Here is a 109,768-nt window from a genome sequence, read left to right as displayed (position 1 = left end):
TGTCGGTTGCCGCGCATCCGGGCGTGGCAAATACCAACCTGTTCCGCGCCGGAAAGCACTCCGCGATCGAAAGCGCGCTGCGGGCCGGGGCGAGCCACCTGATCGGCATGCTGCTGAACAGCGATGAAGCCGGCGCGCTGCCGACGCTGTATGCGGCGACCTCGCCGGCCGCGGCCGGCGGCGGCTACTATGGCCCGACCGGCTTCATGGAGATGCGCGGCGACCACGTGGGCGACGCCGCCGTTGCGCCGCAGGCGCGAGACGCGGAAGCCGCCACGCGCTTGTGGCAAGTGTGCGAGTCGCTGACGGGGGTGCGATTTGCGCTTTGAGGCGGGCTATCGCCATCGGCCGGTTCTGTTGCCCACGGCACCGGTCCAGCTTTGCGGCGCCCCCCCCCTCGCGTCACATCGATCGTCCGGGATGCATCCCGGACGACGAAACCGTCCGGCGGTTTCGGCAGCGATAGCTGCTTAGCCGATCGGCCCGTCGCGTGCGGTCCCGGTCGGCGTATCTTCCCGGTCCCCAACATCGGCGCCGCAGATGCCGCAATGCAAGCTCCCGACAAAACCGCAGAGCCCGTGCCCAGCAAAGCGGCGCAGCTACGGCAAACGTCTACAAGCCCGAATCGTCGAGCTCGTAAGCCGTGCTGCGCCCGCCGCCGGCAGTCTTGCGCAATGCGCCATAGCCGATCAGTTCGTTGATGTCGCGCAGCGCCGTGTCGGGCGAGCATTTGGCGATGGCGGCCCATTTGCTGCTCGTGAGCTTGCCGTCGAAGCCATCCAGCAGCCGGTTGAGCAGCTTTACCTGTCGCTCGTTCAACGGCGTCCCGGCCCAGCGCTGCCAGAAGCGCGCTTTGGCGAGCACCGCGTTGAGTGTGCCGTGCGCGCTGTCGACCGCGCGCTGCAAGGTGCCGAGGAACCATGCGAGCCACGGGGTGATGTCGAGGGTGTTCTTCTGGGTTCGCTCCAGGATCTCGTAGTAGGCTTTGCGCTCGCGCTGAATCTGCGCCGACAGGCTGTAGAAGCGTTGCGGGCTGCCATCAGCGCGCGCAAGCAGCAAGTCGCCCACCGCGCGGGCGATGCGGCCGTTGCCGTCGTCGAAAGGATGCAGCGTTACGAACCACAGATGAGCTACACCTGACTTGATCAGTGCTGGCTCAGGCGTCGTGGCATTTGCCCATGCCAGGAAGCGGTCCACCTCCACTGGCAATCGCGCCGCGGGTGGCGCCTCGTAGTGGACTCGCTGCCGATAAGCCGGGCCGGACACCACCTGCATGGGGCCGGTGGCGTCATCGCGCCACGCGCCGACATGGATGCGCGCAAGGCCGCTATAGCCCGTTGGGAAGAGGGCAGCGTGCCAGCCGAACAGACGCTCCGCGGTCAGCGGTGCTTCGCATCGGCCCGTCGCATCCAGGACCATCTCGACGATACCCTCGACATTGCGATCGACAGGCGCCAGCGCTCCGACCTCCACCCCGAGCCGCCTGGCAAGCGAAGACCGCACCGACTGGACGTTGAGGTGCTCACCCTCGATCTCGCTGGTCTTGACCACGTCCTCGGTCAGCGCGGCCAGGCTGGCCTCGTCGCGCAGGGCCATTCCGATGTCCTGCAGGCGTCCCAGGAGCAGCCCTTGGGCACGGCTGACGTCGGCCAGCGGCCCGGCAAGCGCTCCGAGGTCATAACGCCAGCGTGGCCAGTCGGCTTCCTGCCAGATATAGAGTTTTTCGCCGCTTTCCATGCGGAGATTGTGGCAAGGATTTGGCGCATCGGCAAGTTTCTCCGCATTTATTGCGGTGATTACGCGGCTTATTCACCGCAGATAAGCACCTGTAACGCGGAGCCCGGGCCGGTTTGCCACGTGCTACAGCACGGGCGAGCACGAAGGTGGAGGGATCTTGCGCGCATCGGTCGAGCAACACGGAGTGTCCGCCAAGCTGACAACGGGGCGCTGACACCATCCGCGCCGGGCGGAGACGCTACTTGCCCGGCTCCGCGACGTAGTTCACGGGAACCCATTCATACCGGCCGCCCGCTTTGCGAATATGCCCGAGGCCGGGGAAGGCAATGTGGGCCGCGCCGACCAGGTAATGGTTGGCCGCGAGCATGTCCATGACGGCGCGGCGGGAGCGTTGCGCGCTGGCCGCGTTGCTGTCGTACTTCACCGTCGCCTCGGGCGTGCGCATCTGGATGGCGGCCACGTGCACGATATCGCCCCAAACCAGCATGCCTTCTCCCTGGCTTCTGACGAGATAGCCCGTGTGGCCGGGCGTATGTCCGGGCAACGCCATGGCTTGAATGCCGGCCTCGAGTTCCATGTCGCCGCTGAACGGGCGGAATTTGCCGGCAGCCATATAGGGCGCGACCGAGGCAGCGGCTGCGTCGAAGAACGTGCCGAGGAAGTCCGGTGCCCGCGCTTTGCTGGCGGGACTGAGCCAATAGTCCGCCTCCGCCTGGCTGGCGCGGACGATGGCGTTGGGAAACGCCATTTTTCCTGCGGCGTCGACGCCGCCGACGTGGTCCTTGTGCAGGTGGGTGAGCAGCACTTCGTCTACCTGCTCCGGCTGGTAGCCGGCGGCCCGCAGGTTGGCGAGCAGGTGTCCGCAGCAGTCGCCGTAAAGCACGCCTGCCCCGGAATCGATGAGGACGAGCTTTTCACCTGTGTTGACAAGGAAGGCGTTGATGGAGCCCTGGACCGGCGCACGCAAGAAGTCGCTGTCGAGATCGCGCTGGATGGTTGCCTTCGTCGCGCCTTCGACAACCGCATCGACAGGGAACGCGTGGGTGCCGTCGAGGAGGGCGGTTATCTCGAAATCGCCGACCATGATCCGGTGAAAGCCCGGCCCCTGCGTCCGCACCTGGGGTGCCGCTGCCTGGGCGGCGGGCATGAAGCCGCTGCCCAGCGTCATGGCAAACAGGAGCCATGCGCCGGCCCGGGTGATGCGCTGGAGAATTTGCGTCGTATTCATGGTGGTATGAATCGGTGCCTGGCCATCCTGCCACAGCGCAGGACGCATTGGAGAGCCAGGGTGGCAGGAGGCGCCGATTGACGCGCGCCCTCCGGCCTGCCCTGTCGAGGTGGCTTCAGCGGGCGATGACCGGCGCGTGGACCGGAGCCAGCGATTCGTGCGGAGTCTGCGTGCGTTGCGGTGCCTTGTGGACCATCGTGTAGGCGTAGTCCACGCCCAGGCCGTAGGCGCCCGAGTGTTCCTTGGCCACGTTCATGACCGCGTCATAGGTTTCGCGGTTCTTCCAGTCGCGTTGCCATTCGAGCATGACTTGCTGCCAGGTCACCGGCACCACGCCAGCCTGCACCATTCGCTGCATGGCGAAGTCGTGCGCTTCCTTGGTGGTGCCGCCCGAGGCATCGCCCACCATGTAGATTTCGTAGTCGCCTTCGAGCATCGCGCACAGGGCGAACGTGGTGTTGCAGACTTCGGTCCAGAGGCCGGCGACGATCACCTTCTTGCGGCCGTTGGCCTTCAGGGCGTCACGGACCTTCTGGTCATCCCACGAGTTCATCGAGGTGCGCTCCAGCGTCTGCTTGCCGGGGAACACGTCCAGCAGTTCGGGGTAGGTGTAGCCCGAGAACGAGTCCGACTCGACCGTCGTGATCGTGGTCGGGATATCGAAGATCTTGGCGGCCTTGGCCAGGGCGACCACGTTGTTCTTCATGGTCTGCCGGTCCATCGACTGGACGCCGAAGGCCATCTGGGGCTGGTGGTCGATGAAGATCAGCTGGCTGTTTTGCGGGGTCAGGACTTCTAGCTTGGCGTTCGACATGATTGGCTCCAGTTCAGGTTTGAATATGCGGTTTGCGGCGGAATTGCCGGGTCAGGCTTGCCATGGCCATAGGGGGCGTGGCGGTTCTTCAATTTCGGCGACCTATTGCGCTGGGATTTTTGCGCTGGGATTCTATTGTTCAAAAATTTGAACTTCGAATCTTGGTTGCTGCGCCGTCATTGATGGGAAATATAGCGGCCTGGGTGCGTGGATGCGGTAACGCTTATTGCATCGCATATCCAAATAATTTGAACAAGATTCCGGGCGTCGATCTTGAGCCGCCAGACGGCGGCGAGCCTCCGGCCTGGGGCAGCGCCACCGTGGTCCGCGTTGCGGCCGCGGGCGCGGCGAATCAGTCGGCGCGCCTTGCGAGCACCTCGTCGCGCGGGCCGGCATCGACCACGCGGCCGGCCTCCACCACGACGAGGGTGTCGAACCGTGCGAGCAGGCTCGGCCGATGCACCGAGGCGACGATGCAGGCTGTCGGGAAGGCGGCGAACATGCGGTCGAATATCCGGCCTTCGGCCTGCGGGTCGAGCGCGCTGGTCGGCTCGTCGAGCAGCAGCAGCGAGCTGCCGTGCGCCGCCAGCGCGCCGCGCGCGAGCGCCAGCCGCTGCCGCTGGCCGCCGGAGAGATTGCCGCCGCGCTCGCTGACTGCGCTGGCCAGGCCGCCGGGCAGGCGCTGCAGCACCTCGTCGAACACGCCCGTATGTACCGCGGCCGCCAGCGCCGCCGCGTCGGCCGGCTCGCCGAAGGTGAGGTTTTCCGCCACGCTGGCCTCGAACACCTCGGCTTCCTGCGGGATCAGCGTGGCCAGCGTGCGCAGCTCGGTCCAGTCTTTCGCCACGCCGTCGCGCCGCAATTCGCCTTGCTGCGGATGGTAGAGCCCGGCGAGCGCGCGCAGCAGCGTGCTCTTGCCGCCGCCGCTCGGGCCCACGAGCGCCACGCGCGTGCCGCGCCGCAGCAGCAGGTCAATGTCATGCAGGCCGCCGCGCGCGTCGTCGGCATAGCGCCAGGTGGCGCCCCGCAGTTCCAGTGTCCGCCAGGGCGCGTCGGGCGCCACGGCGGGCACGGCCGCGTCCGGATCGGCGGGCACTGCCCAGATCGGCTCGGCGCTGCCGTAGTCGGTGTGCATGCGCGCGAAGCTCTGGAAGTTCGAGGCCATCGCGCCCACCACCGACGCGGCCTGCTGGGCGTACTGGTAGATCATGAAGATCGTGCCGAGCAGCACCGCCTGCCCCGGCTGGCGTACCTGCAGCACATAGACCACCACCAGGATCCAGGTCAGCCCCATGCCGAGCAGGTCCACGGCAAACCACTTGCCCTCGTTGACCATGACCGCGCGGCGCAGCGGCGCCATCACCGCCGCCATGCGGCGGTCGAGCAGCTTGCGCGAGGCGGCCTGCAGCCGCAAGCCGATCACCGTGCCGGCGTTGCCGACGAAGTCCAGCAGCGCGGCGGCATAGCGGCGCTCCGCGTCGTTCTCGGCGCGGGCGAGCTGCATCAGCGTGCGGTCGAAGCGCAGGATGATGAGGGCGATGACCATGTAGCCGGTCACCGCGATCACGCCGCTGGTGCGCGACAGCAAGGCCAGGGCGACCAGCGGACCGACGAAGTTGAAGGCGCTCTGCAGGTAGCCGAACTGGTTCTGCGCAAAGTCCGACAGCGCCCGGCTGGACTGCACCACGCGATGCTGCAGCTCGCCCGAATGCCGGCCGTCGCGCCAGGCCAGCGGCGCCGCCGCGACGCGCGCATAGAGCTGGTCGGCCAGCCGCTCGCGCACGCGCACGCCCACGTTGCGCTCCAGCACCCGGCCCGGGCCGTGCAGCAGCCACGACAACAGATAGATGCCGACAAGGTAGACGATCCAGCGGCCGGCCGTCTCCATGTTGCCCTGCTGCAGCGCGTTGATGGCCTGCGCGGCCAGCCAGGGCATGGTCAGCCGCAGCAACTGCGCGGCCGACAGCAGGCCGGCAGCGCCGAGCATATGGGCCCGCACACCGTGCGCATGGCGCCAGAGCGCGCGATAAAGGTCGCGCGCCGCGCTGCCAAGGCCGATGGCGGGAGGCGTGGCGGTGGAATCGGGCGCAGTCATGCGGTCGTCGCTCCTTCGCTTCGGCAATGTTGTCTCGGAGGGGGCGCCGGCGTACGGCGTCGAGCTTGGCCCACCGGGTAAGGCTTCATTGTGCCTATACCAGACCGACGAGAAACCGGCGCATCTTCACTTGGCGTTCATGGCCGGGGATCGCCAGCAAGTCGAAGCTTTCTATCGCGCGGCGCTGGAGGCGGTGGCCTCGATAGCGCCAACCCCATCCGGGACGCCGCGCTCCAGCAATTCGAGGGGGCTCAGTTCAGTGCCGGCATGCGCGTTCAGGCGGTCTGCCCCGTAGCCGGCCGGCTTGGCATCCCGTATCACGCCAGGAAGTCCGTCGGCAGCCGATATGGCGATGCCGCGGGCGCTGCGCGCGAGGCGAAGTTCCACGGGATCGAGTGGTAGCGCGTCGCCGCGCTCAAGATAGTCGGGCCGATAATGGAACCGGGCGGTGCGCTCGACCGTGAGATCGGCGGCATGCAATGGAGCGTCGCTATCCGGCGGCCACACCCAGACCGGTACGGTCGGCATTAGCGGCCGCCTAGCTGCCGTTCGGCAAAGTGAGTGACCTCGGGGTCGCGGCGCGGATCGAGCAACTCGTCAAACTGGGCAAGCAGGTGAAGACCCTGCAGGATCTTGAGGACATTGCCGATCGACACGCCGTCAGCACCTTCCTCCAGCGAGCGAAGTGTGGAGGGCGACACATCTGAAAGGCTGGCCAGTTGTTCCTGCGTCATTTCCCGCAGCTTCCGTGCGAGGATCAGGCGCTGGCCCAAACTCTCCAGGGAGGCTTTGACAAGCACCGGAGTGTGCTTCGGCGGGCGACGGGGCGGGATCGATGGCATGTCTGAAAATTAGGGGTAATTCCACATAATGTCAACAAAAAATAGGCGGAAATTGTTGCTGTTATGTAGATGCGATGTCAGCCCATCACTCCTTTGGCACGGGTGGAGCTACTGCCGGCGTGCCAGCATCGACACGCCATAACCCATTTCTCAAACGAACGCATCGAGATAGGCGGTGCGCGCCGGGAAAACAAGCCTCGCCCTGCAATCCGTCGCATTCACCGCGCCGGCACCACCAGCGGCGCTCCCTTCTCGACGACATACGTCGCCAGCTCCGCCGCGTTGCCGGTGCCCACGTTCTTCGCCGAGTGGGCCGTGCCCGCCGGGATGAACAGGCTGTCGCCGGCTTTGAGCGTGACCGGCGCCTGGCCCTCGAGCTGATATTCCACCGTGCCTTCCAGGACGTGGGCGATCTCTTCGCCCGGATGCGTGTGCGGCGGGGCGATGGCGCCCGGGGCGAAGTCGACGCGCACCTGGACGGCCTCGCGTCCCGGCACCACGAGGTCATGCTGTACGAGGTCGGTGCGACGGATTCCCGTTTGCTGCGCCTGCGCTGCGTGCAGCGTCAATCCGCCGCCGGCGATGAGCAATGCGGCTGCGATGATCCGAGTCGTTTTCATGTGGCAATCCTTCCGTGCATTGAAGACGTGCCGGGCTTGCGCCGGGCTCTGCGTGGACGGGCCGCGCGGTCTTGCCGCGTTGCCGCCGTCCCCGTGAAAGGCATTTGACGATGCGGATGTATCCCGCCCTTGGCGGGCGAAGCGCGTTCTGTCACGGCTTGTATCGCGCCGGCGGCCTGATACAGGCGAATACAAAAAAGCGTGCCGGATAGGGAAAAGATGACGAAAACGGTGTCTGTTCAGGATTTGAGCCGTTGAGGCGCTTGATACGCTTCCCGGGAGAAGTCCAGCGCATATGGTGACGGCGAGGGCGGCCAGTGCCAATGTCGACACCGTATGTTTAATGAATATGTTTGATGAATATGGCCGGTAGCGCCGGGATTGGGAAATACGATCATGAGTCTGTACAGCATCGACACGGGTAGCGTTGCCTCGCATGCGTCCGCGTCATCTGGGGTGAACGCGGGCAAGGCGGATCAGGGCGGCTTCAAGGATGCATTGCAGGCCGCGTCCACCAAGAAATCGGCTGCCGCCGAGCAGCTGGAGGCGTGGCTGAAGATGAGCCCCGCGCAGCGGATGCGCGCCGCGATCCTGAGCCAGCTTGGGCTGACGGAGGAGGAGATAAAGAACATGTCCGCGGACGAGCAGAAGGCGGTCGAGGCGAAGATCCGTCAGCTGATGGAAGTCAAGATGGCTCTCCAGCGGGAACGGCAGGGGCATTCGGCCGCTGTTATCTGACCTTTCTCTCGCCGTGCCCGTCACACGGGCACTGCGTGCGCCACCGCACATAGCATTCGCCACAGCGCTTGACGGCACCGCCGCCTTCGGTCGACGCTCGCTGCACGCCACGTTCCAGCCGGAGGCAGTCCATGGGCAAACCGCAGCGAGATGCCCTTCCTTTCGCATCGTTGGTCGATCTCGTGTATGACGCGGCATTGGACGATGCCGCCTGGCAGGGCATGGCCGCGGCGATCGCGCAGGCGTTTTCGTCGACCAGCACGGTGATCAAGACCTATGGCGACGGCGGTGCGGTCGCGCTGGAAAGCGTGACGGATAACCTGCGGGTGTCGGGCGGCGACCAGTCCTGGGCCGACCACTGGCATCGCCACGACTTGTGGGTAGAGCGCTCGTCGCAGCTCGCGCTGGGCGAAGTCTTTACCAGCGACAGCCTGATGCCCGAGGCGGAATTCCAGCGCTCGGGCTTCTATCAGGACTGGACGCGGCGGCTCGGCATCCATCACATGGTGGGCGTGCTGTTTCCGATCGGAGACGGCCTGACCGGCGTGCTGGGCGTGCATCGCGAGCAACGCGCGGGCCGCTACCACGACGCGGACCGCCACCAGTTGCAGAATTTCGTGCCGCACGTGCGCCGGGCGCTGGCGATCCGCGCGCGTTTGCGCGCCGAGGGTGTCACGCGGATTGCCGCGCTGGAAGCGCTCGAACGCATCGATACGGGCGTGATCGTCGTCACGGAGACATGCACGCTGCTCTACGCCAACCGTGCCGCGCAAGCGCTGTTCGGCATGCCCGGCGGGGTGTCCGTCAGGGGCCGCCGGCTGCAGGTTGCCGACGAGGCCCTCAACGCGAAGCTGTTGCGGCAAGTGCGCGCGGCGGCGCGTTCGCGCCACCCCGCGCAGGCCGTGCCCGAACCCAGCGTGGTCCTGTGGCGCGCGGGGCGGCTGCCGCTGACCTTGCTGGTCGCGCCATGGCGCGCCGACCGGCCCGGCGGCGACGCCGGCCAGCCCGCGGCAACGATCTTCGTGCGCGACCCCGAGGCCATGCACGACGCCACGGCGGCGCGCTTGCGCGAGCTGTTCGGACTGACCGGCGCCGAGGCGGTGGTCGCGCTGGCCATCGGCAATGGCCTGTCCCCGGAGCAGATCGCCGCGCGCAATGGCGTGGGGATCGGCACGATCCGCACGCATCTGCGCGGCGTCTTTCTCAAGACCGGCACCACGCGCCAGGCCGCGGTAGCCGCGCTGGTGGCCGGCATCGTCCCCAGCGCCGGCTGAGCTGCCGCCGCATTCCCCCTGTCCTATGCCGAATGGTAGAGGTGCCCGCGACGGGCGCTATCTATATTCACGTCTAGAGCGCAAGAGATGCGAGAGATGCAAGAGAACGATGCGCGGCATCGCATGGGCCCGGGCGGGGAGGCGTCATGGAACAGAGCGACATCGAGCGGCTGGTCGGCAAGGTCGTGGTGCTGGGCGCCAAGGGCGTCTGGGGCCTGTTCGTGATCGTCGCGACCATCGTGTTCTGGTCCGCTGTGTTCGTCGGCGTGAAGGCGTATCTGGATGGCAGGGAGCGGCAGGAGGGCGATATCGCCACCGCCTCCCTCAAGGCTGGCACGATGGTGCTGAGCACCCATGGCGCCAAGGACAGCAGCCACTGTCCGGGCGACCAGCTGGGCGCGCGCATCCTGGGCAACGACACGGTGCTGCTGCGCGGTTGCACGGAAGGCAAGCTGGCCGAAGACCAGGGCTTCATCGTGGTCCACTGGCAGGACGGCAAGACGCTGCGCTACGACTACAGCGACTTCACGCTGACCAAGGTCGGGGCCACCTGGGTAGCAAAGAAGCCGTAGGGAAATCACAGAAGCGAACGGAGCCGCGCGTGCGCAATCGGACGGGAAGAACGAGACATGACTTGCAGCCTCGCGCTGCCGGTCCGATCGTGCGGATCGTCGTGACCTGCGGCGCGCTCGCTGCGCTGTGCGGCTGCTCGAAGCAGGATGCCCCGCCCGCCCAGTCCACGCCGGTGTCGGGCGTCCAGTTCACGACGCAAGACCTGCGTGCCGTCGAGAAGACGTCCGACGCGCCTGCCGTTACCAAGGCCGCGCCAAGCCAGCCGGCGCCGCCCGCGCCGCCGCCGCGCCCTGCGCCGGTCGTCCGCACTTTGCTTGCAGATTCCTACTACATTGCCACCAGCGATTTCCAGATCCTGCGGCTCAGCCTCAGTCGGGCCGCCGATATCAAGATCGCGGTGTCGATCGACCCGCCCGTGCCGATCGACATGGTGGTGATGCCGTTCAAGCTGACGGCCGCGAACTACACCAACCTGCTGATCAATATGGGCCTGGACCAGATGTGCCCGTTTCTCAGCATGCTCGCCAACGACAGGGACAAGCCGGACTGCAGCAAGACCCTGTCCGAGCAGGAGCTGTTCAGCATGGTGTCCCTTTCGAAGAAGGGCGTGTTCGCGGCATACGAAACGCGCTGGGTCAGGCTCGATGCGGGCGAGTACTCGGTGGTGCTCGACAACGGCGGCAATTTCACCGCCACGCGCGGCGACGCGCCCGTGCAGATCGCCATCTACGAGCGCAGCGGCGGCACCGAGTAGAGGACATCGGGTAGCGGGGAGCAAGTAGCAGGGAGCAAGTAGCAAGTATCGGATGGCATCGGCATGGCCCACCCAACCAGCAGAGGAAGACCCATGAACTGTCCGTCGCAACGTTTGCCCAGGGCGCGGTGGCAGCCCGCCACACTGCTGTTGCTCGGCGCATGCCTGGCCTGCCGCGTGCTGCCCGCAGCCGCGCAAGGTTTCAACCTGCCGTCGATCCCGGGCCTGTCCAGGATCCTGAAGACCTCCAATCCGGCGGACCTGCTCAAGACCGGCAGCATTTGCGCCATGATCTCGTCCGGGGTCGCGGCCCAGGCGCGCAGCCGCGCGCAGGCGGACGCGCGGCGCCTGCACCTGTCGCCCCAGCAATCGCGGCTGCGCGAGCAGAACTATCTGGCGGGCTGGGCCATGCTCGGCTGCACCAGCGCCGCCACCGCGGCGGACGCCATCATCCGCAACATGTCGGAGAGCGCGAAAAAGGCGCAGGCCGATGCCTGGCAGCAGGCCCAGCAGCAGACGGGATCGGTCACCTGGCACGACCCCAACTCCGGCACGCGCGGCACGTCCGAGCTGACCGAGCGCGAGCCGACGGCCGACGGCGGCGAATGCGGCGTGCGCCGCGACGTCATCGAAGCCGCGGAAGGCCGGGCGGAACCGATGGTGCGGGTCTGCCGGGTGGCGGGCGGCCAATGGGAGCCGGCGGCGTGACGCGCGCCACGCGCCGGCTGGCGCGGGTCTTCCTGATGGCGCTGTGCGCGGTGGTATCGCGCGCCGGTGCCGAAGCCGACCCGCCCATGCAATTCCGTTTCGACGTCCAGCGCGGCATGGCGGTCATCTGGCTTTACGGCCCGATCGGCCCGGACAGTGCCAGGAACGTGGAACGGGGGCTGCGCCAGACCGCGCGCTATCGCGAGGTCTGGCTGGACTCGGGCGGCGGCTCGGTGTCGGAGGGTTATGCCATCGGCCGCCTGCTGCGCGAGCTCAAGGCGACGGTGCGGGTGCCGGCGCAAGGCAAGGTGATGTGCGCCAGCTCCTGCACCAACCTCATGCTGGGTGGATACAACCGCATTGTCGAAAACGGCGCGCAGTTCTACGTGCACGCCATGTCCAAGATGCTGAACCTGTCCGACGGCACGCAGCGCATCGGTATCAACGTGGACGGCCGCGCCCTCTCGTTGTCCGCCGATACCTTGATAGAGGAAGCCGGGAAGAAGCCCGAGGTATTACGGGCCGTGGTGGAGCAGTTCCATGCGGAGTACGCCCGCTCGTCCGTGGATCTGCTGCGGTATTTCCAGGGCATCCTGGGCGGCAGCCCTAACGAGGATGCGTACCAGCGGCTGGTGAACGCACCGGTGGCGGCGATGTACGGGCCGCCTTCCGCGCGCCGCGCCGGCGCGCGCGATCTTGCCAGCGATGCGGCGTCGCTGCGCGATGCGGGCGTCATCGCACTGCAGGAAATCATGACGCAGACCGAGCTGGATGCCATGCGCGGGCGGCTGGCGCTGGCCCGCGAGCGCGAGGCCGAGCTCGGCCGCGGCGCACGCGTGGCGGCTCGGCTGTTCGAGGCGACGCTGGCCTGCCGCATCCAGGACGTCTGTCTGCTCACGCGCCACGAGCTGGCCAATCTCGGCTACCACAATTTCGATCCCCAATAGCCATGTTCGCGTCATTCCGCTTGCGCCCGGAGCCGGCGTCCGGTTCTCGCAGCGCACCTTGCCGCGGCCTTGCCGTGCTGACCTGGGCCATGCTGGCGCTGGCGGCCGGCTGCGCGGCGCCGCTGCCGCGCGCCGGCCAGCCGTTGCCGGGCCTGCGTGTTTCCGGGGGCGCCAACGCGGTGATGCTCGAATGGACACCCGACAGCCTGGCCGCGCCGGCCTTGCGCGCGGGCACCACGCTCGACCTCGTCGCCGAATATCCGACCGCGGCGGGCCGCGTGACCGGCGAAAAGCTTGCCACGGCGCGCGTATCGGCCGGCATGCAGAATCTGCGCTTCACGCTGCCGCAGGCGCTGCGCAACGCGCCGACGGGCGCGGTCTGCCTGCGCCTGAGCGCGGGCGGCAGGGCGTTGCCGATTCGCGGTGCGGGCGCCGGCGCCACCGATGGATTCCGCTATCCGTCGTGGGAACGGCAGTCTGTCGATACGTCCCGCTCGCGCGCGGCGGAAGAGGAGCTCGCCGCGCTGGCCGCCGCCGATCGGCGCGATGCGGCGGAGGCCAAAGACTTCGCCAGCTGGAAGCGCAGCGCGGGCGTGGCGGACGCCGCCGGATGCGACACCCTGACGGCCGACGCCATGCCGGCACCCCGCACGGTGATGGCGCCGGCCGAGCAGGGGCGCGCCGCGCAGCTGGAGTGCGCCTGGCGCCTGAAGCAGCTCAAGCTCGAACCCGGCGTCAGCGCCGAGACGCAGGCCGACGCCATCCTGGCCTACTATGACCGGGCGCTGCGGGATGCCAGAGCCCGGCAGGGGACCGATCCCGGCAGCGTCACGCTTCTCACCCGGCGCGTCGGGCAGGCGCGCCGCATGCAAGAGCAGCTCCGGGCATTCAACGCCTCGGCTGGCGCCGCTTCGTTCCAGCCACGCCTGGTCGGATGGGAATTGATGCTCAGCTCATCGGCGTCGGCGCAAGGCCAGCGTGGCACGGACGCGTCCGTTGCGAGCGGCATTCTGGACAGCTACGACTCTTGTCTGCGCGACTCCGAGGACCAGTTCCGGCTGGCGCGCGAAACCTGGGAGCGCGAGCAGGACCCCCGGCTGGCGCGCGGACGCGCCGAGGCGGCCAAAGCGCAATGCCGGTCGCGCTTCACCCAGAACGGGCAGATGGAGCTGCGTGCCCAGCAGCGCGCGCAGAAACGCGCGCAACTGCTGGCGCGCGGCGGGCAGGGCGAGGGCTCCGGTTCCGCCCAAGGTGTCGCCGCAGCGAGCGCGGCGGATCTTGCGGCCTACACGTGCGGATGATGGCGATGCCTTGCGCCCTTGCTCCGCGCTGCCGGTCGCGTCAGGCGCGTCGGTCGCGTCGGTCGCGTGGCGCGCTACATCAAGGGCCGCGCCGGCAGCCGCTTCCTCATCCCGCCGAATCAATACCCGCGTGGCTCCTCGCCAGGCATGGCTTCCACGCCACCGCCCGCATACTCCACCCGGTTCCGCCCGTGCTTCTTGCTGCGGTACAGGGCTTCGTCGGCGCGCGAGATCATGCCGTGGATGGTGTCGCCGTCCTGCACGCTGGCCACGCCGAGGCTTGCGGTCATCCGCCCGGTCACGGAGAAGTCGCGCTCCGAGAGCGCGTTGCGCAGCGCCTGGGCGAACAGCACGGCGTCCTGCGGGCCGGTGTCGGCGCAGATCAGCAGGAATTCTTCGCCGCCCCAGCGGCCGAGGGTATCCGTCGCCCGCTTGGCTTCGAGGATGCAGGCCGCCATTTCGATCAGTACCTGATCGCCGGCCTGGTGGCCGTGGGTGTCGTTGACGGACTTGAAGCGGTCCACATCGACCAGGATGATGGAGAACGCGCTGCCATCGCAGCGGGCGCGCTCCAGCGCGCTGCCCAGCACCTCGTTCAAATGGCGCCGGTTGAACACGCCCGTGAGCTGATCGGTCTTGGATAGCGCTTCGAGCTGGCGGTTCTTCTCGACCAGCTCCGCCTGGGTGGCCTGGATTTGCGCGAAAGCTTCGTTGCTGGCCTGGATGGCCGCGCGTGCCCGCATTTCCGCTTCCGTGCGCTGGGCAATGATCAGCTTGAGCCGGCGCAGCACGAGGTTGAAGCCGTCGATCACGCTGTCGAACTCGGTGCGGCCCAGCCTGGCCAGCTCGTCGAGATGGTCGCCGTGGCTGGAGGCAAGCTCGAACAGGGCTCCGCGCAGATGGCCGAGCGGGCGGAACACCATCCGCAGCCCGAAGGTCAGCAACAGTACCAGCGCCACGTCGATGGCGGCCACCTCGGTCACCCCCTGGACCATCGCCGCGCGCAGGGTCTTCTGCATGTTGTCGTGCGTGAAGCGGATGACGGCCTGGCCGATGGCCTGCTTCCTCCGCTCCGGATCGATGTCGTCCGGCGGGTAGATCGTGACCTTGGCCAGCACGTCATGCCCGTTGTCCGCGGCGCAGGGCGGGGCGCCGGGCGCGGGTGCGCGGCCGGCACTTGCCGCGCGGCGGACTTCCGCGTAGATCTCCTGCCGGTCGGGAGAAAAGACGCAGGCTTCGGTGACCTCGGGGTGGATCAGGGTGGACTCGAGGCCGGTGCGCAGGATGCCCACGTTGAGCGCCCAGGCCGGCGCCGCCAGGCTCTGCGCGAGTCCTTCCAGGACTTCCGCGCGGGTGCGCTCGAACCGCTGCTCGAGGTCCTGCCGCAGCAGCCATTGCCGATGCACGGCGAAGGCGCCCAGCGTTGTCGTGGTGGCAACGATGAACAGCACGATCATCCTGTTCCGGATCGAATGAACCGGTGGCAGCAGTGACATGAAATGCGCGATCTCGGGTAATCAGGCGAGCAGGCTATTCATCCGCCGCCTGGTCGAACAACTGCCGGAACCTGGCGAGCTCCGGGTGCGATTCCTCGTACTTCTTGCTGAATCCGATGTGGACGGTCTCGCCCTTGATGGTCATGACGCGCCTGGATTTGTAGCGCATGCGCTCCGGGATGCCCTGGGCCTCCAGCGTGACCAGCGCCTCGTTGATGACCGCGCTGGGGTTGACCACGCAGTCTACCTCCTGCACCAGCATCTTCTTGACGAGATCGGGAAACTCATGTCCCTCCACGAGTACGATCTTGCCCTCGCCGACAAACTCGAAGAAGCGCTTGCCGGGCGCCAGGTAGCCACGCTGGTTGCCGAATTTCAGGCCGGCGAAGTCGTCCGGATAGGTGTGGAACGTGCGCCCTTCGACCGAGTCCCGGTTGCAGTGGACGGCGACGTCCTCGGTGTAGAACGGCTTGGAGTGATTCAGGTAGGGCCGCTCCTTGGGGCGGTAATACACGCCCAGCACGCCGGCGCTGTTGCCGTTCTTGGCTTCTTCGACGGAGCGGGCCCACGACGCGAACCGGATCTGCACCTTGTATTCGGGCATCCGCTTGAGGACCCGGTTGAGGTTCTCGATGTAGGCCCCTTTGGGCATGCCGTTCTCTTCGTAGGACTGGGGGCGCTGGCCGGCCTCGGAGTACAGCACGATGGTCGTCTGCGCCGCGGCGAACGTGGTTCCCCACAACGCGCAAGCTGCGAAGATGAGCCGGCAAGGGCGGAAGAGATGCATGGCGGCGGGTGCTGAGGAAGATACAAATGCCCGGTCCCTGCGCGGCTCGCGCATTGACAGCGAGCCGTGGCAGCGTGAGCCCCTGCGACCATAACGGCAATCTCGCCGGATAGTTTAGCCCTTTAGAGGAGAGCGTCAGTTCTGCGCCGGCCGGCCGCCTGCAACGGCGCAAGGCGTGCGGGACGGCGGAAGACCGGCCTGGCGCGGACCGCGTGGCGGCCTAGCCGTCAACCCGCTTGATGTCGCCGGGCTTCCAGCTCTTGTCGAACCACGGCTGCAGCGGCGCGTAGATCCGCAGCAGCGTATTCCACCCCTTGCCCGGCATGGTCTGGACCCAGTTGCCGTCCTGCCCCGGCGGCGCTTTCGGCGCGAACCACACCGTCACCGAGCCATCGGCGTTCTTCTTGACGCCTGGTTGATTGCTGTCGAGCCCGGCGAGTTTCTGGTCCGTTTCCAGCATCGAGCGGGTCTGGTTGTCGTAGACCGTGAACGACCAGAAATTGCCGGCCGGGATCGGTGCCGGCAATGTCACTTTGTAGGTCTGGCTGCCGTCGAAGTAGCGGCCTGCCGCGTCGCGGGCGGCGAAGGCGTAGGCGGAGCCGGTGCCCGGTTTCGCGTCGGCCATCGAGGGCGTGATGCCGGTGGCGTAATAGTGGAACAGCACGCGTGCGTCGAGCATTCTCTCGGCGCCGTCGGCGAACCGGTAGCTGCCGCCGACGAAGAAGGTGGACCACTGGCGGTCGGGATAGAGCTTGGTGCGTGCGTCGCGGGAGGCGAACAGCATGGCGCGGGCGGTGGCGTTGCCCACCGCGACTGCGTCCGTCAGGATGGCTTTCATCCGCGCGTCGGGTGCGAATGGCCTGCCTTTCTTGATGCCGATGGCGGCGAACAGCCCGACCAGCTCCGGCTCGAAGGTGTCTTCGGGCTCGGCCTGGACCACGGCGTCGAGTTCCTCGTAGAAGTGGATGTCGTTGGCGTGGATGGTGTTGTGCCGTACGCCCGAGGTGTTGACGAATACCTGCGCGGGCGGGCGGGCCGCGGCGCCGAGGGGGTAGATGCGGGCGCCGTCCTTCACGGCTTTCACCGCGGCCTTGGTGTCCCCGTTCTGCACGAACGCGCGGAAGAAAAGCGCGTTGCCGAACGTCCGCGGCCTGACTGCAAGATATCCTTCGGCGGGGAGGCTGCCCGTGTAGCCGGGGGGAATGAACAGGTACTTGCCGCCCTTGCCCTGGTCCGGCCCGGTCAGCCCGACGTCCGTCACGAAGCGGAAGTAAGCGTCCTGCACCGGTCCCAGCACGCCGGGCGGCACTTGCACCACCATCGGGCCGTCCCGGAGGTCGAGGCACATGTAGACATAGACGGTGACCGAGTTCGGGGTGAGATAGAGCGAGCGTGCATCCATCAGTTGCTCGGTGATGCCGATGCCGCGGTTTCGCTGGATGCCCACCCGGTCGAAGCCTTCGCAGACCGCGTACAGCGAGGCTGCGGGCATGCCGGCAAGAAAGGCTTCCACGCCGCGCGCGAAGTCGAGGTTGTCGTAGACCTTCTGCACCGTCGCCGGATCGGGCGCGCCGTCGGCGAACCTGAGCGTGCCGATCCGCGTCTCGACGGTGTCGGGTGTCTGGATGGAGGGCGGGACGTCGGCGCGGTAGGCCGGCGTCTTCTGGCACCAGGCGGCGGTGGCCGTGGACAGGCCCGCCACCAGGCATGCCGCGGGAATGGATAGCGCTTTCATGCGAGCTCCGCTGGTCTTTACTGCGCCCGATCGATGCGCTTGAGCGCCGGCGGGAACCACTGCCCCTGCCTGACCGCCTCCTTGGGCACATAGGTCCGGATCGTCAGCGAGTAATTCTGGCCATCCGGGGCGGGCAGCCAGTTGGATTCGGGCACGGCGCTGCCGGGCGCCTTTGCGATGAGGATGCGCAGCGAGCCGTCGGCCTCGCTCTTGAGCCCCGAATAGTTGTTGAAGTTGTAGCGGTCCAGGCGGTTCGGCACGACGCGGTAGTCCGGCAGGCCGACCAGGATCACCGACCAGTAGGCATTCACGACGGCATCCGGCCGCTCCTGCGCGGCAAACGTCAGGACGTAGTCGTTCGCGCCGTTGAGCGGCTTGCCGTCTGCGTCCTGCGTGCCGACGAAGTAGACGACTTCCTCGTTGGTGTTGCCCCACAGGCCGACCTGGTTCACGGCGGTGCGCAACCAGTAGTTCGCGCCATAGTTCCCGATGCCCAGTGCGCCGAGCCAGTGGTTGCGGAAGGTGGCGGACCGGGTGACGGCGTACTCCAGGAACTCAGGCACGACCTGCTCCCGGATCATCCGGTCCAGCGCCTTGCGCTGCTCCGCATGGCGGGCGAGGGCGCCGATGTCCATGGCCTGCGCCTGCATCCGCGCGGCCACGGGCGACACATCCGGGGCGCTGGCAATGATCGCCGCCGCATGGTCGAACAGCTCGGCGCCGGCCAGTTCCTGGTTGTCGAACGCCGGTATCGGCACGGCGCGCCGGATGGCCGGCTTGCCGAGGGCGGTGAGCCTGAACTGCCTTTGCAGCGCGACCGCGCCCTGCGGGTCGTCCTTGAGTTCCACGCGGCCGAGCAGCTTGGCCTTGCGCGAGTGAAGCTCGATGCGGACCGCGCCGGCCGGCACCGTTGCCCGCGAACCCGGCGCCACGAGCGCGAACTTGCCGCCAGGGTGGCCCGGATAGTTGCGTTCATTGATATTGGTGATGACCTCGCCCCATTCGTCGAGGATCTGGGCGGTGTAGTAGCGTCCTTTCACCGCGGGGATATCGAGCAGCACCGGCGTCTTGTCGTCGACGGCGATCCACGCTTCGAGATAGGCCACGTCGAGGTTCGGGTTGACGAAGTCCGCCGAGCCGACGGGGTTGTACTTGATGACGTTGTAGCCGATGCCGGGCTCGGCGAGGTCGGCGTGCTCCTGCCGGATCACGAGCGCGCGGCCCAGCAGGTAGACGTAGGCGTCGGCGACGGTCTGCCTGTCGGGCAGCACCTGCGCCGCCGCCGGGTCGCACAGGCCAAGCGCGGCCAGCAGGGCACCCGCCCATAGCTTGTGGAACAGGCGGCGCAGGGCGCGGGGTCCATCGGCCCGCGCACGCGGAAGTCGAGGTGGAAGCGGAAATGAAAGCCGGGCATGTGTCTGGCGCATCGTGTTCTCCCAAGAAGTCACCGGCGGCGTTTGCGGTCAACCGCGCTGCGGTCAACTGCGGTCAACTGCGGTCGACCGCGGTCGGGGCCGCGCTCAGGTTATACGTGGCGCATCCGCAAGACTGTCCCCGGTGGTACAGTCCTTTCGGGATTTATTCGGCGTGCGTCCGGAAGGTGCCGGCGCTGCCGTGCGGCATCGGGGAGGGCGTCATGGCAAAGGTGGACCGGGCGCAGGCCGAGCGCGTCCTCGCGCGCGTCGGCTGGCTGTCGCAGCAACCGAAGGCGTTCCAGGCACAGGTCCTGCAGCGATCTGTCCTGATGCGGTTCGGCCCGCGGGAGACGATCTACCGCTGCGGCGATCCGCTCGGCGGCGTCTACGGGATCGTCCAGGGCGCGGTGACCGTGACCACGGCGCCGCCCGCGGCGACGCCGCGCCTGCTGCACCTGGGCATGCCCGGCAGCTGGATCGGCGAAGGCTGCTTCCTGGTCCGGGAGCCGCGCCGCGTCGGCATGCAGGCCGCGATGGAGAGCTGGGTGATGCACCTGCCGCTGGACGCCATGGACCAGATCGCCAGCCAGGATGCGCTGGCGGTGCGGCATTTCACCAGGATCCTGATGCAGAACCTCGACATCCTGGTGCGCGCCTTCTACGACCTCCAGAATCCCGACGAGCATCGCCGGGTTGCCCTGGCCCTGTTGCGCATCAGCCCGGCCGCCGGCAATGCCATTCCGCTTTCGCAGGCGGACCTCGGCGTCATGTCGAACACGCAGCGCAAGGGCGTGAATGCGGCGCTGCAGCGGTTCGCCGCCGCCGGCTGGGTGAGCAAGCGCTATCGCTCGGTCACCCTCACGGATATCGGCGCGCTGCGCCGGTTTGCGAGCGCCGAGCAGTGAAGCCCGCTCACGGCGCGCCAGTCCGCCTTTGGCCAGCTTGACGCAGGGCAAACCGGGCCGCGCGCCAGTGGGTAGCATACGCAGATGGCTGCCGGCTCCCGCTGTCTTCGTCGGGGCCCCTGCGCCGGCCGCGCCATGCGTCGCCAACCCATCCCGAGGTGCCTTCAATGCGTCAGATGGAAATGAGCAAGGTCTTTACCCTGATGGAACGGGGGCCCGTCATCCTCGTGACCACCCATGACGGGCAGCGGCACAACATCATGACGATCTCGTGGACCATGGTGATGGACTTCACGCCGGTATTTGCAATCACCACGGGCGAATGGAACTACTCCTTCGCGGCGTTGCGAAAGACCAAGGAGTGCGTCATCGCCATTCCGACGGTCGACATGCTGGACAAGGTGGTCGGCATCGGGACGTGCTCCGGGGCGGACACGGACAAGTTTGCCCGGTTCAGGCTCACGCCGGTGCCGGGCAAGGTCGTCAGGGCGCCGCTGATCAGGGAATGCCTTGCCAACATCGAGTGCAGGGTCACCGACATCGTCGGCAAGCACGGCATTGTCGTGCTGGAGGCGGTGGCGGCCTGGATCGATCCCGCGCGAAGGGAAACACGCATGATCCACGCCGTCGGCGACGGCACGTTCATCGTCGACGGGCGCAAGATCGACCGGCGGGAGATGATGGCCTCCAAGCTGCCGCCGGGCGTCTAGCGTTTGCTGGCCCCGGCCGGCTCGGCTGCCGGCAAGCGCTGACGTCTACGCCCCCGCCGGCGGCGCCACGCCGGCGCCCTGGATGCCATGCCGGCGCAGCGCGTCGCCGACGAAGCCGGCCGCCTTCATGTCTTCGATGAAGCCGCTGAGCCAGGCGCGCGCGGCGCCGCGTCCCTTCGGCACGCCCATGGCCTGCTCGATCACCATGAAGCGGCCGGGCAGCAGCCGCACGCCGCCGACGCGCCGCGCATCCGCCTCGAGCTGTTGCCGCACGCCGGCGGCAACGTCCAGGCGCTCGGCCAGGAACATGTCGGTGACCGCCGGCGAGGTCGGCGCGCGCACCAGCGTGGCCGCCTTCAGGGCGCGCGTGAGGAACAGGTCGTAGGCGCTGCCGCGGCCCACCACGACCCGGGTGCCGGCGCGGTCGACCTCGTCGTTGCGCTGCAGCGCCGAGTCGTTGCGCACCAGGTAAGCGCCCTCGATGATCACGTAGGGCGCCGTGTATTCGATATCCGCGGCGCGCACCGGGTCGATCGCCACGAACGCGAGGTCCACCTGCCTGGCCTTGACGGCGTCGACCACATTGCCCGCCGAAGGGAACGGGACCAGCTCGAGCGGCAGGCCGAGGCGGCGCGCCGCCTCGCGCGCGAGATCCACCGACACGCCCTGGAGGTCGCCGCCCGGGGCGCGTCCGGCAAGGATCGGGTTGCCGAGGTTGATGGCCGCGCGCAGTTTGCCGGTGCTGCCCAGTTCGCCGATGGCGGCGGCGCGCGGATCGCCGCCGGCCGGCGTACCGGAGGTGCCGGAGGCCCCGGCGCAGCCGGCCAGCGCCAGCGCGGCGGCGGCCGGGCCGGCCGCGCAGATCGAACGCCGGGTCTGGTCCATCAGAAGTCCACCTTCTGGCCGGGCTCGGGCACGATCACGCTCGTGTTGGGGGAAGCGCCGAGCGCGGTGATGAGTTCGGCCGGCGTGCCGCGCAGCAGCGGGAAGGTCTGGTAGTGCATCGGAATTGCGTACCTGGGTTTGATCAAGTCGCGCAGCGCGATCGCGGCATCCGGCGGGCCCATCGTGAAGTGCCCGCCGATCGGGATCATGACGAGATCCGGCTTGTAGCGGTCGGCGATCAGCCGCATGTCGCCGAACAGGCCGGTATCGCCCATGTGCCAGATCTTGAAGCCGTTCTCGAGTTCGATGATGTAGCCGACGGGTTCGCCGCCGTAGTGGCTCTCCTCCTTGTCCGTGGCCGGGTTCTTCCATACCAGCTCGGACGAGTGCTCGGCGTGCACCGCCGTGATCTTGATCCCGTCGGGGCCGAACGGCATGACCGTGCCGCTCTTGCCGAAGCGCTGGGACAGCGCGGCGGGCACCAGGCCCAGGCTGACCAGTTGCGGGCCCATGCCGCCGCCGTTGTAGATGGGCGCATTGTTCATCTTGGCCAGCGCCGGCGCATCGGAAAGATGATCGGCGTGGGCATGCGTGACCAGGATCAGGTCGACCTTGCCCAGCGCGGAGAGCTGCTTGAAATTGGCGGGCGTCTTGGGGTTCGTGATCAGCCACGGATCGATGACGATGACCTTGCCGCCCGGCGTGGTGATGCGCGTGGAGGACTGCCCGAGCCAGAGCACCTCGGTCTTGCCGGCGGCGATCCGGCCCGGCGGCGCCGGCTGGGGTACGGCCGCCGTGGGCGCCGTGAGACTGGATGCGCAGCCGGCGAGCGCGGCCGCGGCGCAAGCGAGCAGAAGAAAGCGGCGTCTGATCATGGTTGTCCCCCGCGGAAGTTGTAGCGACATTTCACCATTGCACGCCGTCGGGCGGATGTCCGGCTTCGGCAAATCCCGGCGCGGGCCGCGCGGCGGGCGCCGGCGGCGACGCGTTGCGATGTGCAGTATTCGCACGGGCGCCCGACTTGTCAACTGCCGCGGGCCGGGGACCCCGGCCGGCGCCCGCCGCGATGGTTCCGCCTACTGTCCCGCCACCGAATCCGGCGGCAGCTGGTAGCTCCACGTCTCGCTCAGCGTCTTGTCGCCGGACACCAGCGCGGCGCGCATTTCCACCACCTTGCGCGGGTCCTTGACCTTGATGCGCAGGTTCAGCCGCCAGCCCTTGATGACCGGATTGGGCTCCAGCACGTTGGCGAGAACCTCGGCGTTGTCGCTCACGCTGACCTGCGCGTCGACGCGGGTGCCGGCGGGCAGGCTGGCCAGCACGGGGCCTTCGAAATCGACCACGAGGCCGGTGCTGCCGTCGAGGCGGCGGATCAGGTTGGCCTGCGTGATTTCTCCCGCCGAGCGCAGCGTCTGCTTGACCCAGGCCACGTTCTTGTCGAGCAGGGCGCGCTCGTCCATGGTCCAGTGCATGGTGTAGTCGGCCTGCAGCGGCTGGCCCTTGGGCGGCAGGCGGTCCGGCGTCCAGAAGGCGACCATGTTGTCGTTGGTCTCGTCGGGCGAGGGGATTTCCACCAGTTCGACCTTGCCCGGTCCCCAGTCGCCCTGCGGCTCGATCCAGGCGCTCGGGCGCAGGTCGTAGCGGTCCTTCAGGTCTTCATAGCCGGAGAACTCGCGCCCGCGCTGCAGCAGCCCGAAGCCCCTCGGATTGGTCACCTGGAAGGTGCTGATGGCGAGGTGGCGCGGGTTGTTGAGCGGGCGCCACAGCCATTCGCCGTTGCCGGCGTGGATGGCCAGGCCGTTGGAGTCGTGCAGGGCCGGCCGGAAGTTGTACGGATCGCGCTGCTGGTTGGGCCCGAACAGGAACATGCTGGTCAGGGGCGCCACGCCGAGCTTGGTGACGGCCCCGCGCATGAAGATGCGGGCCTGCACCTTGAGGATGGTGTCCTCGCCGGGCACGAGGTCGAAGCGGTAGGCGCCGGTGGCGCGCTGCGAGTCGAGCAGGGCGTAGAACACGAGGTGCTTGTCCTGCGGATCGGGCCGCGCGATCCAGAACTCGCGGAAGGCCGGGAACTCCTCGGCGACGGGCAGGCCGGTATCGATGGCCAGGCCGCGGCTGGACAGGCCATACACCTGGTTCTTGCCGACCACGCGGAAATAGCTCGCGCCCAGCACGCTCATGATCTCGTCGAGCTTGTCGGGGCGGTTGACCGGGTAGAGCACCCGGAAGCCGGCATAACCCAGGTTGCCGGTCGCGGCGGCGTCGAACTTCAGGTCGCCGAAATCGAACCGCGCGGGGCTGTACCGGATTTCGCGGACCGTGCCGCCCACGATCTCGTTGATGCGCACGGGGCTGCTGAACTGCATGCCCTGGTGGTAGAAGCCCAGCCTGAACGGCGTGCCCTTGTCGTTCCACTCCATCGCGTCGAGCCGGGGCTGGATCTTGATGTAGTCGGCAAACTGCATCTGGCTGAACACGGGCGGCAGGTTGCTGACCGGCGCGGTGTAGGGCGTGTTGGCCAGGGCCCTGGCGCGCTGCGTCACGTCGTCCAGGGAGAACGCGCAGGCCTGGGTGCCGTACAGCAGCGCCCCGGTGGCGATCAGCGCTGTCAGCGCGGTTTGTGTCTTGCTCCGTAACGACACGGCGAGGGTGGCAAAAACCACAAGTTTCTCCAGAAAATGCAAGTTGAGGAACGCTGCCGCGCCACGTGCCGCGCAAGGCGCTGGCGCGAGGGCGGTAAACTGCGGGCGCAGTGCAGAAAGATAACGTATTTCGCCCCGCCTGCTACCGCACAACCTCCGCGGCAACCTCCGGAGCAGGCGGTATGCACCGGCGCGGGGCGGTTATCCTGTCGCGCTGCATGGACCCGTGGACTCTTGGATAACTATTAGATGAAGATGAGAATGCTGTCTTCGCTGGCTCTGTTGGCCGGCCTGGTCTGTTCGTCGTCGGCGCTTGCCGGTCCCGCGCCGGCGCCCGCCGACGGGAAAAACGCCCTGATGAAAAACGCCCTGATCGCCGACCTCATGAGCCGCATGACGCTCGACGAGAAGATCGGCCAGCTGCGCCTCATCAGCATCGGCGAAGACATGCCGCAGCCCCAGTTGCTCAAGGAGATCGCGGCGGGCCGGGTGGGCGGCACCTTCAATTCGGTGCGGCGCCAGGACAACCGGCCGATGCAGGACGCCGCGGTCAAGCAAAGCCGCCTGAAGATTCCCATTTTCTTCGCCTACGACGTGGTGCACGGGCACCGCACCATCTTCCCGATCAGCCTGGGCCTGGCCTCGAGCTGGGACATGGAGACGGTCGAGCAGAGCGCGCGCATCTCGGCCATCGAAGCCAGCGCGGACAGCCTCGACGTGACCTTCGCGCCGATGCTGGACATCTCGCGCGATCCGCGCTGGGGGCGCACCTCGGAAGGATTCGGCGAAGATCCCTACCTGGTCTCGCTGTGCGCGCGGGCCAGCGTGAAGGGGCTGCAGGGGACCTCGCCGGCCAATGCCGACAGCGTGATGGCCGTCATCAAGCACTTCGCGCTGTACGGGGCGGTGGAAGGCGGGCGCGACTACAACACCGTCGACATGAGCCCGATCCGCATGTACCAGGACTATCTGCCGCCGTACCGGGCCGGCATCGAGGCCGGCGCCGGCGGGGTCATGATCGCGCTGAATTCGATCAACGGCGTGCCGGCCACGTCCAACCGCTGGCTGCTGCGCGACCTGCTGCGCAAGGACTGGGGGTTCAAGGGCATCACGGTAAGCGACCACGGCGCCATCGACGAGCTGCCGCTGCATGGCGTGGCAAAGGACGGGCGCGAGGCCGCCAGGCTCGCCATCCAGGCCGGCGTCGACATGAGCATGCACGACTCGGCCTACCTGGCCTACCTGCCCGGGCTGGTGAAGTCGGGCGAAGTGTCCATGCGCGACATCGACGGCGCGGTGCGCGAGGTGCTGGGCGCCAAGTACGACATGGGCCTGTTCCAGGACCCGTACCGGCGCATCGGCGCCGCCGAACAGGACCCGCCGGACGTCGACGCGGAGAGCCGCCTGCACCGCGCGGCGGCGCGCGCGGCGGGGCGCAAGTCGCTGGTGCTGCTGGAGAACCGCGGCAAGACGCTGCCCCTGAAGAAGGCCGGCACGGTCGCGGTGATCGGCCCGCTGGCGGATGCGCCCGTCGATATCATGGGGAGCTGGTCGGCGGCAGGCAAATCCCAGCAATCGGTCACCTTGCTGCAAGGCATGCGCGACGCGGCCGGCGACAAGGCCCGCGTGGTCTATGCCCGCGGCGCGAACGTGACCGACGACGCCGGCGTGGTCGGGTACCTGAACTTCATGAACTGGGACAAGCCGGAGATCGTGCAGGACCAGCGCTCGCCCGGCGACATGATCGCCGAGGCCGTCGAGGCGGCGCGCAGCGCCGATGTGATCGTGGTGGCCGTGGGCGAGTCGCGCGGCATGTCGCACGAAGCGTCGAGCCGCACCAGCCTGTCGCTGCCGGGCAGCCAGGAGACGCTGCTCAAGGCGCTCAGGACAACCGGCAAGCCGCTGGTGGTGGTGCTGATGAACGGCCGCCCGCTGGACCTGAACTGGGCAAAGGAGAATGCCGACGCGCTGCTCGAGACCTGGTACGCCGGCACCGAGGGCGGACACGCCATCGCCGACGTGCTGTTCGGCGACTACAACCCGGCGGGCAAGCTGCCCATTTCCTTCCCGCGCTCGATCGGGCAGATCCCGACCTACTACAACCATCCGCGCATCGGCCGCCCGTTCGTGCCGGGCAAGCCCGCGAACTACACCTCCCAGTATTTCGAGGAACCGAACGGCCCGCTGTACCCGTTCGGCTACGGCCTGAGCTACACGGACTTCAGCGTGTCGGGCCTCACGCTGTCGAGCCGGACCCTGCCGCGCAACGGCCGGATCGACGCCAGCGTGACCGTCAAGAACACCGGGCAGCGCGACGGCGAGACGGTGGTCCAGCTATATCTCCAGGACGTCGCCGCCTCCGTGGTGCGCCCGGTCAAGGAGCTGAAGGACTTCCGCAAGATCATGCTCAGGGCAGGGGAGGAGCGCGTGGTGCATTTCACCATCGACGAAGAAAAGCTGAAGTTCTTCAACGCGGCACTCGAGTACGTCGTCGAGCCGGGCGATTTCAACGTCCAGGTCGGGCTCGATTCGGAGGCGGTGCAGGAGGGCAGCTTCACGCTCCGGTAGCGTCGCGCTTTTGCCCCGGCCGAACCACCGCTGCACGAGCCGCTCTGGCCCGATGCCGGGGCGGCGCTCAGTAACGCGGCGCGATCAGGCTGGCGGGATTCTGGCGGATACGCCGGACTTCGCACGCGCGCATGCGGTCGGCATCGTCGGCCTTTGCCTGCCGGTGCGGTTGGGCGAACCCGGCGGGGGCGGCGCCTTCCGTGGTTTCCACGAAGCGGACGGTGACATGCAGCTTCTCGAGCAGTCGGGCGATTCCGGCCATGATGATCTCCTGAGCGTATCGGGAAGGCTGCCAATTGGCGACCGGGCTTCGATCGCGCCGGAACGCGCCGCCTTCACAACGGCAGTGTGGATCATGGGAATGAGCGGAAAATGAGCGCGCGGACGATTCATGAGGTCCGGGCGACGGTCCTGGATACGCGCGCTATCAGTTCATCGAGCCTCGACAGGAACAGCTTCAGTATCGGCGACGTGTTGGTCCGGCTGTAGCCGACCGCCAGGCCAATGGTGGGGATGTCGCCAGCCAGCGGCCGGCTCACCACCGACCACGGCATGAGGTTCTCCACATAGGCGGGAATCAGCGTCAGCCCGCGCGTCGACGCCACCAGTGACATGACCATGGCCGGATTGTCCACGCACTGCGTCGGCTCGATGCGGATCCCGGTCCGTTCCAGATAGCTGTCCACCACCGATCGCAGCACCTTGGCCTTGTTCGCCATGGCGATGAAGGGCTCGCCGACGAGATCCGCCGGGCTGACCGCGGCGCGCGCGGCCAGCGCGTGGTCGCTTGGCATCAGCACCACCAGCGGCTCCTGCCGCACCACGCGATATTCCAGGTCGAAATCGGGCTCGGCGCGCACAAAGGCCAGATCCAGCTTTCCGCGTGCCACGGCCTGCGCCAGATCCGGCGAATAGTCGCTCGACACCGTCACGTCGATATTGGGCAACTCCGCCCGCAGCAACTGCATGGCCTCGGGCAGCCACGCCATTTCCTGCCCGGTCAGAAAGCCAAGCGCGAAGCGCTGCTTCGCCGGTTGCGCGGCGCGGCGTGCCGCCTCCACCGCCGCATCCACTTGCGTGAGCGCCAGCCGCGCGTGGTCGATGAAGGCCTTGCCGGCCACCGTCAGTTCCACCCCACGCGCGCTGCGGTTGAGCAGCGCCACGCCGACCTGGTCTTCCAGGTCCCGGATCTGGCGGCTCAGCGATGGCTGCGAAGTGAACAGGCGCCGCTCGGCCGCCTCCGTCAGGCTGCCGGTTTCCGCCACCGCAATGAAATACCGCAGATGCCGCAGTTCCATCTTCGTTCCCCGTCATGCGCATGGATATGCCTGGCAGGCATGCCCACCCGCTTTTTAAGTCTTTTTCAATCCACCCGTGAATCCCTACATTTGTCCTCAACGGAGGCGCAGCGGCACTTCAGCCGCGCGCCGAGCCGGATCGTCCGGCCCCGCCATCCCATATGTTTTAGCTATATCTCACAGGAGTTCCATCATGAGCAAGTCCATCGTACTCATCACAGGCGCGCTGACCGGCATCGGTCGCGCCACCGCGTTCGCGTTTGCCCGCTCCGGCGCCAGCCTGGTCGTGTCCGGGCGCCGCCAGGCCGAAGGCGAAGCGCTGGCAGCCGAACTGCGGCAACTTGGCGCCGAGGCCGTGTTCGTGCAGGCCGACGTCCGTCATGACGACGACATCCGCGCCCTGGTCGACCAGGCCGTGGCGCGCTTCGGGCGTCTCGACGTGGCCGTCAACAATGCCGGCACCGAAGGACAGCCGGGCCTGGTGGTGAACCAGACGGCGGAAAGCTACGCGGCCACGTTCGATACCAATGTTCTGGGCACGCTGTTGAGCATGAAGCACGAACTGCGCGTGATGACCGCGCAGAAGGCCGGCAGCATCATCAATATCTCATCCACCTACGGCCACGAAGGCGCGGCCTGGGCGTCGGTCTACGCCGGGAGCAAGCATGCGGTGGAAGGCATGACGAAGTCCGCGGCCATCGAAGTCGCCGCGGACGGCGTGCGGGTGAATGCCGTGGCGCCGGGACCCACCGACACGGGCATGCTCGATCGCTTCACGGGCACGCCCGAGAACAAGGCCGCGCTCGCCGCCGGAGTGCCGCTCGGGCGCGTGGGCAAGCCCGAGGACGTCGCCAGCGCGGTGCTCTTCCTGGCTTCCGCCGGTGCGGCTTTCGTCACGGGCCAGATCGTTACCGTCGACGGCGGCAAGACGGCCGGCTGAAGCCGGCACCGGCACGCGCCTCGCTCCGGAGGGCATGGACTGCATTGGGTGGCGGCAAGCTCCGCTTCGTTCGGAGGAGTTTATCTAACGCGAACCGGCAATTTATCTGGATTGCTGGCCAGCAACAAGATAGATATCCTTCTCGCCACACCCTTCTCCGAGACGTGAGGAATACCGACATGCCAGAGACTCCAGGCCGCGTCCCGCAGGCGCCGCTCATGCTGATAACGGGCGGCGGCCGGGGCGTAGGCGCGGCGACCGCGCGGCTTGCCGCCGCACAAGGCTACGATGTGGCGATCAGCTTTGTCTCCAGCGAGTCCGCCGCGCTTGCGGTGGCGGCTGACGTGGAAGCCGCCGGGCGCCGGGCTTTACCCGTGCGCGCCGACAGCGCGGATCCGGCGCAGGTGGCCCGGCTATTCGCCGCGATCGACCGCGAGTTCGGCCGCATCGACGTGCTGGTGAACAACGCCGCGATCATTGCGCAGCAGTCCCGGCTGGAGGATCTCGCATTCGAGCGGATGCAGCGCATCTTCGCGGTCAACGCGATCGGTCCCATCCTCTGCGCGCAGCAGGCAGTCAAGCGGATGTCGCATCGCTACCATGGCCGGGGCGGCTCCGTGATCAACATCTCATCGGCGGCGGCCCGGCTCGGCAGTCCAAACGAATATGTCGACTACGCTGCGTCGAAGGGCGCCATCGAGACCTTCACGACCGGCCTCGCCAAGGAAGTCGCGCGCGATGGGATACGGGTCAACTGCGTTCGCCCCGGGCACATCTACACGGACATGCATGCGAGCGGCGGAGAGCCGGGACGGGTAGATCGCGTCAAAGACTCGATCCCGATGGGAAGAGGCGGCCAACCCGAAGAGGTCGCGCGGGCGATCCTGTGGCTGGCAAGCGCCGAGGCTTCCTTCATCACCGGCACGTTCCTCGACGTTACTGGCGGGAAGTGAGCGGCAGGTGAGCGGCAAGCGAGCGGCAGGGTGCGGCGACGGCGGCGGTGCTCCCGACCCTGCGGGCACGCCCGGTGACCGCCGCCGGCCGGTTGCTTGCTCCCCTAAAGCCATCCCCGCGCGCAAGGCCAGGCAGCGCCGGCCCGCCTAGCTGCCGGTCGAGGCATAGTGGCGCAGCCCGATGCGCCAGACGCCAAAGGCCACGGCGAGAAAGGCGAACCCCGCCAGCGGCGACACCAGTCCGGCCCAGGCGGGCGCGCCAAGGGGATCGGCCTTGCCGAGTATGGCCAAGGCGGGGTAGTAGGCGACGCAGGCCAACGGCACGGCGAAGGTGATGATGTGGCGGAACCATCGCGCATACAGGGCCACGGGGTATTGCGCCGCCTCGACGCCGCCGTAGGTGAAGACGTTGGCGATTTCGAGGCTTTCGATGGTCCAGAACGAGAGCGTCCCCTGCAGCACCAGGATGCCCAGAAACAGCGCCACGCCGCCCGCGACCGCGAGCAGGGCGACCGCGACCGCTGCCGGTGTCCACGCGATGTCCGCCTGGACGGTCGCGAAGGCCAGTACCGACAGCCCTTGCAGCAGGCGCCCCAGGCGGCTGATGCGGACGTCGTATCCCATCAGCTGGAGCGCCAGCGGGCGAGGCCGCAGCAGCAACCGGTCGAATTCCCCGGTGCGCAGCAGCGTGGTGCCCAGGATGTCGAAGCCGCGCCCCAGTGCGTCGGCGATGGCAAACATGCAGTTCACCAGGCCATAGCACAGCGCGACTTCGCCGATGCGCCATCCCCGCACGTCGCCGAAGCGGTGGAACAGCGCCCACACCGCTATCACCTCGATGCCGGTGGCGAGGAACTGGCCCAGCGTGAGCATCAGGGCCGAGGCCGGATAGCGGGCCTGGCCGTTCAGCGAGGCCGCCGCGAGGCGGACGAACAGTGCGAGCGTGCCCATGCGGTTCACCCGCCTTGCACTTCGAGCCTGCGCATCGTGCGGCGCATGGCCACGCGGCCGGCAGCGACCAGCAGCACGATCCACAGGCACTGCAGCCCGAGCCCGGCGAGCGCCTGGCCGCCGCTCAGCTGCATCAGGTAGATGCGGGCCGGAATGTCCAGCACGCCGGCGAGCGGTTGCATCAGCAGCGCGGTCTGCCAGAAGTCGGGAAGCAGCGCCAGCGGCAGCAGGTTGCCGGAGAGCACGATCACGAGCGGCGTGGCCAGCGCATTGATGCCCCGCTCGTTGAGCGCCGCCGCCGCGGCGATGTTCAGCAGCATCACGAGCGACGTGGACAGCAGCAGCGCAAGCAGCGCCGAGGCAAGGAATGCCGCGCCCGCGGCCAGGCTGGCCGGTGGCTGCCAGGCCCATTCGCCGAGGCCCGCCAATGGCAGCGCGATGCCCGCAAACGCCGCCATCAGCGCCACGCGCGGCAGCACGCGCGCGGCGATCCAGCCGGCCGAACGCGCGAACCACAGTCCATAGGCATCGACCGGCCGCAGCCGGTCGTATGCCACGGCGCCGGTGCGCACGGCCTGCGCGACCTCGGGATCGCCGCCCCAGGGCAACAGCGCGAGCAGGCCCTGGGCCATCCACGTATAGGTGACGGACTGCGCCAGCGACAGCGGCGCGCTGGCCGCCGCCGTGCCGCCGTAGAAAGCCGCCAGCACCATGATCTTGATGGCGCCCCACCAGCACTGCGTGGCGAAGCCGCTGTATGCCGCCACCCGGTATTGCAGCATCTGCAGGAAGCGGGAACGGAGCGCGGCGAGATACGGACGCAGACGTTGCGATGCCATCGTCGCTCAGGCCTCCGCCGCGCCGTGCATCGCGTAGAAGCGCACGATGACCGCTTCGATCGTCATGCCGTCGTCCTCGGCGTCTTCCTGCAAGTCCTCGTCCAGCCGGCGGGCCGCCACCACCTGTGCGCGCAATGCATCGACGGGACAGTCGGCCAGCACGCGCCCATGGCCGATCACGATGACGCGCCTGGCCAGCGCCTCGATGTCGTGCATGTCGTGCGTCGTCAGCAGTACGGTGGTGCCGCGCTCCTGGTTGGCGCGCCGGACGAAGTCGCGCACCGCGAGCTTGGACGGCGCATCGAGCCCGATGGTCGGCTCGTCGAGGAACAGGATGTCAGGCTCGTGCAGCAATGCCGCGGCGATCTCCGCGCGCATGCGCTGCCCCAGCGACAACTGGCGCACCGGCTGATCGAGCAGCCGCTCGAGATGCAGCAGCGCTACCAGTTCGTCGCGCGTCCGGGCGAAGCGTGCCGGGTCGACGCGATAGATATCGCGCAGCAGCACGAAGCCGTCGCCGACCGGGAGATCCCACCAGAGCTGCGTGCGCTGCCCGAACACCACGCCGATGCGCGCCACGTGCCGCTCGCGCTCGAGGAACGGCACGCGCCCGTCGATTTCCACGCGGCCGCCGTCGGGCCGCAGGATACCCGCAAGAATCTTGATGGTGGTCGACTTGCCCGCGCCGTTCGGGCCGATGAAGCCGAGCAGTTCGCCGCGCTCCAGTTCGAACGACACCCCCGCGAGCGCATCGACCGTGCGGTAGCGGGGCTTGGCCAGCGCACGCAATGCGCCCAGCACCCCGGGGTCGCGCTCATGGATGCGGTAGGTCTTGCGCAGATGGCTGACGACGATCTGAGGCATGGCGGCGCGAATGAAATGGGGCTGGGATTGTACACGTGGCATGCCGGCGGCACAAATCCCTGAGCGGGCCCCCGATTCGGGGGGGTAAGGCCCCCCGGCATTCATGCCGATATGAGCATGAGGCCGGCATGTGTGCTGCCTGTGTGCCTGCCATGTCCCGATCCTGCCGGTGCGGGAGTCGGAGCGGCCCGCTTCCCATTGTCCATAGCCTTCCGATGATGTCTTTCCTGTCCCGCCGGTCCCTGGCGGTTGCGCTGACAGCACTGCCGCTTTTGCTTGCAGGGTGTGCCGCGCTCATGCCGCGCGGCAACCCAGGTGCCCCGGCACGCCGGCCATTAGCCAAACGTCAATTCATGAATAAGCCATTTCCAACGCGCCGGCCTCCTTTCCGCATGGCGGCTTGTGTCGCTGTCATTTCTCTCCTTTCCACGCCGGACTGGGCGAATGCCACTCCCGACGAGGCGCTCTTTCGCGTTTTTTCATCATGCGACCAGTCTTTTTTTGAAAAGCTGCATGCGGAAAAACCGCAATGGTCCGGACGCATGACATTGTCCACGGGCAAGGGCATTGCTTACCCGGCCGTGGAAAATCGCCGCTATGAGCGGATCAACTGGCAGGCTCTGCCACGGCCGCTCATCGTCGGGGGCGTCAAGCTGGTCGCCTACCACGACGCGAAGGACGAGTTTCCGGGCCCCCGGGGACTCAGCAAGAGAGTCTTCTGGGGATTTCTCGCGGAAGGCGAGCCCGCGGAACTCGCTGAAAAGCTGAAGCCCTTCGTCCAGGATGCGGAACGGCTCAGGCCGGCTACGGGCGTGGACTGGCCCGCCTGGATACGCGGCGAATTCCGGCTATCGACCGACCTCGCGGACGGACAATGGGAGAAGGCGGAGATACCGCTGGGCGAGGTTCCCAAGGCGGGGACCGTCGAGCGCATACTTCTCATCGAGCCGACCGAAACCGGGCCGGGACTGAAACTCGTCAGTGGCATGTCGACGGTCGAATGTTCGCTTCAGGGCGACTTTGCCCCGGCACTGCTGCAGCGCTTGCGTCCCGACCTGGACGATGCCGAGATTGCCGACTGGTAGGTACCGGGTATCGCTGGCAGGAGGGGCGATGCGCTTGCCGTGAGCGGTGTCGCCACTGTCTTCGCGGCGGCATGGCGCCCGGCGGGCGGCCTGCCCGGCTGCATGGGGATTGCCGGATTGACGCCGGCAGGAGGCAGAGGCTACCTTTGCGGGTGCCCCGGCCGGACGGGGCACGATCCCTGGAGCATGCCGATGGGCCTGATCAATCGCCGACTGATGCCTGTGCTCGCCCTGGCGGGCGCGTTGCTGGCCGCGTTGCCGGCGCCGGCCGCCGAACTGGTCCTGGAGGTCGGCCCGGCCAGGAAGCTGACGACCGCAGAGCTGCTGGCCCGTCCCGACGTCGCCACGATCCAGGTGCCGGCGGACGTCAGCTATCAGCGCACCATGACCTACCGCGCGGTGCCGCTGCGCGCCTTGCTCGGCGTGAAGAGCCTGCCCGAGCACGAGGACCTGCAGGTCACCGCGACCGACGGCTTCGTCTCCAACCTGCCGGCGCGGCTCGTGTTCGACGCCACCGGCAAAGGCGCCGTGCCGTGGCTGGCGATCGAGCCGCCGGACCAGCCCTGGCCGCGCACCGCCGGCGGCGCGGCCACCGGCCCGTTCTACCTGGTCTGGCTCGATCCGGCCGCCTCCGGCGTGCGCAGCGAGCAGTGGCCGTTCCAGGTGGCGTCGATGCGCGCGGTTCCGGCGCGCGGCGCGGAGTGGCCGCAGCTCAAGGTCGGCGACGAGGTGCCGGCCGGCTCCCCGATACGCAAGGGCAGCGTCCTTGTCGCGGCGCAATGCATGGTATGCCATCAGTTGAACGGCATCGGCGACGCATCGGTCGGGCCGGACCTGAACCGGCCGCACAACCCGACCGACTATTTCCAGCCGTGGGCCTTGAAGGCGTTCATCCGCAATCCGCGCGCGGTACGCGCGTGGCCGGAGATGAAGATGCCCGCCTTCGCGCCGCAGAGCCTGAGCGATGCCGACATCGACGCGATCGTCGCCTACCTGGCCTATATGTCGGCGCGCGGCCGGTAACCCGGGCGCGGTAACCCGGGCGCTATGCGCGCTGCTTGCCGGCAGCGGCTGCCGTCGCGGGCTTGTGGAATTTCTCCACCAGGAAATCGATGAACGCGCGCGCGCGCGCCGTCTGGTTGCGGCGCTGCGGGTAGTAGACGAAGAGATCGGCCGAAGGCAGCGTGAAGTCGGGCAATACCACGCGCAGCCTGCCGCTTTCCAGGTACTTCGCCAGATCCCATTCGGAGCGGATCAGGATGCCGTGGCCGTCGAGCGCCCAGCCGAGCACGATGTCGCCATCGTTGCTCGACAGCGCGCCGGCCACTTTCACGATCTCGCTATGCCCCTGGTGGGCGAAGCGCCAGATGCCGTGGGCGTCGTCGTTCTGGGTGTGGATGATGCAGCGATGCTCCGCCAGCTCGGCGAGCGTGGTCGGCGTGCCGGCTTTCTCGAGGTAGGCGGGGGAGGCGCACAGGAAGCGGCGGTTCGACATGACGCGCCGGGCGTTCAGGCGGTTGTCGGGCAGCGAGCCGAAGCGGATCGCGAGGTCGAACCCGCTCTCGACCAGGTCGACCGGCCGGTCGGTGACTTCCAGCCGCACTTCGACGCCGGGATAGCGCCGGGCGAAGTCCGAGACCAGCGGCGCGATGGTGGTGCGGCCGAAGCCCAGCGTGGCATTGATGCGCAGCAGCCCGCGCGGCTCGGCGCCGCTGCGCGAGACCGCGTCTTCCATTTCGCGCAGGTCGGCCAGGATCCTGGTGGCATAGGCCAGGTAGGTTTCGCCTTCGTTGGTCAGGCTGACGCTGCGCGTGGTGCGGTTGACCAGGCGCACGCCCAGGCGGCTTTCCATCAGCGCCAGCCGCTTGGTCGCTGCCGGCGGCGTCAGGTCGAGTTCGCGCGCCGCGGCCGAGAGGCTGCCGTGGCGGGCCAGAAGCATGAAGAACTCCAGCTCGGAGGCAAGGTCGGCTTTCACTCAAAGTAAATAATGAAGTGAATTTGATTCAATTCTAGTTGAGTTCCCGGCTACTAAGCTATCGATTCCGCACCCAACGCATCGTCCGCGCCGGTGCATCAGGAGACACCTCATGAGAATCGTAGACATCCGGGAGAAGACCTTCCCGATCAGTTCGCCCATCCGCAATGCCTATATCGACTTCAGCAAGATGACGCTGAGCCTGGTTGCCGTGATCACCGACGTGATCCGCGACGGCAAGCCGGTGGTCGGCTACGGCTTCAATTCGAACGGCCGCTATGGCCAGGGCAAGCTGATGCGCGAGCGGTTCATCCCGCGCGTGATGGAAGCCGACCCCGCATCGCTGCTCGATGCCGGCGGCGACAACCTCGATCCCCACAAGATCTGGGACACCATGTTCAAGAACGAGAAGCCGGGCGGCCACGGCGAGCGCTCCGTGGCCATCGGCACCATCGACATGGCGGTGTGGGATGCCGTGGCAAAGATCGAGGGCAAGCCGCTCTTCCAGTTGCTGGCGGACCGCTACGGCAACGGCACGCCCGACCGCAAGGTGTTCGTGTACGCGGCCGGCGGCTACTACTATCCCGGCCAGGACCACGGCAAGCTCAAGGACGAGATGCGCAGCTACATCGACCGCGGCTATACGGTCGTCAAGAAGAAGATCGGCGGCGCCTCGCTCGACGAGGACCTGCGCCGCATCGATTCGGTCCTGAGCGTGCTGCAGGACGGGCAGAAACTGGCGGTGGACGCCAACGGCCGCTTCGACCTCGACACCGCGATCCGGTACGCCAAGGCGCTCTCGCAGTACGATCTGTTCTGGTACGAGGAGCCGGGCGATCCGCTGGACTTCGAGCTGCAGGCGACCTTGCGCAACTACTATCCCAACCCGATGGCGACCGGCGAGGACCTGTTCTCGATGCAGGACGCGCGCAACCTGATCCGCTACGGCGGCATGCGCCCGGACCGCGACTACCTCCAGTTCGACTGCGCGCTCAGCTATGGCCTGGTGGAGTACCTGCGGACGCTGGACATGCTCAGGCAGCATGGCTGGTCGGCCAGCCGCTGCATTCCGCACGGCGGCCACCAGATGTCGCTGAACATCGCGGCGGGCCTCGGCCTGGGCGGCAACGAAAGCTACCCCGACCTGTTCCAGCCGTTCGGCGGCTTTCCCGACGGCGTCAAGGTCGAGAACGGCTATCTCACCATGCCGGACCTGCCCGGCATCGGCTTCGAAGGAAAGTCGGACCTCTACGGCGTGATGCAGGCACTATCGGCCTGAGCGGGCCTGAGCGGCCACCGGTAGCCTGAGCAGCATAGCCAGGCCAAAAAAAACACAACGGAGACAACCATGTTGAACAAGCAAGCTGCGTCTTATGTCGTCACCTTCTGCCTTGCCGGCGGTGCGTTTGCCGCTGCGGGCGCCGCGCATGCCGAGTACCCCGACAAGCCTGTCACCCTGGTTGTCCCGTTCGTGGCCGGCGGCCCGAGCGACAAGATCGCGCGCGATGTCGCCGAGGCATTGCGCAAGCCTCTCGGGCAGACCGTCGTGGTCGAGAATACCGCCGGCGCCGGCGGAACCATCGGCACCGCGCGCGTGGCGCGCGCCAACCCGGACGGATACACGCTGCTGGTCCATCACATCGGGCTGGCCACCGCGCCGTCGCTCTACAAGAAGCTCGGCTACAAGACCAGCGACCTGGAGTTCCTGGGCCTGATCAACGAAGCGCCTTCGACCCTGATCGGCCGCCCGGACCTGCCGCCCAACGCGCTGCCCGAGCTGCGCAAGTTCATTGCCGACAATGGCGGCAAGCTGAATCTCGCCAATGCCGGGGTGGGCTCGGCCTCCCATCTGTGCGGCCTCGTGCTGCAAAACGCGCTCAAGAGCAATATGACCCTGGTGCCCTACAAGGGCACCGCGCCGGCCATGACCGACATCATGGGCGGGCAGGTCGACCTGATGTGCGAGCAGGCCACCAACAGCACGCCGCAGATCGAGGCCAGGAAGGTGAAGGCCTACGGCGTGACCAGCGCGCAGCGCTCGCGGGTGCCGGCGCTGGCGAATATCCCTACGCTGGGCGAGGGCGGCATGCAAGGCTTCGACTTCACGGTGTGGCACGGCCTCTACGCGCCGCGCGGCACGCCGCCCGCGGTACTGGCCAGGATCAACACCGCGCTCAGGGCCGCCCTCAAGGACACCGCGCTCATCCAGCGCGAAGAAGCGCTCGGCGTCACGGTGGTCAGCGACGAGCGCCTGTCTCCGGCCGGGCACAAGAAGTTCTTCGAAGGCGAGCTCAACCGCTGGTCGAAGATCATCACCGACGCCGGCATCCAGCCTGAGTGACGCCTGCCGGGCGATGTCTGTCTTCGTCCATCTGCGGCGATCCCCGGCGTGGCGGCGCCGCGCCCGCGCGGGTGTGATCGCGGCTTCGCCGATGCCCGGGGACGGTGGCCGCCGGCGCACACGCGGCCGCGCGCAAAGTGCACTGCCGCGCGCGTTGCCCGGCGCGCCCTTGCGGACCCCCGCGGCCATCGACTACGTTGAATCCCTGGGCCATGTGGCCGCTTTCATGGGGACCAGCGATGAACAGGGTCATAGGACGCCTGGCCGTGCTCGTTGCCTTGGGTGTGTGCGCCTTCCATGGGGCGCGGGCATCCGACATCGACTGTCAGTCAGCGCCGGGCGCGGGGTCGATCCGCTGCGAGGATCCGAACGGCAACGGGATGCGATGCTCGCTCGTGACCGAGCGCGCGCGCAACCAGAACCTGCTGTGCGGCAACGCGCAGCTCGCGGGCCGCTACGAGCGCATCTACGCCGAACAGCAGAAGCTGCTGCGCGCGGGCGCCATCGGCGAGACCGATGTCAATGCCTGGCGCAGCAAGCGGGATGCGTGCGACTCCACGGCCTGCCTGGAAAGCCTGTACCACGAATGGTGGCGCTGGCGCGATGCGGGCCGCTTCAAGCCGGCACAGGCCACCGCCGCAGCCGCCGCGCCCAAGCCCGCGCCCGTGGCCCCGGCGGCGCCGGTAGCAGAGCGGGCGCCGCCGGCCCGGTCGGCTGCCATGCAGGAGAGCCCGCCACCGGCCGAGCCCGCGCTGTCCGCGACCGGCGCAACCGATGCAACCGGCGCGGCTGGCACTGCGCCGGCACAGACCACAACCGCGCCGGCCGAGCCCGGGCCGGCCGCGGGCACCGTGGTCTTGCCGGCCCTGCTGACCGGCTTCGCCACCGTCGGCATGGGCACCGCCTGGCTATGGCGGCGCAGGCGCGGCCGGCCCGGCCCGGCCGGACCCGCGCGGCGCCCGGCCGTCTCCGCGGCGATGGCGATCTTCTATGGCTTGCTCATCGTGAACGCCTTGCTGCTGCCGTTCACGCTGGGGTGGAGCTAGGCATCCTCGCCCCGGGTCCGCGGCGGTCCTGAAAAACCGCGTGCGATGGATTAGCATGGAGCCCCGGCCCGGTGGCCGGTGCCACCGGGGCAATGCATGCCGGGCGATTTCAGGGAGCCGTCGATGAAGATTGGATTTATTGGACTGGGAAGCATGGGGCGCGCCATCGCGGCGAACCTGCTCAAGGGCGCCGACGATGAGGTGCTGGTCTGGAATCGCTCGGCCGCGCCGGTGCAGGAACTGGCCGCACTCGGCGCCAGGGGCGCCGGCACGCCCGCCGAGGCCTTCGGCGCGGACGTGGTGTTCACCATGCTGGCCGACGACCAGGCACTGCGCGAGATCCTGCTTGAAAGCGGCCTGTTCGAGCAACTGGAGGCGCCGCTGATCCTGGTCAACATGGCGACCGTGTCGGTCGCCTTTGCCACCGAACTGGCGCAGCGCTGCGGTGCGCGCGGCATCGCCTACGTGGCGGCGCCCGTCATGGGCCGGCCGGACGCCGCGGCCGCGGCAAGGCTCAACATTCTCGCGGCCGGCCCGGCCGATGCCGTGCAGGCGCTCAAGCCGCTGTTCGCGCGGATCGGGCAGAAGACCTGGGAGTTCGGCGAGGATGCGCCAAAGGCCAACGTGGTGAAGCTGGCCGTGAATTTCATGCTGGCTTCGGCCGTCGAGACGCTGGCCGAAGCCAGCGTGCTGACCGGCGCCTACGGCATCGCGCCGGCCCAGCTTCTCGAACTGATCACGGGCAGCATTTTCCCCGGGCCGGTCTATCAGGGCTATGGCGCGCTGATCGCCGGTGGCCGCTACGAACCTGCCGGCTTCAAGGCGGCGCTCGGGCTCAAGGACCTGCGCCTGGCGCTCGCCGCAGGCGATGCGGTGTCCGTGCCGTTGCCGGTGGGCAGCGTGGTCCGGGACAGCCTGATCGACGCGGCGGCCCACGCCGAAGGCAACATGGACCTGGCGGTGCTGGGACAGGTCGCGGCGCGCCGGGCGGGGCGATGAGCGGCGGGATGAGCGGCGCGGGCGCGGTGTGGGCAACCACGGCCGTCGCGCTCCCCGCCGGCGCCGCGATCCGCGCTTGCGCCATTCACGCTTGCCCCATTCCCTGAAGCAGGAGGTTGCCATGCCCATCGTCAGAATCGATCTGTCGAACACACATTCCGCCGAGGTGGTGCAGGCCATCGGGGACGTGATCTACGACGCCATGGTCAGCGTGGCCAGTGTCCCCGCGGACGACCGCTTCCAGATCGTGTCCCGCCACGCCGACGACGAACTGATCTATCCCAGGCAGGGCTATCTGGGCGTCACGTACACGAAATCGATCGTCTTTATCCAGGTGACCTGGAACGCCGGCCGCACCATCGAGGTCAAGCAGGGCTTCTATCGCGCGGTGGCCGATGGCATCCATGCCAGGACCGGCATCCGGAAAGAGGATGTCTGGATCAGCCTGGTCGACGTGAACCGGGTCGACTGGTCATTCGGCAACGGCGAGATGCAATACGCGCCGCCGCCTTGATGTCCACGGGAGCATCGTGCTGGAATACAGGCGGCGCGCGCGCCCTCTCTTTCTCTTTTTCTCTCCTTCTCTCTTGCTCATTGCCGATCCTGCCATGCCAGACCTGACCGTCGCCGCCGCGCAATCGATCTCGGTCGCCGGGGATGTGAAAGCCAACGTCGCGCGGCACCTGCGCTTGATGCAGGTGGCGGCCGGTCTCGGCGTCCGGTTTATGGTATTTCCCGAACTGTCGTTGACCGGCTATGAGATCGGCCGCGGGCGTGAACTCGCCATGCGGGTGGACGACGACAGGTTGCTTGCCCTGCGCGAGCAGGCGAAGCGCTCAGGCATGACGGCCGTGGCCGGCGCGCCGGTATGCGCGGCGGATGGCGGCAAGGTATTCATCGGCGCCATCGTGCTGGGAAGCGCCGGCGGGATCGCGGTCTATACGAAACAGCACCTGCACCCGGGCGAAGACACCGTGTTCAGCGCCGGCGACGGCGGCGAACCGGTGACGGTCGGCGGCACCGGCATCGCACTGGCCGTCTGCGCCGATTTTTCGCAACCCGGCCACGCCGCGCGGGCAGCGCAATCGGGCGCCGGCATCTATGCCGCCGGTGTCCTGATCGGCGAGAAGGGATACGCGGCGGACTCGCAATTGCTTGGCGGCCATGCCCGCAGGCACGGCATGGCCGTGCTGATGGCAAATCACGGCGGGGAAACCGGCGGCTGGGCATCGGCCGGGCGCAGCGCGTTCTGGGCCGCCGACGGCCGCTTGGTGGTCGCTGCCCCGGGCGTCGGGGACAGCCTTGTCATCGCGGCCCGGAAATCGGGCCATTGGTCCGGGAAGGTCGTTGCCGTGCAGATCTAGATCCTGAGGGGCCGGGGTTTGGGCGGGTTGCGAGGGCTGGGTGGAACCGCCCGGTTCCCGATGGAATATTTCCCCTGGCTGCCGCGTTTACCAAGCATGCCTGGAGCGGCAGCGGCGTGCACTATGCATGTAACGGACCCAGGCTGTCGGCAAGTACCGCTGTCGGCACTGGAGAATAGTCATGCAATATCGCTTACACGGATGGATGGCCGCGCTGGCGGCCGCGCTCGCGCTGTCTGCCTGCGCGTCGCTGGAGCCTGTCCAGACCGCGCAGACAATGATCGGCGGCTCGGAAAGCACCGTGCGCCAGGCCTTCGGCGCGCCGACGGAGACTTACCGGCTTGCCGGCGGCACCACCCGCTGGATCTACTCCAAGCAGCCGCTCGGCCATGAGGTCTATGCCGCGGATTTCGACGCCAGCGGAAAGCTGACCCAGTTCCGCCAGATGCTGACCGAGACGGAAATCTACAAGGCTAGGCCGGGCGTCTGGACCAAGCAAGACGTGGCCGAGCGCTTCGGGCTGCCGCGCGAGCCGGTGCAGTATTACCCGCTCATGAAGCGCGAGGCATGGTCGTACCGGCTCTATGCCGCTGGCTACCAGCCGGCGCACTTCAGCGCTTATTTCGACGACAAAGGCGTGCTGGACCGCACGATGATCATCGTCGATTCGTTCGGCGGCGACCGCGGGCGCGGCAAGTGATGCCGGCTATCTCGTGCTCACCTTGCGTGCGTCACTTGCCCGCGCGGACGTAGCTGCGCACCGGCGCCAGGAACTCCAGCGTCCGCGCGGCCTTCAGCAGGCCGGGCAGGGCCGCTTCATAGGCCTGGCGGTAAGGCCGGCTCAGGTGATACGACTTGAAATAGGCTTCGCTGCAGGCCCAGGTCTCGTAGAGCACCAGCGTGTCCGGGTCTTCCACCGAGCGGTGCAGGTATGTGTTGATGAAGTCCGGCTCGCGGGACATCTGGTCGAGCACGTGGCGCAGTTTTTCCTCGATTTCCTCGCGATGCTCGGGCTTGCCCGGCAGGTGGACGATAAAGGCGGTGGTCTCGCTCATGTATTTCTCCGATGTATTTCGCCGGCGAGCCGGGCCGCGCATCGCGCGCGGCCCGGCAGGCCAGGCGGTCCGGCCGGTCAGGCGTTGAAGCCGCCGTCGATGGTCAGGCCGGCGCCGGTCACGAAGCCCGCCTCCGGGCTCGCCACATAGGCCACCATGCCGGCGATCTCGTCGGCGCTGGCATGGCGCTGCAGCGCCATCAGGCCGTGCATGGTGTCGGCGAAGTCGCCGGTTTCCGGGTTCATGTCGGTGTTGGTCGGGCCGGGCTGCACGTTGTTGACCGTGATGCCGCGCGGGCCGAGGTCGCGTGCCATGCCCTGCACCAGGCCGCGCAACGCGGACTTGCTCATGGCGTAGGCGCTGCCGCCGGCGAACGGCATGCGCTCGGCGTTGCAGCTGCCGATATTGATGATGCGCCCGCCGTTGCCCATGTGCGGCAGCACGGCCTTGGCGGCGACGAACACCGCGCGCACGTTCACGTTGAGCGTCTCGTCGAAGTCTTCCAGCGAGAAGCTCTCCACCGGCCCCATCCGCAGCACGCCGGCATTGTTCACGAGGATGTCGATCTTGCCCAGCCGGTGCGCCACATCGTTGATGGCGCCGTTGAGCGAGGCGGGGTCGGCCACGTCGGCCTGCACCGCGATGGCGCGGCCGCCAGCGGCTTCGACGGCGGCGACCAGTTCGCCGGCGCCGGCCGCGGAGCTGTGATACGTGAAGGCCACGGTGGCGCCGTCGCGCGCCAGCCGGCGCACGACCGCCGCGCCGATGCCGCGTGCGCCGCCGGTGACGAAGGCGACCTTGCCGGAGAGGGAAGCAGACATGATTGGGTTCCTGGGTGATTGGGTGTGAGCGAAGTATGGTCACTGGACACCCGCTCCGCTAGACCGTAATCTGGATCATCTGCTTCAACCATGGGTATAAGCTGGCGTCATGGAAGCCCTCAATCTGCTCGAATCGTTTATCCAGAGTGCCGAGACCGGCAGTTTCTCCGCCGCCGCGCGCCGGCTCGGCGTGACGCCCGCCGCCGTCAGCAAGAACGTGGCGCGGCTGGAGGCCAGCCTGGGCCTGCGGCTGTTCCAGCGCAGCACGCGCAACCTGACGCTGACCGCCGGCGGCGAGCAGTTCCTGCACCAGGTGAGCCACCCCTACGGCGCACTGCGCGATGCCTTCGCCAACGTCTCGCAGGACGACGGCAAGCCCGCCGGCGTGCTCAAGGTCAGCGTGGCGGTGGCGTTCGGCACCGAATACCTGGTGCCCATGCTGGGGGAGTTCCTGGCGCGCTATCCCGCCATCGTGCCCGACTGGCATTTCGACAACCGCCCGGTGGACCTGATCGGCGGCGGCTTCGATGCGGCCATCGGCGGCGGCATCGAGCTAACCGAAGGCTTGGTGGCGCGCGAGCTGGCGACCACCTATATGGTCGTGGCGGCATCGCCGGCCTACATGGCCACGCGCGCCATGCCCGCGCACCCGGCCGACCTCGCCAGCCTCGACGCCATCGAGCGCCGCTCGATCGCCACCGGCCGCGTGCGGGCCTGGACCCTGCGCAACCAGGTCGGCGAGGAAGCGCCGGTCAGCGGACGCACACGCGTCATCTTCGACGACCCCGAGGCCATGGCACATGCCGCCATGTTGGGGCTGGGCGTGGCCATGCTGCCGATGCAGCATGCCGCGCGCTGGCTGGAGAGCGGGGCGCTGGTGCGGTTGCTGCCGGGGTGGTACGCGGAGCATGGGGGGGTGTCGCTTTATTATTCGAACAAGACGTTGTTGCCGCCTAAGACGAGGGTGTTTGTGGAGTATGTGGTGGATTTTTTTCGGCGGAAGAGGTTGGCGGCTCGGTTTGATGGTCGCTGATTTTTTATTTTAAATTATTGTTTTTATTTTAAATAAAAGTCAAATTCAAATTCAAAGTCAAAGGCTTTCGCTCCCCCGGAGCGACCTACTTTCTTTTTTCCGAAAAGAAAGTAGGCAAAGAAAGCGGACTGCCTGGCCGGCAGGGGCAGAAACGTTGGGATTGCTGATTGTTGGGGGTTTCGTGGTGGGGACTGCGGTTCTGCTGGCATCCTGCCGGTACCGGTTCGACCCACCACGATCTTGCTCGCGATATGGGTTTCGGGGTGAGACCTATGATGGCGGGTGCACTGCTTGTTCTGCCATCTGCCGTTACCGGTTTTGGCGGCCACGACGTAGCACCCTCGTGTTTTCGTGGTGGGCGTCGTGGACCGGGGCGCGGGTGTATGGGGCTACGTTCAAGCCGGGGCCACCGCGCCCACCACGAAACCAGTGCCGGCCCTATAACGTGTCGGCCCGCTCCGGTTGCGGCAGCAGCTTGGACCACCTGGGCTACCGCCATCATGCAGCGCCACCATGAATCGGACACCACCCGGGATGTCGCTATGGTCAGCGCCGGTAGCGTCAGCAGTCCAGCCGAAGCCAACGCGCCCACCACGAAACCACCATCAGATTTAAAGTCTGAGCGCCCAGCCTTCTGCAAGAATCGCTTTCTTTTGGTTACTTTTCTTTTCGAGAAAAGAAAAGTGACACTTACATGTGTGCGAATGGGCTATCAAGCTCGGGCCGTTAGGCCCACGGACTCAAGCATACTCTCATAAGGGCCAAACAAACCAATCAAGCCCGAGCCGCCAGGCCCCCCTCCCTGCAGCCCGAACAAGAAAATCCGTCCCCTCAAACCTTGACGATCCATCCCTCCGGTGCTTCGACCCGCCCGGTCTGGATTCCCGTCAATGTATCGAAAAGCCGTTGCGTCACCGGCCCCGCCTCGTTCCCTTCCTGGAAGACATGGACCTTTTCCCCATGCGAGATCGCCCGGATGGGCGTGATCACCGCGGCGGTCCCGCATGCTCCGGCTTCTTGCAGTTCGTCCAGCCGGTCGATGAACACGTCGGTTTCGACCGCGGGCATGCCGATGTAGGCCTGCGCCAGGTGCAGCAGCGAGAGCCGCGTGATGCCGGGGAGAATCGATGCCGAGTGGGGCGTGACGAAGCGGCCGTCCTTCGTGATGGCGAAGAAGTTCGCCGTTCCGACTTCCTCGATGCGGGTGCGCGTGCGGGGATCGAGGTAGATGCAGTCGGCGAAGCCGGCCTGCTTGGCTTGCGTGCCGGGCAGCAGGCTGGCCGCGTAGTTGCCGCCTACCTTGGCGGCGCCGGTGCCGTTGGGGGCGGCGCGGTCGTAGTCGGACACGGAGAAGATCTGTGCTTTCAGGCCGTCTCTGTAGTAAGGGCCGACCGGCACGCAGAAAATGGAGAAGATGAATTCGGGCGCCGTGCGCACGCCGATGCCGTCGCCCACGCCGATCACGAACGGGCGCAGGTAGAGCGCGCCGCCGGTGCCGTAGGGCGGGATGAAGCGGGCGTTGGCCGCCACCACTGCCTGGCAGGCCTTGATGAACATCTCGGTCGGCACGTTCGGCATGAGCAGGCGGTCGCAGCTGCGCTGCATGCGCAGGGCGTTCTGGTCGGGGCGGAACAGGTTGATCGAGCCGTCTTCGGTGCGGTAGGCCTTCAGGCCTTCGAAGCACTGCTGCCCGTAGTGCAGCGCGGTCGAGCCTTCGCTGATATGGAGGGTGTTGTCCGCGACCAGCCCTTCTTCGTGCCAGGCGCCGTTTCTCCAGTGGGCCCGGTACCGGAGGTCGGTCTTGATGTAGTCGAACCCCAGCCGGTCCCAGTCGATGGCGGGGGTCTCTGCGTTTGTCATTCAGCTCTCCATTTGATTGAACAGGATCACGGTCACGATGCCATTGTCTTGATCCGGGGGTTCGCTGTCCCGAACCGGAGCGGCACGGTGGCAAACGCCACCCCGCCGAACACCAGCGCGGACGCAGTGAGATGGTACCAATGTAGCGGCTCTCCGAGCAGGGCGGCGCCGCCGAGGAAGGCGTACACGGGAATGAGGTACATCGACGTGCTGCCGCGGGACGGGCCAAGTGCGCTGACGACCTTGCCATACGCAGCGTACGCTCCGATGCCGGCAACCAGCGCGATCAGGAGTATGGTGCCGAGGGCGCTGGCCGTCATGACCGGGGCGCCGCCACGGAGCCACCATTCGAGCGGCGCCAGCGGGATCAGCATGAATGCGCTGCCCGCCGCGGTGGTCCACAGTTGCACCAGCGGCGGCAACTGGAGCTTGCGCCGCCGCAGCAGGGAGGTGTAGAGCGCCCAGGCGACGGCGCCGATGAAGGCCAGCAGGTCGCCGAGGTTGACCTCGAATTCGGCCACGCGGGACATCCTGCCTTCGAACACCACGATGCCGATGCCGGCGAACGAGATCATGGCGCCGAGCATGACGGCGGGCGGCAGCGCCGTCTTCCAGATGAGCCGGTCGAGCAGCGTGACGAGGATGGGCGTCATGGCGAAGACCAGCGCAATATGGCCCGCGCTCGTAAAGCGGGCGGCGGAGTATTGCAGCGAGATGCAGACGGTGCCGCCGAGAAAGGCCAGCACGGCGAGGTCGCGGATGCGCCCGCGCATGATGGGCAGGCTGGCCTTGAGCGGCCTGAGCACGAAGGGCGTCAGCACCAGCGCCACGATCAGCCAGCGGCAAAGCGTCAAGGTCAGCGCGGGGACGGTCCCGCTGATCCATCGGCCCGCGAGCATGTTGCTGGCGAACATGAGCGGGGTCAGGGCGAAAAGAAGCTTGACGCCGGATGATGCGTTTTTCATGCTGCGGGCTGCGTTGCGGAGCCGCCGCGGACCGGCCGGTCCGGAAGGTGAGGGCGCCTCGATAGGTGGAGGAATGGACAGCGAGATTCTATCGAGGGCCTGCAAGATTTAAATGACTGATCTTCAGGCCTGATACCTTATAGGCCAGCACAATCATTCTGACTATCATGCAAAGAAAGAATAGCTATTCTGCGAAGCCCGGCCCGGCCGGCGGGAGCGAGGAACGCCGGCTGGATGCCGCGGACCGCCGCATACTGGCCGCGCTGCGGCGCAATGGCCGGCTCACCATCGCGGAGCTGGCCGAGGAGGTCGGTCTCTCGGCCTCGCCTTGCTGGAACCGGCTCAAGCGTCTCGAGGCGGCCGGGGCGATCGACGGCTACGTGGCGGTGCTCAATGCCCGCTATGTGGGCATTCCGCAGGTGTTCTACATCGAGATCACGCTGGACCATCCGGATGAGAAATCGCTCGAGCGCTTCGGCGTGGCGCTGGCGGAAATGCCGGAGGTGATGGAGGCCCACCTGGTGACCGGCGAATACGATTACCTGGTCAAGGTCGCGGTGATCGACGCGGACCACTACGAGGGTTTCCTGCGGCGCACGCTTTACCGCATCAAGGGCATCCGCTCCACGCGGTCGACCTTTGCCTTGCGCACGCTCAAGTTCCAGCCTTCGGTCGACCCGATGCTGGTGACCGACCGGGGGCGATGACGCCTGCGGCGGCCAGGGCGCCGTGCCCTCGTTTATCCCTTCCGTGCCCGCTCAGCGGAACCGCAGCGGAAAGAACAGGCTGACGCCGGGGGCCGGCTGCGGGACATAGGCCACGGGCGGCGGCGCGTAGACGTAGCCATAGTCGTTGCCATAGCCGTTGCCGTAGCCGCGGTGGTAGTCCCGGCGCGGGCCGCCGCCGTGATATGCCTGATGGTTTGCCGGGTGCTGATAGCCATGGTTCTGGCCGCCGCGCTGCGGCCCGGCATGGCGGCCTTCCGCGCCGAAGGCCGGAGCCGCCGCGAGGCCGCCGATTGCCGCGGCCAGGGCTAGCGCCGCGACGAGTTTCGCCATCGCCGGGCGAGCCGGGCGCACCCGGCGGGACTGCGTTGCTGAGGTTTTCACAATGCTCTCCTGACTTGGCACAAGGTTCGGACAACGGCCCCGGGGCCGCGCGCCATGGCTTGCGCCGGCGCGCGCCGCCCGGGCGCCGCGCTCAGTTCTTTCGCGCCACATGCTGCCGGTCCTGGAAGATCAGGTCGGCGTTCTTCTTCTGCACGTCCGACATGCTGTCGTACAGTTCCTGGAACACGGGCGTGAGCTGCCGGATGCCGGCCGCATGCGCGTCGGCGATTTCCCCGTAGGACTTCAGGTCGCCGACCGCCGTCATGCTGCCGGCCCCGTCGATGCGCGCCAGCCGCAGCGAATCCATCTTGCTCGCGTTGTCCCGCATGACCTGCGAGACCTTCTGCCACTGGGCTTCCTGGGCACGCGTGATCTGGAGCCTGGCATGCAGGTCGCTGATATGCGTGTCGATGCGGTCCCGGCTGGCGACCTTCACGACATGCGCGGAGCCGTGGGCGTCGGTGGCCGTGATCGCGCCGGCGGGACCCGCCAGCGCAAGCATGGAGAGAAACGCGACGGAAGGCACGACGAAGGCGGTCGTCGGCCGGAATGAACGAATAGTGAGCTTCATGGAAGATCTCCGTGGTAGTCCGTTGGTCTCGCCGGGCCCTTGGCAGGGCAGATGGCGCGATGGCGTATCCACTCTTATGCGCAATGCCCGCGCCCGTCTGTCCGGCACCGGACACGCAATGCGGCGCGGTGCCGCCGGCATTGGCTTTGCGCATGGCCATCGCCCGTGAACCTGTCTTGCGTTTCGGTACGCTTTCGTACCGCATTCCAGCGGTCCCCGGCATAGGCTCGATATGCATAGGGACACTGGAGAACCAACATGCTCAGGCGAAATTTCATTCTGATTGCGACCGGCTCGGTGGCGGCAATCGGCATCACCCTGCCGGGTTGCACGACGACCGGGCCCGGTGCCCGCGGCGGCCAGGCGGCCGACCGGCACACCATCGACACCGGCGTCGACTCGACCCTCGCGCGCCTCTACAGCACTGCCAACGGCTCGCGCGAGCTGGTCGGCAAGTCGCGCGGCGTGCTGGTATTTCCCTCGGTGATCGCGGCCGGGTTCTGGTTCGGCGGCCAGTACGGGGAGGGCTCATTGCGGGTCGGCGGCGGCACCGTCGGCTACTACAGCACGGCGACCGCGTCGTTCGGGCCGCAGATCGGCGCGCAGTCGAAGGCGCTGGTCTTCCTGTTCATGACGCCCGATTCCCTGGAACGGTTCAGGAACAGCGAGGGCTGGGCGGTGGGCGGCGACGCCTCCGTCGCGGTGCTGAAGGTGGGCGCGAACGGCAATATCGACACCAACACGGCGACCGCGCCGGTCACGGCATTCGTCCTCACCAACAGCGGGCTGATGGCCGGCGTCACGCTGGAAGGCACCAAGGTGACGCGGCTCAAGACCGTCTAGCCGGCGGATGACCGGCGGATGGACGGCGCCTGGACCGCGTCTGGCCGGCCATCCGCGCCGGCCCGCGCGCTCATGCGCCCATGGTCAGGAACATCGCCGCCACGGCGGCGGCCATCATCAGCGTGGCCAGCCAGCCCAGCGCCTTGAGCCGCTTGCTGGCGACGAACTGGCCCATGATGTCGGCGCGCGCGGCCATCAGCATCATCACGGCCATGATCGGCACGGAGACCACGCCGTTGATCACCGCGCTCCAGTAGAGCGTCTTGATCGGGTCGATCTCGGTAAAGCCCAGGCCGATGCCGATCGCGATCGAGACGGCGATGATGCCGTAGAAGCGCTTGGCCTGCATCGGCGCGCGCTCCAGGCTGTTGCGCCATTTGAAGGCGCCCGCCATGGCGTAGGCGGACGAGCCGCCCAGCACCGGGATCGCCAGCAGGCCGGTGCCGATGATGCCGGCGCTGAACAGCATGAAGGCAAACTCCCCCGCGATCGGGCGCAGCGCCAGCGCGGCCTGCGCCGAGGTCTGGATATCGCTCACGCCATGCAGGTTGAGCGTGACCGCCGTGGTCAGGATGATGAAGAACGCCACCAGGTTGGAGAAGCCCATGCCGATGCAGGTATCGATCTTGATGCGCCTGAGGTTGGCGCCCGCCTGCGCGGGCGCTTCTATCAGCGGCTGCGCCCGCGTGTCGGCGAGCTGGTCTTCCACTTCCTGCGACGCCTGCCAGAAGAACAGGTAGGGGCTGATGGTGGTGCCGAACAGCGCCACCACGGTGGTGACGTACCCGGGCTTCCAGGACATCCGCGGCACCAGCGTCTTGAGCAGGACCTGCTGCCAGGGAACATGCACGACGAAGGCCGTGGCCACGTACGCCAGCAGCGCGAGCGTGAGCCACTTCAGGATGCGCACGTAGCGCCGGTAGGGAATGAAGACCTGCAGCAGCAGCGAGACCAGCCCGAACGCCGCCGCGTAGAGCTGCGCCGGGCCGCCCACGATGAGCCGCAGCGCCTCGCCCATGGCCGAGACATCGGCGGCGATGTTGATCGTGTTGGCGACCAGCACGAGGCTGACCACGCCGTACAGCAGCCACGCCGGATAGTGCCGCCGGATGTTGGTGGCCAGCCCGTGGCCGCTCACGCGCCCGATGCGCGCGCTGACCACCTGGATGCCCACCATCAGCGGATAGGTGAACAGCACCGTCCACAGCATGTTGAAGCCGAACTGCGCGCCCGCCTGCGAATAGGTGGCGATGCCGCTCGGATCGTCGTCGGCCGCGCCGGTGATCAGGCCCGGGCCGAGCTTCCTGAGCCAGAAGCGGGCCGAACCGGTGGCCGACGGATCGGCCGGTCGATCGCTCGAGGCATCGGTGGATTCATCGGCCGATTCGTCGATGGAGTCGCCTGCGGAATCACTGGCAGGTCCCTTGGTGGTGGTTTCCATGTCGGGCACCGTCGTCCGCGCAATGCACCGCTTTCAGGAGAGCAGGTACATGTTCTGGCGCCCGGTGGCGTAGCGGTTCCTGGCGAGTTCGAGGATCTGGTCGCGGTGCCGGTCGAAGGCCGCCAGCACTTCGGGCTCGGCCTGGCCCATGGCCGGGTCGAGATTCGCGAGCACGGCGTCGTTGACCTGGAAGGTGACTTCGCGCGCGTTGTCGTAGCCCCAGAACCACACGCAGTGCTTGGCGGCGTCGTAGCTGCGGCTCGGGTTGGGAAAACTCAGTGCCATGTCGCACCTCGGTTGACCGGGCACCGGGGTGCCCGGAAAGTTGCGGTCCAAGGTGCCGGAAGGAAGGGGTAGGGCCGGGAGGAAACGCCACGATGGCGTGGCGTAACCCGAATCCGCTTGTCAGCCGCTTGCACGCGCCATGGCGCCTTGGTGGTGATGCTGATGATGCCGCGTGGAGCTACTGCTTGAAGGTACCGTCGCTAAGATCGGCGATCTGCTTGCTCTGCGGATCAAATTGCCCGGGCTGCGCGGTCTTGCGCGCCTCATCGGGTTGTTCCGGCCGGCGCCTTGCCGGCGTGGGCGGATGCCGCGTCGGGGCCGGAGGTGCGGGGATATAGTTCATAAACGCCTTGTCGGTGTCGAAGATGTTTGCTATGTCACCTGCTAATGATAGGCCCTGGAGCCGGCTCCCCCAACAAGTGTTACTCGACAGTGTGAAGATGCCGGCGCATGAGCGGCCTCGCCTGGCGGCGCCCGCCGGATGGCCGCCGGCGCTTGCGCGCCGTGGCGGGCAGTGCCGCGCGGCGTTTCAGAAGGAGCGCACCAGGTCGCGGGTGGTCTCTCCCAGCGCGCGCATCGCGTCGTCGCACTGCAGCGGAGAGGCCGGATGCACGATCACCGCCCAGCGGCCGGCCTGCACGGCTTCGCGTACCGGCGTGATGACCGCCTGGTGGTCCGGGCGCATGGCAAGCAGGCCGCCGGCCATCAGCCCGAGCAGCAGCCCGAAGACCGCGGCAGCCAGCATGGCGAGTCCGGGACTGTCGGCCACGGCGGCCACATTGGCGATGCGCAAGGCCGCGTACACCAGCAGGCCGACGGCCAGGCCGATGACACCCGCCGCCAGGTGGGCGCGGATCGCGGTACGTTCGATGCCGTGTTCTTCCGGCTCCAGCTTCCTGCCGAAATGGGGCTCGTGCGGCTCCACCAGGCGCACCTGGCCGGCATTCAGGTGCGCGTCCGCACGCACTTTGTCGACGGCATGGCATGCCGAGGCCTGATCGTCGAACAACGCGGCGATCTTGGTGCGCGCGCGTTCGCCATAGAAAAGATTGCCGACCATGTTCTCACCTCCGGAAGCGGCCAGTGGCAGGGACGCCGGATGGGTGTACCGCGTGGATGCTGTCTCTTCCAGCGTAGTTGCCCCGGCCGTTCGCGCCATCCGGCGCACGCCGCGCGCTGCTGTAGGAATGCGCTCACGCGGCGCCGGCGCGGCTATGCGATGCCGTGCCGGGACCGTCCCGGCGGACTTCAGCGCGGGACGATGACCACGGTACCGTCCGCCGCCACGCCTCGGGCGCCGGCAGTGCCTGTGTTGCCCCTGGCTCCCGTGTTGCCGGTGGCGCCCGTGGCGCCGGTGTACCCGGTGGCGCCGGTATCGCCCGTGGCACCGGTGTAGCCCGTCGCGCCGGTGTCGCCGGTCGCGCCGGCACCGCCCGTGGCGCCGGTGCGGCCTGTGGCGCCTGCGTATCCGGTGTTACCGGTATTACCGGTGTTTCCCGTCGCGCCTTGCGGTCCCGCCGGACCCGTGCACGCCATGACGGCGAGCGTCATCAATGCTGCGACGATCAGTTGTGAATATTTCATGATGGTTCCTTCCGCGTTGCTGACTTGAACCGCCCGCAGGATTGCGGGCAATTTTCCAGACTGGATTTTTCTCGGGCGGCAACCGGCTGCATCGGCCATTCCGGTCCGGGAACGCGCGGGCAGCCTTGCCTTTGCGCACTGTCCCGAGACTCCGGCGTGTTGCCATTCGCTACGAGACTAGTCCGGATCGAAGGCGCTGTCGGTACGCTAACGGGCATGCATGGCAGATACGCACGCGACCGGCGGCTGCTCGCGGCCGGTCCGTCATGGCGCCCCGATGCCGCTCTTGTGGCGCTCTTATGATGTCCTTATGACGTCCTTATGACGCCCATTCGCGCCTGGTCGCTTCATAGTCGTGGTCCACCACTGTGGATTCGCCATAGCGGCGGCTGCCCCTGATGGCTGCGCGCGTCAGCACGGTGACGACCGTGGATGCGGCCCAGTCGATGGACTGCACCGACGACGTCGACAGAAGGACTTCCCGGCCGCCCGGCAGCCAGTTGCGCACGTCGACGATCAGGTAGCGGATGACCCACGACACGTCGTCGAACAGATAGCCGCAGACGTGCCCCATGCTGCCGTCCGAGCCTTCTATGTGATATCCGTGCACCGCGGTCGTGCTGCGCAGGTGGATGTCGTCGGGCGGCGCCGCGCCGTGGGCTGCCTTCGCTGCCGCGCGCCCGTACACGGCGCTGGCTCTCTTCACCGGCTCGCGCTGGTCGACGACCGGGTAGGGCCCCATGCCCCAGAGGCTCAGGCCGTTCCAGTACACGGGATAGTTGTAGTAGGCGAGGTAGTCCAGCTCGTGCTGCCGGGACACCGGCTTGTGCGCGTCGATGTCCGGGCTGTCCTTTACCTGCTGGAGCGAGAGGTCCACGTGGATCGCGGAGGATCTCCGGTCGAACGCCCTGATCGAGTAGGGGGAGATCAGTACGTGCAGCCCATCGAACCAGGAGCCCGTCTTGACCACCAGATAGCGGACGCCCCATTTCTCGTCGTCGAAATATGCTTGCTCGACATGCCCGATGTCGCCGTCGACTGCCGCGACGGTGCATCCATGAAGGCTCTTGATACTGCGTAACATGGCCGTTTCTCCTTCGATACGTTCTTCGATACGTTGATTGCGTCATTGCGTCGACCTAGCGACGCGGACCGGTGCCTTGTCGACGAACGCTGGATGCCCGTGAGTGTCAGGGCCGAAGGATTCTCGGTGCGGGTTCGATGCGGTGGACCCACGGTGCGCGCAGCGGGCGGGGGTGTCGGTACGCTGCCGTACCGGCTTGCCGCCGGGGTGGCGGCGAGGCGGCTGGCGCACGATTCGTGGCCAGGCTGCGGCTGCCGGGCAGCCCGGAACGTCCAGCTTAAAAAGCCGGCAAAAACAGGGAAACCAACAAGACCCGGCTGCAGTCATACCAGCCAGCGAGGGACCAGGGACCTGGAAGCCGTCGCACCGATCCTGGCCTCGTTGCGCGGCACGGCGCCGGGTGGCAGGTACGGTAGCGTACCGACAGGCTTTGCGCTGCGCTGTAGCCTGCGCCGGCCGTAGCGGCCCGTGATGCCCATGAGCTCCGTGCGGTCCATGAGCTCCGTCCGGTCCATGTGGCCGCCGCCCCGCGCGCCGAAGCCGGCGGCAGCGAACCCGCCGCCGCGCGCGCGGGCCTCTTCAATTGCCGCCGCCGGCCATTGCCGGCGCTGGCGCGCCGGAGTTCCGTATGCAGCATAGCGTCGAGTATCGCGGCTTCGAGATCTGGATAGACATGGTCGGCAGTTCCCAGGACGTATTCGACGCGTGGTACTACCTGCGCGGCCCGCTGCCGCCGGTGTTTCCCGCAGTGGCCGAGTGCCGCGTCAAGGTGCACGGCGGCCCGTTCACGCGCCGCTGGGCAGCGCTGGCGGCCGAGCTGGCAGGGCGGTCCGCCGTCGACAGCCTGCTGTCCAGGGCCCAGGGCGGGCAGGTATGAGCGGGCGGCACGGGCACGGTTCAAGCTGGAGGACATTCATGAACGCGACTTTCCCAGGCGACACCGGCGCGGCCGGTCTGGATGCGCTGTGCATCGACACGCTGCGCTTCCTGTCCGTGGACATGGTGCAGAACGCCAACAGCGGGCATCCGGGCCTGCCGCTGGGCGCGGCGCCGATGGCTTATGTCCTGTGGACGCATTTTCTCAAGCATCACCCGGCCAACCCGCAGTGGTTCGACCGCGACCGTTTCGTGCTGTCGGCCGGGCATGGCTCGGCGCTGCTGTACAGCCTGCTGCATCTGACCGGCTATGCCTTGCCGCTCGAGCAACTGAAGCAATTCCGCAAGTGGGGCAGCATCGCGCCCGGACATCCGGAGCGTGGCCTGACGCCGGGCGTGGAGGTCACGACGGGGCCGCTTGGCCAGGGTTTCGCCAACGGCGTCGGCATGGCGATCGCCGAGGCAAGCCTGGCCGCGCGCTACAACCGGGACGGCTTCGCCATCGTCGACCACTTTACCTATGGCATCGTGAGCGACGGCGACCTCATGGAAGGCGTCGCCGCCGAAGCCGCGTCTCTCGCCGGGCACCTCCAGCTCGGCAAGCTGATCTACCTGTACGACGACAATGGCGTCACGCTTTCCGCCGGCACCGGCATGGCGTTCTCCGAGGACGTGGCCGCGCGCTTCAAGGCGTATGGCTGGCATACGCAGGTGGTGGAAGACGGCAACGACACGCACACCATCGAGAGCGCCTTGCACGCGGCCCGCGCGCAAACGGCGCGGCCGTCGCTGATCCTGGTGCGCACACACCTCGGCTACGGCTCGCCCGGCAAGCAGGACACCTTCGAGGCGCACGGCTCACCGCTCGGCGAGGAAGAAGTGCGGCTGACCAAGCGCAACCTCGGCTGGCCGGAGGCGCCGGCCTTCCACATCCCCGAACCGGCGCGCGCGCACTTCGCCGCGGCGAACGAGAAAGGGGCGCGCGCCGAGGCGCAGTGGGACGAGGCGCTATGCGCGTACAAGGCGAAGTTCCCCGAGCTCGCGCGGGAACTGGCGGCGCGCATGCAGGCCGGCGCCGCCGCCGGCGCCTCGGGCTGGGAAGCCGCCGTCCCCGAGTTCGCCGCGGACGCCAAAGGCATGGCCACGCGGGTTGCGTCGGGAAAGATCATGAATGCCATCGCCGCGCACCAGCCCGCGCTGATCGGCGGCTCGGCGGACCTGGATCCTTCGACCTTCACCATGCTGAAGGGATGCGGAGACTTCGAGCCGGCCAACCTGAGCGCGCACGACCGGCAGGGCTCCAGCGGCGGCGGCTGGAGCCGGGCCGGCCGCAACCTGCATTTCGGCGTGCGCGAGCATGCCATGGGCGCGCTCATGAACGGGATGGCGGCGCACGGCGGCGTGGTGCCCTTCGGCGCGACTTTCCTGATCTTCTCGGATTACATGCGCCCGTCGATCCGCCTCGCGGCGCTGATGGGCCTGCATGTGGTCTATCTGTTCACCCACGACAGCATCGCGCTGGGAGAGGACGGGCCGACGCACCAGCCGGTGGAGCAGCTTGCCAGCCTGCGCGCGATTCCCGGCCTGACGGTGATTCGCCCGGCGGACGCCAACGAGACGGCGGTCGCCTGGCGCGTGGCGCTCGAAACGGGCGACCGGCCGGTAGCGCTGGTGCTGTCGCGGCAGGACCTGCCGACGCTCGACCGCGCGCTGTTCCAGCCGGCCGACGGCTTGCGGCGCGGCGCCTACGTCCTGGCGGACGCGCCCGGCGGCAGCCCCGACCTGATACTCGTGGCCAGCGGCGCCGAAGTGTCGCTGGCGGTGGCCGCGCGCGAGCGGCTGGCCCGGGACGGCATCCATGCGCGCGTGGTTTCGATGCCGAGCTGGGAACTGTTCGATGCCCAGCCGCCCGAATACCGCGACACGGTGTTTCCGCCGGCGCTCGGCGCCAGGCTGGCCGTGGAGGCGGGCGTCTCGCAAGGCTGGCACCGCTACCTCGGGGATGGCGGCGGCGTGCTGGCGGTGGACCGTTTCGGCGCGTCGGCCCCGGGGCCGGTCATGCTGCAGGAATACGGCTTTACCGTCGACAACGTCTGCGCGCGCGCCGCGCGGCTGCTGCGCCGCTAGCCCGCCAGCGGGCCGCTTGCGCGCAGGCGCTTCTCAACCGGCCAGCGCGGCATCGACGATGGCCTGCGCCTCTTCGGTGACGCGCCGCAGATGCGCTTCGCCGCGGAAACTCTCGGCGTAGATCTTGTAGATGTCTTCGGTGCCGGACGGCCGCGCGGCGAACCAGCCGCCCTCGGCGACGACTTTCAGTCCGCCGATCGGCGCATCGTTGCCGGGCGCCCTGGTGAGGACATGCCGGATGCGCTCGCCGGCCAGCTCCGTGCATGTCACCTGCCGCGGCGAGAGCGCCGCCAGCACCGTCTTCTGTGCCATCGTGGCGGCCGCCTCGATCCGCGTGGTGACCGGGCCGCCCAGTTCCCGGGCGAGCTGGCGGTAGATCTCGCCCGGGTCGCGCCCGGCGCGCGCCGTGATCTCCGCCGCGAGCAGGCCCGCCGCGAGGCCGTCCTTGTCGGTCGTCCATGCCGAACCGTCGAGGCGCAGGAACGAGGCCCCCGCGCTTTCTTCGCCGCAGAATCCCAGGCTGGCATCGTGCAAGCCGTCGGCGAACCACTTGAAGCCGACCGGCACCTCATACACGCGCCGGCCCAGGCGCGCGGCGACCCGGTCGATCATCTGGCTGCTGACCACGGTCTTGCCCACGCGCGCATGCGCGGGCCAGTTCGCGCGGTGCCGGAAGAGATAGTCGATGGCGACCGCCTGGTAGTGATCGGCGGGCAGCAGGCCGACGCTCTGCGTGACGATGCCGTGCCGGTCGTGGTCGGTGTCGCAGGCAAAGGCAATGTCGTAGCGGCTCTTCACGTCGATCAGGCGCCGCATGGCGAAGGGCGACGACGGATCCATGCGGATGCGGCCGTCCCAGTCCACCGTCATGAAGCGGAAGGTCGGATCGACCTCGTCGCCGATCACGCTCAGGCGCAGTCCGTAGCGCTCGCCGATGGCCTCCCAGTAGTGGACGCCGGCCCCGCCGAGCGGGTCCACGCCGAGCCGGATGCCCGATGCGCGGATCGCCGCCATGTCGATGATCGTGCCGAGCGCCTCCGTGTACGCGTCGAGATAGCTGTAGCGGTGGGTGGTGGCCGCGTTCACCGCCTTCTCGAACGGCATCCGCCGGATGCCGGCGGGGCCGCCTTCCAGCAGCGCGTTGGCGCGGGTCTCGATCCAGCCGGTCACGGCGGTGTCGGCCGGCCCGCCGTTGGGCGGGTTGTACTTGAAGCCGCCGCTGTCGGGCGGATTGTGCGAGGGCGTGACGACGATGCCGTCGGCCAGGCCGCCGCTGCGGCCGCGGTTGTGGGCAAGGATGGCCAGCGAGACGGCCGGCGTGGGGGTGTACTCGTCGTGCTCGGCGAGCATGACGTGCACGCCGTGGGCGGCCAGTACCTCGAGCGCGCTGGCGCAGGCGGGCACCGACAATGCATGGGTGTCGATGCCGAGGAACAGCGGGCCGTCGATCCCTTGCCCGGCACGGTATTCGCAGATCGCCTGGCTGATGGCAAGCACGTGCGGCTCGTTGAAGCTTCGCTCCAGCGATGACCCGCGATGGCCGGAAGTGCCGAACATCACGCGTTGCCGCGCTTCGGCGGGGTCGGGCGCATCGGTGTAGTAGGCCGTGACCAGCCGCGCGACGTCGACCAGGATCGAGCGCGGCGCCGGCTTGCCGGCCAGGGGGCTGACGATCATGACGGCTTATCCGACTTATCCGGCGCCGTGGATCCGGCGGCCGGGAGCGCCGCGGCGTGATGAGACGCACGCGCCTGCTCGAAGCGCGCGACCCAGCGGGCATAGTTCCGGGCGATGCGCGAGACAGCTTCCCGCCCGTTGATTTCTCCGCTCTCGTAACCGGCGATGGCATCCCAGAACGTGGTGCGCCCGACCGCGAAGCCGATCATGCCGGGCACCGGCGCCGCGGTTTCCAGCCACGCCACGACCCGGGCTTCGCCGGCGCCGCGTCCCAGCACGATGCAGCCGACGTCATCGCGCGCGTCGCGCCGCGCGGTCTCGACCAGTTGCTCGTAGTCCCCGCGCCCGTCGAGCCCTTCGATCTTCCAGACATCGGGTTCGACGCCCGCGTCCTGCAGGGCACGGATCGCCTGGCGCATCAGCGCGGGGCGCGTGTGCCGGTCATAGGCATCCTTGTCCATCCCGGCCTGCCGCATCTGCGCTTCGGTGGCCGGCACCAGCAACTCGAACATGAAGCGCTGCCCGGCATGCCGGCAGTAGTCCGAGAGCCGCCTCAGGCGCGCCGTCTGCCGGAGGTTGAGCGCGGCGTCGTCGGCGGGGTTGTAGCGCACCAGGACCTTGGCGAAGGTCGGCCTGAACGCTTCGATATGCTCCGCGAACGCTTCGCCGTACTCGAACTCGAATTCGCCCGGGCCGCTCTTTTCGACCGGGAGCGCGGTCACGTAGCCGTTTTTCCTGGCGTCGTGCAGAATGCCCGCGCCGAATTCCTCGTCGACCAGGATGCCCGCGCAGGACGCCGGCACGCCGTTGTCGACCGCTTCCTGGAAGCCGTCGTAGATGATCTGCTTGCTGCTGGCCACCGTATCGCGCTCGGCGGGCGTCAGCGGCGGCTGGAAGCGGAACATGCCGGCCACATAGGACTGGCGATGATCGAACGGCAGCAGGTAGAGCGATGCGTTGTAGCCGGGCTTCATGATGGTCCCTCCCGGAGCCGGCGCTGGCGCCGGATCCCTGGGTTGATGACGCCGCCGTGTCCAGCCGTGGCGCATGGCGTGCAGGCGGATACTCCGCCCGTTTCAGTGCGGGCGGGCGGACACGTCGCCGGCGGGCTGGTCGAGCCAGTAGCCCGGCTGGCCGTAGTACCGGTGGATGCTGGCTTCCTGCCGCCGGTCCAGGCGTACTTCGTCGTCGTAGCGCGGCGCGGCCTTCAGCACCGCGCGCGGCAGGTCGAGCGAGACCGTCGCGTCGGGCCAGTTCACGCTCTCGATGGCTCTCACGGGGATGACGATCCGGTCTCCGAGCAGCCAGTTGCTGGTGCTGGCGATGACGTAGCGCAAGGCCCAGGTCCGCACGTCGACGAGCAGGCCTTCCAGGTGGCCGATGTCGCCGTCGCGGGCATGCATGGCGTAGTGCGCAATGGCCTCCGCGCTGCGCAGATGCGTGCCGCCGCCTTCGCCGCGTTCCTGGTCGGATTCGCTGTAGCCCGCCGCGACTTCGCCCGCGGACGGAAGTCCTTCCCGGAAGCCCGCGCCGCCCCAGTAGTCGGCATAGCCGTTGTAGGCCAGGTAGTCGGTCTCGTGTTGCCGCGAGGCCGGCTTGCGCGCGTCGACGTCGGGGCTGTGCATCACCTGCGCCTTGGTGATCGTCACCTCGATGACGTTGTCCAGCCATTCCGACCGTCCGACCGACAGGGCCGGGATCAGGACGCGCCGGCTCGACAGCCAGTTGCCGGTTTCGACCAGCAGGTAGCGCACCACCCATGCCTTCTCGTCGAAATAGAGGTCCTTCACCATGCCGATGTCGCCGTCCGTCGCGCGGATGGGGTAGCTTTCCAGTTCTTCGATGCTGCGTAACATGTCTTGTCCTCCTGCAAGCGCGCCGGGGCCGGGCCCGCCTGGATACAGCCGGCCCGGCCGTGTCCCGCGCAGCCCATGCGCGGGTGCCGGCGCTGCCGCGGCCGGGGCCGGCGGCTCCAGCAGCGCCGCCGCCATGGCGCTGGGCAGCGGGAGGGGCGTCTCGGGCCGGAAGCGAGGGAAGGCAAATGCCATGAGGCGGTCTCCGTCGGGTGGGGCGGGTGTGGACCGGGCGCGCCGCAGGATCGCAGGCATCCGGGCCTGCGCGCCCGTCAATGGATCACGATCCTCCGCGCGCCATGGGAACGCAGCCTGTACAGCAAGGCGTGCCACCAGGACGCCGCGGCGCGCGGCACCAGCGCTACCCGGCCGGGCGGCGCCGGCGCGGCGAGCGTGGCCGCGGCCAGCAGCACCCCGGCATCGTCGCATTCGCCAACCAGCGCGATCGCGGCGCGCTGCGGCGGCGTGGCGTAGATCACCGCGAGAACGTCATCAAGTGCCTGCGCGCTGGCGAAGGGGCCGAAACGATAGATCCACGCCCCGTCGACCTCGGCGAAGAACCAGCTGGAGGGCGCGGTGCGATACGTCACCACCGCGATGCCCGGAATGCCTGATTGCATGAAATGCTCCCTGCCCATGCGCGTGGCATGGACGTCGCCGGCCGCGCCGCCTCCACAGAAGGGGCGCGCCCGGCATTCAGATCCTGCCGAAGAGGGCAAGCATCAATATCACCAGCAGCAACGCGCCCAGCACGCTGCCGGGCATATAGCCCCAGGCGCGGCTGTGGGGCCACACCGGCACGACTGCCATCAAGGCCATCGCCAGTACGACGACCACCAGAACGCTCAACATGGTTCTCTCCCTGCGGTTCGCTGCGCGGCAGGGCTTGTCATCGGCCCGCCCGCATGGCAGGCACGAGGCCGGCCCATGGGCGAAGACTGGCACGCTAGCGCCGTGGTGTCGGTACGATGGCGGACATGTGCGCATGGGCACGCGTACCGGCGTCGCACCGGCGCATGTCCGGGGCGGGCGTGCTCTCCCTATCCGTCAGACGGCCTGCATGTCCGGCAGCAGGCGGTCGAACTCTTTCTTCACCACGGCATAGCATTCGCACGCGTGTTTTTCGAGCCCGGGCCGGTCGAGTACCGAGATATGGCCATGGCTGTAGCGGATCAGGCCGGCGTTCTGCAGCTTCAGCGCGGCTTCGGTGACGCCGGAGCGCCGCACGCCGAGCATGTTGGAGATCAGTTCCTGCGTCATGGTCAGTTCGTTGGTCGGCAGGCGGTCGATGCTCAGCAGCAGCCAGCGGCAAAGCTGCTGTTCGATGGAGTGATGCCGGTTGCAGACCGCGGTCTGGGCCATCTGCGTGATCAGGGCCTGGGTGTAGCGCAGCAACAGGCGCTGCACCGGGCCGCCGCGCGCGAACTCCTGTTTCAGCAGCTTGGCATTGAGCTTGTAGCCGTGGCCGGCGCTTTGCACGATGGCGCGGCTCGGCGTGGTCTCGCCGCCCATGAACAGCGCGATGCCGACGATCCCCTCGTTGCCGACGATGGCGATCTCGGCCGATGAGCCGTCTTCCATCACGTAGAGCAGCGATACGATCGCGCTGGTGGGAAAGTACACCGAGCCCAGCTGGTCGCCGGACTCGTAGACCACGTGCCCCAGCGGCAGTTCGACCAGCACGAGGTGCGGTGCGATGCGCAACCAGTCCGCTTCGGGCAATACGGCAAGCAGATGGTTGGCCTTAGGGTCATGCAGGGCACTCATGTTGCGCCTCCAGCGCCGGCCAATCGGAGGAGCCGGCATGTTGGCGGCAAATTCGCGCGGGCTTTTGGTCGCGCGAAGAACCTGCCGCCGCTAAAAATATAGTCCAGCGCGATGCCAGGATCATGGGATGATGGCGACACATTGCAGCGGCGCATACGCGCCGCTTGCCGCACCCGGGACCGATGGCCGATGCATATCCATCACTTTTGTCCCGCCGCCATGCTGTGGCCGGACTGTTCACCGAAGCGTTCTTCAGTCCCCGTTTCTCGCACCCGTTCCTCGCACCCGTTCCAGACCCTGTCCGCACCGCGCCGCCTGCGGATCGATGCGCGTCGTCTGACCGGCATCGGTGCTCCCATTGTGAGTCATGGTGCCCGTGTTGTGGCGTGGGCCTTTGTATTTTTTTCCGCATGGCCTTGCGCGCTGCATTCCCGCCGGCGTCATTGTCCGTCAGCGTACCGACATTCTCCCCGCCAGATGGCAAGGTGGCGGCAACGGTCAGGCCGGTTCCAAGGTAACGCGGCCGGCTACGCATCGGGCTCGATGATTCCGGCCCGCTGGCGCAGCGCAGCGGTGGCCTGGCCAAAAACGCGGAGTCGGGGAAAGGGGTGTTCCATGTTAGGAACCGTATTGCTGGTCGTGCTCGTGCTGGTCCTGCTCGGCGCCATGCCGACGTGGCCGCACAGCCGCTCGTGGGGCTACATGCCCAGCGGCGTGCTGGGCGTGCTGCTGATCGTGGTGCTCGTGCTGGTGCTGACAGGCCGCTTCTAGGCCCGCCGGGGCGTCGGTACACAGGCCGGCGTCGCCGCGCGCGGCGCCCGGCGTGCGGCTGGCCAGCCGGCCAGCCGCCTTCTTCAAGGAGCGATTGTCATGAACGAAAGCCAGGTGAAGGGCCGTCTCGAAAAGGCGAAGGGCAAGCTGCGGGAAATGTTCGGCAAGACCACGGGCCGGAAGACCACCGAGCTCAAGGGCAAGGCCGAACAGGTCGTCGGCCAGGCGCAGGCTTCCTACGGAGACGCGAAGGAACAACAGCGCAAGCAGCCGTAAATGCGGCAAGCGCGCGCGGCAAGCGCGCGGCAGCCCAATTCAAAGGTGTTCATGTATTCAGCACTGCTCCGTACGTTCGACTCTTCCTCACCAGCATCACCATGGACCAACGCCGCGCCCATACGCGAGGAGTTGTTCGGCACCGAACGGCTGGAGCAGCATGCGCAAAGCCTCGCCGCGGCCCAGCCGGTCACGCCGCGGCCGCCGCGCGTGCCGACCTTGCGCAGCCGCCTCAATGACAATGCCGAGGTGCTGCTGGCAGCCTACCGCGCCAGCGCGGCCGAGCTGGAAAGCGGCAGGGGCGTGGAGCCCGCGGCCGAATGGCTGCTCGACAACTACCATCTGGTGGAAGCGCAGATCCGCGAGATCCGCGACGACCTGCCTCCCGGCTATTACCGCCAGCTGCCCAAGCTGAGCGCGGGGCCGTTCGCCGGCTACCCCAGGATATTCGGGCTGGCATGGGCCTTCGTGGCCCATACCGACAGCCATATCGACCCGGACATGCTGCGCCGCTTCATTGCCGCCTATCAGCGTGTCCAGCCCCTGACCATCGGCGAATTGTGGGCGGTCGCCATTACCCTGCGCATCGTGCTGGTGGAAAACCTGCGCCGGCTGGCCGAGCAGATCACCACCGGGCGCGCCGCGCGCGCCGACGCCGACGAACTGTCGAAGCGGCTGCTGGTGTCGGGCTGCGCCGGTTCCGCGCTCGACATCGACATCGCCTCGCGCTCGGCGTCGCCGCTGTCGGAGCTGTTCGCCGCGCAGCTCGCCAAGCGGCTGCGGGACCAGGACCCGCGCACCACGCCCACGCTGGGCTGGCTGGAGCGGCGGCTAAGCCTGCAGGGCGTGTCGATCGACGACGTGGTGCGGCACGCGCAGCAGCGCCAGGGCGCGGCCAACGTCACCGTGCGCAATGTCATTACCAGCATGCGGCTGATTTCGGACATCGACTGGGCCGAGCTGTTCGAAAGCGTGAGCCTGGTCGACCGGCGGCTGCGCGACGGCAGCGCGTTCGCGGCGATGGACTTCGCCACGCGCAATCTCTACCGCAGCGCCATCGAGCAACTGGCGCGCGGCTCGCCGCTGCCGGAGCTCGAAATCGCCGACGCCGCGCTGGCGGCCGCGCGCGCCGCGGCCGCCAGCGCGCACAGCGCGGCGCAGGCCGAACGCACCGGCGACCCGGGTTATCACCTGATCGCGGAGGGGCGGCTCGCCCTCGAGCGGGCCATCGGCTTCCGCCCGCCCGCGCGGCTGCGTTTCAGCCGCCTCAACATTGCCCTCGGCATCGGCGGCTACGTGGGCGCGATCCTGCTGACCACCCTTGCCGTGCTCGCCGCTTTCCTGTGGGTGCTGGCCGCGGTGTCGGAACCCGTGCTCGCCGGCGGCTGGCTGGCGCTGCTCGGCGCCCTCGGCTTCGTGCCCGCGAGCGAGGTGGCCACCACGCTGGTCAACCGCGCGATGGCCTGGAGCTTCGGCGCGTCCTTGCTGCCCGGGCTGGAGCTGACCGCCGGCGTGCCGTCCTCGCTGCGCACGCTGGTCGCCGTGCCCACGCTGCTGGCCAGCGAGGCGAGCCTGCGCGAGCAGATCGAGCGCCTGGAGGTGCACCACCTGGCCGGTGCCGGCGGCGACCTGACCTTCGCCCTGCTGACCGACGGCGCCGACGCGGACCAGGAAGCGGTGGCGGCCGATGCCGCGCTGCTGGCCGTGGCCGCGGACGCCATCGGCGAGCTGAACCGCCGCCACGGGCCGGGGCCCGCGGGCGAGCGCTTCCTGCTGCTGCACCGGCGCCGCCTCTTCAATGCCAGCGAACGCACCTGGATGGGCTGGGAGCGCAAGCGCGGCAAGCTGCACGAACTCAACCGGCTGCTGCGCGGCGCCACCGACACCAGCTACGTCGGCGCCGACGGCGGGCCGCCGCAAGTGCCCGCCGGCGTGCGCTACGTCATCACGCTCGACGCCGACACGCGCCTGCCGCGCGACGCGGCGCTGCGGCTGATCGGCAAGATGGCCCACCCGCTGAACCGGCCGCGCTTCGACGCGCAGCTGCGGCGGGTGGTGGGCGGCTACGCCGTGCTGCAGCCACGCGTGACGCCCTCGCTGCCGGTGGGCAGCGAGGGATCGGTGTTCCAGCGCATCTTCTCGGCGCCCGGCGGCATCGATCCCTACGCGGCCGCCGCGTCCGACGTCTACCAGGACCTGTTCGGCGAGGGTTCCTACACCGGCAAGGGCATCTACGACGTCGACGCCTTCGAGCGCGCGCTGCACGACCGCATCCCGGAGAACGCGGTGCTCAGCCACGATCTGTTCGAAGGCGTGTTCGCGCGCGCCGGGCTGGCCTCGGATGTCGAGGTGGTCGAGGATTTCCCGTCGCGCTACGACGTCGCCGCCAAGCGCCAGCACCGCTGGACGCGCGGCGACTGGCAACTGCTGGGCTGGATCTTCAAGGGCCGCGCCGGCAGCGAGGCGGTGCCGATGCTGGGCCGCTGGAAGATGCTCGACAACCTGCGGCGCGCGCTGCTCGCGCCGGTGCTGCTGCTGGCCCTGGGCGCATGCTGGCTGCTGCCGCTGGCGGCCGGGCTGTGGGCCACGCTGATGCTGCTCGCCGCGATTGCGTTCCCGGCGTTCTTTCCCGGCCTGTTTTCGCTGGTGCCGCATCGCGCGGGCATCCAGATGCGCAACCACGTGCGGATGCTGGCGCGGGACCTGCAGGTCGCGGCCACGCAGGTGCTGCTCACCATCGCCTTCCTGCCGGACCAGGCCTGGCGCATGGGCGACGCCATCGCGCGCACGCTGGTACGCCTGCGCTTCACGCGGCGCCATCTGCTGGAGTGGACCACGGCCGCGCAGTCGATGAGCAGCCCGCGCCTGGATCTTGCCGGTTTCTACCTGAAGATGGCGGGCGGGGTGGTGCTGGCGGTGGCCATGATGGCAGGCGCGCTGGCGGTGGCGCAGCCGTCCTGGCCGCTGGCGCTGCCGTTCGGGCTGCTGTGGCTGCTGGCGCCGGCGCTGGCGCTGGGCGTCAGCCGTTCGCCCACGGTGGCGCGGCGCCTGCTGCCGTCCGAGCCGGACGCGCGCGACCTGCGCCTGACCGCGCGCCGCACCTGGCGCTATTTCGAGACCTTCGTCACGCCGGCCGACAACATGCTGCCGCCCGACAACTTCCAGGAGAGGCCGCGGCCCGTGGTGGCGCACCGGACCTCGCCCACCAATATCGGCCTCTACCTGCTCTCCGCCGTTGCCGCGCGCGATTTCGGCTGGAGCGCCACGGTGGCGACGGTCGAGCGCCTGGAAGCGGCCTTTGCGTCCATGCGCAAGCTGCCGCGCCTGCGCGGGCATTTCTACAACTGGTACGACACGCAGGACCTGCGCGCGCTCACGCCCGCCTATGTGTCGTCGGTGGACAGCGGCAACCTCGCCGGCCACCTGATCGTGCTGGCCAATGCCTGCGAGGAATGGACCGATGCCGCCGCGGCGCCGGACTTGCGCCCCGGCATGGCGGACACCGCCAGGCTCGCGCGCGAGGCGCTCGCCAGCCTGGCCACCCCGGGCGGCGAGCGCGGCGGCATCCTGGGCGGCCTGATCGAAGACATCGAGGCGCGCCTGGCCGGCACCGAGCCGATGGCCACGCTCTCGCCCACGCTCCGGCGGCTGACGGAGAAAGCCGCCATGACGGCCCGCGAGATCCTGCCCGCCGCCGGCGACGACACCCTGGCCGACCTGGCGTTCTGGGTCGAGGCGCTGCGCAGCACCATGGCCGGCCACGAGCAGGACCGGCTGCAGATCGCCGCCGCGCCCGCGGCGTTCGCGGCCCGCGTGCACGCGCTGGCGGCCGAGGCGCGCGAGATGGCGCTGGCGATGGACTTCTGCTTCCTGTTCGACCGCGAGCGCAAGCTGCTGTCGATCGGCTATTCGCAGGAGGACAACCGCCTCGATGTGAACTGCTACGACCTGCTGGCCTCGGAGGCGCGGCTGGCCAGCCTGTTCGCCATCGCCAAGGGCGACGTGGCCACGCGCCACTGGTTCCACCTGGGCCGCACGGCCACGCCGCTGGGCAACGGCTCGGCGCTGATCTCGTGGTCGGGGTCCATGTTCGAGTACCTGATGCCGTCGCTGGTGATGCGCGCGCCGGGCGGCAGCCTGCTGGAGCAGACCAACCGGCTGGTGGTGGAGCGCCAGCAGGCCTACGGGCGCTCGCTGGGCGTGCCGTGGGGCGTGTCCGAGTCCGCCTACAACGCGCGCGACATGGAGTTCACCTATCAGTACTCCAACTTCGGCGTGCCGGGGCTCGGCCTCAAGCGCGGCCTGTCGGACAACGTGGTGATCGCGCCCTATGCCACCGCGCTGGCCGCGATGGTCGATCCGCAGGCGGCCCAGCGCAATTACGTGCGGCTGGCCGGCATGGGCGCCAAGGGCCGCCATGGCTTCTACGAGGCGCTCGATTTCACGCGCTCCCGCCTGCCGGAAGACGAGGACTTCGCCATCGTCCGCAGCTACATGGCGCATCACCAAGGCATGACCATCGTCGCCATCGCCAACACGCTGCACGCGGGGCAGATGCGCGAGCGTTTTCACCGCGAGCCGATGATCCAGGCCACCGAACTGTTGCTGCAGGAGCGCATGCCGCGCAACGTCGCCATCTCCCATCCGCGCGCCGAGGAAGTGAAGGCGTCCCGGGCCGAGGCGGGCCACGAGGATTCCACCGTGCGCCGGTATCCGGGGGCCGCCGCGGGCACCACAGCGGGCACCGCCGCGGGCGCCGTCGTCACGCATCTGCTCTCCAACGGCCGCTACGCCGTGATGCTGACCACCGCCGGCGCGGGCTACAGCCGCTGGCGCGACCTGGCCGTGACGCGGTGGCGCGAGGATGCCACGCGCGACGACGCCGGCTCCTTCATTTTCCTGCGCGACACGCAGGGCGGCAGGGTCTGGTCTGCCGGCCCCCAGCCCGGGCAAGGCGAGGCGGACGAAGAGGACGCCGGCAGCGACGTGATCTTCGCCGAGGACCACGCCGAATTCATCCGCCGCGACGGCAGCCTGCTCACCACGCTCGACGTGCTGGTCTCCGGCGAGGACGACGGCGAAGTGCGGCGCGTGTCGCTGGCCAACAGCGGCCGCCGCCCGCGCGAGATCGAACTGACCTCCTACGCGGAGCTGGCGCTGGCCACGCCGGCCGCCGACGACGCGCATCCCGCGTTCTCCAAGCTGTTCGTCGAGACCGAGTATCTGGCCGAATTCGGCGCGCTGATTGCCACGCGCCGCCCGCGCACCGACGGCGAGCCGGGCATATGGGCCGCGCACTTCACCGTGGCCGAGGGCGACGTGGTCGCGGATCTCCAGCACGAGACCGACCGCGCGCGCTTCCTGGGCGCCGGCCTGGCGCCGCGCGCGGCCGGCGGCGCGCGGCTCGCGCAGCCGCTGTCGGATACCACCGGCATCGTCCTCGACGCGGTCTTTTCGCTGCGCCAGCGGGTGCGGGTGGCGCCGGGCGGCGTGGCCCGGGTCGCCTTCTGGACGCTGGTGGCGCCTTCGCGGGCCGAGCTGATGGTGCTGATCGACAAGCATCACGACCGCAGCGCCTTCGAGCGCGCCAAGACCCTGGCGTGGACGCAGGCCCAGGTCCAGCTGCGCTATCTCGACGCCAAGGCCGGCGAGGCGGCGGACTTCCAGCGCCTGGCCGCGCCGATCCTGTACGCCGACGCGCGCTTTCGCAGCCCGCCGGAGACCATCCTGCGCGGCGCGGGCCCGCAGTCCGGCCTGTGGCCGCACGCGATCTCCGGCGACCTGCCCATCGTGCTGCTGCGCATCGACGACGTCGAAGACATGGCGCAGGTGCGCCAGTTGCTGCGCGCGCACGAATACTGGCGCCTCAAGCGCCTGGGCGTGGACCTCGTCATCGTCAACGAACGCGCTTCCTCCTACGCGCAGGACCTGCAGGCCGCCATCGACACCGCGGTGCGCAGCAGCCAGTCGCGGCCGCGCCTGGGCGACGGGCTGGGCCAGGGGGCGGTCCATACGCTGCGCGCGGACCTGATGCGGGTCGAGGAGCGCGCGCTGCTGCAGTCGGTGGCGCGCGTCGCGCTGGTCGCGCGCCGCGGCGCCATCGCCGAACAGATCGCCCGCTTGCCCGAGGCGCCGGTCCGCGCGGCGCCCGAACGCCCGACCTGGCTGTCCCGGCTGGCGTTCCCGCCGGCCCACGCCGTGCCGGCGCCGCATGCGCCGGCATGGGACCCGGCCTCGCTGGAGTTCTTCAACGGGCTGGGCGGCTTCGACAAGGACGGGCGGGAATATGTGATCGAACTGGCGGGAGAGGCGTCGACGCCGGCGCCGTGGCTCAACGTGATCGCCAACCCGGCGTTCGGCTTCCAGGTGTCCGCGCAAGGCAGCGGCTACACCTGGGCGGAGAACAGCCGCGAGAACCAGTTGACGCCGTGGTCCAACGACCCGGTGCTGGACCCGCCCGGCGAGGCGATCTACATCCGCGACGAAGACACGCTCGACCTGTGGACGCCCACCGCCCAGCCGGTGCGCGACGGCGGCGCCTACACGGCGCGCCACGGCCACGGCTACAGCCGCTTCGCGCATGAGGCCAACGGCATCGCGGCACAGTTGCTGCAATACGTGCCGCTGGACGATCCGCTCAAGATCTCGCGCCTGACGCTGCGCAACCTGTCGGCCAGGCGCCGCCGCCTGTCGGTCACGGCGTTCGCCGAGTGGGTGCTCGGCACCGCCCGCGGCGCCTCGGCGCCGTTCATTGCCACCGCGCTCGACGGCGCCACCGGCGCCATGCTGGCGCGCAATCCGTGGAGCACCGCGTTCCCGGGGCGGGTCGCCTTTGCCGATCTCGGCGGCAGGCAGGTGGCGTGGACCGCCGACCGCACCGAGTTCCTCGGCCGCAACGGCGCGGCCGCCGCGCCGGCGGCGCTGCTCGGCACGGCGCCGCTGTCCGGCGCCGTGGGCGCGGGGCGCGATCCCTGCGCGGCCTTGCAGTGCTTCGTGGAACTGGCTCCCGGCGAGAGCGTGGAAATCGTCGCGCTGCTGGGGCAGTGCGGCTCGGCGGGCGAAGCCAGCGCGCTGGTCGCACGCTATCGCGCCGCCGATCTCGACGCCGTGCTGGCCGCCGTGACGGCGCACTGGGACAGCCTGCTCGGCGCGGTGCAGGTCCGCACGCCGGACCGCGCGATGGACATCATGCTCAACGGCTGGCTGCTCTACCAGACGCTGGCCTGCCGTATCTGGGCACGCTCGGCGTTCTACCAGGCCAGCGGCGCCTACGGCTTCCGCGATCAGTTGCAGGACACCATGGCGCTCACTTTCGCCAGCCCGGCCACCACGCGCGCCCATCTGCTGCGCGCGGCCGCGCGGCAGTTCGCCGAGGGCGACGTCCAGCACTGGTGGCTGCCGCACAGCGGGCAGGGCGTGCGCACCCGCATCTCAGACGACTGCGTCTGGCTCGCTTTCGCGGCGGCGACCTACATCGCCGCCTCGGGCGACGCGGCCGTGCTCGACGAGCCCGTGCCGTTCCTGGATGGCCCGGTGTTGCAGGCCGGCGAGCACGATGCCTTCTTCCAGCCGATGGCCGGGACGGTATCGGCGTCGCTGTTCGAGCATTGCGCGCGCGGCATCGACCGCTGCCTGGCGCTCACCGGCGCGCAGGGGCTGCCGCTGATCGGCGGCGGCGACTGGAACGACGGCATGAACCGGGTGGGCGCGGCCGGCAAGGGCGAGAGCGTATGGCTGGGCTGGCTGCTGGCGCGCACGCTGGCGCTGTTCGCGCCGCATGCCGACGCGCGCGACGCCGGCCGTGCCGCGCACTGGCGCGCCCATGCCGCCGTGCTGGGCGAAGCGCTGGAGCGGGATGGCTGGGACGGCGACTGGTACCGCCGCGCCACCTTCGACGATGGCAGCTGGCTAGGCTCGAAGGCCAGCGCCGCGTGCCAGATCGATGCCATCGCGCAGTCGTGGGCGGTGCTGTCGGGCGTGGGCGATCCCGCCCGCGCGGCGCTGGCGATGGCCGCGATGGAGCAGCGCCTGTGGCGCCGCCAGGATGGCCTGGCGCTGTTGTTCTCGCCCGCCTTCGACGGCGCGGGGCCGGACCCCGGCTACATCCGCGCCTATCCGCCCGGCGTGCGCGAGAACGGCGGCCAGTACAGCCATGCGGCGATGTGGTCGATCCTGGCGTTCGCCCGGCTGGGCGCGGGCACCAAGGCCGCCGAGCTGTTCTCGATGCTCAACCCGGTCAACCACGCGAGCACGGCCGCCGCCGCGGCGCGCTACAAGGTGGAGCCGTATGTGGTGGCGGCCGACGTCTATTCGGTGGCGCCCCACGTCGGGCGCGGCGGCTGGACGTGGTACACCGGCGCGGCGGGATGGATGTACCGCGCCGGCGTGGAGGGCATCCTCGGCCTTCGCCGCGAAGGAGCCTGGCTGGTCGTTGCCCCGGCGCTGCCGACCGCGTGGCCGGGGTTCGAGGCCAACGTCAGGCTGGGCGCCGGCCATTACGCGATCCGCGTCCAGGCCACGGCCGGCACGCCGGATGCGCGTCTCGACGGGTTGCCGGTTGCCCTGGAAGGCGGCGGCGCGCGCGTGCCGCTCGATGGCGGCAGGCACGAACTGCTGCTATGCATTGCGCCGTCCGCGGCATGAGGGTGCAAGCCGTGCCGTCGTCCGTGGCCGGTTGCCTTGCGGCCTACTGCATCCATCCGTTGCGCAACCCGGATTCCCGCATCCCGCCGTCGCCGACGCGCTCGGTCGCGTTGACCCGCTCGCGGTCGCCCGGGCGGAAGGCGGAGCCGTCCGGGCGGCCCTCATAGCGTTCGTCCCGTCCGTGGCGATAGCCGCCATCGCGGCCATCGCGGCCATCGCCTCCGTATCCGCCGGGCACCCACAGGCACCCCATCTGCACGAGTGAAAACGCCACGATACAAAGCCAGCGATAAGTTCGCATGTCATTCTCCGGTCGACACCAGCGGCGCGTGGATGAGCGGCCCGGCGGGCCATCGGACCACAGCGGCCATGCGGGCTGCCAGGGCAGGGCGGAGGCGTTTCATTGCGGAGCGTCATCATCGCGACGAGCCATCATTGCGCCGGCGCGAGCGCGGCGTCGGTACGCTATTGGACAGGCGCCGGCATCAAGCCCGGCGCGCGGCGCAGCGCGTACGCTGCCGGACCGACGCGCGGGCGCTGCCGGGCTAGCCTCAGGGCAGGCTGGCGATGGCGGTCTGCATTGCCGCTTCCAACCTGGGCCTCCGGCCGGGGCGGACATCAGTAAATCGAGGTATCAAAATGAACAGCAACAATATCGGTGTCATCCTTCTGCGCGTGTCCATCGCCGTCACGGTGGTGGGTGTGCTCGGATGCAGCGGCATGTCCCGGCGCGATACGGATACCGTGGCGGGAGCGGGGATCGGCGGCGTGGCCGGCGCGGTGCTGACCGGCGGCAGCGCGCTGGGCACGGTGGGCGGCGCCGCGGTCGGCGGCATTGTCGGCAACCAGGTCGGCAAGTAACGCGCCCGCGAACAACGCGCCCGCGGAGCGTCCACGCAAAGGCGGGCGCTCCGCGCTGGCGGCGGCTCATGCCCGGCGGAAGTCCGGCAGCACCTCGTTGCGTTCTTCGACGCTCTCGCCGCCCAGGGCGTTGACCACCAGCTTCACGGACTCCTTCGTCCCGCGGGCGCAACTGGCGACCAGCAGCATTTCGCCGGGCGCGAGGCTGGCCCGTTGCCGGGCGACCGCGCCGCGCGGGATCGACCCGCCGAGCCACCGGCCCAGCCACGCGCCCGCCAGGCCGCCGATCGCGCTGGCCGCGACGCAGGCCAGCACGCTAGCGAAGGTGCCGGCCGAGGTGCCCAGGGCCAGCGTCGCATAGACCGCCAGCGCGGCGCCGGGCAGGATGCCGGCGATTTCCCATTCGCGCCGGTAAGTGGTCTGGGCGGCGGCGGCATTGCGCAGTCCTTCGACCGCGTGGCCGTCACGCTGGATGAACCACGGGCCCTTGATGCGCACGGTGGAAGCGGGAAGCTCGGCCAGCGCCGATTGGATCTTCGCCGCGCCGACGGCGTCGCGAAGCCGGAAATACAGTACGGTGCGCATGTTTTCACCTCGCAGCAAGCGTGCTTTCACCGGATCGGAAACGAAGCGGTGCCGGTGCGGCCGTCAGGGCTGCGCTTCGCGCTCGTAGCGGTAGTCCTTCCAGTACGGCGAGGCACCGTAGTACTCATGGATGGTGGTGCCCCATTGCGGATCGGCCATGCTGGGCCAGTGGTCCTTGTCGAAGCCGGGCGCGGCCTCGAGCATGGCTCTGTCGATGCCGAGCACGAAGCTCTTGCGCTGGGTATCGAGGGTCAGCGCGGACCACGGCACGGCGAACAGCTTGCTGCCCATGCCGAGGAAGCCGCCGAACGACACCACGGCATAGGCAATGCGCCCGCCGCCCACGTCCAGCATGATGTGGTCGACCGTGCCGAGCTTGTCGCCGCCGGGGCCGACCACGGCATTGCCTTCCAGTGTGTCGGCCGCCATCACGAAGGGCCCCGGGCCGGGGTTGTCCGGGTCGTTGGTGCCGACGATGGCGGCGCGCGGGCCGCCGCTGTTGCGATCGAGTTCGTTCGGGTTCATGGCCTTGCTCCAGGGTTGCGGTTGTGCCGCCGGCGCATCACAGCTTGCGCACGGCCAGATGGTTCTCCACCGACCTGACGCCGTCGGTGGCGCTGGCGATGTCCGCCGCCGTCTGCTTTTGTGTCGCCGACGGGACGCTGCCGGTCAGGCGCACCACGCCTTCGCGGGTCCGCACGTGGACCCGGGTGGAACTCAGGTGCTTCTGTTCGAGCAGGCTTGCCTTGATCTTGGTGGTGATGGTGGTGTCGCTGACGCCTTCGCCCACCGTCTCATGCGTGGGGTTGGGGTTGGAGAGCGACGCGTCCGTGCTGCCGGCGGCCCCGTGGCTCAGCGGCGCGTAGAGGGTGGCGAGCGCGATGCAGGCAGCGCTGGCCGCGAGTCGGATGGAATGGATGGTTTTCACTTGGGCTACCTCGATGCGGATCCGGTCAGGGATCCAGTCAACGGCCGGGAAATGCGGCCGTTCGGCGCGGCGTGGCGATGGATCCTGTCCTTCGCCGCGCAGTGCCAACAGACTGAGACTGGCATCGATTCGCCATGCTGTCGGTACGATGGCGGACACGCATCCGCCGCATCCGGCGTGCCTCCCGGGGCCAACAAGAATCGCTCGCAAGTGCACGGCACCGTACCGATTTTTTGTAGGCGGGCGCCTACACTGGCAACAGATGCGATTCCCCGGCCCGAAGGCGCGGCCGCTCAGGCTGACCCGGGCGGCCGTTGCCGCCGGGCCGCGGAGGATCCGTCGCAACCGTAACGCTGGAGGGTGCATGCAAGCCCAAAGTCAAGATCACAGTGTGATTGTCTATCCTGATCTGGCTGGTGGATGGTACTTCGCGGAAATCGACGGAAAGGCCGTCTACCGCTTCGGCCCATTCGATTCACGCAAGATCGTGAAAGAGCTGATCCCGGTGCTGTTTCCCGAGTTGCCGGTGCTGGAAATGACGGATTCCCCGGCGCGCGGGGATGACGAGGCGCTGATGATCCTCGGCCATGCGCAGCGGATGGAGAAGATCACCGAGGGCCAGCCGGGCAGCGCGGCGCTGGTCTGAGCGGGAGCCAGGCGGCCGTGCCGGACGTGTGCGCCACGTGCGGCAGGTGCGGCACGATCGCCCGGACGCGGACCGCTCAGGCGGCCATCCCCAGGAACTGCTGCAGCTCCGGCGTGGCCGGCTTCGTGAACAGGTCTTCCGGCGCGCCCACCTCGTGCACGCGGCCCTGGTGCATGAACACCACGCGGTTGCACACCTCGCGCGCGAAGCGCATCTCGTGCGTGACCATCAGCAGCGTCATGCCCTCGCTGGCGAGCTGGCGCACCACGTTCAGCACTTCCATCACCAGTTCCGGGTCCAGCGCCGAGGTGATCTCGTCGCACAGCAATGCCCTGGGCTGCATCGCCAGCGCCCGCGCGATGGCCACGCGCTGCTGCTGGCCGCCGGAGAGCTGGTCGGGATAGCTGTCGAACTTTTCGGCCAGCGCCACCTTGGCCAGGCATTCGCGCGCGCGGGTGCGCGCTTCGGCTTCGCCGACGCCGGCGGCCACGGTGGGCGCCAGCATGACGTTGCGCCCGGCGCTCAGGTGCGGGAACAGGTTGAACTGCTGGAAGATCATGCCGACCTTGCGCCGCAGCGCGCGCAGTTCCAGCTCGCTGGTGCCGAGCTTGGCGCCGGCCACCGTGATGTTGCCTTCGTCGATGCTTTCCAGGCCGTTGATGCAGCGTAGCAGCGTGCTCTTGCCCGAACCGCTCTTGCCGATGATGGCGATGACTTCGCCGGCCTCGACCTTGAGGTCGATGCCCTTGAGCACTTCGTTGGCGCCGAAGCGCTTCTTGACGTTTTCAATGGCGATGAGCGACATTGAGCTTCCTTTCCAGGTGACGGCTGTAGCGGGACAGGGGCCAGCACAGCGCGAAGTAGATCAGGGCGACCAGTGCGTAGACGGTGAAGGGGCTGAAGGTGGCATTGGTGATCACCGTGCCGGCCTTGGACAGCTCGACGAAGCCGATGATCGAAGCCAGCGCGGTGCCCTTGATGATCTGCACGACAAAGCCCACGGTGGGCGCGATGGCGATGCGCAGCGCCTGCGGCAGGATCACGTAGCGCATCTGCTGCAGGTGGCCCAGCGACAGGCAGCCCGCGGCTTCCCACTGCCCCCTGGGAATGGCTTCCACGCAGCCGCGCCAGATCTCGGCCAGATAGGCGCCCGACCACAGCGAGAGCGCCAGGCTGGCGGCCAGCCAGGCGGGAATCTCCACGCCGAACAGCGCCAGCCCGAAGAAAGCCAGGAACAGCTGCATCAGCAGCGGCGTGCCCTGGAACACTTCGATGAAGGCCCAGGCCGCGCAGCGCGGCGCCGCGCGCCGGCCGATGCGCATGAACAGCACCAGCAGGCCGGTGGCGGCGCCGCCGATAAAGGCCACCAGCGACAGCACCACGGTCCAGCGCGCGGCCAGCAGCAGGTTGCGCAGGATGTCCCACGTCGAAAAATCGGTCATCAGGCTCTCCGGAACAGCAGTCCGCCGATGCCGCGCAGCACCTGGCGCAGGCCGATGGCGAGCAGCAGGTAGATGCCGGTGGTCAGCAGGTAGACCTCGAAGGCGCGGAAGTTGCGGCCCTGGACGAAGTTGGCGGCAAAGGTCAGGTCCTCGGTGGCGATCTGCGAGCAAACCGCGGAGCCCAGCATGACGATCACCACCTGGCTGGACAGCGCCGGCCAGATCTTGCGCAGCGCGGGCAGCAGCACCACGTGGCGGAACACCTGGAAAGGCGCCATCGCCAGGCTGGCGCCCGCTTCGAGCTGGCCGCGCGGTACCGCGGCGATGCCGGCGCGCACGATTTCCGCGCTGTAGGCGCCGAGGTTGATCACCATGGCCAGGATGGCGGCGGTCATCTCGCCCAGGTGCACGCCGGCGCTGGGCAGGCCGAAGAAGATGAAGAACAGCTGGATCAGGAACGGCGTATTGCGGATCAGCTCCACATAGCCGCCGGCGATGGCCGCCAGCCAGGCCGGCCCCTGCGTGCGCGCCCAGGCGCAGGCGATGCCCAGGGCCACGCCGAGCACGCCGCCCACGGCGGTGAGTTCGGCCGTGACGGCGATGCCGTGCGCGAACACGCCGGCATAGTCGAAGGCCGAGAGAAAGTCGAATTGATAGGACATGCGGTGCCGTAGGTAGGCGCGCGCGCAGCGCGGGCGTTCCCGGCCGCCCCGGCGGGTCCGGGGCGGCGGGACTTCGGGACATCAATGCATCAATGCATCAACCAACGCATCGGTGCATCGGTGCATCGGCGCATCAGAGCGTGGAGGGCAGCGGCATGCCGAGCCACTTCACGGTCAGCGCGTTGAGCTCACCGTCTTTCTTGGCTTCGGCCAGGATGGCGTTGACCTTGGCCTGCAGCTTGGGCTCGCCCTTGTTCAGGCCGATGAAGCACGGCGAGTTCTTGATCAGGAACTTCGGCTCCGGCTTCTTGGGCGGGTTCTTGGCCAGGATGGCCGCGGCCACCACGTTGCCCGTGGCCACCAGTTGCACCTGGCCCGAGAGGAAGGCGCTGATGGTGCCGTTGTTGTCCTCGTAGCGCTTGATGGTGGCGGTGGGCGGGGCGATCTTGCTCAGCTCCAGGTCTTCCACCGCGCCGCGCGTCACGCCCACGGTCTTGCCGGCCAGGTCGGCGGCGCCGGTGACCTTCTGGTCGGCGGGGCCGAACACGCCGTTGTAGAAGGGCGCATAGGCTTCGCTGAAATCGATGGCTTTCTCGCGCTCGGGGTTCTTGCCCATGCTGGAGATCACCAGGTCCACCTTCTTGGTCTGCAGGTAGGGCACGCGGTTGGTGCTGGTCACCGGCACCAGTTCCAGCTTAACGCCCATCTTCTTGGCGATCAGCGCGGCCACGTCGATGTCCAGGCCTTGCGGCTTCATGTCGGCGCTGACCGAGCCGAACGGCGGGAAGTCCTGCGGCACCGCGACCTTGAGCACGCCGGCCTTGACGACGTCGTCGAGCGCTTCGGCGCTGGCGGTGTGCATGGCGAAGGCGAGTGCGGTGGCGCCGAGGCCGAGGAGGAGTCTGGAGAGCTTCATTGGAGGTCCTTGCTAGCTTGCCGTTTGGGGGTTGGGGTGAAGGGGAAACCGGTTCGGGGCGCTCAGTTGCCGTGCCCGAGCGGGCGCAGCGCCTGGCGCAGCGGGTCGGGCGGGTCGTCGGGCGCGGCCGCGCTCAGGCCGGCCTCGACGTCGCCGAGGTGCGCGTCCATCAGCGTGATGGCCTGCTCGGTGTCGCCGCGCGCCAGCGCCGCCACGATCTGCGCATGGTCGGCGCACGAGGCGTGGGCCTGGTGGCTGGACTGGTAGCGCATGGCGATCAGCGTGGTGCGCGCGGTCAGGTCGCGCAGCGTGTCGGCCAGCAGCACGTTGCCTGCGCATTCGCCCAGGCACACATGGAAATCGCCCAGCAGGTAGCTGCGCAGGGCCGCGTCGTCGGCCGCCAGCGCGCGTTCTTCCTGCGCCACGTGTTCCTGCAGGCGGCTGATGGCTTGGGCGGTAAGCGGCGGCGCGTAGCGCAGCAGGCCAAGCTCGATGGCGCGCCGCGCCGCGAAGGCCTGGCGGGCTTCCTGCCGGGACGGCTCGATCACGAACCAGCCGCGCCGCGACGAGACGGTGACGATGCCACGCGCGGCCAGCCGCGTGAGCGCCTCGCGCACCAGCGTGCGGCTCACGCCGAACAGCCCGGCCAGCGCCTGCTCGCCCAGGCGCGTGCCCGGTGCCAGGCGCTGGGCCAGGATCGATTGCGTGATGCGCTCGGCGATCTCGGCCGAGGACGCGGTGCGGCCGTCGTCATCGCCGGCGCGCAGCGCGGGCGGCAGGCCGGAGGTGTCGGTGAGGTCGGGCGTGGGGAAAGTCATGCCACGCTGTAACGCAATAGGTATGCCAGCCTGATATACAAGCTGCGCGCACAGGTTTTGTACGCAAAGGTGGCATCGGCGTCATGCGGGCGTGCACCAGTTGGGCGCCGGCGCGGGCGCCCGGCGGCCCCGGTGCACGGCGATGGTGCGTGCCGGCCGCCCCCCCCCCGCCTGCCGTGCGACGGACTTACCAGCCGCCCCCCAGCGCCCGGAACGTCGCCACCGCCGCGCGCGCGTTGTCGGCATGCACGCGCGCCTGCTGGTCGCGCGCGGCCAGCAGCTGGCGCTCTTCGTCGAGCACTTCGAACAGGCTCACCGCGCCGCCTTTGTAGGCGTCCTCGGAGGCGCCGCGCGCGCGCACGTGCGCGTCGATCTCGGTGCCCAGCTCCTTGCCCTGCGCTTCGAGCTCGGTGAGCGTGACGACGGCGTTCTCCACGTCCTCGGTGGCGCGCAGCATGGCGTTGCGGTAGTTGACGAGCGCCTCGGCGTTGGCGCCGCGCGCCTGCGCCACTTCGGCGTCCACCCGCCCGAAATCGAACAGGCGCCAGCGCAGGCCGGCCACCCCCACCGGCTGGAACGACGCGGCGGAGAACAGCTTGCCGGTGCTGAAGCTTTCGAAGCCGAGCAGCGCGGACAGCGACAGCTTGGGGTAGTACTCGGCGGTGGCCGCGCCGATGCGCGCGTTGCTGGCGGCCAGCCGGCGCTCGGCGGCGATCACGTCGGGGCGGCGGCGCAGCAGGTCGGCCGGGCCCTGGGCCACGGAGATGGCGGGCACGGCGAGGCTGGCACTGGCCGCCGGCCGGCCCAGTTCCGCGGCGTAGGTGCCGGGCTGCGCGCCCATCAGCACGTCGAGCCGGTTGAGCTGGGTTTGCAGCTCGATGCGCAGCGGCGGGATGGTCACGCGCGCCTGCGCCACCAGCGCCTCGGCCTGCGCGACTTCGCGGCTGGACGACAGCCCGTCGTTCAGGCGCAGTTTCACCAGTTCGAGCAGCTTGCCGTTGGTCTGCACCTGTTCCTGCGCGATGGCGATGCGCTGCTGCGCGCCGCGCACGCGGAAATAGGCGTCGGCGGCCTCGGCCGCCACCGAGACGCGCACGCCGAGCTGCTCGGCCTGCGCGGCCTGGGCTTCGGCATCGGCGGCTTCGGCGCCGCGCCGCAGGCCGCCGAACAGGTCGATTTCCCAGCTCGCGCCGGCGCCCACGTCATAGAGCGCGGGATTGCGGTTGTAGCCCGGGAACTGGCTGGCGATCCGGCCGACCGGGCTGCCCAGCGACTGGCGTTCCTTGACCGCCTGCGCCGACAGGCTGCCCTGCGGCAACAACTGCGCGCCGGCTTCGGCGGCCGCCGCGCGCGCCTGCTGCACGCGCGCCAGCGAGGCGGCCAGGTCCAGGTTCTGGTCCAGCGCGCGCTGCACGATGCGGGTCAGCGCGGGATCGTCGAAACCGGTCCACCAGCTATCCAGCGGCGGCGCGGGCAGCGTGGCCGCGCGCGCGGCCAGCACGTCGGCATGGGGGTAGGCGGCGGTCGTTTCCAGCGCGGGCTGCCGGTAGTCGGGCCCCACCGCGGCGCAGGCCGCCAGGCTGAGGGCGGCGAGCGCGCTTGCCGCGCGCGCCGGTTTCCGGCTTGGCTTCCGCACGGTGCGGGGCGAGGTCCGATCCATTGTCTGTTTCCTTTCCGGCATTCCCGCCAAGCGGCGCCATCGCCGCCTCGCGAAATTCGCTCACAAGTTACTTGCATGATGATATTGACAACTCTATACTAACTTTCATATTGATAGCAGCATGATTTTCGGAGGTAGGGAACATGCGGAAAACGCCGCTCGATACAGCCCCGTGCCCCATCGCCCGCAGCCTGGCGCGGGTGGGAGAGTCGTGGAGCGTCCTGATCCTGCGCGAGGCGTTCTACGGCACGCGCCGCTTCGACGATTTCCAGAAACAGCTGGGCATCGCGCCCAACATGCTGTCGCGCCGGCTCGAGATGCTGGTGAGCGAAGGGCTGCTCGAGCGTCGCCAGTACTGCGACAAGCCGCCGCGCTCCGAATACCTGCTGACCCCGCGCGGCCGTGATTTCCGGCCCGTGATGCTGGCGCTGCTGGCATGGGGCAACCGGCACTTCTCGCCCGACGGCGAGCGCGTGGTGCTGGTGGATCGCCATACCGGCGCCACCGTCACCCCGGTCCTGGTCGATGCCGCCAACGGGCGCCCCATCACCGAAGCCGACCATTTCGTCGCGGCCGGACCGGCCGCCAGCGAGCGCATGCGCGCCCGCCTGGCGCGGTCGGACGGCGCGCGCGCCGCGGCCGCCGCTGGCGGCCCCCCCATCCCCGGCGACCCGCAGACCGCGGGCGCCATCTGAATCCGCATCGAAGAGGAAGCGTCATGACTAGTGAAATCGCCGCCGACCGGGCCGGCTCCGATCCCATCCCTGTGTCGAAGCCCCGCATCGGCCGCAAGCGCCTGGCGCTGGCCGGCGCGCTGATCGCCGTGGGCGTCGGCCTGGCGGTCTATGGCCAGCACTGGTGGACCCACGGCCGGTTCCAGGAGAGCACGGACGATGCGTATGTCGGCGGCGAGGTCACGGTGGTCGCGCCCAAGGTGGCCGGCTACCTTGCCGAGGTGCTGGTGACCGACAACCAGCAGGTGCATGCCGGCGACCTGCTGGCGCGCATCGACGACCGCGACTACCGCGCCGCGCTGGCCAAGGCCGAAGGCGCGGTGGCCGCGCAGCAGGCCCTGCTGGCCAACCTCGACGCCACGCGCGCGCTGCAGGAGGCCGTGATCGGCCAGGCCCGCGCCGCGGTGACCGCCGTGGATGCCGATACCGTGCGCACCCGCGACGACCAGGCTCGCTACCAGAGCCTGGCGGCCAAGTCGGCGGTGTCGGTGCAGAGCTCGCAGAAGGCCAATGCCGACTACAAGCAGTCGCTGGCCAACACGCAGCGCGCCCAGGCCAGCCTGCTGGCCGCGCAGCGCCAGATCGACGTGATCGCCACGCAGAAGCTGCAGGCCCAGGCCGCGCTGGCGCAGGCCGTTGCCGAGCGCGACATCGCGCGCCTGAACGTCGGCTACACCGAACTGCGCGCGCCCATCGACGGCATCGTGGGCAACCGGCGCGCGCGCGTGGGCGCCTACGCCGCCAGCGGCACGCAGTTGCTGTCGCTGGTGCCCACGCACGGCCTGTGGGTCGACGCCAACTTCAAGGAAGGCCAGCTGGCGCGCCTGCGCCCGGGCATGCGCGCCACGGTGGAGGCGGACGTGCTGCCCGGCCAGGTCTTCCACGGCCGCGTGACCAGCCTGGCGCCGGCCACCGGCGCGCAGTTCAGCGTGCTGCCGCCGGAGAACGCCACCGGCAACTTCACCAAGATCGTGCAGCGCGTGCCGGTGCGCATCATGCTCGACGAGAACGACGCCAAGCTGGCCCAGTTGCGCCCGGGCCTGTCCGTGGTGGCGGAGATCGATGCCCGCGCCGACGCGCAGGTGCGGCAATGAGCGGGGCCGCGCTGGCGGGCGCGCAATCCGGCGCGCAATCCGGCCCCGCTGCCGGGCAGCCCGCGCCGGTCCGCCCGCCCGCGGGTTTGCCGGACTTCTCGCCGGCGTCGATGACCACCGGCGCCAAGGTGTTCGCCTTCGCCACCATGTGCGTGGGCATGTTCATCGCGCTGCTGGACATCCAGATCGTCTCGGCCTCGCTGCGCGACATCGGCGGCGGGCTGTCGGCCGGCACCGACGAAACCGTGTGGGTGCAGACCAGCTACCTGATCGCGGAGATCATCGTCATCCCGTTGTCGGGCTGGCTGGCGCGGGTGATGTCCACGCGCTGGCTGTTCGCCGCGTCGGCGGCCGGCTTCACGGTGACCAGCCTGCTGTGCGGCATCGCCTGGAACATCCAGAGCATGATCGCCTTCCGCGCCATGCAGGGCTTCCTGGGCGGCTCGATGATCCCGCTGGTGTTCACCACCGCCTTCATGTTCTTCGGCGGCAAGCAGCGCGTGATCGCCGCGGCCACCATCGGCGGCCTGGCTTCGCTGGCGCCCACGCTCGGGCCCACCGTGGGCGGCTGGATCACGGACCACTTCTCGTGGCACTGGCTGTTCTTCATCAACCTGGTGCCCGGCATCTTCGTCATGATCGCGGTGCCGATGTTCGTGCGCGTGGACCGGCCCAACTGGTCGCTGGTGCGCGGCGCCGACTACCTCGGCATGACGCTGATGGCCCTGTTCCTCGGCTGCCTGGAATACACGCTGGAAGAAGGCCCGCGCTGGGACTGGTTCGGCGACGACACCATCCGCGCCACGGCCTGGATCGCCGCGCTCGCCAGCGTCGGCTTCGTCTGGCGCAGCCTGACCTACGCGAACCCCGTAGTGGACCTGCGCGCGCTCAAGGACCGCAACTTCGCGCTCGGCTGCTTCTTCTCGTTCATCGCCGGCGTGGGCATCTTCGCCACCATCTACCTCACGCCGCTGTTCCTCGGGCACGTGCGCGGCTTCAGCGCGCTGCAGATCGGGCTGGCGGTGTTTTCCACCGGCATCTTCCAGGTCATGTCGATCCCGGTCTACGCCTTCTTTGCCAACCGCGTGGACCTGCGCTGGCTGCTGATGGTCGGGCTGGCCTGCTTTGCGTTCTCGATGTGGCAGTTCGCGCCGATCACCAGCGACTGGGGCGCCGACCAGCTGATGCTGCCGCAGGCTTTCCGCGGCATGGCGCAGCAGTTCGCGGTGGCGCCGGTGGTCACGCTCACGCTGGGCGCGCTGCCGCCCGAGCGGCTCAAGCTGGCCTCGGGCCTGTTCAACCTGATGCGCAACCTGGGCGGGGCGATCGGCATCGCGGTGTGCGCCACCATCCTCAACGACCGCACCAACCTGCATTTCCTGCGGCTGGCCGAGCACCTCAACGCCGGCAACGAGGCCATGGCCGAACTGCTGCAATCGGCCACCGGCAGCATGGCCGCCTGGGGTTTCGACGCGGCGGGCGCACAGTCGGCCGCCGTCAGGCAATTGTGGACGCTGGCCTACCGCGAGGCGCAGACGCAGAGCTTCGGCGACGTCTTCGTCGCCATCATGGCCTGCTTCGTCATCGCCACGGCGATGGTGCCGCTGATGCGCAAGGTGGCGCCGCCCAAAGCGCCTTCGGCCGATGCGCACTGAGGCGCGCTGAGGCGCACTGAGCACCGCCGGGACCGGCGTCATCGCAAGGGAGCAAGACCATGTCCATTCGCCATTTCATCGTGCTGGCCGGCGCGGCACTGCTGGGCGCCGGCCTGGCGCCGGCCCGCGCCGCCACCGACGCGCCGCCGGGCGGCAGCATGGCCTGCGCCCGCGCCGACAACATGTATTGCCGCGTGCCGCCGCGGCCCGGCGCGCCGCCGGCCGGGCCGCGGCGCGAGCGCGGCGGGCAGGTGGCCTGACGGTGGCCTGAAGGTCGCGGCGGGCGTTTTGGCTATCATGGTGAAAGTATCGTGATGCCCGACGGAGCCGCCAGACATGCAGAGAAAGACCTTCAGGAACATGCAATGCCCCATCGCCCGCGGCCTGGAACGGGTCGGCGAGTGGTGGAGCATGCTGCTGATGCGCGAGGCGTTCTACGGCACGCGCCGCTTCGACGACTTCCAGAAGAACCTGGACATCGCCCCCAACATGCTCACGCGCCGGCTCACCGCGCTGGTGGAGGAGGGGCTGCTGGAGCGGCGCCAGTACTCGGAGAAACCGCCGCGCTACGAATACGTGCTGACGCCGGTGGGGCACGACTTCCTGCCGGTACTGCTGGCCATGCTGGCCTGGGGCAACAAGCACTTCGCGCCGGAAGGCGCGAGCGTGGAGGTGGTCGACAAGGCCACCGGCAAGGTCGCCGAACCGGTGCTGGTGGACGCCGGCACCGGCGAGCGCCTCGATTTCACGCGGCACACGCTGATGCCCGGGCCGGCGGCGGCCGAGGGCACGCGCCGGCGGCTGGCCGCCGCGCAAGGTTTTTTGTCGGGCGCCGAGCCGGTGCCCGGCGATGTGGCAAGGCAAGCCTGACGGGCACCGCGGCGGATTGGCGCGGCGCCCGCCCGGCCTGCCGGATCGATTCATTTCACTTATTTCATCGAGGCGGGAAAAGTCATGAAGATTCTGGTCCTGGGCGCGGGCGCGATGGGCGGCTACTACGGTGGCCGGCTGATGCAGGCGGGCGCGGATGTCACATTCCTGGTGCGCCCGCGGCGCGCCGAAATCCTGGCCCGCGACGGCCTGGCGGTGCGCAGCGAGCTTGGCGACATCCGCACCCCGGTGAAGGCCGTGCAGGCCGCCGGCGTGCGGCCGGACTACGACCTCGTGCTGCTGGCGTGCAAGACCTATGACCTCGACAGCGCCATGCAGGCGCTCGATCCGGCGCTGGAGACGGAGAGCGGCAAGGGGGCTGCCATCCTGCCGCTGGTCAACGGCCTGCGCGCCTACGAGACGCTGGACGCGCGCTACGGCCGCGAGCGCGTGCTGGGCGGCGTTTCCTACATCGCCACCACGCTGGATGCGTCCGGCACCGTGATCCACCAGGGCCCCGGCGACCGGCTGGTGGTCGGCGCGCGCGCCGAGGCGGCGCAGCCGCTGGCACGCGCCTTCCACGAACTGGCGGCCGCCACGCCCGGCACGCGCGAGCTGTCGGCGGACGTGGACCAGGCGCTGTGGAACAAGTGGGTGATGATCGCCTCCGGCGCGCTGATGACCTGCCTGATGCGCGGCACCGTGGGCGAGATCGTGCGCACCGGTGACGGCCGCGCGCTGATGCAGCAGGCCATGGACGAATGCGCTGCGGTGGCGAGGCTGTCCGGCCACGCCTTGCCCGAGCCGGTGCGCAAGGCGATGCACGAGCGGCTGCTGGACGCCAGCTCCGGCTGGGCCGCCTCGATGATGCGCGACATCGCCCAGGGCGCGCCGCGCCTGGAAGCGCGCGACATCGTCGGCGACATGGCCAGCCGCGCCGAGCGCTTCGGGCACGCCGTGCCGCTGGTGCGCACCGCCTACGCCCACCTGCAGGTCTACGAGGCCCAGCAGGCCCGGCGCACCGCCGGCTGAACGGCCCGCGCTCTAGCCAGCCGCCGCGGTCTGCGCGGCGGCGGCCATGCGCCGCTCGCGCCCGGCCAGCCGGAACGCCCCCGGCCCCACGCCGAAGTACGCCTTGAACGCGCGCCCGAAGGCCGCCTCCGAAGCGTAGCCGCACTGCTCGCCGATGCTGGCCGCCGACTCGCGGTCCAGCGTCAGCAGGCGGGCCGCCATTTCCATGCGCAAGGTGGTGACGAACTGCAGCGGCGTCTCGCCGCTGAGCTGCGCGAAGCGCCGCGCGAAGGTGGCGCGCGACACATTGCACACCTGCGCCAGCGACTCCACCGACCACGGCTCGGCCGGCGCCGCGAGCACCGCGTCGACCGCCCGCGCCAGGCGCGCATCCGCCATCAGGGCCAGCACGCTGTGATTCACGCCGCCCTGCGCGATCAGCGCGCGCAGCAGCAAGGTCAGCAGCGCCGTCGACAACTGCCCGATCACCGCCGCCGCGCCCGGCTCGGGCGCCTGCGCCTCGTTGCGCATCATGCCGATCAGGGCCTCCAGCCACGCGCAGTCGGCGCGCTGCGCGGTGGCGACGCGCAGCACCGGCGGCAGGTGGCGCAGCAGCATGGTGCCCGGCAGCCCCAGCACGAAAGTGCCGCACAGCATGTCGATCCCCGCGTCGTCGCCGGGGATCGACATCTCGGTCAGCAGGCCGTTGAAACGGGTCTGCGGCGAGGTCGTGGCCGCGGTGTCGGCGGCGGCGCGCAGGCTGCGCAGCGTGTGCGCGCTGCCGTGCGGGAACAGCAGCACGTCGCCGGCATCCAGGCGCAGCTCCTCGCTGCCCACCTGCGCGCGCGCCTGCCCGCCCAGGATGATGTGATACGGCAGGTGCCCCGGCGGCGCCGCGGCGTTCTCCACGCGCCAGATGCCGGCGAAGTGGCAATGCAGGTCCACGGTGCCGGCCGGGGCGAGCATGCGGACCAGTTCTGTCAGGCTGTCCATGGCAAGGGCGCGCATGATGCGCTGGTCGAAGGGTTGAGACGATAAGGCAAGATAATGCGACGATTATATGCAGTAAAAGACGGTTTCGACGCCTAGACTTCAGGCCATGGAAGCAGCGCAACCAACAACGCGCGGTCCATCGACCAACCCAAAAGGAGTCAATCATGTCCCGTCTTCACACCATCGCCGTCGAAGAAGCCACCGGCCAGACCGCTGAACTGTTCGGCGCCATCAAGAAGGCCATCGGCAAGGTCCCCAATGCCTACCTGACCATCGGCAGCAACGCGCCGGCCGTGCTGGCCAACGTGCTGCAGACCGGTGCGCTGCTGCAGAAGAACTCGACGCTGAGCGCGCGCGAAGTGGAGGCCATCAACCTCGCCGTCAGCGAAGCCTCGGGTTGTGACTATTGCGTGGCGGCGCACACCATGACCGGCAAGATGGCCGGCTACAGCACCGAGCAGACCCGCGAACTGCGCGCCGGCGCTTACGCTGGGGACGGCAAGATCGACGCGCTGGTCCGCTTTGCGCTGACCCTGGTCAAGACCAGCGGCACGCTGCCGGCGAGCGCCGTGGATGCCGTGCGCGCCGCCGGCTACACCGACCGCCAGATCGTCGAGAGCATCCAGGCCGTGAGCGCGATCCTGTTCACCAACATGCTCAACCGCGTCAACGACACGGTAGTGGATTTCCCGAAGGTGGCGTGAGCGGGACGGGGAGGGCGGGCGGCCCTCCCGTTTCCGGCGGCTATCGACATGCGGAATGCTTCGTTTCGCTGCGGCCCGCCGCTGTGGAGAATGATGGATCCTTCCACCCATCCGCCTGCCATGCCAAACATCCTGCCTCGCCTTCTCGCCGCCAGCCTGCTGGCGGCTTCCGTGCTTTCTCCGCTTGCCGCGCGGGCCGACACGGCCATCCTCAATGCCGGCTACGACGTCACCCGCGAGCTGTACCGCGACATCAATCCCGGCTTCATCGCCAGCTGGAAGCAGTCCACCGGCGAGACCGTGGTCGTCAACCAGTCGCACGGCGGCTCGAGCAAGCAGGCGCGCTCGGTGGCGGACGGGCTGGACGCGGATGTGGTGACGATGAACCAGGAGACCGACATCGACATCCTGGTGCAGCGCGGCGTGGTGGCGCCGGACTGGAAGAAACGCCTGCCCGACAATGCGGCGCCGTACTACTCCACCATCGTGTTCCTGGTGCGCAAGGGCAATCCCAAGCGCATCCTCGACTGGGATGACCTGGGCCGCGCCGGCGTGCAGGTGATCGTGCCCAATCCCAAGACCTCGGGCAACGGCCGCTATACCTACCTCGCGGCATGGGGCGCGGCCATCCGCAAGGGCGGCAGCGAAGCGCAGGCGCGCGAGGCGGTGACCCGGCTGTTCCGCAACGTGCCGGTGCTCGACACCGGCGGGCGCGGCGCCACCACCAGCTTCACGCAGCGCCAGCTCGGCGACGTGCTGGCCACCTTCGAGAGCGAGGTGCACCAGATCCGCAAGGAGCTCGGCGACAGCTTCGAGGTGGTCTATCCGAGCCAGTCGATCATCGCGGAGGCGCCGGTGGCGGTGGTCGACAAGGTGGTGGACAAGCGCGGCACGCGCAAGGTGGCCACGGCCTACCTGCAGTACCTGTGGTCCGATGCCGGGCAGGAGGTGATCGCCAGCCAGTTCTACCGGCCGCGCTCGCCGGCGGTGCTCAAGGCGCACGCGGCGCAGTTCCGCCCGATCACGTTGTTTACGGTCAATGACGTGTTCGGGAGCTGGGCGCAGGCGCAAAGCCGGCACTTCGCGGACGGCGGCGAGTTCGACAAGATCTACCAGGGCCGGCAGTAAGCGGCTGGATGTGCTGAATCGCGCCGGCGCCACGCCGGCCGATTGTTTTCTCCCCTCTCCCGCTTGCGGGAGAGGGGCCGGGGAGAGGGCCGGCGGCACCACGAAGTAAAGCCTCCGCGCCCAAGCCTCCGCGCCCGGTCCGCCCTCACGCTCCCCGCGCTACCGCGGCGCGTTCAGCCCGTTGCGCGCATTCAGGTGCTTGACTAGCTTGCCCAGCGTGGTGGCCTGGATCAGCAGGCTGAACACCACCACCAGGTAGGTCACGCCGATCAGCATCTCGCGGCCGTGGAACTCCGGCAGCGACAGCGCCAGCGCGATCGAGATGCCGCCGCGCAGCCCACCCCAGGTCATGATGGTGGCCGAATGCGGGTTGAGCCGGCGGAAGTTCTGCAGCGCCAGCAGCGGGATCGCCACGCTGATGGCGCGCGCGATCAGCACCACGGGAATCGCCGCCAGGCCCAGCCAGACGATATGCAGGTGCAGCGACAGCGCGATGATCTCCAGCCCGATCAGGCCGAACAGCACCAGGTTGAGCAGCTCGTCGAACAGGCCCCAGAAATTGAACAGGTGCTCGCGCGTCTTCTCGGACATCGAGGTGGTGGCGCCGTGGTTGCCGATCACCAGCCCCATGATGACCACGGCCAGCGGCGCCGAGACGTGCACCAGCTCGGCCAGGCTGTAGCCGCCGGTGGCCAGCGCCAGCGTGATGAGGATTTCCACCGGATAGCTCTCGATGCCGCGCAGCAGCAGCGAGGCGCCGTAGCCGAGCGCCGCGCCCAGCACCAGCGCGCCCAGCACTTCGCGCACCAGCGCCGTGGCCACGTGCGCGGCGGAGAACTCGGTGGCGCCGGTGGCCAAGCCGACCAGCGTGAGGAAGGCCACCACCGCGGTGCCGTCGTTGAACAGCGACTCGCCGGCGATCTTGGTTTCCAGGCTCTCCGGCGCGCCCGCGCTCTTGAGCACGCTCAGCACGGCGATCGGATCGGTGGGGGAGATCAGGGCGCCGAACACCAGGCACCACAGCAGGCTGATGGGGTGGCCGAGCCACTGCGCCACGTAATAGAAGCCGGCGCCCACGGCGGCGGTGGAGATCACCACGCCCACGGTGGCCAGCAGCAGCACCGCGCGGCGCTGGCGGCGCATGCGCGAGAGATCGACGTGGAGCGCGCCGGCGAACAGCAGCAGGCTGAGCAGGCCGTGGAAGACCACGTCGGAGAAATCGATCTGGGCCACCAGCTTGCGGGCCTGGGCCACCATTTCGGGGTGGTTGAAGCCGAGGATGGATACGCTCAGGCAGGTCACCAGGCCGACGGCGGTAATGCCCAGCGTGTCGGGCAGCTTGATGAAGCGGTAATTGATGACGCCGAAAATGGCGATGAGAGTGAAAAGGGCGCCAGTCCCCTGGAATACAGTCATGCGGTGGGTGTCTCCTTGCTGTGGGCGGTGGATGAAATGGCTGGCGGATTCACGGAATGTGTATCCGGTGCCACATGAAAGATACCAGCATTTTATGAAAACCCGCTTGCAAGCCGCCACGGGGATGAGGGAAGGGCCGGCGTGGGCCCGCGCCGGCGCACTTATCCGGCGGCGTCGAAGAACGCCAGGAACCTGCGCATGATCGGCGACAGCGCGCCCGTGCGGTGCGCCACCAGCACCCGGCTGGCCGCGTCCGGCCCGGCCAGCGCGCGGTAGGCCACGCCGGGAATGCCGGTGCGCGCGTAGATCTCCGGCAGCACCGAGATCCCGGCGCCGCTGGCCACCAGGCCGATGATGGTGGTGGCCTCGCGCGCCTCCTGCGCGATGCGCGGCGCAAAGCCGGCCCGGTTGCACAGCGTGGTCACGTGGTCGAACAGCCCGCAGCCCAGCCCGCGCGGGAACAGCAGGAAGGGCTGGGCGGACAGCGTGCCGATGTCCAGCCCGGCCACATCGTCCGCATTGCCCGCATCGTTCACATCGCCCACAGGGTCCGCGGCCACGGCCGAGTGCGTGGCGGGCAGCACGGCCACCAGCCGGTCGGCCAGCACCTCGTGCACGGTGATGCTGGGCGGCGGGTAGAACTGCGGCGACGGCCGCAGGAAGCCGATGTCGATCTCGCCTTTCTCCAGCCCCTGCAACTGCTGCCCGGTGGACATATGCACCAGTTCCAGCGTCGCGCGCGGGTGGCCGAGGCGGAACTGCTGCACCGCGCGCGGAAAGGCGTCCTGCATCGGTACGGAGGCGGTGAACGCCACCCGGATCTCGCCGGCCTCGCCGGCGGCCACCTGCTTGACCACCTCGCGTGCCTGCTCCAGGTTGCCCAGCGCCGCGCGCGCCTTGTCCAGGAACAGCGTGCCAGCCGGCGTGAGGGCCACGTGGTGGCGCGAGCGGTCGAGCAGCGGGCTGCCCAGCTCGTCCTCCAGCGCCTTGATCTGGGTGCTCAGCGGGGGCTGGCTGATATGCAGCTTGCGAGCGGCCTCGCTGAAGCTCAGCGCTTCGGCCACGGCGACGAAATAGCGGAGTTGGCGGAAATCCATGGGCGTTTGGTTATATCGTCGCGCAATAACAGGCGGCTTGAAAACGTATTGGACACTATCACAATCGGTGCCCAGAATGCATGCAAACGATTTCAACCCGATCCACAGGAGACAAGAATGCTGCGCCGAACCTATCTCGCCGGCTTGCTGGCCACCGCGCTGTCGCTGGGCGCCGTCGCCACCGGCACCGCCGCCGAAACCTACCCCGCCAAGCCCATCCGGCTGGTGGTGCCCTACGCGGCGGGCGGCGCGGTGGACATCGTGGCGCGCTCGGTCGGCCAGAAGATGAGCGTGCTGCTCAAGCAGCCGATCATCGTCGACAACCGGCCCGGCGCCAGCACCAATATCGGCCTGGACATGGTGGCCAAGGCCCAGCCGGACGGCTACACCATCATGATGGCCTCCAACAGCCTGGCCACCAATGCCGCGCTGTTCGCCAAGCTGCCGTTCGACCCCGCGCGCGATTTCACGCCGGTGGCGCGCATCGGGCAGGCCTCGCTGGTGCTGGTGGTGCCGGCCAAGTCCAGCGTCACCTCGCTCAAGGACCTGATTGCCCAGGCCAGGTCCCAGCCCGGCAAGCTCAGCTACGCCTCGGCCGGCAACGGCAGCTCCGGCCATCTCGCCGGCGAGCTGTTCAAGGAAGCGGCCCACATCGACGTGCTGCACGTGCCCTACAAGGGCGGCGCGCCGGCCATCACCGACCTGCTGGGCGAGCGCATCTCCTTCATGCCGATCAACCCGCTCGAAGTCATCACGCATATCCGCGCCGGCACGCTGCGCGCCATCGCGGTGGCGAGCGACCAGCGCACGCCGCTGCTGCCCGATGTGCCGACCTCGCGCGAAGACGGCCTGCCGGGCTTCACCGCCTCGGTGTGGTGGGGGCTGGTGGCGCCGGCCAGGACGCCGGCAGCCGTGGTGCATGAACTCAACGCCGCGGCCAACGCCGCGCTGGCCGACGCCGACGTGCGCAAGCAACTCGCGCAACTGGGCGTGACCATCCTGCCCGGCACGCCCGAAGCCTTCGGCCAGTTCGTGCGCAGCGAAACCGCCACCTGGAACGGCGTGATCCGCAAGGCGGGCATCACCGCCGACTGACCGACTGGCGCACCGGCGCACCGGCGCGCCCACGCATCGCACAAGCAACACGATTCAACGACAAACACCCATGTCCATGCCCGACATCCAAGCCCAAGCGCAATCTCCGGCCCCGGCCGGGGCACCGGCGCATCGTCCCTCCATCCTGGTGGTCAGCGCGCACGCCGCCGACTTCGTCTGGCGCGCCGGCGGCGCCATCGCGCTGTATGCCGAGCGCGGCTACGACGTAAAGATCGTCTGCCTGTCCTTCGGCGAGCGCGGCGAGTCCGCCAAGATGTGGCGCCAGCCGGGCATGACGCTCGAGCGCGTCAAGGCCGCCCGGCACGAAGAAGCCCGGCAGGCCGCCGACATCCTCGGCGCCACGCTCGAATGCTTCGACCTGGGCGACTATCCGCTGCGCGTGAGCGACGAAGCGCTGCTGCGCCTGGCCGACATCTACCGCGAACTGCGGCCCGAGCTGGTCCTGAGCCACTCGCGCGAGGACATCTACAACTTCGACCACCCGCTGGCCACCCACGTGGCGCAGGAAGCGCGCGTCATCGCCCAGGCGCACGGCTACAAGCCCGAGCTGCCGGTGATCGGCGCGCCGCCGGTGTTCCTGTTCGAGCCGCACCAGCCCGAGCAATGCAACTGGAAGCCCGACGTGCTGCTCGACATTTCCCCGGTGTGGGAGAAGAAGCAACGCGCCTTCGCCACCATGGCGGCGCAGGAACACCTGTGGGAGTACTACACCCGCGTGGCGCTGCAGCGCGGCGCGCAGGCTACCCGCAACTCGGACCGCAAGGTGAAATACGGCGAGGGATACGCGCGCGTGTTCCCGCAAGTCACGGAGAGCCTGGCATGAAGACCATCGCCTATCGCCATATCCTGCGCGCCGACGCGGCCGACATCGACGCGCTGGGCAGCGCCGGCGTGGCCACCGTGCACGAGGCGCAGCGCCGCACCGGACTGATGAAGCCCTACCTGCGGCCGGTCCAGTCCGGCGCGGCCATTGCCGGCAGCGCCGTGACGGTGCTGATGCATCCCGGCGACAACTGGATGATCCACGTCGCGGTGGAAATGGTGCAGCCCGGCGACGTGCTGGTGGTGGCGCTGGTCAGCGACTGCACCGACGGCCTGTTCGGCGACCTGCTGGCCACCTCGCTCAAGGCGCGCGGCGCGCGCGGGCTGGTCATCGACGGCGGCGTGCGCGACGTGGCCACGCTCAACGCCATGGGCTTTCCGGTCTGGTCGCGCGCGGTCTCGGCGCAGGGCGCGGTCAAGGAAACGGTGGGCGCGGTCAACGTGCCGGTGGTCTGCGCCGGCGCCCACGTGCGGCCCGGCGACGTGATCGTGGCCGACGACGACGGCGTGGTGGTGGTGGCGCGCCCGCAGGCCGGCGCGACCGCCCGGCTCGCCGCCGAGCGCGAAGCCAACGAGCTGGCCAAGCGCGCCACGCTCGCCTCCGGCGTGCTGGGCCTGGACATGTACAAGATGCGCGAGGCACTGGCGGCCAGGGGCCTGACCTACTCCGACCAGGCGGTGGACTGGTACAGCGGGTTCGACGAGGCCTGATCCCCGGCGGCGCCCCCGATTCTGGTATAAGCAACGCAGACGATTTTCCGGGCCCCGGGGGAGCCAGATGGAACTGCGCCAGCTTCAATACTTCGTGCGGGTGGTCGAGCTCGGCAGCATGAGCCGGGCCGCGCTCGACCTCGACATGGTGCAGTCGGCCATGAGCCAGCAGATCAGCCGGCTGGAGAGCGAGCTGTCCACCCGCCTGCTGCGCCGGACCACGCGCGGCGTCACGCCCACCGAGGCCGGGCTGGCCTTCTTCCGCGAGGCCCAGCTCGCGCTGCGCCATGCCGAGCAGGCCAAGCGCGCGGCCCACCATGCGCGGCTGTCCGGCACCGTCAGCGTGGGGCTGGCGCCGACCACCGCGTCGATGGTCGGCGTGCCGCTCATGCGCGCCATGCGCGAGCGCTACCCCGACGTGCGCCTGCACATGGTGGAAAGCCTGTCCGGCCACCTCGGCGCGATGCTCAACGCGCGCCAGCTCGACCTCGCCGTGCTGTTCGACACCCACGTGGCGCGCCGCTGGAGCGTGACGCCGCTGCTGGAAGAAACCCTGTTCCTGATCCGCTCGCGCAAGGCGCTGCCGGCCGGCCTCGATGCCGGGGCGCCCGCGCGCCTGCGCATGGCGCAGCTGCAGGACGTGCCGCTCATCATGCCCACCGGCCTGCACGGGCTGCGCAGCACGCTGGACGCGGCCTTCGCGCGCGCCAAGATCGTGCCGCAGGTGGTGCAGGAAGTGGATTCGCTGGCCATGCTGATGGACGCGGTGGACCTGGGCTTCGGCGGCACGCTGCAGCCGTGGGCGGCGGTGGGGCGCTACGCCGACGCCGCCGAGCGCTTCCACCTGGCCGAGATCGCCGATCCCAAGGTGCGGCGCCAGAACGTGCTGTGCAGCCTGTCCGACGACGAACTGTCCCCGGCGGCGCTGGCCCTGCGCGTGGTGCTGGCCGACTGCGCGCGCGAGCTGGTGCGCTCGGGCGCCTGGCGTGGCGCGCGACTGCTGAGTCCGCAGGACTGAAGGCCGGAACCGCGGAGGAGGCGCGGAGGAGCCGCCGGGGAGGCCGGGGTATCACGAATCGTGATGCCCCCATGCCGCCGGCGGCCTTAGCAGGCGGGCGCGGGCCCGGTACAGTGCGGGCTACCCCACGAGAAAGCCGCATTGTGTTCCTGATCGCCCCAACCCGGAAGCGCCTGCCGGCGGCTTCCCCCCGCCGCGCCGGAGGCGCGCGGCCATGATCGACGTCCTGGTCATCGGCGGCGGCAACGCCGCCCTGTGCGCCGCCCTGATGGCGCGCGAAGCCGGCGCCAGCGTGCTGCTGCTCGAAGCGGCGCCGCGCGAGTGGCGCGGCGGCAACTCCCAGCACACCCGCAACCTGCGCTGCATGCACGACGCCCCGCAGGACGTGCTGGTCGAGGCCTACCCCGAGGAAGAGTACTGGCAGGACCTGCTCAAGGTCACCGGCGGCCTGACCGACGAACGCCTGGCGCGCCTGGCGATCCGCGCGTCTTCCACCTGCCGCGACTGGATGCGCAAGCACGGCGTGCACTTCCAGCCGCCGCTGTCGGGCGCGCTGCACGTGGCGCGCACCAACGCCTTCTTCATGGGCGGCGGCAAGGCCCTGGTCAATGCCTACTTCCGCAGCGCCGAGGCGCTCGGCGTGCAGGTGCGCTACAACGCGCCGGTGGATGCCATCGAGCTGGACGGCGACCGCTTCGTGGCCGCGCGCATCGGCAGCGAGCGCATCGAGGCGCGCAGCTGCGTGCTGGCCGCCGGCGGCTTCGAGTCCAACCGCGAATGGCTGCGCCAGGCCTGGGGCCAGAACGCCGACGGCGAATGGCCGGCCGACAACTTCCTGATCCGCGGCACCCGCTTCAACATGGGCGTGCTGCTCAAGTACATGATCGAGGCCGGGGCCGACGCCATCGGCGACCCGTCCCAGTCGCACTGCGTGGCCATCGACGCGCGCGCGCCGCTGTACGACGGCGGCATCTGCACCCGCGTGGACTGTGTCTCGCTGGGCGTCATGCTCAACCGCAACGCCGAGCGCTTCTACGACGAGGGCGAGGACTTCTGGCCCAAGCGCTACGCCATCTGGGGCCGGCTGGTGGCCCAGCAGCCCGGGCAGATCGGCTACTCCATCATCGACGCCAAGGCCGTGGGCCGCTTCATGCCGCCAGTGTTTCCCGGCGTGCGCGCCGACACGCTGCCGGAACTGGCGCGGCAGCTGGGCCTCGACGAAGCCACCTTCGTGCGCACCATCGAGGCGTACAACGCGGCCTGCCGCGTGGGCAAGTTCGACCACACCGTGCTGGACGACTGCCACACCGAGGGCATTGCCCCGGCCAAGACCCACTGGGCGCGCCCGCTCGACACCGCGCCGTTCTACGGCTACGCGCTGCGCCCGGGCATCACCTTCACCTATCTCGGCCTGAAGGTGAACGAACACGCCGCCGTGCACTTCGGCGGCAAGCCCAGCGCCAACCTGTTCGTGGCCGGCGAGATGATGGCCGGCAACGTGCTGGGCAAGGGCTACACGGCCGGCGTCGGCATGGCCATCGGCACCGCCTTCGGCCGCATCGCCGGCACCCGGGCCGCCGCCGCCGCCGCGCGGGGCCTGCGCAACGATATCCAGGAAGACCAGCATGCAACATCTTGAAGCGCTGACGCGCGAGGCGGCGGCGCTGGCCGAGGGCGCGCTGCCGCTCACCGGCGACGAGGCCGAGGTCGGCCGCATCATGCAGATCTGCAACGCCTGCCGCTACTGCGAAGGCTTCTGCGCCGTGTTCCCGGCCATGACGCGCCGGCTCGAGTTCGGCAAGGCCGACATCCACTACCTGGCCAACCTGTGCCACAACTGCGGCGCCTGCTACCACGCCTGCCAGTACGCGCCGCCGCACGAGTTCGCCGTCAACGTGCCGCAGGCCATGGCCAAGGTGCGCGTGCAGACCTACTCCGACTATGCCTGGCCGGCCGCGCTCGGCGGCCTGTACCGCCGCGCCGGGCTGGCCACGGCGCTGGCGCTGGCCGGCGGCCTGGCGCTGTTCCTGGTGATGATGCTGGCCGTGCAGGGCAGCCTGCTGCATGCGCCGCTGGCCGGCAACTTCTACGCCATCTTCCCGCACAACCTGCTGGCGGGAATGTTCGGGCTGGTGTTCGGCCTCGCCATCGTGGCGCTCGGGGTGGGCGTGGCGCGCTTCTGGCGTCGCGTGACGCCCGGCGAGCTGGCCGGCGAGGCCCGCGGCCCGGCCATCGGCGGCGCCGCGCACGACGCGCTGCGGCTGCGCTATCTGGACGGCGGCCACGGCCAGGGCTGCAATAACGCCGACGACGCCTTCACGCTGTGGCGCCGCCGCTTCCACCATTTCACGTTCTACGGCTTCATGCTGTGCTTCGCGGCCACGGCGGTCGCCACGCTCTATCATTACCTGCTGGACCTGCACGCGCCGTATGCGCTGACCAGCCTGCCGGTCCTGCTCGGCACGGCCGGCGGCATCGGCCTGCTGATCGGCACGGCGGGGCTGCTGCGGCTGAACCTGACGCGCGACCCGAACACCGGCGACGCGGCGCAGAAGCCCATGGACCGCGGCTTCATCGCGCTGCTGTTCCTCACCAGCGCCACAGGCCTGGCGCTGCTGGCCTGGCGCGACACCGCCGCCATGGCGCTGCTGCTGGCCGTGCACCTGGGCGTGGTGATGGCGCTGTTCCTGACGCTGCCCTACGGCAAGTTCGCGCACGGCATCTACCGCAGCGCCGCGCTGCTGAAGTGGAACATCGAAAAACGCCGGCCGAGCAATCTCGCGCTCGGCTCGGACTGAAGTCGCCCCCGAACCCCGGCTGAAACGCATACCGTATCCACAAGGAGATCCCCATGAACAAGCCCGGCGTGCTCGCCATTCCCTCGATGCGAGGCCAGTGCAGCGAAGCCGAATGGCAGGCGCGCGTGGACCTGGCCGCCTGCTACCGGCTGGTGGAGCTGTACGGCATGGCCGACATGATGGCCAACCACATCTCGGTGCGCGTGCCCGGAGAGGAGGGCGCCTTCCTCATCAACGCCTACGGCATGATGTACGAGGAAATCACGGCCTCCAGCCTGATCAAGGTGGATCATGCCGGCACCATCCTCGCCAAGCCGGACTTCGGCCCGCTGAACTACGGCATCAACAAGGCCGGCTACGTGATCCACAGCGCCGTGCACGAGGCGCGCCCCGAAGTGGCCTGCGTGATCCACACCCACAGCTGGGCCTCGATGGCGGTGTCGTCGCTCGACTGCGGGCTGCTGCCGCTCACGCAGACCGCCATGCGCTTTCTCAAGATCGGCTACCACGACTACCAGGGCGTCGTGCTCGACACCGCCGAGCAGGCCTCGCTGATCGAAGACCTGGGCACCGGCGAAGCGCTGATCCTGCGCAACCACGGCGCGCTCACCGTGGGCAACACCGTGGGCGAGGCCTTCAACTGGATGCACCGCCTGGAACTGGCCTGCCGCGCGCAGATCGGCGCGATGTCGTGCAACACGCCGCTGCGCGAAGTGGGCGCCGACGTGCTGCAGGAAACCTGGAACAACTACCAGCCCGGCACCCGCAGGCCCTACGGCGTGATGGAGTGGCCCGCGCTGCTGCGCAAGCTCGACCGCCTGGACCCGAGCTTCCGCGACTGAGCGCCGCGCCCGCGGGGCGCGGGCAAGCCCCGCCGCGCTCCGGCTCGCCGGAGCGGACCACCCGAGAACATAAAACAGACAGGGAACGGCGGACGCGGGCGCGTGCCGGCGCCGCTCGTCCCAAGGAGACCGTCATGCCGCAGTCCGCCCCCGCCTTCGCCTCGTTTCCCGCCTTCGCCGCCCTGCGCATGCCACGCCGGGCGCTGGCCGCCCTCGCATGCGGGCTGGCCTGCGCCGCCGCCGCGAACGTCCACGCCGCCGGCGACGACTATCCCGCCAAGCCGGTGCGCGTGGTGGTGGCATTTACCGCCGGCGGCACCACCGACATCCTGGCGCGCAGCGTGGCGCAGGCGCTGGCCCAGCGCTTCAGGCAATCCTTCGTGGTGGACAACCGGCCCGGCGCCGGCGGCAATATCGGCACCGAGGCCGTGGTGCGCTCGCCCGGCGACGGCTATACGCTGCTGGTCGATTCGGTCGGGCCCATTTCCATCAACCAGACGCTCTACAAGAAGCTCAACTACGATCCGCTGGCCGATCTCGTGCCGGTGGTGCAGATCGCCGACGTGCCCAACGTGCTGGTGGTGCATCCTTCGCTGCCGGCCAGGAGCTTCGAGGAGTTCGTCGCCTATGCCAAGGCCAACCCGGGCAAGCTCAACTACAGCTCCACCGGGGTGGGCACCTCGTCGCAGTTGTCGAGCTTCATGCTGACGCAGCGCGTCGGCACCGAGGCCACGCACATCCCGTACAAGGGCGCCGACGCGCTCAACGACCTGCTCTCGGGCAGGGTACAGTTCATGTTTGCCACCATTCCCTCGGTCATTGCCCATATCAAGGCGGGCAAGCTGCGGGCGCTGGCGGTGAGCAGCGCGCACCGCTCGAAGTCGCTGCCCGACGTGCCCACGGTGGCGGAGAAGGGTTTTCCCGGTTTCGAGGCGGGCTCGTGGTTCGGCGTGTTCGCGCCCAAGGGCACGCCCAAGGCCGTCGTCGACAAGCTGAACCAGGCGGTCAACGAGGCGTTGCCGTCGCTGCAGGCGCAGATGGTGCGCGAAGGGGCGGACCCGGTGGGGGGCTCGCCGGAGCAGTTCGGGCAATTCACCCACAAGGAATACGCCAAGTGGAAGGTCGTGGTGCACGACTCCGGCGCTTCCATCGACTAACCCCGTACAGATCGCAATACACGCTGCAATGAACCATCCATCCGGCGGGCCTGGCCCGCGCATCCTGATGTCGGAACAGGCCCTGCGGCAATACGGCGCGGACATCGGCGCCGCGCTCGGCGGGCACTTCGTGCCGGCGGTGCTGCCGCCCGGCGACGGCCCGCATGGCGGGCCGGACAGCGGGCTCGACGCCGACATCGCCTTCGTCTCGCGCGATGTCACCGGGCTGTCCACCAAGCACGAGATCCTGCCCGCCACACGGCGCTTCTATGACGCCATGCTGGCCAGCCCCTCGCTGCGCTGGACGCATACCCATTCGGCCGGCGCCGACCGCGCCGTGTTCGGCGAGTTGCGCGCGCGCGGCGTGCAGGTGACCACCTCGTCCGGCGCCAACGCCGGCGTGGTGGCGCAGACCGCGCTGGCCGGGCTGCTGGCGCTGGCGCGGCATTTCCCGCAGATGCTGGCGGCCCAGGGCGAGCGCCGCTGGGCGCCGCTGATCGGCTCCGGCCTGCCGCGCGACATCGCCGGGCAGACCGCGACCATCGTCGGCTGGGGTCCGATCGGGCAACTGCTGGGCAAGCTGCTGCACACGCTGGGCATGCACGTGGTGGTGGTGCGGCAGAGCGCCGCGTCGGCCGGGCCGGACTATGAGACGGTGGCATTCGACGGCGTGCGCGCCGTGCTGCCGCGCACCGACTGGCTGTTGCTGGCCTGCCCGCTCACGCCGCAGACACAGGGGCTGGTGGACGCCGCCGCGCTGGCCCTGCTGCCGGCCGGCGCGCGGCTGGTCAACGTGGCGCGCGGCGAAGTGGTGGACGAGGCCGCGCTGATCGCGGCGCTGCGGTCCGGCCACCTTGCCGGCGCCTACCTGGACGTGTTCGCGCACGAGCCGCTGCCCGCGGACTCGCCACTGTGGACCCTGCCCAACGTCATCGCCACGCCGCACAGCGCGGGTTTCTCGGATGGCAATGCCGCGCGCGTGGCGGGAATCTTCATGGACAACCTGCGGCGCTGGCGGGCGGGGGAGGCGTTGCGCAACCTCGTCGGCTGAGGTGCGGGAAGCCATCGGCTTCGCTTCTTGCCGCGATGCCGGACAACACCACTGGCTTCGCTCGATGTGGCTCCTGGCCGAACCGCCCCTCTCCCCAACCCTCTCCCCGTGAGGGGAGCCCCAAAAGCGCCGCGTTCCCTCGCCCGGCGCGGTCAGCCCGCGTCCGCGGGCGCGAAGGTCGGCACCGGCGGCCCGTCCTCGGTCGGCGTGAAGGTGAGCTTCACTTTCTGCCCGATGCGCACCGTGTCGAGGTCGCAATCCACGATGTGGGTCATCATGGTCACGCCTTCTTCCAGCGTCACGTAAGCGATGCAGAACGGCGTGGGGCCGGCGCGGCGCGTGACGCTGAACGAATAGATGGTGCCGCGCCCGGAGGCCTGCTTCCATTCCGTGTCGCCCATGCAGAACGGGCACAGCGTGCGCGGGTACCAGTGCGGCTTGCCGCAGGACTTGCAGTGCCGGACCAGCAGGCGGCCTTCGCGCGCGGCTTCCCAGAACGCGGTGTTGTCGGGCGCCACCTGCGGCGACTTGAGCGGCGTGGCCGTGTAGGGTGTGCTCATCGTTGTTACTCCCGTTCCAGAATCACAGTGGCGCTGCCGTGGCGCGAGCCGAGATAGCCGCCCGTGCCCTGGGCCAGGGCCAGGTCGCAGTTCTTGACCTGCACGGCGGGATGCGCCTCGCCGCGCAGTTGGCGCACGGCTTCGATCACCTTGGTGATGCCGCCGCGGTTGGCCGGGTGGTTGTTGCACAGGCCGCCGCCGTCGGTGTTGAAGGGCAGCTTGCCGACGCCCGAGATCAGATTGCCGTCGGCCACGAACCGGCCGCCTTCGCCCTTCTTGCAGAAGCCCAGGTCTTCGAGCTGCATCAGCACCGTGATGGTGAAGCTGTCGTAGATCGAGGCGTACTTGATGTCGGACGGACGGATGCGCGCTTCCTCGAAGGCGATCGGGCCCGAGATGGCCGCGCCCGACCAGCTCAGGTCCACTTCGCCGCCGAGCTGGCCCTTGACCGCTTCGCCGGCGCCGATGATCTTGACCTTGGGCCGCTTGAGCCGGGCCGCGATTTCCGGGCGCGCCACGATCAGCGCGCCGCCGCCGTCGCTGACCACGCAGCAGTCGAGCTTGTGCAGCGGGTCGGAGATCATGGGGGAGTTCAGCACGTCGTCCACGGTCACGACTTCGCGCAGCATGGCGTGGGGATTGTGCTGGGCATGGTGCGAGGCCGCCACCTTGATCCAGGCGAGCTGCTCGCTGGTGGTGCCGTACTGGAACATGTGGCGCATGGCCACCATCGCGTACAGGTTCACCGTGACGGCGTTGTAGGGCGCCTCGAACGGCTGGTCGGGCAGGTTGGCGCCCCAGTTGCGCGCCTGCGTGCCGCTCGATCCTTCCGAGCGCGGGCGGCCCGCCAGCGTGATCAGCGCCACGTTGCACTTGCCGGCGGCGATAGCCTGCGCGGCGTGCGAGACGTGGGCGATGTAGGCCGAGCCGCCGGTGTCGGTGGAGTCCACGTGGCGCACCTTGAGGCCAAGGTAGTCCACCATGTTGATCATGCCGAGGCCGGGCGCGTCGCCCGCGCAGAAGTAGCCGTCGACGTCCTGCAGGGTCAGTCCGGCGTCCTCCAGCGCGCCGCGCGCGCATTCCGCGTGCAGTTGCGCCACGCTCTTGTCCGGAGCCTTGCGCGTCGGGTGCTCGTAGGCCCCGACGATGTATGCCTTGCCGTTGATGCTCATGGGTCTCCCTGGTTGTTTCCGGGTACGGGTGATGGAATGGATGGAATGGATGGAATCCGTGGGCGGCCGGCCGGCTATCCGGCCGGCCTGTTCCTGCCTCGCCCTGGATTGTGACGCGGTCTCACGGCGCGCGCCCGAAGCGCTCGCGCAGCTCGCGCTTGAGCACCTTGCCGATGGCGTTGCGCGGCAGCTCGCCGGTCAGCTCCAGCGCGGCCAGGCGCTGCATTTTCTCCAGCCGGCCGTTGGCCCAGTCCAGTAGCGCCGCGGCGCTGGCCGCGGCGCCGGCGCGCGGCACCACGAAGGCCACCGGCGTCTCGCCCCAGCGCTCCGAGGGCACGCCCACCACGGCCGCGTCGGCGACGTCTGCGTGCGTCATCAGCACGGCCTCGATGTCGCTGGGATAGAGATTGAAGCCGCCCGAGATGACCATGTCCTTCTTGCGGTCCATCAGCACCAGGAAGCCGTCGGCATCGAAATAGCCGACGTCGCCGGTGCGGATGAAGCGCTTGCCGGCGGCATCGAACCACTCGGCCTCGGCGGTCCTGGCGGGCTGGTTGTGGTAGCCGGACATCATGCCGGACGAATGCCCCACGATCTCGCCCGGGGTGCCGGGCGGCGCGTCGGGCGGCAGCTCGCGGCCGTCCTCGCCGAGCAGGCGCATGTCGGTGTCCGCCGTCGGGCGCCCCACGGTATGCAGCTTGTGCGGGTGCTCGTGCGCGCGCAGCTCGCAGCGCCCGCCGCCTTCGGTCATGCCGTAGTACTCGGTCAGTGTGCCCGGCCAGCGTTGCAGCGCCTCGGCCTTGAGCGCCGCCGGGAACGGCGCGCTGGTGCAGAACTTGTGGCGGAACGCGGACAGGTCGGTGCCGGCGAAGTCCGCGTGCGCGAGGATGCGCTGGTACTGCACCGGCACCAGGATGGTGTGGGTGGCGCGGTGTCGCGCCGCCAGCGCCAGGTAGCGGCCGGCATCGAACTTGCCCATCAGCACCACGGTGCCGCCCAGCGCCAGCGTGGGCAGCAGGCTGACCAGCGTGGTGTTGGAGTACAGCGGCGTCGCCAGCAGCGCCACGCTGTCCGGGCCGTAGCCGCCCTGCGCGGCGCGCTGCACGTGCGAGGCGCGCATGCCGAACGGCTGGACGATGCCCTTGGGCACGCCCGTGGTGCCCGACGAATAGATCAGGTTGAAAGCCCAGTCCGGGCGGATCGCCGCCGGCGCGGGCCGCGCATCGCCGGGCGCGAGCCACTGGCTGAACGGCAGGCCGGCCGGGCTGTCGTCGAGCGCGATGCAGGGCACGTCCGGCCCGGCCTGCGCGCCGCCGCGCAGGGCTTCGTGCGTGGTGGCGTCGACGAACACGCGATGCGCGCCCGCGTCGCGCAGCATCATGCGCAGGGTGTCCGGGTTCAGCGCCGGCGACAGCGGCGCCACCGCCACGCCCGCGCGCAGGCTGCCGAGGAAGGCGGCCACGTAGCCGATCGACGTGGCCGCGCAGATGGCGACGGTGCCCTGCGCGGGCACGCCGTCGCGCTGCAAGGCCGCGGCGACGCGGTCGGCCAGGCGGTTCAGCCCGGCGTAATCGATGCTGTGCCCGTCCAGCACCAGGGCCGGATGGCGGGGGCGCAAGGCCGCCTGCGCGTCGACCAGGGCGGGAAGGGGAACGAATTCGGTACTTGTCATCGGGGGCGCAGCAAACTTCCCGGCCGGGCCGGGGAGCGTTGAGGAAAGCGTGGTCCGGGGCGCCCACGGGCGCCAGCCGCCTGGGGACAGAGTGTCGCGCCTGACGGCGGGTTCGACAATTTGGCTTTTTGGAAGTGAGCCTTGCGCACGGGTTTTGTGCGCCGCACAAGCGACGGCGCGGCGGCAGCGATCGTCGCCGGGGACGCGACGAATCCGGCCCGGCCATGCCGGGCCGGTGCGCGGCGCCGGCCTAGACGGTCGCCTGGACGCGGTTCTTGCGGTACAGGATGAGGGTGGCGGCCAGCCCGCACGCCGCGGCAAACGCCATCCAGTAGCCCGGCGCCGCCTTGTCCTTGGACACTTCGATCAGATACGTGGAGATGGCCGGCGTAAAGCCCCCGAAGATGGCGGTAGCCAGGCTGTACGCCAGCGAGAAGCCCGCCACCCGCACCTCCACCGGCATCACCTCGGTCAGCGCCACCACCATGGCGCCGTTGTACATGCCGAACAGGAAGGACAGCCACAGCAGCACCAGCAGCATGCGCTCGAAGCTCGGCGCGCCGGCCAGCCAGGACAGCGCGGGGTAGGCGGTCACCAGCGCGATCAGCGAGATCGCCAGCAGGATGGGCCGGCGGCCGATGCGGTCCGACAGCGCGCCGCCGATGGGCAGCCAGATGAAGTTCGAGAGGCCCACGCACAGCGTCACCGCCAGGCTGTCGGCCGTGCTTAGCTTGAGCACGGTCTTGCCGAAGGTGGGGGTGTAGACGGTGATCAGGTAGAAGGTGGTGGTGGTCATGGCCACCAGCATGGTGCCGGCCAGCACGGTGCGCCAGTTGCGCAGCATGGAGTCCAGCACCTCGCGCGTGCTCGGGCGGACGCGGCGCGCGCTGAAGGCTTCCGTTTCCTGCAGCGAGCGGCGCAGCACGAACAGGAACGGCACGATCAGGCAGCCGATCAGGAACGGAATGCGCCAGCCCCAGCTATGCAGCGCATCGGGCGCCAGCCACTGGTTCAGCCCGAACCCCAGCGCGGCGGCCACCACGATGGAAATCTGCTGGCTGGCCGACTGCCACGCGGTATAGAAGCCCTTGTGGCCCGGCGTGGCCATCTCGGCGAGATAGACCGACACGCCGCCCAGCTCCGCGCCGGCCGAGAATCCCTGCAGCAGGCGGCCCGTGAGCACCAGCAGCGGAGCCAGCACGCCGATGGAGGCGTAGCTCGGCACCAGCGCGATCAGGATGGTGCCGCTGGCCATCAGCGTCAGCGTCACGATCAGGCCCTTGCGCCGGCCCACCTTGTCGATGTACGCGCCCAGCATGATGGCGCCGAGCGGGCGCATCAGGAAGCCCGCGCCGAACACGGCGAAGGTCAGCATCAGCGAGGCGAACTCGCTGTCGGCCGGAAAGAACGCCTGGGAGATATAGGTGGCGTAGAAGCCGAACAGGAAGAAATCGAACTGCTCGAGGAAGTTGCCGCTCGTCACACGCAGTACCGCGGCGAGTTTCGAGGACCCGGGCACCGCCGTCCCCGCCATTTGCGCTTGCATCGCCAGTCTCCATGGGCACGTCGTGCGGCGTATGCGGCGCCTGCCGGCGGCAAGCCGGCGGGCGGCCGCTTGTGCGGCTCACGCGTGTGGAGGTCAATATATGCCTTGCAAGCCCCCGGCGCCAGTCCCACGGCGCCACTCCCCCGTGCCGGCCTAGGCGTGGCGGAACACGGCCGGGCGTTTCTCCACGAACGCGCGGGTGCCCTCGCGCGCGTCGTGCGAGGCGGCGGCCACCATGAACTGCATCGCCTCCACCGCCAGCCCCTCGTCGATCGGCAGGTTGATGCCGCGCGTGACCGCGCGCAGGCAGGCCGTCACCGCCACCGCGGAATGGCGGGCGATGCGGTCGGCCAGCCGCACGCAGGCCGGGATCAGCTCGGCCGCTTCCACCACCTCGTTGACCAGGCCCAGGCGCAGCGCCGCGGCCGCGTCGATGGCCTCGCCGGTGAGGATCATCTCGTTGGCGCGCTTGCGCCCCACGTGGCGCGGCAGCCGCTGCGTGCCGCCGAAGGTGGGCGGAATGCCCAGCCTGATCTCCGGCTTGGCGAAGGTGGCGTGGGCCGCCGCGATGGCCAGGCTGCATGCCTCCAGGATCTCGCAGCCGCCGCCGAAGGCCAGCCCGTTGACCGCCGCGATCACCGGCTTCGGGAATGCTTCGAGCCGGCGCGTCATGGCCTGCCCGCGCTGCAGGAAACGGCGCAGCGCCTGCTCCGGCGAAACCGCGACGTCCGGCCCGAAATCGGCGATGTCCGCGCCCGCGCTGAAGGCGCGCGCGCCGCTGCCGGTCAGGATCACGCAGCGCACGGCCGGGTCCGCCTCGATGGCGTCGAGCCTTGCCGTCAAGGCGTCGACCAGCGCATAGCTCAGGGCATTCAGCTTGGCCGGGCGGTTCAGCACCAGCAGCGCGTGCGCGCCCAGCGGCTCGTATCGCACGAGGTCGCCGCCGCTGTCGTCGCCGGGATGGTTGCTGCCGTTGCTGCCGTTGCTGCCATGGGCGTGCGTGTCGTGCCGGGGAGTGGCATCGGTCATGGTCGTTCTCCGTGGTATCCGTTGTCGTCAGGTGGGGTCGCCGAAGGCGATGCGCGCCGGCTGCCCGCGGAATCCGGAGACGAACACCACCGCCGCCCGGCTGGCGACGAAGCGCTCGCCGCACGCCAGCACGGTGTCGCGGCCGGCCGCGTCCAGCGCCGCGGATTGCTCCGTGAGCCATACCGTGCCCTGCGTGCAGATCAGGTAAGATCCACAGCCAAGCGGGATCCGCAGCGCGGCCGGGCCGAGCAGCCAGACGCCCTGCGCGGCGGGGTGCTCTGTCGGGTTTGTCATCGGCATGATGGTCTCCGGGCAAGGCGTTCCGGACCTCGGGCAACGTCCGGCGCGTTCACTGCATTCTTGCCGGGTTCCGGCCTGCGCGGCCGGAAGGATTTTCATCAGCGGTATGCCTGGGCGTCATGTCGATCCTGAGCCGAGCCTCCACCAACGCACTGCGCGCCATGTCGCTCGAAGCCCTGCGCGGCTTCGAATCCGCCGCGCGCCATCTCAGCTTCACCGCCGCGGCCGAGGAACTCTGCATCACCCAGTCCGCCGTCAGCAAACAGGTCAAGAGCCTCGAAGACGTGCTCGGCGCCGCGCTGTTCCGGCGCAGCGGCAAAGGCCTGAGCCTCACCCCCGAAGGCCGCCAGCTCTACGAAGCCGCGCGCGCCGCCATCGGCCAGCTCGGCGCCGCCATCGACCGCCTGCTGGCCGTCGACCGCGTCTCCATCAGCGTCACCACCACGCCATCGTTCGCCGCGCTCTGGCTGGTGCCCAAGCTGGCCCGCTTCCAGGCCGCCGAGCCCGGCATCGACGTGCGCATCGACGCCTCCGAAGCCATGCTCAACCTCGAGCGCGAAGGCATCGACCTCGCCATCCGCCTCAACCCGCAGGCGCCGGCCGCGGGCGACGCCCGCCCGCTGCTGCAGGAGCGCCTGATGCTGGTGGCCGCGCCCGCCATCGCCGCGCGCATCGCCGAGCCGCGCCACATCCTCGACGCGCCCCTGCTGGTCTTCCACGACCCCGGCGCCCGCTTTGCCTGGATGTCGTGGACGCAGTGGTACCAGCGCCTGGGCCTGATGCGCTCGCCCAAGCAAGCCTGCCTGTATTTTTCGCAATACGCCCACGTGCTCAACGCCGCCGTCCAGCAGGCCGGCATCGCCATCGGGCGCACGCCCATGGTGCTGCCCATGCTCAAGAGCGGCCAGCTCCAGGTGGTGCTGCCCGAGCACGCCGCCGACGGGCTGACCTACCAGATCGTCGCCTCCAGCGCGCAGCGGCCCGGCGTGCGGCAATTCCGTGCCTGGCTGGAAAGCGAGCTGGCGGGCGAGGTGATCGGGTGAGGCGACCGGGTGAGGGGTGCCGCGCGCCGGGCCGATGCCCGCAAGTCGGGTATCGGCCGCCGCCGCGCGCGCCGTCCGCCTGATTCAGAAAATTCCACAATACAAACCAGACTTTGGGGGGGTGATAGTTTCCCGCTGCGGTGCCGTAATTCAGGGTCAACGGCGACAAGTCGCATAAATGGCAGTTTCGGAAATTCTGACGATTTCCGAAGACATGCCGCCAATGCGCGATCGCCGATCCACCGGGTGCCGGCGCCATCGCGCCGCGCCCCGATTCTGGCGCTGCAGACGCGAGGAAACGCTGGCGGACAACAACGTTGAAGCCTTCATTTCGCCCGGACCGACCGGGACCGTTTGCGCATAGGGTTTAGCGGAGTGCAAGCGGTGCAGGCAGCAAATTTCAGGACGAGTGCAAGGATTTTCGCGGCTGCCGCCGCGGCCGCCGCGGGCGTGCCGCGGGCGATCGCCGTGGCCAGCGGCCTGCTGGCGGCCGGCTGGAGCCTGGCCGCCGGCGTGACGCCCGACGGCGGCTCCGTCACCACCGTCACCACGGGGGCCGACGGCCGCATCAGGGTGGGCGTGGCGCAGGCCGTGGGTGGCGTTTCCACCAATACGTACCGCGACTTCAACGTGCCCAGGGCGGGCGTCGATCTCGACAACACCAGCGCGCTTGCCCGCGTCATCGTCAATCAGGTCACCAGCACGAATCCATCGCTCCTCGAAGGGCCGCTCGGCGTGCTCGGCCCTCGCGCCCACGTCATCGTCGCCAATCCCAACGGCATCAGCGTGAACGGCGCTTCCGTGCGGAACGTCGGGAACCTCGCGCTGACCACGGGCCAGGTCTCGTTCAATGATTTCATCAGGCCGGATGGCGAACTCCAGCGCAACGTCAAGCTGGCAACCACGGCGGGCATGATCGACATCGGCCCCGGCGGCCTGTCCGGGGAACTGCTCAATCTCGAGCTGGTGGCCAAGCAGATACGCATCGCGGGCAAGGTCGAGAACCGCTTCGACAACGCCAACGCGCATATCCGCGCGGTGGCCGGGACCAGCGGCGCGGAGATCGATTCCAGCATTTCCCCCACCGACAACGCCAGCGAGTGGGTCAAGTATTCGGCGCCGGCGGCCAACCCGGGGCAGGGGCTTGCCGTAGACATCACCGCGGCGGGCAGCCTGAGCGCCGGGCGCATCGAACTGATGGTGACGGACCAGGGCGCGGGCGTGCGGCATGCCGGCGCCGCGTATGCCACGGCCGGCGATTTCGTCGTCTCCGGCACCGGCGACCTGCAATTGGCGTCGGGCCGGATCGAGGCCGCGCGGGACGTTCTGATCGGCAGCGGCGGCCTCGTCGGCGGCGGCAGCATCGCGGCGGGGCGGCACCTGCAGGTAGCATCCGACCGGGTCGACCTCGCGCACGCCGCCTTGAGCGCGGGCACCCGCGCCACGGGCGACCTCGTGATCGGGTCGTCCGGGCAGGTGCATGCGCAGCCCGTCGCGCTGGCGGACACCACGCTGGCGGCCAGCGGCGGCATCGGCGTGTTCGATGCCGGCCCCGGCGTGCTGTGGCGCGGCACGCAAGCTACCGCCGAAGGGAATATCGTCGTCGCCGCGACCGGCCTGCAGACTGCACAGGGCGCTGGC

General features: G+C 69.0%; 107 protein-coding genes and 1 pseudogene (2 of these 108 only partly in view). 52 read left to right on the top strand and 56 right to left on the bottom strand.

Annotated elements, in window-relative coordinates; translation table 11 throughout:
* On the top strand, window positions 1-329 hold the 3' end of the coding sequence (locus tag ACKI2N_RS30215) for an oxidoreductase (RefSeq protein ID WP_420992384.1). Its footprint begins 616 nt before the window's first position; 329 of the gene's 945 nt are visible here — the last part of the coding sequence; its start codon lies off the left edge, out of view; the stop codon is at window positions 327-329.
* Between the two features lie 283 nt (window positions 330-612).
* Here ACKI2N_RS30215 and ACKI2N_RS30210 read toward each other — a convergent pair whose 3' ends face one another.
* The 4 genes from ACKI2N_RS30210 to ACKI2N_RS30195 form a co-directional block, all read right to left on the bottom strand.
* Complete coding sequence (locus ACKI2N_RS30210; protein ID WP_420992385.1) at window positions 613-1,737, bottom strand: Fic family protein; 1,125 nt, start codon at window positions 1,735-1,737, stop codon at window positions 613-615.
* A 238-nt stretch (window positions 1,738-1,975) separates the two neighbouring features.
* Window positions 1,976-2,905, bottom strand: coding sequence for an MBL fold metallo-hydrolase (locus ACKI2N_RS30205; RefSeq protein ID WP_420992537.1), 930 nt, complete (start codon window positions 2,903-2,905; stop codon window positions 1,976-1,978).
* 175 nt (window positions 2,906-3,080) lie between these two features.
* A complete protein-coding gene (locus ACKI2N_RS30200) occupies window positions 3,081-3,779 on the bottom strand; it encodes a hydrolase (protein WP_420992386.1) in 699 nt (232 codons plus the stop codon).
* Between the two features lie 352 nt (window positions 3,780-4,131).
* On the bottom strand, window positions 4,132-5,874 hold the full coding sequence (locus ACKI2N_RS30195) for an ATP-binding cassette domain-containing protein (RefSeq protein ID WP_420992387.1): 1,743 nt from the start codon (window positions 5,872-5,874) through the stop codon (window positions 4,132-4,134).
* Here ACKI2N_RS30195 and ACKI2N_RS30190 point away from each other — a divergent pair.
* Window positions 5,873-6,067 (top strand): annotated as a pseudogene (locus ACKI2N_RS30190) (VOC family protein); the annotation flags it as partial. The gene ACKI2N_RS30195 and the pseudogene ACKI2N_RS30190 overlap by 2 nt on opposite strands.
* Here ACKI2N_RS30190 and ACKI2N_RS30185 read toward each other — a convergent pair.
* The 3 genes from ACKI2N_RS30185 to ACKI2N_RS30175 form a co-directional block, all read right to left on the bottom strand.
* Window positions 6,046-6,402: a HipA N-terminal domain-containing protein gene (locus tag ACKI2N_RS30185; RefSeq protein WP_420992388.1), complete on the bottom strand. Its 357-nt coding sequence runs from the start codon at window positions 6,400-6,402 to the stop codon at window positions 6,046-6,048. The pseudogene ACKI2N_RS30190 and the gene ACKI2N_RS30185 sit on opposite strands and share 22 nt — an antisense overlap.
* The gene (locus ACKI2N_RS30180; RefSeq protein WP_420992389.1) at window positions 6,402-6,674 is read right to left on the bottom strand and encodes a helix-turn-helix domain-containing protein; all 273 of its coding nucleotides are present in this window, start codon (window positions 6,672-6,674) and stop codon (window positions 6,402-6,404) included. The genes ACKI2N_RS30185 and ACKI2N_RS30180 overlap by 1 nt, the downstream gene beginning before the upstream one ends.
* Before the next feature lie 260 nt (window positions 6,675-6,934).
* Window positions 6,935-7,336, bottom strand: coding sequence for a cupin domain-containing protein (locus ACKI2N_RS30175; RefSeq protein WP_420992390.1), 402 nt, complete (start codon window positions 7,334-7,336; stop codon window positions 6,935-6,937).
* A 396-nt stretch (window positions 7,337-7,732) separates the two neighbouring features.
* On the opposite strand from ACKI2N_RS30175, the gene ACKI2N_RS30170 reads away from it, so the two are divergent.
* The 7 genes from ACKI2N_RS30170 to ACKI2N_RS30140 all read left to right on the top strand — a co-directional run bounded on the left by ACKI2N_RS30170 (window position 7,733) and on the right by ACKI2N_RS30140 (window position 13,631).
* Window positions 7,733-8,074: a hypothetical protein gene (locus ACKI2N_RS30170; RefSeq protein ID WP_420992391.1), complete on the top strand. Its 342-nt coding sequence runs from the start codon at window positions 7,733-7,735 to the stop codon at window positions 8,072-8,074.
* Window positions 8,075-8,205: 131 nt separating this feature from the next.
* Window positions 8,206-9,348, top strand: coding sequence for a hypothetical protein (locus tag ACKI2N_RS30165; RefSeq protein WP_420992392.1), 1,143 nt, complete (start codon window positions 8,206-8,208; stop codon window positions 9,346-9,348).
* Window positions 9,349-9,494: 146 nt separating this feature from the next.
* Window positions 9,495-9,920 carry a hypothetical protein gene (locus tag ACKI2N_RS30160; RefSeq protein WP_420992393.1) on the top strand — a complete coding sequence of 142 codons (426 nt, stop codon included), beginning with the start codon at window positions 9,495-9,497 and terminating at the stop codon, window positions 9,918-9,920.
* 62 nt (window positions 9,921-9,982) lie between these two features.
* Window positions 9,983-10,675, top strand: a complete 693-nt coding sequence (locus ACKI2N_RS30155) for a hypothetical protein (protein ID WP_420992394.1) — start codon at window positions 9,983-9,985, stop codon at window positions 10,673-10,675.
* 93 nt (window positions 10,676-10,768) lie between these two features.
* Entirely contained in the window at window positions 10,769-11,383 is a 615-nt protein-coding gene (locus ACKI2N_RS30150; protein ID WP_420992395.1) for a hypothetical protein, read from the top strand.
* Window positions 11,380-12,330 (top strand): hypothetical protein, encoded by a 951-nt coding sequence (locus tag ACKI2N_RS30145; protein WP_420992396.1) that lies wholly within the window; start codon window positions 11,380-11,382, stop codon window positions 12,328-12,330. Before ACKI2N_RS30150 ends, ACKI2N_RS30145 begins: the two co-directional genes overlap by 4 nt.
* Window positions 12,331-12,404: 74 nt before the next feature.
* Complete coding sequence (locus tag ACKI2N_RS30140) at window positions 12,405-13,631, top strand: hypothetical protein (protein ID WP_420992397.1); 1,227 nt, start codon at window positions 12,405-12,407, stop codon at window positions 13,629-13,631.
* Window positions 13,632-13,750: 119 nt separating this feature from the next.
* On the opposite strand, the gene ACKI2N_RS30135 is transcribed toward ACKI2N_RS30140, so the two are convergent.
* The 4 genes from ACKI2N_RS30135 to ACKI2N_RS30120 all read right to left on the bottom strand — a co-directional run bounded on the left by ACKI2N_RS30135 (window position 13,751) and on the right by ACKI2N_RS30120 (window position 19,076).
* Window positions 13,751-15,082 (bottom strand): GGDEF domain-containing protein, encoded by a 1,332-nt coding sequence (locus tag ACKI2N_RS30135; protein WP_420992398.1) that lies wholly within the window; start codon window positions 15,080-15,082, stop codon window positions 13,751-13,753.
* A 79-nt stretch (window positions 15,083-15,161) separates the two neighbouring features.
* Window positions 15,162-15,914, bottom strand: a complete 753-nt coding sequence (locus ACKI2N_RS30130; protein WP_426990868.1) for a substrate-binding periplasmic protein — start codon at window positions 15,912-15,914, stop codon at window positions 15,162-15,164.
* Between the two features lie 220 nt (window positions 15,915-16,134).
* On the bottom strand, window positions 16,135-17,649 hold the full coding sequence (locus ACKI2N_RS30125; protein WP_420992400.1) for a DUF1254 domain-containing protein: 1,515 nt from the start codon (window positions 17,647-17,649) through the stop codon (window positions 16,135-16,137).
* Window positions 17,650-17,666: 17 nt separating this feature from the next.
* Window positions 17,667-19,076 carry a DUF1214 domain-containing protein gene (locus ACKI2N_RS30120; RefSeq protein ID WP_420992401.1) on the bottom strand — a complete coding sequence of 470 codons (1,410 nt, stop codon included), beginning with the start codon at window positions 19,074-19,076 and terminating at the stop codon, window positions 17,667-17,669.
* Between ACKI2N_RS30120 and ACKI2N_RS30115 the strand changes: the two genes are divergently transcribed.
* Together ACKI2N_RS30115 and ACKI2N_RS30110 are read left to right on the top strand one after the other, a co-directional pair.
* Entirely contained in the window at window positions 19,049-19,969 is a 921-nt protein-coding gene (locus ACKI2N_RS30115; RefSeq protein WP_420992402.1) for a Crp/Fnr family transcriptional regulator, read from the top strand. The genes ACKI2N_RS30120 and ACKI2N_RS30115 overlap by 28 nt on opposite strands.
* Window positions 19,970-20,136: 167 nt before the next feature.
* Window positions 20,137-20,679 (top strand): flavin reductase family protein, encoded by a 543-nt coding sequence (locus ACKI2N_RS30110; protein WP_420992403.1) that lies wholly within the window; start codon window positions 20,137-20,139, stop codon window positions 20,677-20,679.
* A gap of 45 nt (window positions 20,680-20,724) precedes the next feature.
* Here the strand turns inward: ACKI2N_RS30110 and ACKI2N_RS30105 are convergent, their stop codons facing one another.
* From ACKI2N_RS30105 to ACKI2N_RS30095, 3 genes are all read right to left on the bottom strand, one after another.
* Window positions 20,725-21,564, bottom strand: coding sequence for an ABC transporter substrate-binding protein (locus ACKI2N_RS30105; protein ID WP_420992404.1), 840 nt, complete (start codon window positions 21,562-21,564; stop codon window positions 20,725-20,727).
* Window positions 21,564-22,439: a metal-dependent hydrolase gene (locus ACKI2N_RS30100; RefSeq protein ID WP_420992405.1), complete on the bottom strand. Its 876-nt coding sequence runs from the start codon at window positions 22,437-22,439 to the stop codon at window positions 21,564-21,566. The genes ACKI2N_RS30105 and ACKI2N_RS30100 overlap by 1 nt, the downstream gene beginning before the upstream one ends.
* A gap of 201 nt (window positions 22,440-22,640) precedes the next feature.
* Complete coding sequence (locus ACKI2N_RS30095) at window positions 22,641-24,176, bottom strand: glucan biosynthesis protein G (RefSeq protein WP_420992538.1); 1,536 nt, start codon at window positions 24,174-24,176, stop codon at window positions 22,641-22,643.
* 291 nt (window positions 24,177-24,467) lie between these two features.
* Between ACKI2N_RS30095 and bglX the strand changes: the two genes are divergently transcribed.
* Complete coding sequence (gene bglX, locus ACKI2N_RS30090) at window positions 24,468-26,774, top strand: beta-glucosidase BglX (protein ID WP_420992539.1); 2,307 nt, start codon at window positions 24,468-24,470, stop codon at window positions 26,772-26,774.
* A 67-nt stretch (window positions 26,775-26,841) separates the two neighbouring features.
* On the opposite strand, the gene ACKI2N_RS30085 is transcribed toward bglX, so the two are convergent.
* Complete coding sequence (locus ACKI2N_RS30085) at window positions 26,842-27,036, bottom strand: hypothetical protein (RefSeq protein ID WP_420992406.1); 195 nt, start codon at window positions 27,034-27,036, stop codon at window positions 26,842-26,844.
* A 127-nt stretch (window positions 27,037-27,163) separates the two neighbouring features.
* Window positions 27,164-28,072: a LysR family transcriptional regulator gene (locus tag ACKI2N_RS30080; RefSeq protein ID WP_420992407.1), complete on the bottom strand. Its 909-nt coding sequence runs from the start codon at window positions 28,070-28,072 to the stop codon at window positions 27,164-27,166.
* Window positions 28,073-28,265: 193 nt separating this feature from the next.
* On the opposite strand from ACKI2N_RS30080, the gene ACKI2N_RS30075 reads away from it, so the two are divergent.
* Window positions 28,266-29,012, top strand: a complete 747-nt coding sequence (locus tag ACKI2N_RS30075; protein ID WP_420992408.1) for an SDR family NAD(P)-dependent oxidoreductase — start codon at window positions 28,266-28,268, stop codon at window positions 29,010-29,012.
* Between the two features lie 179 nt (window positions 29,013-29,191).
* Window positions 29,192-29,965, top strand: a complete 774-nt coding sequence (locus ACKI2N_RS30070) for an SDR family oxidoreductase (RefSeq protein ID WP_420992409.1) — start codon at window positions 29,192-29,194, stop codon at window positions 29,963-29,965.
* 147 nt (window positions 29,966-30,112) lie between these two features.
* Here ACKI2N_RS30070 and ACKI2N_RS30065 read toward each other — a convergent pair whose 3' ends face one another.
* Genes ACKI2N_RS30065 through ACKI2N_RS30055 form a run of 3 tightly spaced genes read right to left on the bottom strand, consistent with a single transcriptional unit; the run spans window position 30,113 to window position 32,619 of the window.
* On the bottom strand, window positions 30,113-30,916 hold the full coding sequence (locus tag ACKI2N_RS30065; RefSeq protein ID WP_420992410.1) for an ABC transporter permease: 804 nt from the start codon (window positions 30,914-30,916) through the stop codon (window positions 30,113-30,115).
* 5 nt (window positions 30,917-30,921) lie between these two features.
* Window positions 30,922-31,755, bottom strand: a complete 834-nt coding sequence (locus ACKI2N_RS30060; RefSeq protein ID WP_420992411.1) for an ABC transporter permease — start codon at window positions 31,753-31,755, stop codon at window positions 30,922-30,924.
* Between the two features lie 6 nt (window positions 31,756-31,761).
* Window positions 31,762-32,619: an ABC transporter ATP-binding protein gene (locus tag ACKI2N_RS30055; RefSeq protein ID WP_420992412.1), complete on the bottom strand. Its 858-nt coding sequence runs from the start codon at window positions 32,617-32,619 to the stop codon at window positions 31,762-31,764.
* A gap of 215 nt (window positions 32,620-32,834) precedes the next feature.
* Between ACKI2N_RS30055 and ACKI2N_RS30050 the strand changes: the two genes are divergently transcribed.
* Together ACKI2N_RS30050 and ACKI2N_RS30045 are read left to right on the top strand one after the other, a co-directional pair.
* Window positions 32,835-33,704 (top strand): hypothetical protein, encoded by an 870-nt coding sequence (locus ACKI2N_RS30050; protein WP_420992413.1) that lies wholly within the window; start codon window positions 32,835-32,837, stop codon window positions 33,702-33,704.
* A gap of 216 nt (window positions 33,705-33,920) precedes the next feature.
* Window positions 33,921-34,727 (top strand): c-type cytochrome, encoded by an 807-nt coding sequence (locus ACKI2N_RS30045; RefSeq protein ID WP_420992414.1) that lies wholly within the window; start codon window positions 33,921-33,923, stop codon window positions 34,725-34,727.
* Between the two features lie 22 nt (window positions 34,728-34,749).
* Here the strand turns inward: ACKI2N_RS30045 and ACKI2N_RS30040 are convergent, their stop codons facing one another.
* Complete coding sequence (locus ACKI2N_RS30040; RefSeq protein WP_420992415.1) at window positions 34,750-35,679, bottom strand: LysR substrate-binding domain-containing protein; 930 nt, start codon at window positions 35,677-35,679, stop codon at window positions 34,750-34,752.
* Between the two features lie 112 nt (window positions 35,680-35,791).
* On the opposite strand from ACKI2N_RS30040, the gene ACKI2N_RS30035 reads away from it, so the two are divergent.
* The 7 genes from ACKI2N_RS30035 to ACKI2N_RS30005 all read left to right on the top strand — a co-directional run bounded on the left by ACKI2N_RS30035 (window position 35,792) and on the right by ACKI2N_RS30005 (window position 42,129).
* Window positions 35,792-36,958, top strand: a complete 1,167-nt coding sequence (locus ACKI2N_RS30035) for a mandelate racemase/muconate lactonizing enzyme family protein (RefSeq protein ID WP_420992416.1) — start codon at window positions 35,792-35,794, stop codon at window positions 36,956-36,958.
* 69 nt (window positions 36,959-37,027) lie between these two features.
* Window positions 37,028-38,020 (top strand): tripartite tricarboxylate transporter substrate-binding protein, encoded by a 993-nt coding sequence (locus ACKI2N_RS30030; RefSeq protein ID WP_420992417.1) that lies wholly within the window; start codon window positions 37,028-37,030, stop codon window positions 38,018-38,020.
* 266 nt (window positions 38,021-38,286) lie between these two features.
* Window positions 38,287-39,066, top strand: coding sequence for a GntR family transcriptional regulator (locus ACKI2N_RS30025; protein WP_420992418.1), 780 nt, complete (start codon window positions 38,287-38,289; stop codon window positions 39,064-39,066).
* A 123-nt stretch (window positions 39,067-39,189) separates the two neighbouring features.
* Window positions 39,190-40,065 (top strand): NAD(P)-dependent oxidoreductase, encoded by an 876-nt coding sequence (locus tag ACKI2N_RS30020; protein ID WP_420992419.1) that lies wholly within the window; start codon window positions 39,190-39,192, stop codon window positions 40,063-40,065.
* 121 nt (window positions 40,066-40,186) lie between these two features.
* Complete coding sequence (locus tag ACKI2N_RS30015) at window positions 40,187-40,579, top strand: tautomerase family protein (RefSeq protein ID WP_420992420.1); 393 nt, start codon at window positions 40,187-40,189, stop codon at window positions 40,577-40,579.
* 94 nt (window positions 40,580-40,673) lie between these two features.
* A complete protein-coding gene (locus tag ACKI2N_RS30010; protein WP_420992421.1) occupies window positions 40,674-41,429 on the top strand; it encodes a carbon-nitrogen hydrolase family protein in 756 nt (251 codons plus the stop codon).
* Window positions 41,430-41,610: 181 nt separating this feature from the next.
* Window positions 41,611-42,129, top strand: coding sequence for a hypothetical protein (locus tag ACKI2N_RS30005; RefSeq protein WP_420992422.1), 519 nt, complete (start codon window positions 41,611-41,613; stop codon window positions 42,127-42,129).
* 31 nt (window positions 42,130-42,160) lie between these two features.
* Here the strand turns inward: ACKI2N_RS30005 and ACKI2N_RS30000 are convergent, their stop codons facing one another.
* Both ACKI2N_RS30000 and ACKI2N_RS29995 read right to left on the bottom strand, forming a co-directional pair.
* Window positions 42,161-42,484, bottom strand: coding sequence for a putative quinol monooxygenase (locus ACKI2N_RS30000; protein ID WP_420992423.1), 324 nt, complete (start codon window positions 42,482-42,484; stop codon window positions 42,161-42,163).
* Between the two features lie 77 nt (window positions 42,485-42,561).
* Window positions 42,562-43,305: an SDR family oxidoreductase gene (locus ACKI2N_RS29995; protein WP_420992424.1), complete on the bottom strand. Its 744-nt coding sequence runs from the start codon at window positions 43,303-43,305 to the stop codon at window positions 42,562-42,564.
* Window positions 43,306-43,414: 109 nt separating this feature from the next.
* Between ACKI2N_RS29995 and ACKI2N_RS29990 the strand changes: the two genes are divergently transcribed.
* On the top strand, window positions 43,415-44,338 hold the full coding sequence (locus tag ACKI2N_RS29990) for a LysR family transcriptional regulator (RefSeq protein WP_420992425.1): 924 nt from the start codon (window positions 43,415-43,417) through the stop codon (window positions 44,336-44,338).
* Window positions 44,339-45,169: 831 nt separating this feature from the next.
* On the opposite strand, the gene ACKI2N_RS29985 is transcribed toward ACKI2N_RS29990, so the two are convergent.
* The gene (locus ACKI2N_RS29985) at window positions 45,170-46,198 is read right to left on the bottom strand and encodes a branched-chain amino acid aminotransferase (RefSeq protein WP_420992426.1); all 1,029 of its coding nucleotides are present in this window, start codon (window positions 46,196-46,198) and stop codon (window positions 45,170-45,172) included.
* 32 nt (window positions 46,199-46,230) lie between these two features.
* Window positions 46,231-47,112: a DMT family transporter gene (locus tag ACKI2N_RS29980; RefSeq protein ID WP_426990867.1), complete on the bottom strand. Its 882-nt coding sequence runs from the start codon at window positions 47,110-47,112 to the stop codon at window positions 46,231-46,233.
* Between the two features lie 218 nt (window positions 47,113-47,330).
* Between ACKI2N_RS29980 and ACKI2N_RS29975 the strand changes: the two genes are divergently transcribed.
* The gene (locus ACKI2N_RS29975) at window positions 47,331-47,870 is read left to right on the top strand and encodes an Lrp/AsnC family transcriptional regulator (RefSeq protein WP_420992428.1); all 540 of its coding nucleotides are present in this window, start codon (window positions 47,331-47,333) and stop codon (window positions 47,868-47,870) included.
* Window positions 47,871-47,921: 51 nt separating this feature from the next.
* Here the strand turns inward: ACKI2N_RS29975 and ACKI2N_RS29970 are convergent, their stop codons facing one another.
* A complete protein-coding gene (locus tag ACKI2N_RS29970; protein WP_426990866.1) occupies window positions 47,922-48,272 on the bottom strand; it encodes a hypothetical protein in 351 nt (116 codons plus the stop codon).
* 91 nt (window positions 48,273-48,363) lie between these two features.
* Window positions 48,364-48,843 (bottom strand): Spy/CpxP family protein refolding chaperone, encoded by a 480-nt coding sequence (locus ACKI2N_RS29965; RefSeq protein WP_420992430.1) that lies wholly within the window; start codon window positions 48,841-48,843, stop codon window positions 48,364-48,366.
* A gap of 258 nt (window positions 48,844-49,101) precedes the next feature.
* On the opposite strand from ACKI2N_RS29965, the gene ACKI2N_RS29960 reads away from it, so the two are divergent.
* On the top strand, window positions 49,102-49,686 hold the full coding sequence (locus ACKI2N_RS29960; protein WP_420992431.1) for a BPSL1445 family SYLF domain-containing lipoprotein: 585 nt from the start codon (window positions 49,102-49,104) through the stop codon (window positions 49,684-49,686).
* A 70-nt stretch (window positions 49,687-49,756) separates the two neighbouring features.
* On the opposite strand, the gene ACKI2N_RS29955 is transcribed toward ACKI2N_RS29960, so the two are convergent.
* The 5 genes from ACKI2N_RS29955 to ACKI2N_RS29935 form a co-directional block, all read right to left on the bottom strand.
* Window positions 49,757-51,127: an NRAMP family divalent metal transporter gene (locus ACKI2N_RS29955; protein WP_420992432.1), complete on the bottom strand. Its 1,371-nt coding sequence runs from the start codon at window positions 51,125-51,127 to the stop codon at window positions 49,757-49,759.
* 33 nt (window positions 51,128-51,160) lie between these two features.
* The gene (locus tag ACKI2N_RS29950) at window positions 51,161-51,412 is read right to left on the bottom strand and encodes a DUF1488 domain-containing protein (protein ID WP_420992433.1); all 252 of its coding nucleotides are present in this window, start codon (window positions 51,410-51,412) and stop codon (window positions 51,161-51,163) included.
* 529 nt (window positions 51,413-51,941) lie between these two features.
* Window positions 51,942-52,472, bottom strand: a complete 531-nt coding sequence (locus tag ACKI2N_RS29945; RefSeq protein WP_420992434.1) for a riboflavin biosynthesis protein RibA — start codon at window positions 52,470-52,472, stop codon at window positions 51,942-51,944.
* Between the two features lie 188 nt (window positions 52,473-52,660).
* Window positions 52,661-52,996, bottom strand: coding sequence for a collagen-like protein (locus ACKI2N_RS29940; protein WP_420992435.1), 336 nt, complete (start codon window positions 52,994-52,996; stop codon window positions 52,661-52,663).
* A 319-nt stretch (window positions 52,997-53,315) separates the two neighbouring features.
* Complete coding sequence (locus ACKI2N_RS29935) at window positions 53,316-54,080, bottom strand: PRC-barrel domain-containing protein (RefSeq protein WP_420992436.1); 765 nt, start codon at window positions 54,078-54,080, stop codon at window positions 53,316-53,318.
* A gap of 628 nt (window positions 54,081-54,708) precedes the next feature.
* Between ACKI2N_RS29935 and ACKI2N_RS29930 the strand changes: the two genes are divergently transcribed.
* On the top strand, window positions 54,709-54,957 hold the full coding sequence (locus ACKI2N_RS29930; protein WP_420992437.1) for a hypothetical protein: 249 nt from the start codon (window positions 54,709-54,711) through the stop codon (window positions 54,955-54,957).
* A gap of 38 nt (window positions 54,958-54,995) precedes the next feature.
* A complete protein-coding gene (tkt, locus tag ACKI2N_RS29925; protein ID WP_420992438.1) occupies window positions 54,996-57,083 on the top strand; it encodes a transketolase in 2,088 nt (695 codons plus the stop codon).
* Window positions 57,084-57,116: 33 nt separating this feature from the next.
* Here tkt and pgm read toward each other — a convergent pair whose 3' ends face one another.
* From pgm to ACKI2N_RS29895, 6 genes are all read right to left on the bottom strand, one after another.
* Window positions 57,117-58,760 carry a phosphoglucomutase (alpha-D-glucose-1,6-bisphosphate-dependent) gene (pgm, locus tag ACKI2N_RS29920; protein ID WP_420992439.1) on the bottom strand — a complete coding sequence of 548 codons (1,644 nt, stop codon included), beginning with the start codon at window positions 58,758-58,760 and terminating at the stop codon, window positions 57,117-57,119.
* Window positions 58,757-59,734 carry a 2-deoxy-5-keto-D-gluconate 6-phosphate aldolase domain-containing protein gene (locus ACKI2N_RS29915; RefSeq protein ID WP_420992440.1) on the bottom strand — a complete coding sequence of 326 codons (978 nt, stop codon included), beginning with the start codon at window positions 59,732-59,734 and terminating at the stop codon, window positions 58,757-58,759. Before ACKI2N_RS29915 ends, pgm begins: the two co-directional genes overlap by 4 nt.
* A 102-nt stretch (window positions 59,735-59,836) precedes the next feature.
* Complete coding sequence (locus ACKI2N_RS29910; RefSeq protein WP_420992441.1) at window positions 59,837-60,616, bottom strand: PRC-barrel domain-containing protein; 780 nt, start codon at window positions 60,614-60,616, stop codon at window positions 59,837-59,839.
* Between the two features lie 269 nt (window positions 60,617-60,885).
* On the bottom strand, window positions 60,886-61,233 hold the full coding sequence (locus ACKI2N_RS29905) for a hypothetical protein (protein WP_420992442.1): 348 nt from the start codon (window positions 61,231-61,233) through the stop codon (window positions 60,886-60,888).
* 76 nt (window positions 61,234-61,309) lie between these two features.
* Window positions 61,310-61,465, bottom strand: coding sequence for a DUF3309 family protein (locus ACKI2N_RS29900; RefSeq protein WP_420992443.1), 156 nt, complete (start codon window positions 61,463-61,465; stop codon window positions 61,310-61,312).
* 195 nt (window positions 61,466-61,660) lie between these two features.
* Window positions 61,661-62,380 (bottom strand): Crp/Fnr family transcriptional regulator, encoded by a 720-nt coding sequence (locus tag ACKI2N_RS29895; RefSeq protein WP_420992444.1) that lies wholly within the window; start codon window positions 62,378-62,380, stop codon window positions 61,661-61,663.
* 615 nt (window positions 62,381-62,995) lie between these two features.
* Here ACKI2N_RS29895 and ACKI2N_RS29890 point away from each other — a divergent pair.
* The 3 genes from ACKI2N_RS29890 to ACKI2N_RS29880 all read left to right on the top strand — a co-directional run bounded on the left by ACKI2N_RS29890 (window position 62,996) and on the right by ACKI2N_RS29880 (window position 72,070).
* On the top strand, window positions 62,996-63,151 hold the full coding sequence (locus ACKI2N_RS29890; RefSeq protein ID WP_420992445.1) for a DUF3309 family protein: 156 nt from the start codon (window positions 62,996-62,998) through the stop codon (window positions 63,149-63,151).
* Window positions 63,152-63,250: 99 nt separating this feature from the next.
* Window positions 63,251-63,427 carry a CsbD family protein gene (locus ACKI2N_RS29885; RefSeq protein ID WP_420992446.1) on the top strand — a complete coding sequence of 59 codons (177 nt, stop codon included), beginning with the start codon at window positions 63,251-63,253 and terminating at the stop codon, window positions 63,425-63,427.
* A 51-nt stretch (window positions 63,428-63,478) separates the two neighbouring features.
* Window positions 63,479-72,070, top strand: a complete 8,592-nt coding sequence (locus ACKI2N_RS29880) for a GH36-type glycosyl hydrolase domain-containing protein (protein ID WP_426990865.1) — start codon at window positions 63,479-63,481, stop codon at window positions 72,068-72,070.
* Between the two features lie 43 nt (window positions 72,071-72,113).
* Here the strand turns inward: ACKI2N_RS29880 and ACKI2N_RS29875 are convergent, their stop codons facing one another.
* Complete coding sequence (locus tag ACKI2N_RS29875) at window positions 72,114-72,371, bottom strand: hypothetical protein (protein ID WP_420992448.1); 258 nt, start codon at window positions 72,369-72,371, stop codon at window positions 72,114-72,116.
* Between the two features lie 338 nt (window positions 72,372-72,709).
* Between ACKI2N_RS29875 and ACKI2N_RS29870 the strand changes: the two genes are divergently transcribed.
* Entirely contained in the window at window positions 72,710-72,931 is a 222-nt protein-coding gene (locus ACKI2N_RS29870; RefSeq protein WP_420992449.1) for a glycine zipper 2TM domain-containing protein, read from the top strand.
* A gap of 66 nt (window positions 72,932-72,997) precedes the next feature.
* Here the strand turns inward: ACKI2N_RS29870 and ACKI2N_RS29865 are convergent, their stop codons facing one another.
* The 3 genes from ACKI2N_RS29865 to ACKI2N_RS29855 all read right to left on the bottom strand — a co-directional run bounded on the left by ACKI2N_RS29865 (window position 72,998) and on the right by ACKI2N_RS29855 (window position 74,444).
* Window positions 72,998-73,516, bottom strand: coding sequence for a hypothetical protein (locus ACKI2N_RS29865; protein ID WP_420992450.1), 519 nt, complete (start codon window positions 73,514-73,516; stop codon window positions 72,998-73,000).
* A 63-nt stretch (window positions 73,517-73,579) separates the two neighbouring features.
* Window positions 73,580-74,041 carry a PRC-barrel domain-containing protein gene (locus ACKI2N_RS29860; RefSeq protein WP_420992451.1) on the bottom strand — a complete coding sequence of 154 codons (462 nt, stop codon included), beginning with the start codon at window positions 74,039-74,041 and terminating at the stop codon, window positions 73,580-73,582.
* 37 nt (window positions 74,042-74,078) lie between these two features.
* Window positions 74,079-74,444, bottom strand: a complete 366-nt coding sequence (locus ACKI2N_RS29855) for a BON domain-containing protein (protein WP_420992452.1) — start codon at window positions 74,442-74,444, stop codon at window positions 74,079-74,081.
* A 364-nt stretch (window positions 74,445-74,808) separates the two neighbouring features.
* On the opposite strand from ACKI2N_RS29855, the gene ACKI2N_RS29850 reads away from it, so the two are divergent.
* Window positions 74,809-75,090, top strand: coding sequence for a hypothetical protein (locus ACKI2N_RS29850; protein ID WP_420992453.1), 282 nt, complete (start codon window positions 74,809-74,811; stop codon window positions 75,088-75,090).
* Between the two features lie 76 nt (window positions 75,091-75,166).
* Here the strand turns inward: ACKI2N_RS29850 and ACKI2N_RS29845 are convergent, their stop codons facing one another.
* The 6 genes from ACKI2N_RS29845 to ACKI2N_RS29820 all read right to left on the bottom strand — a co-directional run bounded on the left by ACKI2N_RS29845 (window position 75,167) and on the right by ACKI2N_RS29820 (window position 80,588).
* Window positions 75,167-75,895 carry an amino acid ABC transporter ATP-binding protein gene (locus tag ACKI2N_RS29845; protein ID WP_420992454.1) on the bottom strand — a complete coding sequence of 243 codons (729 nt, stop codon included), beginning with the start codon at window positions 75,893-75,895 and terminating at the stop codon, window positions 75,167-75,169.
* Window positions 75,876-76,532 (bottom strand): amino acid ABC transporter permease, encoded by a 657-nt coding sequence (locus ACKI2N_RS29840; protein ID WP_420992455.1) that lies wholly within the window; start codon window positions 76,530-76,532, stop codon window positions 75,876-75,878. The genes ACKI2N_RS29845 and ACKI2N_RS29840 overlap by 20 nt, the downstream gene beginning before the upstream one ends.
* Window positions 76,532-77,194, bottom strand: coding sequence for an amino acid ABC transporter permease (locus tag ACKI2N_RS29835; RefSeq protein ID WP_420992456.1), 663 nt, complete (start codon window positions 77,192-77,194; stop codon window positions 76,532-76,534). Before ACKI2N_RS29835 ends, ACKI2N_RS29840 begins: the two co-directional genes overlap by 1 nt.
* 133 nt (window positions 77,195-77,327) lie before the next feature.
* Window positions 77,328-78,110 carry a transporter substrate-binding domain-containing protein gene (locus tag ACKI2N_RS29830; protein WP_420992457.1) on the bottom strand — a complete coding sequence of 261 codons (783 nt, stop codon included), beginning with the start codon at window positions 78,108-78,110 and terminating at the stop codon, window positions 77,328-77,330.
* Window positions 78,111-78,172: 62 nt separating this feature from the next.
* Window positions 78,173-78,928: a GntR family transcriptional regulator gene (locus ACKI2N_RS29825; RefSeq protein WP_420992458.1), complete on the bottom strand. Its 756-nt coding sequence runs from the start codon at window positions 78,926-78,928 to the stop codon at window positions 78,173-78,175.
* Between the two features lie 187 nt (window positions 78,929-79,115).
* Window positions 79,116-80,588, bottom strand: a complete 1,473-nt coding sequence (locus ACKI2N_RS29820) for an efflux transporter outer membrane subunit (protein WP_420992459.1) — start codon at window positions 80,586-80,588, stop codon at window positions 79,116-79,118.
* 143 nt (window positions 80,589-80,731) lie between these two features.
* On the opposite strand from ACKI2N_RS29820, the gene ACKI2N_RS29815 reads away from it, so the two are divergent.
* The 6 genes from ACKI2N_RS29815 to ACKI2N_RS29790 all read left to right on the top strand — a co-directional run bounded on the left by ACKI2N_RS29815 (window position 80,732) and on the right by ACKI2N_RS29790 (window position 85,973).
* Window positions 80,732-81,283: a winged helix-turn-helix transcriptional regulator gene (locus tag ACKI2N_RS29815; RefSeq protein WP_420992460.1), complete on the top strand. Its 552-nt coding sequence runs from the start codon at window positions 80,732-80,734 to the stop codon at window positions 81,281-81,283.
* A 23-nt stretch (window positions 81,284-81,306) separates the two neighbouring features.
* The gene (locus ACKI2N_RS29810) at window positions 81,307-82,416 is read left to right on the top strand and encodes an HlyD family secretion protein (RefSeq protein WP_420992461.1); all 1,110 of its coding nucleotides are present in this window, start codon (window positions 81,307-81,309) and stop codon (window positions 82,414-82,416) included.
* 110 nt (window positions 82,417-82,526) lie between these two features.
* Window positions 82,527-84,071: a DHA2 family efflux MFS transporter permease subunit gene (locus ACKI2N_RS29805; protein WP_420992540.1), complete on the top strand. Its 1,545-nt coding sequence runs from the start codon at window positions 82,527-82,529 to the stop codon at window positions 84,069-84,071.
* Window positions 84,072-84,130: 59 nt separating this feature from the next.
* Window positions 84,131-84,331 (top strand): hypothetical protein, encoded by a 201-nt coding sequence (locus ACKI2N_RS29800; protein ID WP_420992462.1) that lies wholly within the window; start codon window positions 84,131-84,133, stop codon window positions 84,329-84,331.
* Window positions 84,332-84,407: 76 nt separating this feature from the next.
* The gene (locus ACKI2N_RS29795; protein WP_420992463.1) at window positions 84,408-84,941 is read left to right on the top strand and encodes a winged helix-turn-helix transcriptional regulator; all 534 of its coding nucleotides are present in this window, start codon (window positions 84,408-84,410) and stop codon (window positions 84,939-84,941) included.
* An 84-nt stretch (window positions 84,942-85,025) separates the two neighbouring features.
* Window positions 85,026-85,973: a 2-dehydropantoate 2-reductase gene (locus ACKI2N_RS29790; RefSeq protein WP_420992464.1), complete on the top strand. Its 948-nt coding sequence runs from the start codon at window positions 85,026-85,028 to the stop codon at window positions 85,971-85,973.
* 12 nt (window positions 85,974-85,985) lie between these two features.
* Here the strand turns inward: ACKI2N_RS29790 and ACKI2N_RS29785 are convergent, their stop codons facing one another.
* On the bottom strand, window positions 85,986-86,960 hold the full coding sequence (locus ACKI2N_RS29785; protein ID WP_420992465.1) for a cupin domain-containing protein: 975 nt from the start codon (window positions 86,958-86,960) through the stop codon (window positions 85,986-85,988).
* A 149-nt stretch (window positions 86,961-87,109) separates the two neighbouring features.
* Here ACKI2N_RS29785 and ACKI2N_RS29780 point away from each other — a divergent pair, with 149 nt between their 5' ends.
* Complete coding sequence (locus ACKI2N_RS29780) at window positions 87,110-87,649, top strand: carboxymuconolactone decarboxylase family protein (protein ID WP_420992466.1); 540 nt, start codon at window positions 87,110-87,112, stop codon at window positions 87,647-87,649.
* A gap of 120 nt (window positions 87,650-87,769) precedes the next feature.
* A complete protein-coding gene (locus ACKI2N_RS29775; protein WP_420992467.1) occupies window positions 87,770-88,777 on the top strand; it encodes a sulfate ABC transporter substrate-binding protein in 1,008 nt (335 codons plus the stop codon).
* Between the two features lie 159 nt (window positions 88,778-88,936).
* Here the strand turns inward: ACKI2N_RS29775 and ACKI2N_RS29770 are convergent, their stop codons facing one another.
* Complete coding sequence (locus ACKI2N_RS29770) at window positions 88,937-90,193, bottom strand: cation:proton antiporter (protein ID WP_420992468.1); 1,257 nt, start codon at window positions 90,191-90,193, stop codon at window positions 88,937-88,939.
* A 161-nt stretch (window positions 90,194-90,354) separates the two neighbouring features.
* Window positions 90,355-91,290 (bottom strand): LysR family transcriptional regulator, encoded by a 936-nt coding sequence (locus tag ACKI2N_RS29765; protein WP_420992469.1) that lies wholly within the window; start codon window positions 91,288-91,290, stop codon window positions 90,355-90,357.
* Window positions 91,291-91,407: 117 nt separating this feature from the next.
* On the opposite strand from ACKI2N_RS29765, the gene ACKI2N_RS29760 reads away from it, so the two are divergent.
* From ACKI2N_RS29760 to ACKI2N_RS29720, 9 genes are all read left to right on the top strand, one after another.
* A complete protein-coding gene (locus ACKI2N_RS29760) occupies window positions 91,408-92,385 on the top strand; it encodes a Bug family tripartite tricarboxylate transporter substrate binding protein (RefSeq protein ID WP_420992470.1) in 978 nt (325 codons plus the stop codon).
* Window positions 92,386-92,461: 76 nt separating this feature from the next.
* Window positions 92,462-93,229 (top strand): PIG-L deacetylase family protein, encoded by a 768-nt coding sequence (locus ACKI2N_RS29755; protein ID WP_420992541.1) that lies wholly within the window; start codon window positions 92,462-92,464, stop codon window positions 93,227-93,229.
* Window positions 93,226-93,939, top strand: coding sequence for a 4-carboxy-4-hydroxy-2-oxoadipate aldolase/oxaloacetate decarboxylase (locus tag ACKI2N_RS29750; RefSeq protein ID WP_420992471.1), 714 nt, complete (start codon window positions 93,226-93,228; stop codon window positions 93,937-93,939). Before ACKI2N_RS29755 ends, ACKI2N_RS29750 begins: the two co-directional genes overlap by 4 nt.
* A 67-nt stretch (window positions 93,940-94,006) precedes the next feature.
* Window positions 94,007-94,957, top strand: a complete 951-nt coding sequence (locus tag ACKI2N_RS29745; protein WP_420992472.1) for a LysR substrate-binding domain-containing protein — start codon at window positions 94,007-94,009, stop codon at window positions 94,955-94,957.
* A gap of 214 nt (window positions 94,958-95,171) precedes the next feature.
* Window positions 95,172-96,596, top strand: coding sequence for an FAD-dependent tricarballylate dehydrogenase TcuA (gene tcuA / locus ACKI2N_RS29740; RefSeq protein WP_420992473.1), 1,425 nt, complete (start codon window positions 95,172-95,174; stop codon window positions 96,594-96,596).
* Complete coding sequence (gene tcuB / locus ACKI2N_RS29735; RefSeq protein WP_420992474.1) at window positions 96,583-97,755, top strand: tricarballylate utilization 4Fe-4S protein TcuB; 1,173 nt, start codon at window positions 96,583-96,585, stop codon at window positions 97,753-97,755. The genes tcuA and tcuB overlap by 14 nt, the downstream gene beginning before the upstream one ends.
* 53 nt (window positions 97,756-97,808) lie before the next feature.
* Entirely contained in the window at window positions 97,809-98,597 is a 789-nt protein-coding gene (locus tag ACKI2N_RS29730) for a class II aldolase/adducin family protein (protein WP_420992475.1), read from the top strand.
* A 134-nt stretch (window positions 98,598-98,731) separates the two neighbouring features.
* A complete protein-coding gene (locus tag ACKI2N_RS29725; protein WP_420992476.1) occupies window positions 98,732-99,754 on the top strand; it encodes a Bug family tripartite tricarboxylate transporter substrate binding protein in 1,023 nt (340 codons plus the stop codon).
* Between the two features lie 28 nt (window positions 99,755-99,782).
* The gene (locus ACKI2N_RS29720; RefSeq protein WP_420992477.1) at window positions 99,783-100,805 is read left to right on the top strand and encodes a D-2-hydroxyacid dehydrogenase; all 1,023 of its coding nucleotides are present in this window, start codon (window positions 99,783-99,785) and stop codon (window positions 100,803-100,805) included.
* A gap of 152 nt (window positions 100,806-100,957) precedes the next feature.
* Here ACKI2N_RS29720 and ACKI2N_RS29715 read toward each other — a convergent pair whose 3' ends face one another.
* The 6 genes from ACKI2N_RS29715 to ACKI2N_RS29690 all read right to left on the bottom strand — a co-directional run bounded on the left by ACKI2N_RS29715 (window position 100,958) and on the right by ACKI2N_RS29690 (window position 107,078).
* Window positions 100,958-101,365: a Zn-ribbon domain-containing OB-fold protein gene (locus ACKI2N_RS29715; RefSeq protein ID WP_420992478.1), complete on the bottom strand. Its 408-nt coding sequence runs from the start codon at window positions 101,363-101,365 to the stop codon at window positions 100,958-100,960.
* A 5-nt stretch (window positions 101,366-101,370) separates the two neighbouring features.
* Entirely contained in the window at window positions 101,371-102,537 is a 1,167-nt protein-coding gene (locus tag ACKI2N_RS29710) for a thiolase domain-containing protein (RefSeq protein ID WP_420992479.1), read from the bottom strand.
* A gap of 121 nt (window positions 102,538-102,658) precedes the next feature.
* Window positions 102,659-104,209, bottom strand: a complete 1,551-nt coding sequence (locus ACKI2N_RS29705) for a class I adenylate-forming enzyme family protein (protein WP_420992480.1) — start codon at window positions 104,207-104,209, stop codon at window positions 102,659-102,661.
* Between the two features lie 250 nt (window positions 104,210-104,459).
* Entirely contained in the window at window positions 104,460-105,755 is a 1,296-nt protein-coding gene (locus ACKI2N_RS29700; protein WP_420992481.1) for an MFS transporter, read from the bottom strand.
* A 153-nt stretch (window positions 105,756-105,908) separates the two neighbouring features.
* Window positions 105,909-106,784, bottom strand: a complete 876-nt coding sequence (locus ACKI2N_RS29695; protein WP_420992482.1) for a crotonase/enoyl-CoA hydratase family protein — start codon at window positions 106,782-106,784, stop codon at window positions 105,909-105,911.
* A gap of 27 nt (window positions 106,785-106,811) precedes the next feature.
* Entirely contained in the window at window positions 106,812-107,078 is a 267-nt protein-coding gene (locus ACKI2N_RS29690) for a DUF2917 domain-containing protein (RefSeq protein WP_420992483.1), read from the bottom strand.
* A gap of 125 nt (window positions 107,079-107,203) precedes the next feature.
* Between ACKI2N_RS29690 and ACKI2N_RS29685 the strand changes: the two genes are divergently transcribed.
* Together ACKI2N_RS29685 and ACKI2N_RS29680 are read left to right on the top strand one after the other, a co-directional pair.
* The gene (locus tag ACKI2N_RS29685) at window positions 107,204-108,127 is read left to right on the top strand and encodes a LysR substrate-binding domain-containing protein (protein WP_420992484.1); all 924 of its coding nucleotides are present in this window, start codon (window positions 107,204-107,206) and stop codon (window positions 108,125-108,127) included.
* 450 nt (window positions 108,128-108,577) lie between these two features.
* Window positions 108,578-109,768 carry the beginning of a filamentous hemagglutinin N-terminal domain-containing protein gene (locus tag ACKI2N_RS29680; RefSeq protein ID WP_420992485.1) on the top strand. The gene runs 1,296 nt beyond the window's last position, so 1,191 of the gene's 2,487 nt are visible here — the first part of the coding sequence; it begins with the start codon at window positions 108,578-108,580; its stop codon lies off the right edge, out of view.

It is taken from the genome of Cupriavidus sp. 30B13 (genome assembly GCF_049059565.2).
In the GTDB taxonomy this organism is placed as follows: domain Bacteria; phylum Pseudomonadota; class Gammaproteobacteria; order Burkholderiales; family Burkholderiaceae; genus Cupriavidus.
The sequence above is the reverse complement of the archived record's forward strand: the minus strand, read 5'-3'. Positions and strand labels throughout refer to the sequence as shown.

Excerpts from the sequence above, each read along its gene's own strand:
- ACKI2N_RS30210 (WP_420992385.1), bottom strand. The coding sequence starts at position 1,737 with ATGGAAAGCGGCGAAAAACTCTATATCTGGCAGGAAGCCGACTGGCCA.
- ACKI2N_RS30110 (WP_420992403.1), top strand. The coding sequence starts at position 20,137 with ATGCGTCAGATGGAAATGAGCAAGGTCTTTACCCTGATGGAACGGGGG.
- ACKI2N_RS29685 (WP_420992484.1), top strand. The coding sequence starts at position 107,204 with ATGTCGATCCTGAGCCGAGCCTCCACCAACGCACTGCGCGCCATGTCG.
- ACKI2N_RS29930 (WP_420992437.1), top strand. The coding sequence starts at position 54,709 with ATGCAGCATAGCGTCGAGTATCGCGGCTTCGAGATCTGGATAGACATG.
- ACKI2N_RS29800 (WP_420992462.1), top strand. The coding sequence starts at position 84,131 with ATGTCCATTCGCCATTTCATCGTGCTGGCCGGCGCGGCACTGCTGGGC.
- ACKI2N_RS29965 (WP_420992430.1), bottom strand. The coding sequence starts at position 48,843 with ATGAAGCTCACTATTCGTTCATTCCGGCCGACGACCGCCTTCGTCGTG.
- ACKI2N_RS29975 (WP_420992428.1), top strand. The coding sequence starts at position 47,331 with ATGCAAAGAAAGAATAGCTATTCTGCGAAGCCCGGCCCGGCCGGCGGG.
- ACKI2N_RS30005 (WP_420992422.1), top strand. The coding sequence starts at position 41,611 with ATGCAATATCGCTTACACGGATGGATGGCCGCGCTGGCGGCCGCGCTC.
- pgm (WP_420992439.1), bottom strand. The coding sequence starts at position 58,760 with ATGATCGTCAGCCCCCTGGCCGGCAAGCCGGCGCCGCGCTCGATCCTG.
- ACKI2N_RS29695 (WP_420992482.1), bottom strand. The coding sequence starts at position 106,784 with ATGACCGATGCCACTCCCCGGCACGACACGCACGCCCATGGCAGCAAC.
- ACKI2N_RS29990 (WP_420992425.1), top strand. The coding sequence starts at position 43,415 with ATGGAAGCCCTCAATCTGCTCGAATCGTTTATCCAGAGTGCCGAGACC.
- ACKI2N_RS30085 (WP_420992406.1), bottom strand. The coding sequence starts at position 27,036 with ATGGCCGGAATCGCCCGACTGCTCGAGAAGCTGCATGTCACCGTCCGC.
- ACKI2N_RS30050 (WP_420992413.1), top strand. The coding sequence starts at position 32,835 with ATGATGTCTTTCCTGTCCCGCCGGTCCCTGGCGGTTGCGCTGACAGCA.
- ACKI2N_RS29995 (WP_420992424.1), bottom strand. The coding sequence starts at position 43,305 with ATGTCTGCTTCCCTCTCCGGCAAGGTCGCCTTCGTCACCGGCGGCGCA.
- ACKI2N_RS29690 (WP_420992483.1), bottom strand. The coding sequence starts at position 107,078 with ATGACAAACCCGACAGAGCACCCCGCCGCGCAGGGCGTCTGGCTGCTC.
- ACKI2N_RS30170 (WP_420992391.1), top strand. The coding sequence starts at position 7,733 with ATGAGTCTGTACAGCATCGACACGGGTAGCGTTGCCTCGCATGCGTCC.
- ACKI2N_RS30205 (WP_420992537.1), bottom strand. The coding sequence starts at position 2,905 with ATGACGCTGGGCAGCGGCTTCATGCCCGCCGCCCAGGCAGCGGCACCC.
- ACKI2N_RS29905 (WP_420992442.1), bottom strand. The coding sequence starts at position 61,233 with ATGCAATCAGGCATTCCGGGCATCGCGGTGGTGACGTATCGCACCGCG.
- ACKI2N_RS29880 (WP_426990865.1), top strand. The coding sequence starts at position 63,479 with ATGTATTCAGCACTGCTCCGTACGTTCGACTCTTCCTCACCAGCATCA.
- ACKI2N_RS29750 (WP_420992471.1), top strand. The coding sequence starts at position 93,226 with ATGAAGACCATCGCCTATCGCCATATCCTGCGCGCCGACGCGGCCGAC.
- ACKI2N_RS29720 (WP_420992477.1), top strand. The coding sequence starts at position 99,783 with ATGAACCATCCATCCGGCGGGCCTGGCCCGCGCATCCTGATGTCGGAA.
- ACKI2N_RS30195 (WP_420992387.1), bottom strand. The coding sequence starts at position 5,874 with ATGACTGCGCCCGATTCCACCGCCACGCCTCCCGCCATCGGCCTTGGC.
- ACKI2N_RS30115 (WP_420992402.1), top strand. The coding sequence starts at position 19,049 with ATGAAAGCCGGGCATGTGTCTGGCGCATCGTGTTCTCCCAAGAAGTCA.
- tcuA (WP_420992473.1), top strand. The coding sequence starts at position 95,172 with ATGATCGACGTCCTGGTCATCGGCGGCGGCAACGCCGCCCTGTGCGCC.
- ACKI2N_RS29755 (WP_420992541.1), top strand. The coding sequence starts at position 92,462 with ATGCCCGACATCCAAGCCCAAGCGCAATCTCCGGCCCCGGCCGGGGCA.
- ACKI2N_RS29850 (WP_420992453.1), top strand. The coding sequence starts at position 74,809 with ATGCAAGCCCAAAGTCAAGATCACAGTGTGATTGTCTATCCTGATCTG.
- ACKI2N_RS29870 (WP_420992449.1), top strand. The coding sequence starts at position 72,710 with ATGAACAGCAACAATATCGGTGTCATCCTTCTGCGCGTGTCCATCGCC.
- ACKI2N_RS30015 (WP_420992420.1), top strand. The coding sequence starts at position 40,187 with ATGCCCATCGTCAGAATCGATCTGTCGAACACACATTCCGCCGAGGTG.
- ACKI2N_RS29825 (WP_420992458.1), bottom strand. The coding sequence starts at position 78,928 with ATGACTTTCCCCACGCCCGACCTCACCGACACCTCCGGCCTGCCGCCC.
- ACKI2N_RS30160 (WP_420992393.1), top strand. The coding sequence starts at position 9,495 with ATGGAACAGAGCGACATCGAGCGGCTGGTCGGCAAGGTCGTGGTGCTG.
- ACKI2N_RS29940 (WP_420992435.1), bottom strand. The coding sequence starts at position 52,996 with ATGAAATATTCACAACTGATCGTCGCAGCATTGATGACGCTCGCCGTC.
- ACKI2N_RS30080 (WP_420992407.1), bottom strand. The coding sequence starts at position 28,072 with ATGGAACTGCGGCATCTGCGGTATTTCATTGCGGTGGCGGAAACCGGC.
- ACKI2N_RS29885 (WP_420992446.1), top strand. The coding sequence starts at position 63,251 with ATGAACGAAAGCCAGGTGAAGGGCCGTCTCGAAAAGGCGAAGGGCAAG.
- ACKI2N_RS29890 (WP_420992445.1), top strand. The coding sequence starts at position 62,996 with ATGTTAGGAACCGTATTGCTGGTCGTGCTCGTGCTGGTCCTGCTCGGC.
- ACKI2N_RS29900 (WP_420992443.1), bottom strand. The coding sequence starts at position 61,465 with ATGTTGAGCGTTCTGGTGGTCGTCGTACTGGCGATGGCCTTGATGGCA.
- ACKI2N_RS29945 (WP_420992434.1), bottom strand. The coding sequence starts at position 52,472 with ATGGTCGGCAATCTTTTCTATGGCGAACGCGCGCGCACCAAGATCGCC.
- ACKI2N_RS30165 (WP_420992392.1), top strand. The coding sequence starts at position 8,206 with ATGGGCAAACCGCAGCGAGATGCCCTTCCTTTCGCATCGTTGGTCGAT.
- ACKI2N_RS29730 (WP_420992475.1), top strand. The coding sequence starts at position 97,809 with ATGAACAAGCCCGGCGTGCTCGCCATTCCCTCGATGCGAGGCCAGTGC.
- ACKI2N_RS30125 (WP_420992400.1), bottom strand. The coding sequence starts at position 17,649 with ATGAAAGCGCTATCCATTCCCGCGGCATGCCTGGTGGCGGGCCTGTCC.
- ACKI2N_RS30105 (WP_420992404.1), bottom strand. The coding sequence starts at position 21,564 with ATGGACCAGACCCGGCGTTCGATCTGCGCGGCCGGCCCGGCCGCCGCC.
- ACKI2N_RS29705 (WP_420992480.1), bottom strand. The coding sequence starts at position 104,209 with ATGACAAGTACCGAATTCGTTCCCCTTCCCGCCCTGGTCGACGCGCAG.
- tkt (WP_420992438.1), top strand. The coding sequence starts at position 54,996 with ATGAACGCGACTTTCCCAGGCGACACCGGCGCGGCCGGTCTGGATGCG.
- ACKI2N_RS29950 (WP_420992433.1), bottom strand. The coding sequence starts at position 51,412 with ATGGCACTGAGTTTTCCCAACCCGAGCCGCAGCTACGACGCCGCCAAG.
- ACKI2N_RS29810 (WP_420992461.1), top strand. The coding sequence starts at position 81,307 with ATGACTAGTGAAATCGCCGCCGACCGGGCCGGCTCCGATCCCATCCCT.
- ACKI2N_RS29915 (WP_420992440.1), bottom strand. The coding sequence starts at position 59,734 with ATGAAGCCCGGCTACAACGCATCGCTCTACCTGCTGCCGTTCGATCAT.
- ACKI2N_RS29830 (WP_420992457.1), bottom strand. The coding sequence starts at position 78,110 with ATGAAGCTCTCCAGACTCCTCCTCGGCCTCGGCGCCACCGCACTCGCC.
- ACKI2N_RS29895 (WP_420992444.1), bottom strand. The coding sequence starts at position 62,380 with ATGAGTGCCCTGCATGACCCTAAGGCCAACCATCTGCTTGCCGTATTG.
- ACKI2N_RS30185 (WP_420992388.1), bottom strand. The coding sequence starts at position 6,402 with ATGCCGACCGTACCGGTCTGGGTGTGGCCGCCGGATAGCGACGCTCCA.
- ACKI2N_RS29820 (WP_420992459.1), bottom strand. The coding sequence starts at position 80,588 with ATGGATCGGACCTCGCCCCGCACCGTGCGGAAGCCAAGCCGGAAACCG.
- ACKI2N_RS29960 (WP_420992431.1), top strand. The coding sequence starts at position 49,102 with ATGCTCAGGCGAAATTTCATTCTGATTGCGACCGGCTCGGTGGCGGCA.
- ACKI2N_RS29935 (WP_420992436.1), bottom strand. The coding sequence starts at position 54,080 with ATGTTACGCAGTATCAAGAGCCTTCATGGATGCACCGTCGCGGCAGTC.
- ACKI2N_RS29780 (WP_420992466.1), top strand. The coding sequence starts at position 87,110 with ATGTCCCGTCTTCACACCATCGCCGTCGAAGAAGCCACCGGCCAGACC.
- ACKI2N_RS29910 (WP_420992441.1), bottom strand. The coding sequence starts at position 60,616 with ATGTTACGCAGCATCGAAGAACTGGAAAGCTACCCCATCCGCGCGACG.
- ACKI2N_RS30150 (WP_420992395.1), top strand. The coding sequence starts at position 10,769 with ATGAACTGTCCGTCGCAACGTTTGCCCAGGGCGCGGTGGCAGCCCGCC.
- ACKI2N_RS29835 (WP_420992456.1), bottom strand. The coding sequence starts at position 77,194 with ATGTCCTATCAATTCGACTTTCTCTCGGCCTTCGACTATGCCGGCGTG.
- ACKI2N_RS29865 (WP_420992450.1), bottom strand. The coding sequence starts at position 73,516 with ATGCGCACCGTACTGTATTTCCGGCTTCGCGACGCCGTCGGCGCGGCG.
- ACKI2N_RS29980 (WP_426990867.1), bottom strand. The coding sequence starts at position 47,112 with ATGTTCGCCAGCAACATGCTCGCGGGCCGATGGATCAGCGGGACCGTC.
- ACKI2N_RS30035 (WP_420992416.1), top strand. The coding sequence starts at position 35,792 with ATGAGAATCGTAGACATCCGGGAGAAGACCTTCCCGATCAGTTCGCCC.
- ACKI2N_RS30075 (WP_420992408.1), top strand. The coding sequence starts at position 28,266 with ATGAGCAAGTCCATCGTACTCATCACAGGCGCGCTGACCGGCATCGGT.
- ACKI2N_RS29725 (WP_420992476.1), top strand. The coding sequence starts at position 98,732 with ATGCCGCAGTCCGCCCCCGCCTTCGCCTCGTTTCCCGCCTTCGCCGCC.
- ACKI2N_RS29840 (WP_420992455.1), bottom strand. The coding sequence starts at position 76,532 with ATGACCGATTTTTCGACGTGGGACATCCTGCGCAACCTGCTGCTGGCC.
- ACKI2N_RS30200 (WP_420992386.1), bottom strand. The coding sequence starts at position 3,779 with ATGTCGAACGCCAAGCTAGAAGTCCTGACCCCGCAAAACAGCCAGCTG.
- ACKI2N_RS29860 (WP_420992451.1), bottom strand. The coding sequence starts at position 74,041 with ATGAACCCGAACGAACTCGATCGCAACAGCGGCGGCCCGCGCGCCGCC.
- ACKI2N_RS29795 (WP_420992463.1), top strand. The coding sequence starts at position 84,408 with ATGCAGAGAAAGACCTTCAGGAACATGCAATGCCCCATCGCCCGCGGC.
- ACKI2N_RS30055 (WP_420992412.1), bottom strand. The coding sequence starts at position 32,619 with ATGCCTCAGATCGTCGTCAGCCATCTGCGCAAGACCTACCGCATCCAT.
- ACKI2N_RS30060 (WP_420992411.1), bottom strand. The coding sequence starts at position 31,755 with ATGGCATCGCAACGTCTGCGTCCGTATCTCGCCGCGCTCCGTTCCCGC.
- ACKI2N_RS29760 (WP_420992470.1), top strand. The coding sequence starts at position 91,408 with ATGCTGCGCCGAACCTATCTCGCCGGCTTGCTGGCCACCGCGCTGTCG.
- ACKI2N_RS30175 (WP_420992390.1), bottom strand. The coding sequence starts at position 7,336 with ATGAAAACGACTCGGATCATCGCAGCCGCATTGCTCATCGCCGGCGGC.
- bglX (WP_420992539.1), top strand. The coding sequence starts at position 24,468 with ATGCTGTCTTCGCTGGCTCTGTTGGCCGGCCTGGTCTGTTCGTCGTCG.
- ACKI2N_RS29785 (WP_420992465.1), bottom strand. The coding sequence starts at position 86,960 with ATGCGCGCCCTTGCCATGGACAGCCTGACAGAACTGGTCCGCATGCTC.
- tcuB (WP_420992474.1), top strand. The coding sequence starts at position 96,583 with ATGCAACATCTTGAAGCGCTGACGCGCGAGGCGGCGGCGCTGGCCGAG.
- ACKI2N_RS30030 (WP_420992417.1), top strand. The coding sequence starts at position 37,028 with ATGTTGAACAAGCAAGCTGCGTCTTATGTCGTCACCTTCTGCCTTGCC.
- ACKI2N_RS29770 (WP_420992468.1), bottom strand. The coding sequence starts at position 90,193 with ATGACTGTATTCCAGGGGACTGGCGCCCTTTTCACTCTCATCGCCATT.
- ACKI2N_RS30065 (WP_420992410.1), bottom strand. The coding sequence starts at position 30,916 with ATGGGCACGCTCGCACTGTTCGTCCGCCTCGCGGCGGCCTCGCTGAAC.
- ACKI2N_RS30120 (WP_420992401.1), bottom strand. The coding sequence starts at position 19,076 with ATGCGCCAGACACATGCCCGGCTTTCATTTCCGCTTCCACCTCGACTT.
- ACKI2N_RS30000 (WP_420992423.1), bottom strand. The coding sequence starts at position 42,484 with ATGAGCGAGACCACCGCCTTTATCGTCCACCTGCCGGGCAAGCCCGAG.
- ACKI2N_RS29745 (WP_420992472.1), top strand. The coding sequence starts at position 94,007 with ATGGAACTGCGCCAGCTTCAATACTTCGTGCGGGTGGTCGAGCTCGGC.
- ACKI2N_RS29700 (WP_420992481.1), bottom strand. The coding sequence starts at position 105,755 with ATGCAAGCGCAAATGGCGGGGACGGCGGTGCCCGGGTCCTCGAAACTC.
- ACKI2N_RS29710 (WP_420992479.1), bottom strand. The coding sequence starts at position 102,537 with ATGAGCATCAACGGCAAGGCATACATCGTCGGGGCCTACGAGCACCCG.
- ACKI2N_RS30045 (WP_420992414.1), top strand. The coding sequence starts at position 33,921 with ATGCCTGTGCTCGCCCTGGCGGGCGCGTTGCTGGCCGCGTTGCCGGCG.
- ACKI2N_RS29790 (WP_420992464.1), top strand. The coding sequence starts at position 85,026 with ATGAAGATTCTGGTCCTGGGCGCGGGCGCGATGGGCGGCTACTACGGT.
- ACKI2N_RS30010 (WP_420992421.1), top strand. The coding sequence starts at position 40,674 with ATGCCAGACCTGACCGTCGCCGCCGCGCAATCGATCTCGGTCGCCGGG.
- ACKI2N_RS29815 (WP_420992460.1), top strand. The coding sequence starts at position 80,732 with ATGCGGAAAACGCCGCTCGATACAGCCCCGTGCCCCATCGCCCGCAGC.
- ACKI2N_RS29985 (WP_420992426.1), bottom strand. The coding sequence starts at position 46,198 with ATGACAAACGCAGAGACCCCCGCCATCGACTGGGACCGGCTGGGGTTC.
- ACKI2N_RS29845 (WP_420992454.1), bottom strand. The coding sequence starts at position 75,895 with ATGTCGCTCATCGCCATTGAAAACGTCAAGAAGCGCTTCGGCGCCAAC.
- ACKI2N_RS30020 (WP_420992419.1), top strand. The coding sequence starts at position 39,190 with ATGAAGATTGGATTTATTGGACTGGGAAGCATGGGGCGCGCCATCGCG.
- ACKI2N_RS29775 (WP_420992467.1), top strand. The coding sequence starts at position 87,770 with ATGCCAAACATCCTGCCTCGCCTTCTCGCCGCCAGCCTGCTGGCGGCT.
- ACKI2N_RS30100 (WP_420992405.1), bottom strand. The coding sequence starts at position 22,439 with ATGATCAGACGCCGCTTTCTTCTGCTCGCTTGCGCCGCGGCCGCGCTC.
- ACKI2N_RS30130 (WP_426990868.1), bottom strand. The coding sequence starts at position 15,914 with ATGCATCTCTTCCGCCCTTGCCGGCTCATCTTCGCAGCTTGCGCGTTG.
- ACKI2N_RS29875 (WP_420992448.1), bottom strand. The coding sequence starts at position 72,371 with ATGCGAACTTATCGCTGGCTTTGTATCGTGGCGTTTTCACTCGTGCAG.
- ACKI2N_RS29955 (WP_420992432.1), bottom strand. The coding sequence starts at position 51,127 with ATGGAAACCACCACCAAGGGACCTGCCAGTGATTCCGCAGGCGACTCC.
- ACKI2N_RS30070 (WP_420992409.1), top strand. The coding sequence starts at position 29,192 with ATGCCAGAGACTCCAGGCCGCGTCCCGCAGGCGCCGCTCATGCTGATA.
- ACKI2N_RS29715 (WP_420992478.1), bottom strand. The coding sequence starts at position 101,365 with ATGAGCACACCCTACACGGCCACGCCGCTCAAGTCGCCGCAGGTGGCG.
- ACKI2N_RS29805 (WP_420992540.1), top strand. The coding sequence starts at position 82,527 with ATGACCACCGGCGCCAAGGTGTTCGCCTTCGCCACCATGTGCGTGGGC.
- ACKI2N_RS29765 (WP_420992469.1), bottom strand. The coding sequence starts at position 91,290 with ATGGATTTCCGCCAACTCCGCTATTTCGTCGCCGTGGCCGAAGCGCTG.